Source organism: bacterium (assembly GCA_037128595.1).
GTDB lineage: Bacteria > Verrucomicrobiota > Kiritimatiellia > CAIKKV01 > CAITUY01 > JAABPW01.
This window is the reverse complement of sequence record JBAXWB010000001.1, coordinates 57,672-173,014: the sequence shown is the minus strand read 5'-3', so window position 1 is coordinate 173,014 and position 115,343 is coordinate 57,672. Positions and strand designations below refer to the sequence as shown.

Sequence of the window (115,343 nt, the reverse complement as noted above, 5' to 3'; positions counted from 1 at the left end):
AACTCACCCGTATCCTGGCCAACCAGCTGATAGTCCCACACCACTTCGTCAATGGGGAAAGGGACATTCTGCTGCGCTTCATATTTCACAATCTGGGAAATTTTGTCTGGCGTGACAGGGGGGAGCTTCACATACCGCGGAAAAACCATTTGCCCCGAAACCGAAACGCTCACCGGCCCGGGCCGGATATTGCTTGCCTGCATCGCATCCCTTATTCCAGAAACAATATAGGCCGAAACGTCCGTTGTGCTCTCAGGGTCAATCCCGAGAGGGGAAACGGCATAATTCATCAATTCAAGGTTTTGTTGCCCCGAAATCCTGAATTCAGCAAGCACAATCTTGCTGTTTCCAATATCCAATGTTAAAATGCGGTCTGATCCGAACATAAATCGCTACCTACTTGAGGGCCTCGTAATCATCGAAACTGAGCAATGCAAAGGGGGTCTTCGATTTATCCAATATATACCCCTCTTTGGAGGCTAAATTCGGGTTTTTCCACCACTCAACCGGCAGGGGCTTCCCTGTGCCCAGACGTCCCTCAGCCAATGAACTGACCGTCTCGCCCTTGACCTTGGCCTCCACCGCCACGCCGACAATCTCGCCAAATCGAGCCAACGCGGCCGGCCGGACATACGCCACCCCCATGTGCTTGGCTCCCCGCGCCACATCCACATACGTCACCACCCCTTTGAGCAAGGTAAAATCCTGAGCGGTCTTGCCGCGCACCAGCACGTAATAATTGAAAACGACCTCGTCCAGCCACTCCGGTTCGGTATCATATTGGATGGAAAGTTCAGCCCACTCCCGGTAAGCGGCGCGCTTGGACATCCCCGCATCAGGGCTTTTAACAAGGCCTCGGGGACCATAACCGGTCAATTCGCGCACCTTTAAAACAGAATGCGCCTCGGCTTCACGCACACGCCCCTGCGCCAGCACATTGGTGGCACCAAGCGCCAGAATGATCGCCACACATACAGCCAATTTCTCAATCGCGTATTTGCATTTCATCATTCGACTCCTTGCATCAGCCGTCAGTCCGGATTAATTGATAATGTTTTGGAGTATAGAGCCCCTCGGAGTAACGTCAAAACAAAAAACGCAAAAATTGTTTATTCTTGATATTGCGACGCCATCAGGCTATTTGAACTCTTGTGCAGGTTAAACACTGGTCGACACATCTGGCCAGAAGGCGGATCATATCATGATACCCGTTCTCGCTAAATCCGACGCTTTGAGAGAACTCCACCCCGAGGAGCTCTTCGATGCCATTTCGGCCCTGCAACAGGAGATCGACCAGCGTGAACTTCTCGACCAGCAACTCCGCGAAGCCGAAGAGCGGTACCGGATTATTTTCGAACAGGCGATGGATGCCATCATTCTGGTCGATCCGGCCAAGGCCACGTTTCTGCAATTCAATACTCAAGCCTGCCGTCAACTCGGCTACACGTCAGAGGAATTCGGCCGCCTGAGTCTATTTGATATTGACGCGCAGGAGAGCCGGGCGCAACTGACCGCGCACATCGACCGGATCCTGGCAACCGGAGCCGACACCTTCGAAACGGTGCATAAAACCAAATCCGGAGAACTCCGGAATATCCTCGTCAGCACACGTCCTATCCTGCTGAGCGGGGTAAAACTGCTCCTGGTCATTTTTCATGACTTCACCGAGCGCAAACAGATGGAGAACGAACTCCGCGCGGCCGTGATCCATCTGGAAAAAAACAGTCAGGCTAAATCAGAATTCGTGGCCAATGTGTCTCATGAACTCAGAACCCCCATCACCTCCATGATGTACGGGGTCCGCAACCTGCTCCAGGGGTTTGCCGGCCCTCTTCCGGACCATGCGGTCCGCTATCTTAAACTTTTCGATACTGAGTGCCAGCGGCTTGTCGCTACCATTAATGACATCCTCGATCTGGGCAAAATTGACAATCAAGCGCTTCGGTTATCTCCCATCACCGCCCCCGTCAGGCATTTGGTTTCGCGCTGCCTCGACACCTTTCGCCCCCAGACTGAGGTTTCTCAGATCTCTATCAAGCTGACTATTGCGCCCTCCTGTCTCTTCGTCCGTTGTGATACCGGCATGATCCAGCGTGTCCTTCACAATATCGTTGGCAATGCCGTAAAATTCACTCCGCGCGGAGGCCTGATCCAAGTGACAGTTGCTCCTGATCCGGAGTTGGGGAATTTCGCCAGAATCACCGTGTCGGACAACGGGATCGGGATCCCTCCTGAATCCATGGCCCGCATCACCGAACGCTATTTTAAAGCGAATAGTCAGGCCTCCGGTTCGGGTCTGGGACTTGCCATCTCAAAGGAGATTATCCGGCTCCATGGGGGAAACCTGACGATCACCAGCCCGCCGCCGGACCAGACTCACGGCACCGCCATCGCCCTCAGCCTGCCCCTCACCGAGCCACCAGCCATCCTGATCGCTGACAGCGATATCGCGATTCAAGCGCTCCTCAAACAACATCTCACCAGTCAAGGCTACCGGGTGATTTGCGCCCAAAGCGGCCAGGAAGCCATCCTCATGGCAGAGGCTCATCATCCTGCCCTGATTTTGATCGATCTGATCATGGAAGATATTCATGGAACCACTGTCATCTTAACCCTGAAGAGCTCCCACACGATTCCCTATATGCCCATCATTGCCGTCACCGCCGCCACTCTTGACGAAGCGACCACCGATATTCTGACCCGCTTTGCCATTCCCACCGTGGCAAAACCCTGGAATGTCGGGGAGCTAATGGAGACGATTGAAACCGCCCTGCTTGGGCTAACCGCCTTTCAAGCCATTCACCACAAGGAGCCACCGCCATGAACCCTGAACGCATCCTGCTGATCGATGATGAACCCTCCCTGCAACTCACCGTGGGCGATCAATTACGCATGGAGGGGTACGATGTGGTGAGCGCCATCTCAGGGGCCGAAGCACTCCAAGTCTTACGCCAAACGCCACCCGATCTCATCATACTGGATATCAGCATGCCAGATATGTCAGGGCTGACCCTGCTTAAGAAATTATCCGATCCCGCCGGGAAGCCCCGTTACCCGGTCCTGGTTTTTACCGCCCGGGCCAATATGGAACCTTTTTTCAGCACAATCAACGTCGAAGGCTTCCTGCCAAAAACCAGCGACCCCTCTCTTCTGATTTCGGAAGTAAAACGGATCCTTTTGAAAAATAAAAAAGCCTTCGCCCCGAACCACTCCCCCCCGCAGGGCAAGAAAAAATCAGTCCTGATTCTCGAGGACGATTTCCTCATGAAAAAGCGGATGGAGGCCTCATTTACCGCAGCAGGCTACGAGGCGGTCACTCTTGGCGATAGCCGTCATCTGATGGAGGCCCTCGCCACCCGCCCTCCCGCCATCATCCTGTTGAAGGCCATTCTCAGCGGCACCACCGGCAGTGCGATTGCCGCCGCCCTGGAAGATAATCCGCAGGCCAGGGGGATTCCTATTATCCTGTTTGACGGAAGCGGGGTGCACCAGCAAGGCGACAAGTTCATCAATGTCGACCGGTTTGTGGCCTCCAATACCCCTGCCGATCTCCTGAAAGCCGTCGCCGGCATGATCGGGTAGCCTGCATAAAAAAAGCCCGCCTTTCAGCGGGCTTACCTGATTCGCCATCAAATGCAGGAGGTTACTGCTGCATGTCCATCATCGGCATTTCAGGAGCTTGCTTCAAGACGTCCGACTGAACGATCTTGGTGTCTTTCTTGAGCCGCTCGATCAATTTCTCAAACACTTCCATCTGCTGCTTCTGCTTCAGGTGCTCCGTCAGCTTGGGTTTGACTTCTTCGAGTGAATTGGTTTTGGCCGCCTGATGATTCATCACCTGAATGATATGGAACCCGAACTGGGTCTCCACCACAGGACCGATTGCGTTGGTTGCCTGATTAAAGGCCGCCTCTTCAAACTCCTTGACCATCTGGCCACGGGGGAAGGACCCGAGATCTCCGCCACGCTCTTTGCTAGGGCAATCTGAGTTCGCCAACGCCATCTTGGCAAAATCGGCACCCTCCACCAACTGCTTGCGAATGCCCTCAATCTTGGCCTTCTTCTCCGCCTTCGCCTTCGCGTCTTCGGTGGCATCAACCTTGATCAGGATATGACGGGCTTCCACCGTCTCAGGCTGAAGGAAGCGATCCTTCTGCTCGTTATAAAATTTAACAACCTCTTCATCCGAAACGACGTTGTTCGTCGGCACTTCAGCCTTCAACAGCATATCGATCCGAAGTTTCGCGGTCAGATCCGCACGAAGCTGGTCCATCGTCATATTCTCGGACTTCAGGATATCCTCCAGGCCCTTCCCTTCGGGCAGGCGTGTCTTGATCAAAGCCAGTTCCGCATCCAGATCCTTGTCAGAAACGGTGAATTTCCGCTTATCGGCTTCCTGGCTCAACAGCGTGCGCACAATAAAGCCCTGCACCGCCTGCTGACGGAAACGCCCCATCAGGGCCTCCATCTGGGCGGGAGGAATCTGATCCGCCTTTGAACCCAACATCGCCATCACCTGACGATCCGCCTCGGCCACCGTCAGCTTAACACCTCCCACATCAACCAGGACCATTGCGGGATCCAGGGATGGAGCCGCGGGCTTCTCCCCCACCGTCTTCATCTCGACCTTGGGCGCAACCGCCGCCTTAGGTTCCGCCTTTTCTGTTTTGTTGCATCCCGCACCCAGCGACACCACTACCCCACTGCAAATAGCCGCCATCATCATTTTCTTTAACATGGTTTATTCCTTCCTAAAATGTGCAAAAGCGTTGAAGATACACATAATCCCCACCTTGATGCCAGAAAAATCCAGCACAATTTTCCCGTAAATTTTAACAAGAGAGAGGCAGAGCGGAACTTTGCTCGGAATGAAGGGCTTTGTCGGCCCTGAACGCGGTCAAAGGGCTCCCTCAAAACCGGTCTTTACCGCCGGACCGTTTCTTCCGGGCGGTCGGATAACGGGTAGCTCCGGATGCTTTTTTACCTGCCGGGAGCACTTCCTTCAACCCTGCGGCCGATCTCAACTCCTTGATCTGGTCCCGCAGCATGGCCGCGCGCTCAAACTCAAGGGTCTCCGCCGCCTCCACCATCTCTGACTCCATTTCACGCAACGTGGCGTGGATATCAAAGTCCACCCCGCTCTCCTTGGCCACCAGCGCCTCAATCTCCTTCCCCTTGTATTCGATCACGAGCCCCTCCTGGATGCTCCGCTGAATGCTGATCGGCGTGATATGATTGACCCGGTTGTATTCAAGCTGGACCGTCCGCCGTTTCTCCGTGACCTCAATCATGCGCTGCATGGACCCGGTGATCTGGTCGGCATACAATATGACTTTCCCGTCCAGATGCCGGGCCGCCCGCCCGGCCGTCTGAATCAGCGACGTTTCAGAACGCAGGAATCCCTCCTTGTCGGCATCCAGCACGGCCACCAGGGACACTTCGGGCAGATCCAACCCCTCCCTCAGCAGATTGATTCCAATCAGGCAGTCGAACTCCCCCTTGCGCAGACTCCGCAAAATCTCAACCCGCTCAATCGCATCGATATCCGAATGCAGATACCGGACCTTGAGCCCCACCCCCTTGAGATAGTCCGTTAAATCTTCCGACGTACGCTTGGTCAGGGTGGTGACCAGAACCCGCTCCCCCTTGGCCGCATGCGCCCGTATTTCCTCCATCACGTCATCGATCTGGTTCGCCAGCGGACGAATGATCACCGGCGGATCAATCAGCCCGGTGGGCCGGATCAACTGCATGACGGCCGGGGGCGAAACCTGGCGTTCATACGGCCCGGGCGTGGCAGAGGTGAAAATAATCGGGCCCGTGGAGGCGGTGAACTCGTCAAAATTCATCGGCCGGTTATCCTTGGCTGACGGCAACCGGAAGCCATGCTCCACCAGCACGGATTTCCGCGCCTGATCCCCGTTGAACATGCCCCGGATCTGGGGCACAGTGACATGCGACTCATCCAGGATCGTCAGGAACTCCCCCTGGAAATAGCTAAGCAGGGTGGCGGGCTTCTCACCCGCTTGCCGTCCGCTCAAATGCCTGGAATAATTTTCGATCCCGGAGCAGAAGCCGATCTCCTTGAGCATCTCCATATCATACATGGTCCGCATCTTGATGCGCTGCGCCTCCAGCAATTTGCCATGGGCTTCAAACCACCGGACCCGCTCCTCCATTTCCGCCACAATTGCGGCAATGGAACTCTCAATTTTCTCGTAGGGCATCACAAAATGCGTGGCGGGCGAGATCAGCACATGATCCATCCGCCCCTCCACATGCCCGCTGACCACGTCAAAGGCCTGCGCCCGCTCCAACTGATCCCCGAAGAAATCCAGACGCACGCCCTTGATGGAATAAGACGGAAACACATCCACCGTGTCCCCCCGCACCCGGAACGTACCCGGCTCGGGGGCGTAATCATTCCGCGTATACTGGATGTCCACCAACCGTTTGAGCAGTTCATCCCGGTCCACCGTATCGCCCACCCGGGCCTCCACCACCATCTGCCGGTAATCGTCCGGCGAACCAAGCCCGTAGATGCAGGAGACGGAGGACACAATAATGACATCCTCGCGGGACAGCATGGAATTCGTGGCCGACAAGCGTAACCGCTCGATCTCCTTGTTGATGGAGGAGTCCTTCTCAATGAAGGTGTCGGTCTGGGGAATATAGGCTTCCGGTTGGTAATAATCGTAATAGCTGACGAAATACTCCACCGCATTGTCAGGGAAAAACGCCTTCAACTCCGAGTAGAGCTGGGCCGCGAGGGTCTTATTATGGGAGACCACCAGCGCCGGCCGTCCATAGCGGGCGATCACATTGGCCAGGGTGAACGTCTTTCCGGAGCCGGTGACCCCTTCGAGAATCTGATACCGGCTACCGGCTGCCAACCCCCGCTCCAACGCCGCAATGGCTGCGGGCTGGTCCCCGGTGGGCTTGTACGGCGCCTGAAGTTTGAAAGGGGTTCTCACAGCGCCAGCATTCGCTCCAGGCAAAGCCGCGCGTCAGGAATCAACTGGGCCTGGACTTTAACCGCGTTGCGCTCCGGCCAGTCCTTCATCACTCGCAACAAATTCTGTTCATTGGTCTTGGCCATGTTCGGGCAAAATGACCCCTTCAACATCCGGATCGTCAGCCGCCCCTTGTACTCCTCCGCGAGCCGCTTGACCAACTGCGACTCCGTCCCGATCACAATCGTGGCACCGGCGGGCGCAGCCTGGACATATTTGATGATCTGGGCGGTCGAACCATGGGCGTCCACCATCCGGACAATCTCCTTGGGCGACTCAGGATGGACTATGATCTTCGCCTCCGGGAAATTCGCCCGCATCAGCTTCACATCTTCCACCGTGAAGTTCACATGGATCGGACAATACCCGCCCCAGACCAGGACCCTGACGTTACGCAACGCTTCAGGAGTCAACCCGCCATTCGGTTTCTGATAATCATAGATGGCGGTTTCCTCATCAGGAATTCCCAGGTCATGGGCGCTATTCAGTCCTAGATGGATATCCGGCAAAAAGAAAATCTTCTTACCCTGGCTTAACGCCCATTGAAACACCTTTGCCGCATTGCTGGAGGTGCAGGCGCTCCCCCCGGCCTTCCCGCAAAACGCCTTGATACGGGCGGTACTGTTCACATACACCACTGGCAGCCAGGCGTCCCCCTGTTGTTGCAAAAACGCCCAGGCCTTCTCCACCTGTCCCTCATCCGCCATAGCGGCCATGGGACAACCCGCCGCCGGCTCGGGCATATAGACACGTTGTGCCGGAGCCGTCAGGATATCAGCCGACTCCGCCATAAAATGGACCCCGCAAAACACAATCCGCTCCGCCTGACTGGCGGCCGCCTTCCGCGCTAATTCCAAGGAATCCCCGATCACATCGGCATGGGAAAGCACGGCCGGACTCTGATAATGGTGCCCTAAAATCAACAGGCGCGCCCCCCACTCCTTCCGGATCGACTCAATTTCATCTTGGTTGCTTGTCATGTTATACTCCTGAAAAATTTAAATATTATCAGGAAAATAAAGAAAAGTTAATGGTTATTCGATATTGGCTCTTTGGCTTTGCCCCTATCACAAAATAACGATTAACCAATAACCCTATTTAGGGGGTTGCAATAAAAAGAGGGAATGCATATAGTCCCACTCCCAATTAACCAAGACGCACCTGTAGCTCAATTGGACAGAGCATCTGACTACGAATCAGAAGGTTGCAGGTTCGATCCCTGCCAGGTGCGCCATTCATGGTCAACGGGTTACAACAAGTAACCCTCGCGGAACTCCCCGAAGAAATCCCCGATTGCTACCACTAGTGCTACCACTTTTCATTGCGCCATACCTTTTTAAGCCTTATGATACCGCCAGACACATTGAGAGACGGAGGTTTAATATGGCGAACAGAGTTAAAAGAGCGAACGTAGTTAAAAGAGCGAACAGTCCTTACTGGTACGGCCGCTTCATGGTCGGGGGCAAGGCGTGCTGGGTATCCACGAAAACCGAAGTCAAAAAGGATGCGGACGCATTTGTTAAAAGAAAAATAGCGGCTGATCGTAAAACCCTTTCACTGGATGAATGCTGGTCCGACCTTACAAGAGCCATAGACACCCTACCGAAGGACGCCACAACGACAACCGAGACGGCGGGGCAATTCCTGTCAAAGGCTGAAAAGCTGATTATTAAGCTGGCCGGCATGATGCCCAAGCCGGATGAAGTCTTGAATGACGCCGCCAAGCGTATCGCTTCGGCTAAGGGATTAAAGATCAATGTTGCCGATGCATGGAAAGCCTGGCAGGTAGCGCCCGACAAGAAGCGCCACCCCAGCAAGAACACCGAAGCCTCTTATAAAGGCATCTGGAAACGGTTTGAAACGTGGGCAGCTCTAAACGGAGTCACATACCTTCATGACGTAGATGATGCCAAGTCATTGGAATATATGCGGTATGTCGAGGGTGTAGGCGTCTCGAACCGGACATTAAACGGGCATAAAGTATTTCTTGGATCGGTCTGGAATGCGCTAAAAACCGAAGGCTCATTGATAGATAACCCTTGGCGCAAGCGCGTAACAAAGGAACTCGCCACGGAGGGCCGGGAGTCATTCACGAAAGCGGAGCTTGATGTTATGTGGGAAAAGGCCAGCCCCACTATGCGGGTAATGATCGCCGTGGGACTGTTCACCGGCTTGCGATTGTCTGACGTTGTCACTATGCGTTGGGTGAATATCAAAAACGGGGTGATTACCGTTATCCCCCACAAGACAGCCAAGACCAAACAGAAAAGTGATAAGAAGGTAGAAATCCCCGTCATCCCTGAATTGGCCCGATACCTCGCAGACTACCGCATGACCTCGAAAGGGGAATATCTATTCCCTGATGAAATGGCGGCTTTCAAGCATGACAGGACAAGCGCCTCGCAGAAGTTTCAAGCATTCCTGGAGGATGATTGCAAGTTTACCACCACTCGCGACAAGACCGAAGGCGACAACCGCAAGCGCCGGTCCGTGGTGAAGGGGTTTCACTCGCTACGCTATAGTTTCGTGACCGCCGCAGCCGCAAGCGGTATTCCTCAGCACGTCATTCAAAAGATGGTGGGCCATGGTTCGCCGGCCATTACCGAGCATTACACCGAGGTTAGCCCTGACTCCAAGAAGTTGGAAATGGGAAAATTGAATCTCACACTTGAATAAACAGATTTCCCGCTGGCGGCGGTGACCGCTGGGGGATTGTAAAAGCGGGGCCGCAAGTGCGCAAACACCGGCGGCCCCTAGAGTCAATAAACGCATAAGGAATATCGACCCATGAAACAAAGCATACAAAAAAAGAGCGGATCTCACAAGACTGTCACACTCACCATTGAAATGCCGTATACTATCCACGAGCGGTTCAAATGCGCGGCCGCCTGGAATGACGAATCCATGGAGGATTACGCCGTCAGGATTCTGACAGACATCACGGAGGCCGACGAGGACAGCGCCGGAGTTGACCAAGTAAGGCCGGGACTCGCCGCAGCTTTGAAATGCTATTGCGACAAGGCCTTACTACCCCGCGCGCACTTCTTGCGCGACCCGCACCAGGCTATGAAGTGCTTGCAGATTGGAGACTTCAAGCCGTTGGAGTTGATCGAAGCCAGATGATGAAGGCGCCGGTGTCCGATAGTCGGCCGCCGGTTTTTTTAAGATTAAAGTATGATGCAGACGGCACAATTAAACAGGGGGGCGGGGGGCGGGGGCCGGGACAGGGACCACGACCTCACCCCCACTAACGGCTTGGTACCATCCAAGGGCGGGTGCCCCGCCCCTGTGTGTCATATTTTCAAAACCCCATACGCCCCATTTTTGATTCCTGATTTTTATATAACGCCGAAATTTTGAAAGGCCCCGATGAAAAAAACTCCGTCACTTAAAACAAAGCACTTCCCGGACCCCCGCAAGTTGACCGGAAAGAAACGCGCGGCGCTCATTGCGAAACAGGATACCGACAACGCCGTTGATATGAAGGAAGCGCTGGAACGTAAACGGGCAACCGGCGGAATTGAGCCCTACAGCCGCAAGCCAATGAATGAACTCAAGTTACCGGACATCAAGCAACACGCGACCGCCTGGGCATGGGAGCGGTATCACAATCACCGGGGCAACCCTAAAGCCGCTGCCGCATTCATGCGGACATTGAGGATCGACGCTGCGGATTCTGACCCTAAATGGCAGGCATGGCTTGATACGGCAAGGGCAGCCGTCATGCAGTTGCGCCTTAATCCTCACATTACCGCCGACTCCCTGGGAATAGGTGAGCTTGTGAAGGAATACGAACAGGTACGCAAAGCCGAAACGGCGACGGTAAGGATGACCGAAGATGGCGATGAGGAGACCGCGCAGCAAATCAGGGCCGTTGCTCCAGAGTTAGGGGCGGCAAGAGACGCGGCGGAGAACATGGCGGCGCTTCTTCAATCGGATGCGAAGCATGGAAAGCAAGCAACGGCCACAAGATTAAAAGGCGGCAAATCTACCGGCGATAAGGCGAAAGCGGAACATCAAAAGATCATTGAAGTCTATCAGCAAATTAAACGCGATGCCGGAGGCACTAAAACGCAGATCAGGCAAGCCGTATTTGATCATTTCAATGTGAAGACAACGAAGATTAAAGAGCGTTTCGCGACAAAAACAGAAACAAAAGTTATTCGCAAAAAGGGGTTTTCCTTAACCACAATCAGAACGGCTACAGCCTCTTTATAAACCTTATGCAATAGCTTAGCCGTTGCACCGTCAACGCCTTGGCGTCATCATGTTTCCCGGCGTAGCGTTGGGGACATGACAACGAAACCAACTCACGACAGCAACGGCGGCGGCAACGCTGCTACGACCTTCGGGCCGCAACTCAAAGGGCTTCATTGCCCGAGTATCCACCAGCCTTCATCCTTCAACCGGAAGGCGGTGCCCAATGTCTAAGCAAAGCATGGAAATTGCCCGCCTCACTTTTGAGGCACTTTCACCGCGAGAACAACTTGCCATTGTCCGGGAAGTCATCCCCTCGCCCGCCGCACATACCGGCCCCCAGCATGAAGCCCTTTTGTTGAAACAAGCGGAAGCGGGGCGGTTGCTGGGTTGTTCGCGGCATACCATCAAGCGGCTTGTCGCTGACGGGCTACTGCATCCGGTCCAGCTGCGGGGGGCGATACGGTACCGCCGTCAAGAGCTGATGGCGATGGCCGGGGAAGGAGCGGCCGCGTAATGAGCAAACCCGACCACACCCTCCACAACTTGCTTTTCAACCTGACGGCGGCAAAGAATGAGCTTTACGACGTTGCGGTTCATTTCTCCTCCAAGTCAGTTTTCGGCACGTCGGCGCAGACCCGGCTGCACGATGCGGCCAAGCATTACGCTTACTGCCAAACCACCTACGACGCAGCGGTGTCACAAGCCCGGAAAGAAGGCAAATAATCATGACTGCCCCATGGAATCGCCAAAAACAAATTTCCATTTCCCCCATCCCATCGAGCGCCGGTGTTTCTGGCGATTCCTCGACGTTCGATGACGGTGGGGGGATCTCTTCCGAAGGCGACCTCGCCGCCTATACCGACACCGACGAATTCCGGGCGCTGATGATGCAGACCACGAGTAGCGAAAGCTGCGGCGCCATGCCGGTAAATGCGGCGCTTGCCTCCCTGGTCAGCTATGCCAATGAGGGGGCGGCAGAAGCCGGAACACCTTACACCGGCTTCACTGTCCGGACATGGGGCGAAGTCCTGGACGTGGTAGTCCCCCCTAAAAAATACATACTGGGGGACCTTTTCGCCTGCGGTCAGGTGCAAGTGCTATTCGGGCAAGGCGGGCTGGGGAAGTCACGGCTGGCGCTGAATATCGCCCGTAATCAAGTCCTGGGCATACCGTTCCTAGGAATGACGACGGGTGAAGGCCCTATGCGGCATTTGTTTGTTGGTTCAGAAAACGACATTCACCGCTGGAAGATTGACACCGCTTGCATGACAAGAGGCCTGACGGCGGAACAACGGGGGCAACTGGCTGACAATATCCACATGACAACGCTTGAAGGCGAGGGAGATTCTTTCATCAGCCTTGGCGACCGTGAGAACATAAACAAGTGGCGGGAAACGTTGGCACATTCCAAGCCTGACGTTTTGTGGGTCGATCCGTGGGGCGATGTCCTGACAGGCGACGGCTTCGACCCAGATGTCCGGGCGACCAACGCCATTTTAAGGAAGCTCGCCGGCGAGGTGAATCCTAAATGCGGCATTGTCGTTCTGGCTCATGCCCGAACTGGGGCAAGCAACATTGCCCAGGCAACCGGCTTTGATGCTGCCAATTTCGGCAAGGACTCGAAAGCCCTGTTTTCGGTATGCCGTTCAGTGGTGAATCTTGCTCCCTGCGATCAAAGTCAAACGCCTGACATTGTGTGGGCACCGGCAAAACATAACAACGGCGTGAAGCTCGAACCTCTACGAATCCGGCTTGACCCTGACACCATGACGTATTCAGCCGTTGGACCGCTGGATGTTGAGGCATGGCAAGCGGAAGTGAAGGCGCATCAGAAGGGGGGCAAGGTTAACAAGGCAACCGTCGAGTTTAATACTGACGCCGTTCTTGAACTTGCAAAGACCGTCAGGAGCTTAGCAGAGCTTGAGGGCGAGATTAAGAAAATGGGGGTATCCCGACGGGACGGTGTCGCAGGCATTGACGGCCTAATCCGCACCGGTTCACTTCAAAAGATACCGGCGGGGACGCGCAATAAGCAGATGATCGGGACCCCCCTTGCAATCCAAAATTACCAAAATTACCAGGCCCCTCTGGCAACATTGGAAAGATTGGAAAAATAACCGTCCGGCAATCTTACCCCACACACCCCCTTTATAGGGGTGTGGGGTGATTAGACGGCGGCGGGTGGCAATAGAACCAGCTGAAAGAAACAAGACAATGAAGATGACCCTGAAATATCAAGACGCGCTCAATCGGATACCCGCCCCGGGCGCCGGTTGTCACGGGGCTTTGCTTGGAGTGGCGAACCTGGGGACAATCGCCGGGTTGTCAGACGGTCAGATTCACGATGACATACGGGGGGCAATTCCGGCGGGTGACAGGCGGGTGTCGGATAAGGAGATCCGCGACGCCGTAACGAAGGCCCGCCGGGAGTTCAAACCGAACGCCCCCTTGACCTCCTACACCCCCGCCTATCGCCCCCACGTCAAGCCGCTCATTGACGGACCGACCACACTCCGTAAATTGGTTCAAGCCGGAGCCGGAACGACCGCCGAGGATATCACGGCACTCTCGCCCGTTACAATCGACTGGGAACCCGGCTACCTCGATTCGCTGGCGGTGTTGGGTCTCTACGATGGCGAGGAATGGCTTTTCCTTGGGGATACCTACGGCCGAACGGTAAAAGCCGCATCAGAGTGGCGGGATGAGATTCAAACCCGTTCTAGGGCATCCTACCCCCATATCGCCCCGAATCCCGTCGACGGTATAGCTCACGACCTGGGCGACGGCAAGACCTCCCGCCGTTGTGACGCGGCAGTATGTGCCTTTCGTTACGCCGTTGTCGAGTTCGACAACCTCCCCAAGCCGGACCAGCTCGCCTTCTGGGGGGCGGTCCTATCCAAGAAGCTTCTGAATGTGGCCCTGCTGATGGATAGCGGGGGGAAATCTATTCATGCCTGGGTGAGGGTTGAACTCCCCGACCGTAACGCCTGGGAAAAGGTTGTTGGCGGTCAGTTTTACGGCGAGGCCGGAATCTTTACCGCAATGGGCGCAGACCGCGCTTGCCGGAACCCCTCCCGACTGTCACGGCTTGCCGGCCACTACCGGGCGGAGAAGAACGCATGGCAGAAACTTTTGTACTTGAACCCGTAACGAAACCAGAAACGAAAGGACGATAGAAACATGAGCACCACCGAACAACAACGAGCCGCAGCCAACGAGCGGCAACGACGATCACGAGAGAAGCGACGCCAGGCCGCAACCCCGCCGGTCACGGACATTGAGTCACAACCTGTCACGCTGTCACGAGGGCCTGTCACGCCCACAGACTCCCCTGTATCAGGGGAATGTGTGGCGGTGGAGGCTGTCACGGTAGCGGCGGGGAGGTATCCCCCCTCCCCAGTTCCTTCGGGCGTGACACCCGCGCGCGTTGAGCGTCTAAGTAACGGAAGGTTTCCCGCCCGCCGTAGCCTGGTCATTCCGGCCACTATCAAGCAATACTCTGAAGCCCTCGCCCTCATGGAAAGCGGGGAAACGTGCAAAGCGGTTCAGAAGGCGACCGGGGCAACGTGGCTTGCCATACAAGAGCGGGGGATGATAGACGACCCCCACCGCTGGCCCGCTTTCGTCATGGCTTGGAAAGAGGCAAGGGCCGGAAGGATGATTGACCGCGCTCAAGAAATCCTCATGCAAGAAACCCCGGCGGCGACAAGCGAGGCATCAGGACCGATGGGGACTACGACCACCGTTCACCACAAGTCAGAACCGGCCATGTTAGGTCAAGCGCTCGCGGGACTCCTGCCGGAGACATTCGGCAAGGCCGCCGGCCGCGGGACGGTGACCGTTCATGGCAATGCATCTATCTATGCCCCCGTAACGCCCGGAACGCTCGATGATTGGATTCCGGAAGGGTTGATTAATCAGTAATTTCGATGTTGGAACAGAACAGAAAAACAAAACAAAAAAACGAAAGGTGATTGGTGAATTATGGCATACGATAGACTCGCAAGGGCAAATAAACTATTATCCACGGCTCAGGCGTCCGGCGCAGATACAGGGAGAGGCGGGGCATTAGGGTCATATACACCGCTCGCGGCGCCGACTAAGGTTGTCAATACTGTGCAGCCTTCCTATAAAACGTCTTCTGATTTCGCACAACCCGCCGTTTCAGATCCATTGCGCGGAATTGATGCCGCGATTCCTCCCTCCACCTATCCCGCCCCTGCCGTCGGTGCCGTCAAGAATACCGCCGTCACCAAGACCGCCAACGCCCCGAAGTTGCCGGGATCAATAAACCCCGCCGATACTATGGTTGGTCCGCAACTCCGTACAAAGGGCGTTGTGGTGAACGGGGCAATTCAGCCGCATGGCGACCTTGTTGACCCCGTTGCCGGTGCCGCATTCCGTCGCCAAGCCCAAGACCGAGCCGCCGACCAACAGGCATTTGGCGGGGATCAGAATGCGGGATATGTCGGGCAGGCATATTCAAACGTCCCCGGTGCGCCCGCAATCACCGGCCGGCCAATGATGACGACCAATGAAGTCGTCGGAGCGCTTGAAGGCAAGCGCTACGCCGACAGCAAGCCCGCCTACGACGAGGCCGGTATCGCCGCGGCCAAAGCCGACTTGGCCCGCCAAGTGGCATTTAAGCCCGGGAGCCGTGGCGCCAATTACCGAACATCCGCCCCCTTCTTCAACCTCCGCCCCCGCAAAGGTGTTGAGGAGGCCAACGCCGCAGGCGAGGCCGCAATCGGTGCTATCAACGCCAAGGGCGGGTTTGACGAGCGGATTGCCGGGCAAAATATTGACGCCTCCCGCTATGAACATGAAGCCGCACGAATTGAGGCGGGGCTTGAAAGAAAGTCGCGGGAAGGCATTGCAAGGGACGGGAACGAAACGGCGGTTACGATAGGAATCGCAAAGGCGCAGAATGCCCGGAACCAGTTGCGCCAGCGCATGGAAACTTCGGCATTCTTGGCGCAACACAAGGCGCTTGAGGATGAGATGGGCAAGCTTTTCCTGCCGGAAGAAAAAGCGGTTGTGAAGAAACACATGGAGGATCTTGTCCGCGAGTTTAAATCAAGCGGGCAGGCGGAATCCGCAGGCATTCAGAAACCAAGCGACGCCGGAAGAATCCGCATTACACGCGGAGGTAAGACGGGAACAATTAACCCCGCAGACTTTAATCCGGCTACCGATGTGAGATTATAAGGCAACATTGCAACCCGCCGCCGCGTCGTTTTGATGTGGTGGATAACGCACCGGGCCTAATTAACCTGATGCCGGGGCACCTGTTCAAACGGTTTGAGGTGCCGCTTTATACAGAGCGGATCATAGGGGGGAAATTAAAACAACCGCCCCCACGGGCACCCCAGCGCCTTCTGCAATCTCATCGCGGTAGTGATTAGAATCGTAATCTGGCCCGCTTCAATCTTCTGAACGGTCCGGACGTTCAAGTCTGCCAGTTCCGCCAGCCCTTGCTGGGTCATGCCCTGCCCGGTTCTTTCTCTTCGAATGTTGGCCCCGAACCTCTGAACTTCGTTTTCTATATGTAGTCTTTTTGGCACGCCCCATAGTGCCGTACCGGATAAATTGACAACACGGCCCAATGGGGCGTAAAACTCAATTCATGACGCCAGACCCCCGCAAAGCCGCCGACCGGACATTCTGCTTTCTGGTCATGCTGGCCCTAGGGCATACGGAGCGCACCACCATTGAGCGGGCGATTGAGATTTATGCAGACGGTGCCGGGGCGGCTGTCAGTGATTACCAGAGGGGGAAGCGCATAGAGCGGGAATGTTTTCGGCGGTGTTATGGAATAACCAAAACAGGAGAAAGCAATGAGTGACGAAGAAAGCGCAGCAAGCGCCAGAATAAGCTGGCACGGTCTTAATGCCGTAGTTTTCTGTTTCATGATATTTTTCGCGGCCACAGGCTGGCTAGGCGTCTTACTGGTTGGCGGTTCTCTGGTGTTCTGGATAGGCGGAACGGCTAAACTGAACAATGACGCCGCCGCCAAAGCCAAACAGAGAGAAGAAATAGAAAAGAGAATAGAAGAGGCCGAGAAAGCCGCCGACCTAGATGCCGCCTTGGTTAGTGTCGACGCCGCACGCGTGGCAAACGACCGGGCCTTTGCTGCCAATGAACTCAACAATACCGCAGAAACAGCCCGGGCCATGTGTGGCACTCACACAGCTTTTATAAAAGCTACTGATGCACTTGCGGCCGCTAATACTGCTTACGAAAAAGCCGTAAACAGATAGACATGATTCAGGACAAAAGCCGGACCTGCTGTCAGTCGTTTACTGGCGCGGCTTTGTCCGGAACCGCTCCTCGATTATCCTTGCCGCCGCCCTCTGTGCTTCCTGCACCGTCATTCCCGTTGCCTTCAGGCGCCGGACTTCCGCCCTCATTGCCGCGATTGTCACCTGTTTCTCTTCGTCAGATTGTTTGCGCATTACAATCAGAGTCGCTTCCCTTAGACAATCCGCAATCTGCCTTAAAGGGTTTTCCTTGTGGAGTCTCGCGACTTCCGCCGCTTCCATTTGAATTTTCTTTGCTGCTTTATGGTCCATTGGTCTGCCCTCCCGTTAGATGGTGCAAGGGTACTGTAGTACGCTTTCGGATGCAAGGCGGGGGGCGGTGAGGATTGCAAAATCCTTACTTCATCAGGTGCGAGACTTGATTATATTCCCAAAACCTCAAGCGCTTACCTTGTGCCATTGGCTTGGGAAGTTTCCCGTCCTTGATCCACTGCCAGACAGTGCGGCGCGTAACCTTACATTCGCGCGCCAACTCCACCAGCTTCACCCGTGGCCCGCGCTTCAAGGCGTCGATCACTCGCGCCCTGTGCGGTTCTGGAAGAGGGGCAATCAAAGCCTCAACACCTTTAATCATATATGCCGGAACTTGATTCATTCTCTAACTCCTTTCTTGCCGGGGAGTTTATCAAGTCAGGCGGGAGAGATAAAGCAGGGAGGGTGATTTCAGCGGGAGACCTCAGGGCGGGTTATTTTGCTACCAGTTATGCTACGACTCCAAAAGTCTCTAGTGGTATCTGGATATGAAAACATCAAGATTCCTCAGCAATTTTAATGTTTTTTCAGCCTACGAATCAGAAGGTTGCAGGTTCGATCCCTGCCAGGTGCGCCAGTCTTCGGGCCTTGTAACCCGTTTCATCGTAATCTCAAAACCCATCGTTAACCGCCCTTGGGCGGGAAGCCAGCGGAATGTCGGAATCCCATGCATCGTCCCGCGCTCCACTGCTTTCCGGAACCCTTCGGGGAAGGGTGTGTTGGTAAATTCCATCCCCCGTGCCAAGGTCTTTCCCTCCCAAGGGCGGTATTGCTTCGCATAGTTTTCTTCCCAGTTTCCCACCCAGGGGAAATCCGCACGATTCCATCGATACATCACCGTGAGTCCTAGTTCTGGGTTGACCGCACTGAACCAGGCCTGGTCGCAAGCGGGATCCATCAACTGGGCGGAAAAATCCGCGCTGCGGCGTTTTGCGCGATCCATGGTCCGTAAATCCACCGGCTTCCCATCAACTCCCGGCGCCATCGGCCAGGAAAAAGCCATATCCGACTTCAAACGGGGCGGCTTGTCGAACTCACCGGGATAGGTATGGGCCTGCGTCGCCGACATATTAAACTGCGTTACCCCTTTCTTCAGGAAGGGAGGCCCGAACGTAACATGTTCGCACAGCGTGAAAGGAAGATCCCGACGTGCCAGATTAATAATGACCTCCCGCACCTTGACGCAGGAACTGCCTTTGGCGAGTCTGACCGTCCGCCTGAGGCGCATCATCGAAGCGGGCAGATCACATTCACACACGAGCGTAATCGTTCTGCCGGATACTGATTTCCGGACCATACGCCAACGAGCAACCGTCGCCTCACCATGAGCGCCCAGCCCTTGTCGTTCTTCTGAAGGGGATGAGGATCCAAACCATCCTATACAAACATTATGGCCCGTAATCGAGGCCAACATCTTGCAACTGTAACGCCGGTCATCATTCTTCTTATATTGCCAGGGTTCAATACCTTGCCAGACGGGGTTCCATAAGGGATTAATTCTAGGACCATTTTTAAGCATGAGTGAGGCGAAGTGTCCGCCCCCGCGAAGCATGACCAATTGCAGGACGCCGTTATCCAGTTCCCAGCCCTGCCGTCCCTTGAATATTACATTCCGTATATGCATGGACCCTGCCCCACACGATCACTCACACCTTTTTACATAGAAATCCCAGAATATCCGCCATCCGGTTATCCTGGGGGAAACCTGCGCCAAGATGCTGGATGAAACATTCGCCGTATTCACAACCTATCAGGCGACCTTGCTCACACGACCAGTCTTGCATAACCTTTAAGTACGAGTCCCACCCCATCGCCGCCAGCCATTCACGCTGGGATTGATGGCAGGCCAGCATTTCCCCCTTTACGCCCATGACCGAGGTGATATCAACACCGAAACTCATCGGTAGCGGACGCCCGAATGCATCTTTGAGTCCAATGGCATTCCAATAGTAAAGATACGGGGCCTGTGCCGTAGGCGGAGCCGCAGTCCCGCAGTCATAGAGGGGAACGGATGCGATATATGCCGCGTTTTGAACCAACCGTGATGTCTGCTCATGATCCGCCATGTAGTCCGTGGGCGGCAACGTGAAAACCATCTCCGGATCGACCTCACGAATGATCTTCGTGGCCGCCTTGCGATAAAATGAGGTGTACTCAACCTCCAAGTCGCACCCGCCCGCGTAATGATACACGCCATTCAGCAGCTTCGCTGAAGCCGCGGCCTCGCCCAACCGCTTGGTCTTGATGGCTTCACGTGAAAGTGTTGGGGATCCCACCTCACCACCGGTCATGGTGGCCAGGTGAATCTCATACCCCCGCTCCGCCAGAAGCGCCAGCGTACCGGCTGCCATGAACTCAATATCATCTGGATGACAACCAAATGCCAAAACTCTTTTCATCACGCCACCTTTCTTTGACTGAAGTATCCGTTTGATCGCATGCTACTCAAATGGCCTTCCCCTCGCCAAAATTAAAAATCCATACTCCGGGGAGAAGGCGGGTTTCACGCAGCGCGTTGACAAGTGTAAAGCACTCCTGATGATTTTCCGGCTTCATGCTCATGGGGATTTCAAGCGTGGCGGTTGTATTGACGGGAATGGATAGGTCAAGCGATATACCCAGAGAACAGCGTTTCCAGGAGACTTTGATCCGGCCATGAGGGGAAGCGTATTCGGCCTTCACCCAGTCCAAGCCCTCCGGGAAATGGGGGCTCACCATGAAGTGTTTGAACCCGGGCGACTCTGGCACCGGTTTGATGCCGGCCAGATACTGGATCATCCAAGCGCTGATATCGCCGAACATGATATGGTTGCGTGAGGACTCACCATTCCACTCCTCCCACAGCGTGGTCGCACCCAGGCGCAACCAATGGACCCAACCGGGGAACTCGGGTTGCGTGATGAGACGGTAAGCCAGATCGGTATGGCCGTTGTCGGACAGCGCCCGCGGCACAACCTTGGCCCCTATAATGCCAACGTCCGGCCGATACTGATTGGCGATGACCGCTTCTGCCAATCGAGAAACCACCTTAGTCTTTTCCCCTTCTTCAACCAAACCGTGATGGAGCGCGCAGCCCAGAGCCGTCTGCTCGCCTCCGGCATAAACCCCGTCGCCCTTATAGAACCTCCGGTTAAAGGCGGTGCGAATGCTCATCGCCAAGCGGGCATACGCCTGCTGATCGTCAGGCCGGCTGGTAAGCCCGGCGAAGCGGGAGATTAACAAGGCATCAGTGTAATAATAAGCAGTCACGGGAAGTTCAGTGGCAACCCTGCGAGCGCCATCCACGTGACACCAGTCACCCAGTCCGAATGACAGGATGCCGCCGGTAGCCTGGCTGGTGCAATAGTCCACGTATCGCTTCATAGCCTCGTAGTGCTGCTCAATGCAACTGCGGTCGCCCGTATAGAGATAAATATACCAGGGAATCAAGATGAAAGCACTGTCCCAGGCCGGACCGCTACCCCAGTTGTACCCCCACCCTGCACTCGGAACGATCCCGGGCAGTTGACCGCTTGGCCGTTGCGCGTCCTCAATGGTCTCAAGCCATTCCCGGTAAGCATCGGCGACAGTGAAGTTCATCAACCCGGTTTCCGCCGCCAACTGGGCATCTCCCGTCCATCCGTTTTTTTCGCGATGCGGACAATCAGCGGGGATCCCCACAAAATTGCCGCGATAAGCCGCCAGCGTACAGGCCTGAAGCCGGTTCAAGTCCTCATTGGAACAGTTGAACGAACTCACTGGCTCGAAGGAGGTATGCACCACCCGCCCCCGCAGGGTATCGATCGTCGGTGTGCCCGACAAGCCTTCTACCTGAACATACTGAAATCCATGATATGTGAACCTCGGTTCCCATTGTTCCGGACTTCCGCCCTTGAGGATATAGCGGTCCGTCTGACACTCGCCCCCTTTGATATACTTACCGATATGCGTCTGATCGACGCTCCCGTCCCCGGCGAGGCGTTCCCCGTAACGCATCACCACTTCCGTGCCAGCGGCGCCACTGACCCGTAATTGCGCCCAACCGGCAATGTTCCGGCCTAGGTCAAATACTGCCACACCGGGCCGGAGGTTAGTCACCGAGTGGGGCATAAGCGTTTCCATCACTTTGCAAGGCGGTGCCATTTGCTCCTGCAGGATCCCCCCCGGCCCGGGCACCACTCCTGCGTACGCCCAGTTCGAATCATCGTAATCCGGCAGAGTCCACCCCTCCCGCTCCAGGCGGGCGTCGTAGGTCTCACCATTTCTCAGGCCATCGAACTGAATCGGTCCATCGGCGACTTTCCATTGAGGTCCCGAGAAAAGGGAGATTTCACGCCCGTCCTCCAACACCATCTCCAACTGGAACAGCAGCTTCGGATAGTCCCGCCAGGCGGCTTTGTCGAAATGCCAGACATCAGGCGTGTGGCAATTGTACCAGCCATTCCCCAGCATCACCCCTATGGCATTGGCATCAGAATGCAGGTTCGCCTCGATGGAATAGGTCACATAGCGGGCCCGGCGGTCGTATTGCGTCACAACGGGATCGAGCACATGATCGCCAATCTTCTGCCCATTGAGGTAAAGTTCGTGGTATCCCAATCCGCAAATCATGACCCGGGCACGGCGAACCAATCCTTGGATCTCAAATGTCGTGCGGAAAAGGGGAGCAGGGAGAACGGGAGCTTTCCAGTTCACCATACTCACTCCCGGCCGGCCGATCCACTGCGCCTGCCACCTCATTGATTCAGTTTTAGACATTTTAACGGATCTTGAACACCGATCCAACAGCGCCACCGAAATCCGAAGGCAGGGTGGTCACGACGGTCAAGTCATCCACATACGCCGTCCCCACACCGTTGAAGCCTAATTGGCTCATCGTATTGGCATTCGTATTGACCATGTGGAACCAGGATCCGGTGCGAATCGTTCCCGACACATCCCACCCAACCGGGTCGCTCACCGGCACACCTTCGTTGACCTGGAGTTGGAACATCATGTTGGAATAGTTTTCTGACACCGTAAACCGGCTCCACGCATTCGTGTCGATCATCGGCGCATTGTTGGTCAACACCCGCCATTCGTTGGTCGGTGTGGCGGTGAAGTTCCGGTGCCAAACCACCAGTTGCCGGTTGGTGTTCACATAGAAGGCAAACTGGAGATTGGTGTTGCCAGCGGGGGGATCAATCACCGCCACCGGGAGCATCAGGAAATCAAGATAAACCACCGCCCCGGCCGGACTGTGAATCTCATCACGAATGCTGTCCCGTAGCAGCAAGGCCTGGGTATGGTTCGTGGTGATCGGATAAGACCGTCCCCCACTCGCATAGGCTGGCAGCAGCGACATCGCTGACGCCGCGTTTGTCACCTGGGCCGCATCGGCATAGTAGTCCGCCGTCCAGCCGTTTGTCCAGGCCAATAGCAGCCCGTTCGCATACTCCTCGAACGACTCACGATAAGGTGTGTTGTTGATGTAGTAGGTGTCGTTAATGAACACCACATTCAGGTTGTTTGTCGCGTACCCGATGACCTGACTGGCCAACGACGCCTGCAAGAACGCACCGTTGTTAAACGTAAAGCCTAGGGCGGTGGTGGTATTGATTGATCCGTGCGCCACCGCCGCGCCCGTCAACGTCACACTTAACTGCGTGGCGCTGTCGCGGGTGAACACCGCCGTCAGGCCGGGAGGAAGATTATTCACCGTCACGTGGGAACTGAAATCCCCGCCCGGTACTGCCACAAACGTGTCTCCGCTCAGGGTAATCGTCATCGGCGTCCCGTTGTTGATTGTCCCCATCGTCAGTTCGCTGAAAGTCGTGGTGCTGTAGGCCAGCGCCGGCGCAGTCACATATAGAACCTGGATGGCGGTGGTACCATTCGACGCAGAGCCTGTCACGATGTTGGTCGTGAACGCCGCCCCTTGGAACGTCAGGGTGAAGTTCGTGCTGTTGAAGTTGTAGTGGGCCGCCGCCTTGCCGAGCAACATCATTTGAAGGTGCCTGGCATCCACCTTTACCACCTGGCCGGTCAGGCCGGTCGGCATGCCGGATATCACCAGTTTTGCCGTGTTGGTGGCATAGTCCTCATTATCCGACCCGGTGAAGGTGTCATTCGTCAGGGTGATCGTCACAGGCGGGGTATTGTTGATCGAACCGTCGTTCGGGGGCGATGCCTCCGTGAATTGGGTCGCGCTGTAGCTCAATATTGCCGCATCGTGAAAGGTCACCGCCAGAGCGGCGTTACTGTAACCGGACACATCTGCCGCGTTACCGAGCGTGAATGCACTATCCTTGAAGTGAACCGTTAGCGGGCCCGAATAGCTGGCGGCATGGTTAGACGCTGCATTGGTCAGCGTCAGTTCCACCGTGGTGGCGCTGGCGAGACGGGCCACCAGCGATAGACCGGGCGGCAGGCCGGAATCAACCTGCACATAACTGGTGAAATCATCGCCCACATTCCCTTTGAAGGTGTCGTAGAGCAGCGTCACCGTCACCGGTGTGCTGTTATCGATCGTCCCGTTGTTGGTCACGCCCTCCGTCCAGCCGGTCGGCGCCCAGGAGAGTGTCCGGTTGGTCACCACGAAGTCATCCACGTAATTCGTGCCGCCGTCACCCAGGGTCACTTTGGCCATCACGCCATTCGTCTGAACCATATGGAACCAAGGCCCGTTGAGAGTCACCCCGTCGGCCTTGTAACCCGATGGATCAGAGATGGGCGCGCCGCCGTTGAGCCGGACTTGATACAGGCTGTTGGAGTAGTTCTGCAGGATGGTGAACCGCGTCCAGACGCCGGTATTGACCATGGTGCCCGTCAGTTCCAGCCAGGTGTTGGTGGCCGGAATGAGCGAATGTTGCCAGATCGCAACATGCTGGTTGGTCTTGATATAGAGTGCATACTGGACTTCCGGCTTCCCGTAGGGTTCCATGTCGCTCCAGGTCGGCAGGGCCACGACGTCCAGCACAACCACGCTACCGGTCGTGGAATGGATGTTGTTATCCACCAGGTCAGTGATCGCCGCCAACTTGGTGTGATTGGCAGTGGGAAGCGGATAGGCAAGACCGGGCGCATAACCACTAGTAAGTGCATCGAGCGGCCCGGCCGGGTTCGTCACCACGCCTGCCACCGCCGCCGTTGATGACCACCCGTTGGTCGCCTGCAACACCGTGCCCAGGGCATAGGACTCGAACGAGTCCGACCAAGGCACCGAGTTGGTCACCGCCGCCTGCACTGTGACGGTAAAAAAAAGAAATACAACGGAACAGCAGGCCACAAAGCACACGAAGGGGTTGTTTTTTTCCCCTTTGGCGAAATAACGAGTCTCTTCTCTTTGTAATCTTCGTGATCTTCTGTTCAAACTCTCTTTTTGTATTAAGCCGTTCATGTGTACCCCCCATTCAGGCCATGATGGCTATTTACTGGACCTCGATGATGAATCCCATCGTCCGGGGAGTCAGGACAAGGGAGTTACCCACCACCCGCAAACGGTGGGTGGCTGGAGCGCCGGTCCAGCCGGACAAATCGCCCAGGTTGACAATCGGAGTACCAGACATCAGCGTTACTTGGGAATCACGCGTCAGGGTCCCGGTATAGTTGAACGTGGCGCTTGCCGGCAGGGTCAATGTCCCGCCCACCGTCAGTGACGGCGCGGCGCTGTTCGAGGACATGTTGATGATCGTGGCGCTTCCGAGGTAACAGGCTCCCGTCACGGTCAGCGAGCAATCCGCAACGGTCAGTATTCCGCCATTGTTCGTCAGCGAGCCCTGCACCACTGCCGTACCGTTCGAGAACAAGGCCGATCCGCCGGTTCCGACCGTGAGGCTCCCGCCACGCCACAGCGAATTGTTGATCAACTCCAGCCGCGTGTAGTTCGTGGAGCCCATGCCGGTGGCAAAGGTGTACCCCTGAAGGGTCGTCGCATTCGTGGCATTATTCAACTGGAAGGTGTTATTGCCGCTGTACGACATCAAACCTACCGATGACGATGTGGTCCAGTTGGCCTTCACATCCACCGTCGTCACATTGCGGAAGGCCATTGTGCCCCCATTCATGACCATCACATTACCATTGAGAGTAATCGTCGGCGCCACGCTGCTAAATTCAAGGATGCCACCGGCGTTGGTGAGCGACTGGCCTGTTCCGTTGAAACTGACAATACCGGTGGGCCTCAATATCCCGCTATCCTGGAGCAGTACACCATTGGCGGAGGCTGCGTTTTGTCCGATTGTAAGATCCCCACAATACACGGCTCCCCCACTAGTGATCATCAGTTGATTGTTCGATCCCCCAGTACCACTACCCAGGTACAGGGTACCACTCCTAGTATCCCATACGCTCCCCGCGCCCGTGACCAACCCTGTATTGGAATTTCCCCCATCCTTACCAATAAAGCCACTTGCACAGATCACGGCACCGCCACCACTGATCGTCATCTGATTACTCGTGGCCCCTGCACCCACATAGAGGGTGGAACTGTTGCTCCATACGCTATTCTGGCCAGTGACCAGCAACAAATTGCCGATGGCTGGGCTTTTGCCCACATAGCCTTTCCCATTATACGCTTTGCCGCCATCAGAAACCGTCACTCGGCTGCCCGTCCTAAACATTTCAAGATCACCGCCATTGGCCCAAACACTGCCAGCCCCCGTCACCAGCACGGTGTTGTTGCTTGCGGAGTCGGTTGACTGGCCGATGCGACAGAGGCTGTTATACACCGTGCCGCCATTAGAGATCGTCATCTGATTGTCCATACCAGAGACCCCTACATAGATGTAGGAACTATTACTCCAGACACTCCCCGCTCCTGTAACCAGCACCGTGTTATTGCTGGCGGCAACCGGACTTCCAATAAATGCAGTTGTATTTACAACTAAGCCACTATTGGCAATCGTCAGTTGATTATGATCACCCACAACGCCAATCGTAAGGGGAGCGCTCATTGCCCAGGTGCTATCCTTCCCCGTGACCAAGACCGCATTGTTCATACTGCCAAGTTTACCATCGACGCCATTATACGCCCTGCCGCCATTGGTGATCGTCAGTTGGTTTCCGCCTCCGGTGCCGGAACCTACAGCAATACGACTCACATTTGTAAATGTGCTACCCGCGCCCGTAACCAGCACGACATTATTGCTACCAGCACCTCCCCCAATGGCGCACTGGAAACCATTGTACACCGTACCCCCGTTCTGGATGGTGAGTTGATTGCGCGAACCATCGAAACCTACGTAAAAATATACACCGGCCGAGCTATTACTCAATAGACTGCCACCCCCCGTAACCACAGCGGTATTATTGCTGTCAGCGGCATTATTTCCAAAATAACAACCCACAACGGTCAAAGATCCATTGTTCGTGACGACCAGCACGTCCCCCCAGTGACCGTTACCTATGTAGTAATTTCCAGCATAATTACTGACCACTCCATCAAAGGTGTTAGTCTGATTATTAGCCGCATACTGGGCCTGCCCGGTCACCGCCATCACCGCCATCACCATGATTAAGACTATCTTTTTCATTACCATCGCCCCCCATCCTGTTAATGCGTTTTCATGACAAAATTCTCCCGAGGGAGACAGCTTACTTACATGTGTTAATAATTTCAAAATAACGGCCATATTGCAACACAAATCGGTTTGTATTTTTATTGAAGAAGATTTACGTCGAAAGTTTTGTTTGTCGTCACGGATATTCTGCTAACCAATAACTATACAGGCCACAGACCACGGCGCCAGGGACGGGGTCGTACACAGCTTGTCCATTCCTTCGTCCATCAGGTTCAATTCGCATTCATGTCCTTCGGGCACAAGCCAGCGGGCAGTACGTCCGAAAACACCGCGAAGACGCAACTCCAGCGGCGGGGTCGGATCGAAGCTGGAGTTAACCAGTAATGCGCTTACAAACCGACCCTCCCGGTCGACACGGGGAACCACCATCGTGCGGGCGGGTGTTTGAACGATCACCGGCAATAGGCCCCGCGCAATCCAGTCGGCGGCGACAAGATACTGGTTACGCTTGGCACCACTAGGCGCATCTTCCCACCCAAAATATCCAAAGACAGCAATCCGACCACCAGCGGCATTACTCGTCAACACGGTGGCCGGTCCATGCACTGCGCCTAACCGGTCCTCATAATTCCCCAGTAAAATGGCATCTTGAACGAGTGGCTCCAACTGGTAGATCCCGGAAGGATTGGTACCCGAATCCCACCACTTACCGGCATAATTTCCATTCATTTCATGATCGGACATACGTTCCCGATAGGGAGCAGGCAGAGTCAAAGGAGTGATTCGAACGCCCAACCACTGCCCCATCCCTCGCTCCTGTACTTGCATGGCGGCCCGCCCATCGAGCATGGCACCCTCCGTTAACACCTTACGGAGTTCCTCATCAGAGAGACCCGCCACCGCATCTGCGGGCAACAATATCCCACAGGCACCCTTCTTGGATGTACAAAGCGGCACCCCAAAACAAGAGAGAAAGTACTCCCGGTAAAGTTCTTGCGAACCCCAGGCGAAAGGTGGCTCGTCCGGGCGTAGCGAACGTGCCACATGCTCCATTCCCAGCCGCACCTCCAATCCGCCAGGATAAGTACCGGCATTAGCACGGGCATACTCCAACCAGAATGGACGACAAGAGGCAATCTTGGCGATATAGGATTCGTAATAACTCATGGGTTCCATACCCGAACAGAGCACGGCAAAGGAGAGACTGTTGCATCCCATCGCCAATCCCAGCGTTGCATCCAAAACCACGGCTGAAACCGACTTGCCTGTCGCGATGTGGGGATAACTGTCCACCTCTGTACAAACTTGATCAACACACTCCGGCATCAGGGCCGCTTGACGCGCCACATAGAAGGACGCTTCAATCGTCCATCGAGGCACATGATCCATATAGTAGCCCGTACCCAATCGTGCTCGGACAGGGTTCCCGGAAAGGGCCGACATCCGTTCAAGGATGGGGGTTGTCGGAACTCCCGAGTATAGGTTACGGCCAACCCCGCCCTGCTGCAAGCCCATCCGGCACTCCGGCGCCACCGCATGTACCGCCTGGGCCACCGCTCCGGCAACCGTAGCCAGACTTTCGCTGTTGAAACGGGTCCAGGCTAATCGAAGTTGCCCCTCGTCAGGCGCATTTAATGCCGCCACAAGTCCGGGGCGGTCGAATGATTGCCCAAGGCTAGATGAAAACTCCTTCACACAGCAGTCACAAAAACATCCGAACTTGATATTGTCATGCCCCGTCATACGCAAGTCGTCATCAATCCAGACCGAGGAGGGTTGCCAAGCGGCATAGGCGCACATCATGGCATCTAGATACGACAGGCTCTCCGGCGCGCGGGGACAGGGACTCGTCCGGGAGGTGACGCCATCCGGCCCCATCATCAGCGGCCACTGCACACCGTCATTATCCTGAAGGAGATTCATACTGTGCCCCAGCGTATTGGCAACCTGGAGTCCCGGTTCAATCCCCAACGCCCGGATTTCCTTAGCGGCCTCAGCCATAAAGCGGGCCGACTGGCGATGCCCCTCCAGGGGCGGAAAGCCAAACTCCGTGCAGAACCACACCTCATCGCAAGCCGCCCGGTTCCGCTTCAAGGCCTCTACCAGTTCCTGCAAGTCCGCCTTGCAGTTATGATGATGGGGCCATAGGCGAATGATCATAAAGGGGAAATCCGGTTTTTTTTGTTCTGTCATATTGTTTTCCTTAATCAGTAGTGAAGCCACTCTTCTGCTTGGTCTTCGTGTGCGTTTGATCAAACGCTCCATTGCTAGTCAGTGCCTCAATGATGTATTGCTCGATTGTCGGATGTTTGACCGCTGGTGCGCCAGGATAGACGAGTTCGCATTCGACGCCGATCTCCCTGCAATGCTCCTGCAGTTTCACGCCGTAGTTTGCGGTGTGGGTGGGATCTTTGACCTCCTGCCCCAGAGCGGGCGGAGTGTCGTAGATGAGATAAACCGGCGGCGCTCCCTTGGTGACCAGCGCGTAGGGAGAGTATTCCCTGATCCACGGCATCAACTGTTCGCGATACGCCAGGAACTCGGCGAAATAGGCGTTTCGCGTACCAGATGGATCTTTATATTGCATGAGGCCGAACGCGTGACCGCCGTAACTGCTGTTGGGCGTCCACTCTTTGAGTTGCTGCGGATCGAGGGAAGTCTGTGCCACTTGCACCGCGGCACACCAGGGGCGCGTCGATTCCCGCGCGACGGGATCATTGCTCTTCGGATCCGCCAGGTCTTTATGGTACGTGAGCCAGAGTGAAGAACACGCGCCGGCCGAGCCGCCGGTCAGGCAGATGCGGGCTTTGTCGATATTCCACTCTTGCGCCTTGCTACGGACGAACTGCAACGCCCGTGCGGCATCCTCCAACGGCCACTTGACCGGCGGCATCACGCTTGCTTCCAACGCTTTCGTGATGTAGCGGTAGTTGATCGTGACGATGGAAATGCCGGCCTTGAGATAGGGTAAATCATGGACCGTGATCCCCTTGGAGCCGTAGACCCAGCCTCCACCGTGAATCATAAAAAGCACCGGCGTGGGCTTGTCCGATTTCGCCTGGTAGAAATCGAGCGTTTGCCGGTCTTGCGGGCCGTAGGCAACGTCGGCCGCGGTGGGCTTGGGCAAAGCATCGGCGGCAGGGGCTTCGCCTGAGAAGGCTGATAAGGCGAGGAAGCAGGACAGCAGGACGACGGACGTGAGCTTCACTAGGGTGTATTTGTGGCAACGGATCATGAGAATTTCCTTTAAATCTATTTTTTTTCAGGCAATGGCGCCGTGCGCACGCCCCGCCAGCCAGTGGTTTTGTCCCCTTTTACGCAGGGTAAAGCATTGATGACGCGGTTCGACACGCGGGCGTTCTCGCACGGGTAGAACCAACCTCCTCCGCAATATCCCGTCCCACGTGCATCCATATTGGGCCAGCCGGGCACCGCTGCGTTTCCGCTCGCGTCGAGCTTCCCGTCGCCATGCAGCCCCGTATATGCGCGGCCCAGAGGATTGCCCGCGGTCACGATTTGCTCACAAAGATTCCCGCTCAAGTCCAGGATCCCCCAGTAGGCCGCTCCTGTCGCTTGGCGCATGGAACCCGCCACGGCATAAAGCCCCACTCCATAGGGGCCATGCGGCAAGCAGTCATTAAAGTTACAGTTCCCGAGGATGGCCGTGTCCTTCCCCAAGTTGTCCGTCACCACCGCCATGGTCGCTTTAATCGTCGTGTCCCCCCAGGCGTATTCGTTCGCCACGGGTTTCAACGGACCCCGGCAGGCCTTCTCGAACTCCAGCTCGGTCATCGGCCGAAGACCTGCCCAGGCCGCAAAGGCACACCCGTCCGCCCACGAGAGAGTGCTGCACGCCCGGGTCCGGGCCGACGTGGTCGCCTCGCCCACCGTCCACACTACCGTATTGCGCCGGTTGTTCTTCCCTGCGGCACCCGGGATGTTCCGAGTCGTCTTCTGCGCATCCGTCAGGGTATTGAAAAAGTCAACCCACTGCCCCTCTGTCAGCTCGTACTTCATGCAGTAAAAGGCGTTGAATCCTTTGGGAAACGCAGCCGGGATGGGGGAACCTTGATCGCCGCCAAACTTTGAAATTGCATAATGGAGATTACCCGTCGCGGCCCCGACCGTAATGGCTGCTTCATTTGTGATCAGGAAGGGGGTGTTCGTGTCGGGGTACTGATAAAACTCCGATACGCCGCTCCCACCCGAACCCACGTAAAAACTCCCCGGGGCGACGTACACCATCTCCACCGCGTACGCGTTCACGCGCACGATGTTGGTCGGCGCCAGGTTGGAGGGAGCGAAGTTCCACACCACCTTGACGTTCTGAACCGACGTCGTGCCCACCCCTTCCGCCGAACGGCGCACGAACAGGCCCAGGTGATCAGAGGGCACGACCAGTTCAATGCCCGTGCCCGCCCCGTCCGAATAACCCGCAGGATTACGCCCTGCCCCCGCCAGCATCACGTGTTGCCAGGCTGACTGCGCGTCAGATCGCACCTTGAAGAACACCCACGCCGCGTCGTGGTTGCTGCTCGAGCGCCACGAGTTCTCCCACACAATATCGAACTTGATCTCGGCCGTGAGAGTGTCGCGCACACTCACCGCCAGGTTCGTTACCACAAGGTTATTCGCCCAGGCGTGGCCCACCATGACCAAGGAAAACGCCGCACTCATCACCAGTAGTATTACCGGCCTCATTGGCATATTCATATTAGCGGCTTTCTCTGCATGATGGGAATTGAAGTCTTGTACAACGGCCTGTCCTGATCAAAGAACTCTTCAATTTTCCTTGAATTGATCTCCATGGCCGGCATCTCAGGACAATCATCGGCGGACGGCTTTTCACCCAAGGCGTTCTTCAGCACCTCCGCATAGAATGTCGCCACCCAGTTCCGCGAGTCCAGGACGCCCCAGTCCTCAATCCCCTTTATGAAACTGATCATCTTCCACGTGGCCTTGAGTTTGGCCTGCCGGTCCGTATTTTCAATGGCCTCGAATTTGAGCGCTAAAGAACGCTCATGGAGATAAAGCGCATAGAACTCCCAGCGCTCCCGTTCCTGCTCAGTTCTAATTTTGTGCCGGATCTTATCCAGAAAGTAAAACCCGCGTTGCAGGAACACCGTCAGGTCAATGTTGTCCGAATATTTTTCATCATACAATTCGTTGAAACAATAGAACTCATCCTGGGCATTGGGGAACATCTTCTCGCAGAAGTCCTGCTTTATTTTCTCCACGTCCGCATTCACATTCCATTTCAGTTTGGCGGAAAGATAGCGGCTGAAGCCGAATATCGCCCAGTCCCCCCTGACTTGGGTGGATATTCCGAGAGCATGGTTGGTCTTGTAGAAGGGGTATTGCTTTAGCCGGTTGTCGGCATAGGAAACGGGATCCCCCATGTGGACCCCCCAGGACCAGTAGATCCAGGGCCAGGCTTCGCAGATAATGAGGTGATGCGAAGCCTTGCCCCAGCTTTCTATGACCGTGTTCCATGGCTCCAGCGCATAATTGGAATACATATCCACCACCACACGGTCTTTGCCTTCATCATAACCATCGGCCTTGATCTTGATCGCCCGCGCCGACTGGTAATAGGAGTAGACTTGGATCTGTTTATCAGGATATTTCTTAAAAAGTTCCTTCCCTACTTCATTAGCCATATACATGGTCTGATCGCCAAAATTACCCAGACTGGTGCAGTTCGTGCACTGGCAATGACCGCCTTCACCGTCATTACATATAAAGGGAATCACTTCATACTCGGGGTGCGCCTGCAGGGTTTTGTCCGCCCATTCAATTCCCAGCTTAATTAAGCCGGGATTGGAAAGACAACGCTGGGCATGCCGGACCCGTTTGCCATTGATCAGGGGAAAGTATTCAGGATGCGCGTCATACAAACTTTCCGGCCAGATGGTGAAGAAATTGTGTCCGGATGTGCCGGCCACCCATTTTTCATTGATTTTGTTGGCCTCCCTCCATTTTCTTGTTTCCCCCTCGCGGCCGGGCGAATCCCAACTGAAATCGTTCCGGTACGCAAAATCCGGAAAGCTCAGAGCTTCCCGCTTCTCTAACTGTAGCGTAGGGGTGCGGGGGATCACCGTTCCGGCCTTGCAGGCAAAGAACCAGCGGCAACCCAGCCCCTCCAGGAAATCATACACGCTGAAAAGCGTGGCATCGCCATTGTGTCCGGCCAGGAATACCCGGTCCTTGCGCACAGCAATAGCGATCGCATCCCGTCCAGGATCCGTGGCCGCCACTTTCCCTCCAATCTTCAGTTTTTCCCGAATGTCAGCAGGAAGCAACGTGGTGTTACCAACCGAGATGACGGCCCCGTCAACGGGTTTGTCATCCTTTTGGATGGGGAGTTTCGCGCCGGATATCTCAAATATATATTGCTGGAGAACCGAGGCCGCCTTCACTTCCTCTTTGGCTGCCTGCGCCCCGATGACAATCGTGGAGGCGGGCGCGTTGTTCTTCGTCAGCACCACCGGACTGGCGCAACCGCTCGCCAACAGGAGGGCGACCAGGCAAAACCCACGCCATCCCCTATTCATGAATCGCCTCGCCAGAAAGCGTTACATTCGCCTGGGCCTCCTGGGCATAGCCGAGGTCATATTTGAAGAGGCGTCCGGCGCCTTTGCCGCATCCCTTGCCCTGATCCATGCCATCTTCCAGGAGATAAAGGCTCTTTCCGTCAGGCGAGACCGCGATGGCATGGAGCCCCTTGATGGAATCGTCCCCCATCACGGCAACCTTCAGCAAGGACTCGCCGGTATCCCACAACTGATAGACATTCGAGGCAGGCGACCGATCCACCACATAAATCATGCCTTGGCTCAAGGCCAGGCCCTGCACCGTATCAGGGGTCGGATATTGATAGCGCAGAACGATGTTTGTGCCCTTGTCCTCGAGTTTCATCGTTGGGCCCGCGGTCAGGTAAATCCCGTTGCGGCCATCGGCAATCATGGTCGGTATTCCGAAAGCGCCCGGGAGAAATGAGGGCGTCTTGAAGAGAAATCCTTTTTCAAGAGACCGGTTACACACATAGATTTCATGGCCCCCTTCCACCCGAGTATACAACTTGCTATCGGCCCCCAGTGCGCCCCCACCCTGCGAGGGTGCCCCGCCATCGACTGTGCGGATAATGCGCCCAGTCTTCTCCATCACATTCACCGTGCCACCCAGCGAGCAATAGAGGTTCGTGTCATCCATGGCGATCCACCGATGCCAGCCCCGGGGCAGACCGTGAAAATTGCTTTCCGATGGGTAGAAGTCGTTGATCGGCGCACCATCGGCCGTGAACTTATAGAGACCGGCTGGTTTTAGCCATTTTTCGTATAGCCCATAGCCGCCGCTCTCCGATACCCCGATATCCAGGATATAGAGATCGCCGTTCTTGTCGATGACGAGTCCGCCCGGGTTCTGCATCTGGATGAATCCGGTTTTGGCGAAGTTGGCATCCTTCACCGCTTTCCGGCCCACACCCGCCTTCAGCAAGTAACGGCCCTTCTTGATCAGGTGTCCTTCACGATCCTTGCTGTCCCACTGGAAACTGTATTCACCCGGTTTCTTTTGCTCACCGGCAAACAGGGTGGAGATCAGTTCCCCTCCCGGCGTGAACAACTGAATGGTCACATTGTTCGACTCGGTAAGCGTGTAACTGACTTTCCCATCCGTGAAGGAAAAGTTTTTGATTTCCGCCGAAACGTTATTGACGGCCAAAATGACCGCGGCCAAAACGACGATCTTCCCGATATATCGATGCATTATTGTTCTCCCTTAATTTACCTTGAACAAAAGACCCTTGTGATCTTCTGTTCAAACTCTTTTCTTGCGTACCCACCATTACCCCTAGAGTTATGACATGCACCCATTCACAGTTTCCAGCCTGGCATCATTGACTTTTGATTCGAGAGCATTTCCGTGAACATCTTCCGGGCTTTGTCCGTCGAAATATCTACTAGGGGATCGTATAAGAGTGCCTGGAAAGCCATGTCCCGGTCTTTTTCCAGGGATGCCTTCAAGGTCATGCACTGGACATCGGACACCCGCCTCACCAAGCTTTCCACCATCGGCGGCAACTGCTTTGAGACGACCGGCTTGACGGAATTTCTCGTGAAGTTGGCATAACTTTCAACGACCGCTCCATTCGCGAGAAAAGGCACCTGTCCCACATTCGGAAGATTTACATTCGTGCAAAGATCCCTGAACCCTAACAGCGCCAGCATCTGTTCACACCCCTCTTCGCCGGATTTCTTCAAATGCTCTTGCGGCTTGTAGGCAGGAAGTCTGCGACTGACCTCTATTCTCCATTTGGCTGGCGTCAGGACGACACCCCACCGATGAATATCCTTCTCGCTCGTCAGGTACCAGGGCACGAACTCGGCAAGATGTCTGTCACCGGCAGCGCCCAGAACGCCAAATCCCGCAAGAAAATCATAAGCGACAAGGTGATCGGTCTCGAACCAGCGTTGATTCTTTTTCCGCCACTGGGATTTCCGGCTGCGGTTGGAAAAGAAACCTTGACCTGCGACATGCCGGCGAAGCAGCGGGAAGAGATCACGTCCTTTCCAGCTGGCCTCGGACGCGAATGTGAAGTGATTGACACCGGCAATGTCGAGAACGATCTCCTGCCGAGCAGGCTCGGGCACCTCAAACCATTTTGAGACGAGTTTAGCCAGCATCGTTTGTGTCCCGAAGATTTCATGGCAGCAACCGATCGCCTTGATCCCGGGCGCGGCGTCATAGAGCGCCGCCGTACAGAGGGTCATGGGATTGGTGTAGTTGATCACCCAGGCAGCCGGACAATATTCCATGATCTTTCTGGCGTAATCGGTATAAATCGGGATGGTCCTGAGCGCGCGGCAGATTCCACCCGGCCCCGTGGTGTCGCCAACCGGTTGTATGATCCCGTATTTGGCGGGGATCTCAAGATCGGAATATCTCAGGTCAATCGGGCCCGGCTCAATGGACATTACAACGAAATCCACGCCTTGCAGGGCTTCCTTCGCGGTCTTGACGGCTCGCACCTTGAATTGGGTAAGGGCATCCTTGTGACCGAAGATATGGGCAGCAACCACCTCATTGGCCTTGGCCGCGTTCAGGTCGATATCATACAGGCGGAGTTCCCCGCTCAGTTCCGGCGTGAGCGCCAGATCCGTCATCAAATGCTTGGCCCACGCCCTGCTTCCGCCCCCGATATAGGCGATTTTGACTTCCTTATGCTGATCCATAGGTTTTCCTTATCTGAACTCTTTTAATTAATTATTTCGCCGCTTTTTTGATGATGAAATTGAGGATGGTTATTGCATCATCTTCACTAGTGGTGTGCGCCGTCTTTTCACGACAGATAACCAGAACATTGTCAGGATTGGCGTCCTTAAGTTTGGCTCCTAAGCGTAGAACACTCTGTGGCGGAACGATCTTGTCCTGGCCGCCAACCGTGATGCCAACGGGCATTTTGAATTTTTCAGGCCACAATTCCGCGCTTCTCTTTTTGTATTCTTCGGGAATGTCGGTTTTAGAGCCGCCAAAGGACTCTTTTATGTAACTTTGAAAATTGTCGTATTCCATATGATTGGCCGTTCCATTCATGGATGCGACACCGTCAATCAACTCGGGATGGAGGGCCGTGAAGGTCAGGCAAGATGAGCCCCCCATCGACGCCCCGCAGATGAATATCCGGCCTGTCTTATATTTCTTTTTCAACTCGCCAATGATTTGAACCACATCGGCCTCAGCCTTGGGCCCCATCCATGAGGTATTGCCACGGTAATCGGGCGTGACGTAGATCATCGATTTTTCAGAAGCCGTCTTCCTCGCGGCCCGGGCTTCAGGGAATACATCTTTCACGAACTGCATTCTATCTGAGCCATGCCCATGCAAGGCGATAAGGACGTCATGCTTGACTCCCGCCTGGAAGCGGGGCGGAAGAATCAGGTTATACTTTTGATCGGTGCCGTCACACTCCGCCTTGAACGTCACCTCCTCTATCTTGAATTTCTCCTCTCCCTTTTCCTTTTTGCCCGCGGCAAACACCGGCACCACCAGGGCAAGTAACATCACTACGAATACAAAATTGTAATTCTTCATTGCGCCCTTTGTTGAATTATTTCCCGCCATCAATCCCTGAATGTTTACACATAATCAGAAACTTATCAATACAAATCGTTTTGTATTGATAATGAAAAACAGTCATTGAATATACCGGAAACACTTCAGCCCTTGGGGAGGGTGGCGTTGGGGCTATACTTGAGTGGATTTCCGGACGACCAGTTTCGCCGGGTTGGTTAAACGTCGATAGGAACCGTTACATTTCCCGCTAATCCGGTCCATGAGAAGTCCGAATGCCTTGGCTCCAGCCAGATCGCCAGCGGCACAGACGGACGTCATTGGCACAATGCCGTAGGTCGCCAGGATTGAATCGCCGCCCCCTATCACCGCAACATCCTCCGGAACTCTCACACCCATTTCCTGGAGAAAACGGATGGCCATGGAGGCCAGCTGATCGCCACCAATAATTCCATCAAATTCTCCGCGGTGTTCCTCAAGGAAGCGTTTCATCGCAACCTCCCTAGTCTCGGCATCCTCAATTTCATGCGAGGCGGGCCCCTCAATGAGCATTTCGATAGGGGCCATCTTTCCAGCCCTCACCAGTTCCTCGCGTATACCTTTCTCACGGAGGGACACAATCCGGGCCATGGGTTTAGTATTCGCCAGACAAATGCGCCGCCGCCCAAGACTCAACAGGTGCCGCGCCTGGCGTCGCCCAACAGCCAGGGTATCCACACTGATATCGTCGCACTCGAGATCCAGCAGGTTGGCACCCTCAAAGGTAACCACAGGAAAACCGGACGCCACAAGGCGGCGTAGTTCCGTGTGTGGCCCCGGATCCACAGGATAGATTGCCAAACCATCCACTCCGCGATCCAGCAATCGCCGGATGACCATATCTTCAGATACCGAGTCATTGGGATGGGAGCTCAAGGTGACCGTATAATCGGCCTTCAATGCCGCATCGGTCAATCCATCCGCACGACTATGCGGGGAACCAGTGGCGAAGCCGGGAGAGATGAGGCCAATAACACCTGTCTTGCCTGATCGTAGCGCCCGTGCCGCGAGATTGGGACGATAATCTAATGCCTCAGCCGCATCACGAATACGCTGCCGGGTCGCCTCCGAAGCCCAGCAATTCGGGCGATCATTCAAAACCTGGCTGGCTGTGGCGGCATCAACCCCGGCCTTTGCCGCCACATCAGCCAGCGTTACACGCCGACTGCCCTGCAATTTGCCTTCCTTTGAGGATTTCTTCATTGGTGGCCATGATCATACAGAAACGGGTTGTTTACAACGAAATGAGATTGATTTCTACCAGATCAGTTCAACCCCATAGTTTGCGAAAATTCGGTCAGCAGTAATCACAGGCATTTGGTGATGTTTGGCTGTAGCGATAACAAGCCGATCAAATGGATCTTTGTGATGCCAGGGTAACTCCGCCGATATGAACATTTCTTCCCGTGAAAGCGGTAGCGCCCGGATTTTCCAAATCTCCGTCTGTTTTCTCACCCATTCACGTGAAGACTCAGGCAGTTCTATTTTCCCCATCGAACTCTTAAGCGCTATTTCAAAAACCGAGGCGTCACTCAGATACAACTCTGCATCCGGCTCTTTCAGGAACAGCTGACGAACAGCGGGAGTAAACCGGTCTGGCTCGCAACACAGCCAGATAAAAGCACATGTGTCCAGAAGAACTTTCAAATAAGGCCCCAATCCGCCAGTTCTTTTTCCGAGAGCGGAGCAAAAGCGTCAGAAGTTGACTTTATTGCCTTGGAAGTGAGTGTGCCAAAAACAGGACGCTTTGCGGTCGGCCAAGCCAGCACCGTGATCAACACATGTGCACATGCGGGCAATTCCCTGATTTCGGGACTTTTAATCCACCCGTTTTCTATATCTGCCTCTATCGTTGTGTACATATTCCACCTCTTGTTCTTAATATCAAAGTTACCATGCTGGAAACAAGTTCGTTTTCCTTGTTGCAGAGAAACCTAGGAATCAACGCGCTGCATCACATAATCGATCTCGTGGTCCCGCTGTGCTCAACACGCGGCGCCTTGTAATTCTTTAGCCCCCCGTGCGCCTTCCAGCCCTTATAAACGCGCCACAGGAAGAAGTAACTGATCGATGCAAAAACCGCGGACCAGATGTACATCCAGCGATAGTATTCCTCATCCCCGTGATAGAGTCGCTTCATGAAGTCCAGGAAGAGTCCCGCCACCACACTGCCGACAATCGTGACGATGGAACGTGCCATTGCATCCGCCGAGCCGAACTGGCCAAACTGATCCTTGGGGAACAGCAGCCAATTCAAGGGCATGGTCGCCGCCCCTTGTAACTGGGCGATGGGAAATGCAATCAGCGTCAAGATGATGATACTCCTGAAATCATGGACAAAGAAGAAGGATGCGATCGCCATGATCGGCCCAAAGAACCCGAGCCCGACCAGCACCCGTACCGGGTGAACCCGATCACTCAACATCCCCATCGGCACCATGAGCAGTAATCCCGGAATCGCCATCCAGGTATTGAACTTACCCAACTGTTCCAATGAGATCCCCAGATGGAGATAGAACAGCGTTCCCACGAAACCACAAGCACCGGCCACCTGCCCCGCCGACGACATCGCAAACATATTCAAATAGTAGGGATGGGTGAAACATTCTCGGAAATAGGTCTCAAAACTGGCCAATAGCCCCGTCTTGTTCCCCACTAGGGAAGTCGGCGGGGGATATTTTCCTTCCTTCAGGCCGAAACACATGGACATGAACCCGACGAAATAGAGGACTGCCGCACCCAGGAAAATAAACCGCATGTGCGTCTGGGCATGGGGGAAAACGAAATAATTAAAGGTCATTCCCGCCAATGTCCCTACTACCCGGAACGCGGCCATGAAACGCGCCAGATAGGCCGCCGGCACCATATCGTTGAAAAGATAATAGTAAACCGACGAGATGAACATGTTGAAGAACTGGAAGATGACGAGCAGCAGCCCGATCATGCCGATGATGACGGTGTTCTTCCCAAAGCCCCCGTGTCCCGCCATCAGCCCATGCACCCAGGTACCGATTTCAGGCGCAAAGGCAATGGCCACAAGCACGACGGTAATGAACGGTGTGGGCGCCAGCAAGAAAGGAATCCGCCGCCCCAAGGGCCCCCGGTGCCGGTCACTTCGAAAACTGATAACCGGATTGACAAAGAAGTTCATGACACTGGGCACGGTCACCAGGAACACACTCATGACCATGTTGGGCGCGCCAAGCGCCTTGAGTTGCAGGGGCAGGATCGAGGGCAGCACCGTCTCCATGAGGCTCATGGTGAAGTCGCCCCACAGGAGCCAGAAGAACACCATGACCAGCCCGAAGGTCGTGTAGCGAAGGGTGCCGCAGGTGTAAGCGCGCGGTTCAGCGTGAGATCCCGACCGCCGGTTCACACGGTTCACAATCATGTTCATCATTGAAGAGATTTTGAGCATAGTCACAGAAAATTGTTTCCCTTCAGGCCCTGATTACGCCTTCAAGACAAACGCCGCCAGCCACCCGGCAAGGTAAGCCGCCTGCTTCTCGCGAATGTGCTCATGGAAATGCACATGGTCGCAATAGAGTTCGGACCCGAGGTTGAGGGTGAAGGTATACAAATCGATCACTGGAATCCCGGCCTCCGCCATGATTTGATCAGCGGCCTGATTGTAGGCTACGCCGTCGGCTGAAAAGCGCAGAAAGGTCGAACCTGCATGATTGTGCACCGCTTCGTCACAGGGCGTGGTTCGAATCCAAACCGGCCGGGGCTTCATCCCCGCCAAAACGCCCAGAATAGCCTTGAGGTTCTCGCGGTATTGCGGAAGCGGAATCTGCTTGGCCCCCGTCACCGGATCCGTCTTGATGTCGTGCAGCCCGCAGTTGAAAAGCAGGAGGTCGCTGTCAATCCCGCCCGATTCCGCCTTGTTCTTGAAAAACGCCAGCAGCATGGACGAATCGCCGGTATTCGTTCCCTGCGGCGTGTCGAGATTCGACAGCGCTTCCGCCGCGCCTTCCATTCGTGAACCCGCAGCGCTCCCGCACAGGTAGGTTTCAAGATAAGGCCCGTAATGGACTGATATGCTGTCCCCGAAATAACAAAACCTCATTTTAACTCCTCCCGCTTCCCCGAGACAAATATGCAATCGCCAATAGAAATGCTTTTTTCGGCCTTGCGTTGCACCCACTCGACCCGAAGCTTAAATGGCACCGTGCTCGACACCTTGATGGTCGGCGCGGTTTCCCGTGATGGCCGGCTCGCGCAAATCAAGTCAACATGGCCCTTGCCGAATGCCAGCCGCCTGATCCCGTGCTCCTCCAACAAGCAGGGCCGCAACGTGATCGTGTTGGCGGGAACATCGACATCCACCCCGAGAATATCCTCGATCAGCATGGCAACCGGCCCCAATCCGGTCCAGCCCACGAATCCACTCCGGGACAACTCCCCCTCTTTCGCTGTTCCAGGGCGGTTCAAGTCCGGACTATAGCACTCCCACAACGATGCCGGGCCGAACCCGGTCCACACCTCGCAGAGATTCTCCATGTGCTTGACCGCCAGCTCGTACGCCAGATCGCGCCGTCCGTACCGTTCGAGCCCCTTGACGACCATGTAGTTGGTCGGCGCCCAGACACCACCACGCCAGTACGCCCCCAGCGAATCATAGTTCGGGTCATCCGCCGAGAGGCTCGGCACCGGGTGCTTGCGCCAGAACTCGGCGGGATTCAGCAGATGCTCGATCAGGCGATCCGCCCGCCCATGGGTGGCAATGCCAGCCAGCAACGGCCAGAACCCGGCCACGGTCTTGGAGTTGATGATGTTCTTGTACCGGTAGTCATCATTGAAAATATCATGATAGAAGCCGGTCTTTTCGCTCCACATGATGGAGTTGATCTTTTCGCCAAGGTCGGTACGTTCGGTCTCGAACCGGGCGGCGAGTTGTTTTTTACCCAACGCCGTCGCCATCTGCGCGAGGTAACCCGCCGACAGCGCCTGCTGGGCGCTGAGATCCACATGAGCCATGCCGCTGCCGTTGCGGTAGTGCCCGCCACGCGGCGAGTTATCCATGCCGCTGGCGCCGGGCACCTCAAACCAATACAGGCCGATCTCGTCGCGCCGCCGGTTCGCCTTCAGCCAGTCATACAACTTCACCAGCACAGGTAGGCAGCGGGCGAGACGGACCTTGTCGCCGGTCGACCGGTAGTATTGCCACTCGGCCCAGGCGTAAAGAGGGGGGTTAATGAGTTCGCCGTAGGCCTCTTTCTCCTTCTCAATAATGTACGCCATGCTGATGTAGCCGCGCTTATCCTGCATCCTGTAGAGGTTATCGAGGTTGTTGTAGCCCGGCATCACTCCCGGCATGTACTTGGAGAACATCGCCATGAAGCAACTGTCCCACTGCCAGATGTTGCCAGACCCGGGCATGCAACACATCTGCGACTTCCAGCCCTTTTTTGTTGGGTGCTCGACATTGCCGAGCCCCATCTCGAGCGCCTTCCAGTACATGTCAATCCACTCGCCATGCTGGCACAACACCGGCTCAGGCACTTTGCTTCGATCAAAGGTACTCATTGTATCTTTCCTTCTTAATCATAATCGTAATCTTAATCTCTCGGAGGGATTACGATTATGATTAAGAAAACTATTCGCCCAAAATAGGCCTTCTTACTTATCCCGGAACATCACCACCGGCCCCATCAAGCCACCCGTCCCCAACTCATTGAGCCACTGGCGCTCACAGAGGATCGTCAGCTGATTGGCTCCGGCCTTCACCACGGCGGTGACATCAAACATTGCCGGTTGACAATATCCGTTAAAGACATCTTTCAATTCACCTTTTTCGTTATACTTCACATGCTGCCCGTTCACAAATACCTTGGCGGTACCATCGTTGGAACCAATCCACAGGAAGACCTTCTTCCCGGCCGGAACAGATGCCAGGTTCACATTGACCCGATACGCCATCCGTCCCATGGTGTTGTGGTGTCCTAGCGTCGACCACGTCTCCTCCACCACATGGGTGGTCTTCCAGGCGGCATCATCAAACTCCGGCTTTGTCCAGCCCAGCGTTTCGGCATTCTTATCCTTATCGTAACAGTATTTCCACTTCACCAGTGCCGGAGCCAGTGGCGACATCGACTTCGCCACCTGGCTGGCATTCGAATACGCAATGCCAAACTGGCTATCGACATATTCCTGCGTAATCCAGTGGATCGCGAACTGGGCCTTGTAGCGTCGACTCATGTCGTTCAGCGAGCCCCGCCATTGATCCATGTCCTTGCCCAACCCTTCCAGCCGCCCCGCCGCCCAGTCCCGCCGCATCTTCATGAACAGCTCGAACAGGGTCTGCGATTCGTTCACCAACTGAACCCGCTGGTATTCGGGAATAGTGCGGCACTTGGACAGCGCCTCATCCACCGCCGCCCGGGCCTGCTTCATCACCTCGGGCGTGAACATCCTCAGATATCCGAACGCGCTACCGGAATACTCATTAGCGTCCACCCAGGCCCGATCCATGACATGCCAGTATCGGCTCATCGGCTCCGCCGCCGGTCCATAGAACCGCTCCATCATCTCCTGGATCACCGCGTCCGGCTTCAGGGTCGGGTCAAACGTCAGGCGGATTCCCAGTTGATAGCCCGGCAACATGGAGGCCCAGCCCCCCTTGGTCTCGGGCATCCAGTAGGTGCAGTGGTTGCTCATGATGATCGGGATGTCCGTCCCCCACTTGGTAATGAACGGATTGGGCGCGGACAACTCCGCCAGATTCATCCCGTAGTAGTAATAGCCCATGCGCGGCGAAATCTTTCCCCACCCTTTCACCATATCCAGCAACCAGGTCTGATTGGGGTGGTTCGGCCAGGTCATTGGATGCTGACGATTGAAATCGATCGGGGAAATTACAGGAATGACATTCGGGTGCACCTTGTACTTCATCGGCGGCATGGAGTAATTGACATACATCAGCACCCCGAAACGCACATCAGGGTATTTCTTCCCCACCTTTTCGGCTACACGGTTGGCCAGCAGGACCAGTCGATCCGTGATTGACCATTTATTGGCGGCAGGCTCCCAGACCCGCGGCACGGGATCAGCCAGAACCTCTTCAGGATCGTCGGTAGGCACCACATAATCGCCGGGGGTCAATGATACTGTGGGTGTGTAGTCCTTGTCGAGCCGCTGGATAATGGTATCCGCGACGGCATCGGCGATATCCTGGCGCGTCCACTTCAAGTATCCGGAGGGCTTGCCATTGACCTGCAGTTGCCATTCGGGATGTGCGGCCAATTGCTCCTTTGAAATACAGTTTTCCAACCCCAGTTGATTGGAGGCCAACAAGTTTCCATTCATGCGGTTACGACGGAGGAAATCATGATCAGCCGTGTCATCCCACATCCCGCGGTATTCCGTCGCAGGCGCCAAGGCCACATCCAGTTCAGGAAGTTCCAACGTGGCCGCCTGGGGGATGCATTCCCCCATCTCCGACGGCATATACCAACGACACCCCAACCGTCCCAGCAGTTCATAGATCGCGTAACTGGTGCCATATTCCGATTCGCCATAGAGGCCCACGCCCTTGCGCCCGGCCACCACGCGGAAGGCAAATTTCCCAGCCATGGTCTTTCCTACCGGCCCGAACACCTTCTGCGCCTCCGCGCCGATGTAGATCGGCGTCCGCTTGTCCCCGGCCGGCAACCCTTCGACCACCTCAAACTTCGCACCTGACATCTTGCCAAGATAAATAGCGAGATCGGCTACGGACTCACGAAACAGGAGTTGCCGTTCCTTCCGCTCTGCCAGACTCCGGATCTTGGCATCCCCTTCCCCGGCCAGTGAACCCGGCGCCACGACGATCACACAACGGGCCTCGCCCTTGGCGGCCAGTCTCACTTCCCCGGCTACAACGGTTCCAGTCACGATCAGGGCCATCACCATGGCCGAAACGACAGTTTTTACTTTGCTCATCTGTATTTCACCTTTCTCTAAACCAACACGACATCATCCAGTCCTACTTCGTAATCCTAATCGCAATCTTAATCGTAATCCTTCCGAGAGATTAAGATTATGATTAAGATTTCGATTAAGAAACTTTTCTCCAAAATCAGTCCCACTTACTTATCCCGAAACAGCACCACCGGCCCCATCAAGCCGCCCGTACCCACCTCGTTGAGCCACTTGCGCTCGCAGAGGATCGTCAGTTGATTCACTCCGGCCTTCACTGCGGCGGTGACATCAAACATCGCCGGATCACAATACCCGTTAAAGGCGTCCAGACTCTCGCCCTTACCCGGCACGACATACTTCACATGCTGTCCATTCACAAAAACCTTGGCGGTACCATCCGTGGAGCCGATCCACAGGAAGGCTCTCTTGCCTACCGGCACGGCCGTCAGGTTCACATTGACCCGGTACGCCATCCGTCCCATGGTGTTATGGTGTCCTAGCGTGGACCACGTCTCCTCCACCACATGGGTGGTCTTCCAGGCGGCGTCATCAAACTCCGGCTTCGTCCAGCCCAACGTTTCGGCATTCTTATCCTTGTCGTAACAGTACTTCCACTTCATCAGTGCCGGGGCCAGGGGCGACATAGCCTTCGCCACCTGGCTGGCATTCGAATATGCAATGCCAAACTGGCTATCGACATATTCCTGCGTAATCCAGTGGATCGCGAACTGGGCCTTGTAGCGTCGACTCATGTCGTTCAGCGAGCCCCGCCATTGATCCATGTCCTTGCCCAACCCTTCCAGCCGCCCCGCCGCCCAGTCCCGCCGCATCTTCATGAACAGCTCGAACAGGGTCTGCGATTCGTTCACCAACTGAACCCGCTGGTATTCGGGAATGGTACGACACTTGGACAGCGCCTCATCCACTGCCGCACGGGACTCTTTCATGACCTCCGGCGTGAATATCCTTAGATAGCTGAAGGCACTACCCGAATACTCGTTGGCCTTAAGCCAGGCCTGATCCAGGCGATACCAGTAACGGGTCATCGGCTCCGCGGCCGCCCCGTAGAACCGCTCCATCATCTCCTGAATCACCGCGTCCGGCTTCAGGGTCGGATCAAACGTCAAACGGATGCCCAGTTGATACCCCGGCAACATGGAGGCCCACCCCCCCTTGGTCTCGGGCATCCAGTAGGTGCAGTTGTTGCTCATCATAATCGAGATATCGGTGCCCCACTTGGTGATATAGGGATTGGGCGCGGACAACTCCGCCAGGTTGAAGCCATAACCGCGGAAAGCCACATGCGGCGCGGCCTTGCCCCACCCCTGGACGATATCCATCAGCCACATCTGGTTGGGGTGGTTCGGCCAGGTCATTGGATGCTGGCGGTTGAAATCAATCGGCGCCAGCGCGGGAATCACGTTGGGATGCACTTTCTGGTTCACCGGCGGCATGGAGTAGTTCACGTAGATATAGAGGACAAACTTCACGTCCGGATATTTCTTGCCAACCCGTTCAGCCACCCGGTTGGCAAGCAGGATCAGCCGATCAGAAACCGACCACTGATTAGCGGCAGGCTCCCAGACCCGGGGCACAGGGTCGAACTTCATCTCTTCAGGATCATCAGTAGGCACCACATAGTCGCCCGGTGACAGGGAGATCGACGTGGCATAGTCTTTGTCGAGTCGCTGGATAATATTATCCGCGATGGTATCAGCCACATCCTGGCGCGTCCAACGCAGGTACAGGGGATGTGGCTTGCCCCCGACCAGCAGGCACCATTCAGGATGGGCGTCACGCTGTTCCTTGGTAACGTAGCTTTCCAACGCATGTCCGCCGACCAGACGGTTTCCGTTCAACCGGTTACGACGGAGGAAATCATGATCAGCCGTATCATCCCACATCCCGCGGTATTCCGTCGCAGGCGCCAAAACCACATCCGACTCCGGAAGATCCAAAGTGGCCGTCTGGGGGATGCATTCACCCATCTCCGACGGCATATACCAACGACACCCCAACCGTCCCAGCAGTTCATAGATCGCGTAACTGGTGCCATATTCCGATTCGCCATAGAGGCCCACGCCCTTGCGCCCGGCTATCACGCGGAAGGCAAACTTCCCGGCCATGGTCTTGCCGACCGGCCCGAACACTTTCTGCGCCTCCGGGCCGATGTAGATCGGCGTCCGCTTGTCCCCGGCCGGCAGCCCTTCGACCACCTCAAACTTCGCACCCGAGATTTTGCCAAGATACAAGGCCAGGTCGGCCACGGAATCGCGGAAGAGTGCCTGCCGCTCCTTGCGTTCAGCCGGACTCCTCACCGATACATCACCCGCACCTGCCAGTGAACCCGGCGGCACGACGATCACGCAAAGGGCCTCGCCCTTGGCGGCCAGACGGACCTCACCGGTTACAACGGTTCCAGTCACGATCAGAGCCATCGCCATGGCCGAAAGGACACTCTTCGTTTTGTTTATCACCGGTATTCAACCTTTCTTAGAATAACTCGGCGACTTTCACGGTACGCTCTTCGCGACGCGAGATTTCCGCCGCCTGTCCGATGGCGGTGGACCACAGGCCGTGTTCCGTGGTCGAGGTGTTCGTTTCTTCGCCCTTGAGCACCTTGAAAAAGGCCTCCACCAGCAGGGGGTCGGCTCCGCCATGCCCGCCTTGTGCCTCGGGAATCTGGTGCGTGATCACTTCCTGGCTCCAACGCGGCCGGATGAGTATCGTCCGCTTCTCCAGGCTGACTTCCGCCTGGCCGCGATCACCGACTACCGTGAAGAGGCGGTCATTCAAGGAGGTGACAAAACATTCGAGATGACTGACCTTAACGCCGTTTTCATACTCAACCATGGCAATGCCATTGTCATGGGTGTCCTTGACGGAGGTGTACATGCAGAGGTCTTTGGCATAGCCATCGGCCGCCAACGCGCGGTCACTCCAGGCACTGTTCTGGAGATCGGCGATCTTGAAAACATCCGGGCACGTTTCCCTATACGGGCATTGTCGGCAGGTGGGCCCAACCGGCACACCGTGCTTTACCACAAACGGAATATATTGCGGCTTGAGCACATCGATTCCGGCAAAGGCGCTGACCTTGACCGGTTTCGGAAAATCCAGGAGCCAGTTAAAGACATCGAAATCATGACTCCCCTTATGAATCCAGAGGCCCCCGCTATTGGCATACAGGCGGTTCCAACGCGACATATAGGTACGGCCGCCATCATAGAATTCACGATTCTCCATCAAGAAGATCCGCCCCAAGACGCCGCCGGAAATCAGCTGCTTCAGTCTTTTCAGCACATCGTGATGGCGCAAATTAAACCCCATCATAATGGTTTTTCCGGATTTTTCCGCGGCACCCATGATAGCCTGGCACCCATTGACCGTGGTTGCCAGAGGCTTGTCGATCAGCACATTGACTCCACCCTTCAGCGCCTCCACCGCATTGGCTTCATGGCAGTAGTCCGGACTGGTGATCACGACCGCATCGAGTCTTTCGGCAGCCAACATGGCTTCAACCGAAGTATAAAAGTTCGGCAAAATGCCCAGCATTTTTGAGGCAAATTCCATACGGACCGGATTAGGGTCACAAAGGGCCACGACCTGTGCATCTTGGCGCCCGGTAATGGTCTTTCCAAAAGTCTCTATTCCCCTGCTACCTGCGCCTATAATTCCCACCTTGAATATTTGTTTGCTCATATTTTTTGACCTTCCCGTTCATTCCGCCAATATCACCATCCTCGATTTACCGGCTGTAAGTTTGATTTTTCTGACACCACCCGTTTTTTGCATCACTAATTCTTTACCGGAGAAAACGTCCTTCACTTTGCCCCCGGTGAAAAGGTCGCTGCGAAAACTCAAGGTGGCGGATTTGCCGTCTTCCGGAAAAAAAACAAAGGCAATATCCTTACCATTGCTCTTGCCGTAGCGGGTATATACATACCCATTGAAATCGTTTTTATTTGCCGCGGCAATCTTGATCGCTCCCGTTCCAGCCCCCGCGTCTGCGATGAACTTCAATACCAGATTTTCGAAATCAGAATAGCACGCCTTCTCATACTCATCGCCAAGATAGGTGCCGCAGAGGATCAGCTTGCCTTTGCCAAGTTTTACCTGCGCAAGCAGTGCCCCCTCGCTATCCGTAGTTTTCGCCAACAGGACGTATGTCGACTCCGGAATACAAGAATTTTGAACAGAAGACCGCGAAGATCGCAAAGAGGAAACGTTCTTCTGCGCCTCCGGCGGAATACCTATTTCCCCTCTTCGCGTGCTTTGCGTGCTTCTGTTCAAATTCTCTTCACTCTTCCACGGGGAAAGCATATGGAACGACCTTAATTTATAGGTTTTCCCATCGACCTTCGCCGTGAACTCGGGGTTCTCCGGAACCTGACGACGTCCGACCTCCGTCACACCGGAAGCGGTTCCCGGGAACCGCTCTTCGGGATAACGGTAGATGCCTTTTTCGTCCCAGGCCCCGGTTTCGGCTTCGCAATACAAGGTTCCCCCCTCCACGACAAACTCTTTGAGTTTTAAAATCGTGGCATCGCTCATGGCCGTCACCCGGGGCAGGAACAGGATCTTGATTCCCTTGAGTTCCTCCAGATGCTCCTCCTCAACAACCTTGAAGGGAACCGAGTTGCGTGTCAGGGCCAGCAGGAAACCCCTGATTGAGCTCAATGGTTTCCGGGCCTCGGACTCCTGAGCGAAATAGAGATAATAGGTCTGGGGGCTAAAGAGGACCGCCACTTCCGCCTGAGCAGGCCTGTAGTTCTCAAAAAGACTTGCATGCTCCTTCAGGATAGTCCCCGTATGCCGCATGGCCGAAACGCGTTCATCTGCAAAACCGTCATTCCCGATGAATCCGAATCCATTGCTCTCACATCCAAAGACTTCATCCCGCCAGCACCAGAGCAACACCGTATCCGCCCCGCAGGCGATGCTGTTCCAGATCCACCGCTGCTGTTCAACGGCCCGCACCGGATGATTCACCTCAAAGCCGATATTCGACCGCCCCCCCTGGAGTTCACTGACCCAGAATTTCTTTCCGCGTGCGGCGGAATGAATCATCTCCATGGTCAACGAATAATCCGCATTGCTCATCTTCCACCAGGCTGGGAAGTTGGAACAACCGATACCATCCAGTTTGTCGGCAATATCCCAATCATTACCCCGGTTCAAGGCCTGGTTCAGCTGCCCCTCACCCACCACCGTCATGCAGGGACTCGGACCATGCGCAGTGACATCCTTATCCGGATAGATGGCCTTGATAATCTTGTAGCGATCTTCGGCATGTTTGCTCGAGCGCCAGGTCAGAAAATGCGTGAATGACATCATTGAGGTGTAGGGTCGGGAAGTGGTCTTCCCGGGCATGACGTCCTTCCAGGAATCGTAACGCCGGATCCAGTCCTGGTTGAGTTCCTCCAGGCTCCCGAACCGCTCTTCAAGCCATTCGCGGTATTGCCTCAAGGTATGCTCGCAATAGCATACCGGCCCATCGGCCTGGACATTCCATCTCAGTTCATTCCACGCATCCCACGCGGCAATATTGTTACGCGTCCTGAAATGAAGCGCCGTCTCATGAATGAACCCGGCCATCCGTTTCCAAACCTCAGGATGATCAAAACATCCACCCGGCGTAAGTCCGCCGTGACTCTCATTGCGGTGTTCGGAAATCACCTTATGCCCCAGATTGGTAACCAGTTCACTGTTGGGGACAACCCGGTGGATCCAATAGGGGTGGACTTCCGCAATGGTGCTCAACACGACGTTCAACCCGCTGTCTTCGGCAAAATCGATGATCCGGTCATAGTCATCAAAGTCAAACTTTCCCGGCTTGGCCTCCACCCACGACCACATGACCCAAAGCTGTAGACAGTTGAATCCGGAGTCCTTAACCTTCTGAATGTCCTCCTTCCAGTATTTTGAAACAGGAAACGGCGGGCGATAATATTGCGTACCAAGATTTATCATATGAGACTCTTAAAAGATTAATATGTTTCTTCTAGATCATGCCACACCGACTCGCTTTTTGACAATACAAATCGTTTTGTGTCAAAATGTCTTCATAAGCAAGACCTCCGAGACATATCGGCACTCCGCCCGGGATACCGGTGTCAACTCGACCACCATGAGCGGCTCAGCGGAAGGTTGATTATCTGGCTTAACTTCTTAACGCGCCTCGAAAGGTGGCATTTCAGCGATCTGAAGCGCTTCAGATGCCAAAAACGGCATTTCTGGTGCCGGCTCAGCCGGGGGATTCCTGGGCTCAGAAACCAGCGGAGATAGCGGAAACAGAAAGCGCTATGCTAAACGAACTTCGTAACGACTTTATGATGGTTAAGCCGCACTTAGATACCACCGTTAGGGTATAATAAATGCATATTATTATATTGATACACCCGATAGGGTTTAATATATTCATTATAGAAATATTTATACCCAAAAGGGGGCAATATGACTGAGCCACTAATTCTATTCATCAAGAAACGGCGCCGAGACCTGAAGCTGACGCAGAAGGATCTGGCTGACCGCGCGGGTGTTGGTCTTCGCTTCATACGCGAAATGGAGCAAGGCAAAATCTCGCTCCGACTTGACAAGGTCAATCAGGTACTGGCGCTGTTTGGACATCGAATGGAGCCGGTGGCATTTCGTATGGAGGTGGATGATGAGGAGCGCTGAAATCCATATGCAGAGCCGTTTGGCAGGAATACTCGAGGAAAGGGATCATGACTATGTGTTTACGTATGATGCCGACTACTTAGCGGACGCCCACGCGGTTGCCATCAGCCTGTCATTACCCCTTCAGTCTGAAAACTTCAACGACAAGCGACTCTTTCCCTTCTTTGACGGCTTGATTCCAGAAGGCTGGCTACTGGATATCGCCGAACATACTTGGAAGCTCGATCCACGCGACCGGATGGGATTATTGATGGCGTGCTGCCGCGACTGCATCGGGGCGGTATCGGTCATTCCCGTGGAGGCCCAAGATGCCTAGTACGAACTGCCAGATCTGTCTTGAACCGCTAGGCGAAGGGGGCGACCAATTTCATGAAGCATGTTGTCGCAAGCTCTTTGGGGCCCTCCACCCGCCTGAGTTGCCCTACACATGGGAGCAACTGAATCAACTGGCGGAAAAAACCGTTCGCCAGCATGTCACCGTTCCCGGTGTTCAACCCAAGCTTTCCTTGCATCTTGAAAAAGGAAAACACCCGCGGAATTCCCGATTCACGCTGGTTGGCCTGGAGGGAGAATACATTCTCAAACCTCCGGTTGCCCACTTTCCACAAATGCCTGAACTTGAGCATCTGACCATGCGCCTAGCCAAGTGCTTCGGCATCTCAACGGCCGAATGCGGGCTCATTCCACTGGATGGTGGCCCACTCGCGTTCATCACCAAGCGCATGGACCGCGATGGCAAAACAAAACTTCACATGGAAGACATGTGCCAACTGACCGACCGGCTGACTGAACAGAAATACCGTGGCTCACTGGAACAGGTTGGCAAGGCGATCCTGCGTTATTGTAGCAACCCGATCTTCGATGCCCTGCGGTTGTTCGAAGTAACGCTATTCTGTTTCCTCACCGGAAACTCGGATATGCATCTGAAGAACTTTTCGTTACTTTATCGACTCGGCGGTGTAATTGCCTTGTCACCCGCCTATGACCTGCTCCCAACCGTCCTGCTGCTACCGGAGGATGTCGAAGAGACCGCGCTAACACTGAATGGTCGCAAGAATCGTTTGACCAGGGAGGATTTCACGCGATTTGCCACTTCCATGAAGCTAACGCCCAAGCAGATCGGGAACGTCTATGAGCATTTTTCAAACAGCCTCTCCCCCGCCCTTCAGTTGCTGGAAAAGGGATTCTGTACCCCCGACACGAAAGGTCGATTCAAAACGCTGTTTGAAGAGCGTGCCGCCCGCATCCACCTGCGCGAGGACGTCAAACGCCACCTGACAGGAAATCGGGAAGTTCTGAAATAACCAGTGCTAAACTGCTTGAGCAACGCTTACAGGGACCATTTCGGAAGAGGTTTCAGGGATACCTTGGGCCGGGTCCTACCCAATAGCGCCCCGATTTCTTTCTCCAGCCCAGCCACCCCCTGCGCCGTGGTGTGCACTTCCATGGTCAGATCCACCACATGCCGCTGTCCTGGCGCCAACCGGATCACCCGGCCCTGATCGCGCTCGAAGCGTTTCGGGTTCGGCAAATTCGTGCCGGGCTCAAGTCCGGTAACATAGCCGTCCCCCAGCCCACCCGTATTTTTCCATTGGACGAAACAAGGAAGTTGCTTGAGGTTGAACCGGAGCGCCACCCCTTTATTTCCGGCCTTGTTCCGCAGCATCGCCACCGTATTCCCTTTGCGGTCCGCACAGAGCTGATGCCAGTAGACCTGCTCGACAAAGCCGGGCGTGGGAGCAAGATATGTATTATAGCCCTTAATGCCTTCAGCTGCCCCGGCATCACGTGGCGCCACCTGTCGACTGGGCGCCACCATCCGGCTGCCCTTCTCAAGAAAGGGTTCTCCAAAGTTGCAATGATAGAGCAGTTCCAGCTCCCGCTCCACCGCATTCAAGTTAACCACCTCATCATGGATGGTAACAGCATTGCTGCCCACCACGGTTGAGATCCGGGTCTCCAACCGGAGACACGGAAAGAACAACATTCCCTCATCTACCATTCCCGAGACTACCAGTTCTGTGGTGCCGGCTGACTCAATGACACGAACCTCCACCCGGCTGGCAGGGATATTGGCGATCCGGCCATGCAAAGGTAGCGTGATCTCGGAGGGGTTCCCATTGTTGTCCGGGACAATATCCTTCCCCGCTGCGCCATTGGAGTTCAAGCCGCACCGCACAATACATTCGTCAAAGCCCTGCAACCAGCCCAAGCCCCCGCAGTCCAGGGGATTAACAAACATCGGATTCACCGGCCCGGTCACCGGCGAACGCCATCCGAGTTCGCAGCCGTCATAGCGACCTTTCCAAAGACCCATCCCACGGGTGGGAACAATCGTGAAGGAGAGTGCCCCGTTGTTAACCTCGATGACATCCACGCCTTCGGTGAAGCCTCCATGCAACGTCCGCTTGACGATAGACCAGTTCCCCGGACTGTTGCCTCCCGCCGTTTCAGAGGTGCGGCTGAACGTTTCCAGCCAGATCCCCGCCTTCACATCCGTCAGAACCCAATTCTTTTCACTGCTCATCGGTGTCATCCTCCCTCACCTGTCATAACCGGACCAAAATCGGAATCGCCTACACCGCCACCGGCGGCTTACGTTCGCCAAACCGTTTCGCCAGGGAAAGAGTCTCCGCCAACGGAAGCACCCCTTCCGAAGCACCTGGACACGACAAACTGGCCGCCGCGCAACAACTTGCCAGCCCGGCCGTCTCCAGCACATCCCAACCTTCATGCAGTCCGAACAGCATCCCGGCACAAAAGGCATCGCCTGCCCCGACCGCACCGGCGATGTAGCCCTCGGGCAGCACTAGCGAACCGCGCGAGTAGCGCCGACCAGCCTGGTCACGCATGTAGACCCCTTCCGGCATATGGACGGCCACCAACTTCATGTTGCCGAATTCATAGAGCCGCTCGACGGCCTCCATCAAGGCGGCCCCATCCAGACGCCGCTGATCGTCCCGCACCGTAAGCCCCACCGCGCGGGCCGTCTCGATCTCATTCAATATCAGGTAATCCACATACTTCAGCGCGGGCGGCACCAACCGGGCAAACCGGTCACTTTCCTCGCTCACCACATCCAGACTGGTCAGAATCCCTTCCGCCTGCACCTGCTTAAGCAATCGTGCCGCCACGGTGCCGTACTCGGGATCGGTCTGATCCATGGCATCCAGCAACAGCAGATAGCCCAGATGAAAAATCCGGCAATTCAAGCGGCTGACAGCCACATGCTGCGGACTGAACAAGGCATTCGCCCCGCGATTGTGGAAGAACACCCGATCGCCGGTGGTTTCATCATTCATCACATCCGTGAAGGACGTCGGAGCCACATCCGTTACCTGGAGCCCCTGGATATCCACACCCAGTTCCGAAAACACGCGCTGCAGATACTCGCCATCGGCATCATGCCCAACCACCCCCAGTCCCGCCAGCGGGAAAGACGCCTTGAGCCGCGCCAGGTCATGCAGTACATTGGCGGGCGCGCCGCCGGGGCTGAACATCTGATCCTTGATGTTGGCCAGCATGCCGCGACCGGGCAGGCAGTCCACCCGCTTCACGCGGTCCACAATCCAATTACCCGCCGCCGTAATCCCATTCCGCTGTGTCATCGTTGAGTCCTTATGTTTTTGGTCCATTTATCCGTCCTGAACGGCACGGCGGGGAGATCCGAAGTGTTGTAGAGCGTGCAAGGCGGATTATCCGCCCAGCCATATCTGACCGCCACCGGCTTCGGCACCTGCGGACTGGAGACTTCCACCCCGGCCCCCTTCACCACCGCGTCGGCCCACACAAACTTCTTGTCTTTTCCGGCAATCGCAAAGGCCGTTAACTTGCCCCCCCGGGCCACCAAGCCCCCGGCCACGTGATCAAACTCAAGCCGGATCCGCCCCTTCTCCCGATGCATGGCCTTATAGACCGGCCCGGAAGCGACCAACCCCTTGAATCCATAGGTCCCGGCCAGGGCCGGCAACGACAGCCGGAGGCCGACGTCCTGTTTATTCCGGGGATGGATATCATTCCCCTCGCCGATATCAATCGCCACGGCCATCCCGGTGTTCGGGAGCGCCAAGGTCATGGCCTGCGCCTCGCGCAACTCTGCCCAGGTGGATTCACCGGGTTGGTTCGGAGGAAGCTGGAAATTGGCCAGTTGCACAAACAAAAAGGGAAACGCCCGCTCCGGACTTTTCGCACTGCTCCCCTGCTTCCACGCCTCGCGCCAACTTTGGATCATGAGGGGGAACAGCGTCCGGTATTCTCTGGCCCGGTCCGCATTCGATTCTCCCTGGTACCAGATGGCACCCCGAATGGCATAAGGGAGAAGGGGCCGGATCATGTTTTCGAACAGCATGTAAGGCGAGTGGGGATTGCCCGGCCCGGGCGGAGGCGAGGGAGGCGACGGAACCAGCCCGAAATTAGCCTCAATCCGGTATCGCCACAACCCCACCAGTGAAACAGACTTCGCCTCCTGCCCGTCTGCGGGAATCAACCGCAACTGGCTCGGGGCCCCGATAAAACCGCCCGCATAAATGTTGCTATAGACCCGGACGGCAATGACCGCGCGGCCAGCCTTGACCAGATGTCCCGGAACGGTATAGACCCGGGGCGTGCTCCAGGCGTCCGGTCGTTGCTGCATCGTGATGCTGCCGACCTGCACCCCATTGAAGTAGGTGACGTCCGACTTGTCGGTCGGGCCCAAGCCCAAGGTCAGATCCCGCCCTTCCCATCCGGCCGGAATGTCCACCTCGCGCCGGAACCAGAATACACCGCTGTAGTTATGCCCGGCGTTCTGCCAGCTCCGGGGAAGCTCCATGGTTTCCCAGTTGCCATCCGCCAGCCCGGGCTGATGCCAGCCCTCGGCTTCACCCGCGTTGGGCATCTCATGCCGATCATACTTTTCCATCCATTCCATCTGTTTGGCTTGCGCCGTCGTGATGGGGCTTTTCAAGAGCCGATGGTAGTCGCTGACCACCCGCTTCAGGAATGGAACCGTCTCCAGCGCTTCCCGCGAGGTCCAGGCCTCGGCAATGGTCCCGCCCCATGAGGCGTTGATAAGTCCAATCGGGAGCCCTGTCTTGCGGAGGATCTCACGACCGAAAAAATAGCCGACGGCCGAAAACGTCACCGCCGTGTCAGGCGTGCAGGGAGCCCACACTCCGGTGATATTAGGCGAAGGCTCGAGCTCCGCACGATGAGGGACTGTGAAAAGACGCAGGTTCGCGTAATTGGCGGCGGCGGTTTCCTCAACCCCGTTATTCACGGTGTAAAGTTGGAACTCCATATTGGATTGTCCTGAACAGATCCAGACCTCCCCCACCAGCACGTCCGTGAATACCAGCTTTGAAATGGCGGATTTAAGAATCCCTTCAACGCTCAATTCGCGCGGCTCACAACTGGCCGCTATGGGTGCAAGGTCCACCCGCCATTTACCTGCCGCATTGGCTTTCGTGGACTTGGCTTGTCCGGCGAACCGCACCGTAATCTTCTCACCCGCCGTCGCCTCACCCCACACCGGGACCGGAATATCACGCTGCAACACCATATGATCACAAAAAAGAGCCGCCATCTTCATCGCCATAATGATCCTTTATTTTCCATGGTTTTCACAAAATCTATCAGACACAAGCCAGTATGGTAGCCCGGATCGGCATCCGGCGTAGCCGGGATCACCCGCGAGGGTTCGCCACGGCTATCACGCGTTTGCAGGAACAGCCCGGAAACCGGAGAGCGAAAAGGCCCGAACAGAGACCGGGCACAGTCCGCTGCCGCCGCCGCGAGTTCTGCCCGACGGGGGTGGTCCGGGGCCAGGCGGAGCAGGAGTGCAGCCGCGCGCATGGCCTCAGGCAGCGGCCACCAAGGCATATCTTTGTTCACAGATGAACGGGTCACGAGATCAAACGTCTTACAGATTCCGCCCACCGGCCGCTGAAACCCGTTGGCAAATGCCGCGAGGAAAACCTCCGGGAGAATTTCCCGGCTTGCGGCCACAAGCTCGCGGTTTTGCGGCGACAGAGCGTCCCGTTCCATCGTCTGCAGGAGAAACCGGGCGGCCAATCCCGTGAACTCGAGCGCATGGCCCGGATCCTGCAGGATCTGCTCCTGCGCCTGCCAGGGCCGTCCTGCATTATCCGTCCACTCCACGAAATCGAACCGCCGCAGGGGCCCGGAGTCCTGATGAATCACATGCCGCCCGAGCAGCTTACGGAGGAAGGCGACGCCGCCCTCCACCCACTCATTCTCGCCGGGGAAGAGCTCACACATGAGCGCAAACCCGCCTAGCGCAATCATCCAGGGACCTTGGGCCTGGCGGCCCGGGATGGGACGGACCGGGTTCTTCGGATCGAATGAAATCTGATCCGACTCAAATTGACCGGAAGTGATCGCGGCGGCGGCGGAGCGGAATGTGGTCACGCCCAACTCACTCCACGCGGGACGCCCGAGCCGCACGCCGGCGGCAGCTAACCCTTTCCCCATGAACAGGTCGGAATATCCGGGCGACAGCGTCCGGGCCGAAAAGTATTCCCGCTGTCCATCCGCCCCGCACCGGAAGGGGCGGCCATCAGGCGTGGAAAGAAAAACGAAACGCCCCTGGTTCGCCTCCCCGAAGGCGGCCATCCGTGCCGCAACGGTCGCCAGCATCCCGTCGCACCGCGCCACCAGGGCGGGATTGTCCACGAGAAAGGCGGCATGCCCCGCCAGTGCCTCCAGCCCCCGTCCCTGGATCCACCCGAATACGGCGGAACGTCCGCAGAAATCACTCTCAGGATCAGCGGACTCCGGAAAATCGGCACCCGTCCTGGTGTTCAGCTTGGTATCCACAAAAGGATATCCGGCATTCTGCTCAAACCGTGACACCACCACGTCAATGCCAACCTCCGTGGCGGCACGACAGTCAGGCACAAGGGAATGCAGGAACTGGTTATTCATAATCCGGAGAGAATATTTAAAACAGCCGGAGTTTGCCATAATGATATTTTGGCGTTAAAGTGACTTATCTTTTCAAATGAGGAACGAAGTCGCATGACCAGTAATCTTTCGCTGTTTTTGAGTGTATGGATCAAGTTTACTTTTTTATTCACGCCGTTCTTCGCCCTGTCCATGTTTCTCAGCATGACAGAGGGATACAGCGAGAGCCGCCGCCGTAAATTAGCCCTGGCGGTTGCCGGGGCCGTGGCGGTCGTCTGCCTTCTGCTATTTTTCGCCGGCAATCAATTGTTCGCCCTCTTCGGCATCACACTCAACTCTTTTCGAATCGGGGCCGGCGCCCTCCTCTTCCTGTCGGCCGTGGGCCTGGTCCAGGGAAGTCAGGCGCCGACCAGCCTCTCTAGCGGCAGCGATATCGCCGTGGTCCCTCTGGCGATTCCCATCATTGTTGGGCCGGCGACGACCGGCACCCTGCTGGTGTTGGGAGCGGAGTTGGACGGCGTGACCGCGAAAAGTCTCGGATGTTTCGCCCTGCTCTTTGCCGTGATGTGTATGGGCATTTTACTCCTATTGAGCTCGTTGATTCAGCGTTCACTGGGTGACCGAGGCATCGGGATCCTCAGCAAGCTCACCGGCCTGATATTGGCGGCCTTGGCCGCGCAGATGGTCATGACCGGCATTCAGGGATTTATGATCCATTGACCCTCTACCTTCAAGAGAGAATCACCTATAATGAACTTCAAGATTCAGAGTCTCATCATTCTCATGTCGTTATTGGCCATGGCCAACGGATACGGCGCTAATCAGGAATCCTGCATATTGACTGGCTGGGGGATTGACGAAAAGAACCCGGAAGCGTTCATTGCCAACGCCAGAGCCATTGGTTTCGATGAATTGATCGCGGGGTCAACTGATCCGGCTTTCCTGAAAAAGGCGGTCGACATTGGAAAAACCAATAACATCAAAATATTTTCCTGCCTCCACCCCATTACGAAAAGCATGTGGGAAAAATATGCCCCCACCCGTCCCGTTCCATGGCAGAAGATGACGGAAGATGAAGAAGCGGCCCGCAAATTCATCGCCACGGGCAACAACCGGTATATTATTCCCTACCAGTTCGGCGGGGAGCCCATCATGAGCAATGAAGTGCTGGCCGCCAAGATCTTGTGCCTCAGCGACATGGACGCACGCGAACTGCTCAAACCGATTATTGACGATATTGTGACGGTACCGGGAATTGAAGGCGTGGCTTTCGATGGTTTTGGATATCAAAATTATCGGCGCTGTTACTGCGAGCATTGCCAAAGTTTACTGGAGGACTACAGCCAGAAGCATCCGGAGATCCCTAAAAACGAAAGGGAGACGATATTCTTTCGCGACGCCCTGGTTGATTACATAAACTATCTAGCCGACTATGCCCGGTCCAAAAACAGGAACATCAAAACGAGTATTCATATCTGGCCTGTTTTTACCCAGGAACCCCTATATGGAAACCGCCTCGATATCGACTACTGCGGCCAAACGGCAGCTTGGTATACGCTCTGGCCTGAGGGAAAGATCGCCGAATACAGCAGAATTATTTCGCAGGAGGCAAAAAAATACCACCCACGCCAGCAAGGGGTCGGCATGATCGGCTATTATGATCTTCCCGGCCAATTTCCCGTTAAAGATGCGAACCGGGTCGACATGGAACTCAGGACCATGATCCATAACGGCTGCTACCGCATTCAGGTATGCGGAGCCCAAGATGTCATCAACAACAAGGAAGTGTCAGCCGTCTTCAGAAAGTATTTTGAGTAATTTCTGTTACCCCAAGATTCACTGCACCTTCACCTTGACCACGACTTTTCGAACCTGCACGGCCGATTCATAGTTCAAGCAGGGCATATGAACATCTCCCGGGAAGAAGACGAGAAAGGTTCCGGCGCGAGCCGTCAGGAAGTCGCCCTTAGCCGAAAACAGCGCACAATCCTTTTCAGCTGAATACGGCTGGGTCACCGTACATTCACGAATGGGGGCATAACCCATGGTCTCTACGCCTGACGCCACAAACTGAACATCAATATAGCGCTGATGCGCTTCCCACAGGCCTTTTTCCCTTGGCCGGGTCTCATACTGCTGCACCAGGGCAAATACCTTATCCCCGTCAAGATCATAGCGGCCCGGCGCCACTCCCGAAAAGTCCTTGCCGGCCAGATACTCAAGGGCCATCTGGATTCCCATGTTGATGCCCCGATAGAGGGGTGCATTTTGTATACAATCAATAATCATAATGTTTCTCCTGAATGAATCCTTAATTTAGAAAATGAAAATATATCGCTTTTTCGCCGCATTGCGATCATTTCCATCATCATTTACCAAGCGGTCCAGCCACCATCGACGTTAATGATGTGGCCATTGGAGAAACTCGATGCATCGGACGCCAGATAGATAACCGAGCCCGCCATTTCATGCTGCTTCCCGACACGACCCAGTGGAACCTTTTTGCTGAGCCGATCGATAAAGGCCGTGTCGCCGGGATAGTTGCCTGCATTCGGGAAAGGACCAGGCGAGACTCCGTTGACCCGGATGTTTCTGGGGCCCCAGCATACGGCCAGATAACGGATCATCTGGTTAAGCGCGGACTTGGCCATGCCATAATCGATCGGATTTGCCTTCATCGGCGCATGATAGGCTCCGGGATCAGGGGCAACCTGTCCATACATTGATGAAAAGATCACAATGCTCCCACCCTGAGGCATCAGTTCGGCTGACTGGCGGGCCAACAAAAAGGACCCGGTCAGATGAGTGGCAAACGTCTTGTTCATTGCCTCGGGCGTGAACTCATCCACCGTCAGATTATTGGCGGCGGAAATACCGGAGACCATGACGTCCAGCGTTCCGAACGAGGCTTTAATTTTATCAAAGCATGCCGCAATACTGGCGTAATCCCCGCCATCAACAAATGCCCCCTCAAACTTCTGGCCGGGATACTGGCGGCTCAACTCCTGCGCGGTCTTAACGGCCAGGTCCTTATTGAAGTCCGCCAGAAACAGATCCGCCCCCAGTTTTGCCATTTCCTGAACAATCGGCGTGGCCAGATATCCCACCCCACCAAAGAACGCGATTTTTTTATTTTTTAGCTTAAACATATTTTTTCCTTACTGAATTAACGTGATTTCTGCTTATAGAATTGAATCGCTTTACCCTTCGGGGTGTCGATAATTTTGAATTCGCCGACAAACACCGGCTGCCGGATGTTGAGCTTCTTGTTTTTCACCATGGAAGCAAATTCGCTACGCTTCAAGGCCGCCGTTTTTTCCGCAATCCCGGCATCCATAAACAATGTGGTGGCATCGTCAGCCACCAACGGCTTGTCCGATGCGATTTCCTCCTTTGTCCGGACCCGGTTCGAAAGACGGTAGGAAAGCAGCGTGGCCGCGGAAAGAGTCTCACCCCCCACACTCAGAAAATCCCCCTTTTTAAAGGACCCGACGCCGCCTTCCTTGATTGGGAAGCTACGCCGACTTTGGGATTTGCCATCAAGGTAGAGTTCGACCTGCAATCCCTCCTTATCCACAACCCACGTCACGGCCATTGCATGCCATTCGCCGGCCAGTAACCAAGGCCCCTTTTCCTTATCTCCGGAAATAGCGGCACTGCTAAATCGCTGTGATGGGTCACTTTTCCTTACCCCATAATAGTGCCGGTTCTCGAAAAACAATGAATGAGCCCCCCGGACCTGATTCATATATATACTGAAAACAGGCTCCATCTCTTCAGCCCCATACATCAGGCCATCGCTGCGATAAATCCGCAAGAAGTTGAACGGCTGGCAACGAGACCCTGCTGGCCGTAATGTGTCATCAAATGAATAGTCCAACGAAACGCGCGCCTCCAAGGTGCCGGCCGCGAGGTTAACCAGATCATCGAGAGGAGCCAGAAACAAAACGGCATCGACGGTTGATTTCTCCTCCTTATTGTCAGCGTTAGCCTTAGGCTTACCATAAGCCCCCATTCCCGATATGGCGACGCCCATAACGATTACCAAGGGTAGATAACCCCGAAATTTCCACGGCCTCATTGTCTTTCTCCTTTGCTGTTGAAAAATCTACTAGGTGGCGTTCGACGTCCTTAGCGAACGCATTGTCCGTTTAAAGATCTCTCTAGACCTACAGCCGCCGAGGACGTCGGCTGCCACCTGCGCTTCGCTCTTGGATATGACCTTCCTGGTTATCCGACCTTAGTTGTTACCCAATAGTTACTCGTGCTTTACTCCTGCATTTTGCGATCACAGAATCAAATTCCTCTCTCATGATTTGAAGTTCTTCAGGACTGAGCGCAACCCCGTCAGACATCACCGGAGTCCTGAATTGAATTTGCGCGTTCGTCAGCGCGGCGACCAGCGAAAGATCGCCCCACTTCATGATGCCCGGCAGATGCAGCGCCATTGAAAAGAAATCCGGCACCACTGCCTGATTGTATATGTATGAAACCGGACTTTCTTCCAGAATAATTTCCTGGTTTACCTGCTTCAATGCATTCAACATCAGGGCCGTCACCCCTGTTTCCTTATACGCATGCAGGGATACAGAGGAAGCCTTGAACTGCGACGCAGCAAACTCACAGAGCAAGGCCATCTGCTTAGCCCATTCGCCCTGCATGGACTTACCGAGCCATAATGCCGATCGCGATAAGGAACCATAATGCGGGACCGCCTCTGCGTGAGTTTCGCCTGAACCCCAGAGATCCGCGAGTATGACTCCTTGGTTCTGCTTCAAGGCGGCCTGGATCGCCTCAAGGCAGACTTTCTCCTTACCGTCAGGATGAGTGAAGAGGACAAATTCGGCGGGCTTGGAATGCGACCCCGCCACCAATACCGGAATCATTTCTCCGCCGGAGGTTTCCAGGGCAAACTTACGCCAGATTCCTTCTTCAGAATATTCATGAACATGCGCCAGTATAAGCCAGTCCGAAATCCTTAAGATGGCCTGGAGTTCTGCCGCCTGCTTCTGGATATCCATGGGGTTCAGCTGCCGGGCACTTGCTTTTAGGATTGCCCCCTTTTGCCGGCAATACTCAGCAATCCCCGGGACCGTTGCGGGTCGTTCGCCTTTTTTAAAAACCATGACCTGATCTTCGGGCAACGTGGAAAACGGGATTTCCACCTTCGGCAGCCCATTCCCGACGCCTTTGAGATGCAGATCAAACCAGCCCAGCATTGCCTCGCGAATTTCCGGCCAATACCCATGCGGACGATTGAACGCCTGATTAGCGAACTGATCGTAGGCCCCTAGCGCCTGATACACCTTCTTCGCTTCATTAAAACTCCGGAGCATTTCCGAGACGAAGAACGTGGGATTGGTGTCCTGAAGACAATTGCACAGTTTCAGCGCACGCGGGGCCACCAGGGCCAGCACGCCTGACTCTTCCGTGAAGGTCAATCCATCCGGCAGGAGTTCACAGACGCAATTGTGCCTGGTGACGTAAGATTCAAACGTTCCCACACTGACCACCGGCATGGCGGCCGCGATCCGTTCATCAAGCGCCGCCAGCCACATGGTTTGGTTGCCCCCACCGCTGGCACCGGTCACCCCGATTTTCTCATGATTCACAAAATCGAAGGAACAGAGCAAGTCCACGGCACGCATGTTGTCAACGACCTGAGCCCCTATGAGGGTTTCTCCGATATTCATGAGTGAGGCCCCGAGCGAACCGCCATGATACTCGTATTCACCATGTGTCGTGGCTCGCTCGCCTGACCCAAACGCATCCACGGAAAGACAGACATACCCATTTTTAGCCAATGAATGGCCGCGACTCTGGACCTGTTCCGCCAACCGGCCCTGCGCCCAGTGCCCGTGTACGTTTAAGACTGCAGGAAAGGGCTTATCGCCATCGGGAATGTAGAGGTTTCCCGTAACATAGAGCCCGGGCCGGCTTTGGTAATAAATGTTTTTAACAACATACCCATCCATCCGGGTGGTGCCGGTTTCATGATAATCAAGTGCCAAGGCATGATCTACGGTAACACCCAGCTTTTCCCAGATGGTGGCAACCAGTTTCTCGCGCCGGACTTTCCAGACGGAAGCCTCTGCCGGAAGCTGGTGAATCCTGAATTTTCGGCCAGCCTCGGCACGCAGACTATTGCTCAGGGCATCCTTCAACGGCTCATTCCAGACTGTCGGGATCATCACTCAACCGCTCCTTTTATGGCATCGCGAGTATCTGCATTTTCAAAGACGCAAGATTCTCGCGATAAGGCTTTCCATCTTTGACAGTATTGTTTGATTCATAATACGTCAGCAAAATTTGATGATCGATAAAGAGAATGCTCGTATAACAATAATTATGCGATTCATCTTCGATATTTCCCAGAATCTGCCACGTTGCTGCGTTATCGTCGCTGATGGCCAGGGCCAAAGGGGTACGCCAATTCCAGTTCTCTCCCGCGTTAGCGAAGGAGACCTTCCGACGATCAGTGAATACACACATCAACCGCTGGCTTCCTGGAATGCGACGGATCGACTGCGGGCTGGCAGGTGACACGATATCCGCGGCGGCCTTCATTTCGGACCAGGTCTTCCCGTTATCAGCCGAATAGGCCTGATACATGTACCCCATTGTCGTACGACAATAGAGCAAAATCCGGCCATCTGCCAATTCCTCGACACCCGGTTCCTGTAGCCTGAATTCGTATTGGCACGCCTCGCTCCATGCTTGGCGGTCTTTTTCCAGAAGTGCATGGGGTGGAATAATATTCTCTTCAAGAACTTGAATTCGATCCGAAAAGGCCCAGGTCATCCCGCTGTCGTCTGAATAGAACAAGCCTAGAGCTGCTGGAGCCTCCGGCCCATTTCCATGTAAGGCGGCAGAAATCGCAAGCCGGCCTGACGAGAACTGACGCAAACGGTCGGCGTTAACCACCATATATTTGTCTTCACATAAGCGGTTTACGCGTACCGGATTGGCCCACGATTCGCCTTCATCGGAACTGCGGCTGAAGAAAATATCGTCCTTGTCCGGAGCTGACTTACGGAGAAACACCATTCCCAAAGCGCCATTCTGGAGTCGTTCGAGGCTGACACTCATCTGGTTCAACGCCGTGGAATCCTGGAAATAGACTTTGCCGTCCCGGATTTCCCCCGTAACCGGATCCAGTATTCCCCCGAACAAGTCGGCGGTATCATGATCGGCCCCTCCGCCGGTGAAACGACTGTAGATCAATAAAACTTGCCCGTTTTTGAGTACAACGGCACTCCCTTCACCAGCCCGTTTTACCGAGGCGGTCTGGGGTGCTATGACCTTCTTGAGGACACTTGAATAGAACAAAGGCGCATCCTCTTTCATTTTCCAGCAGTTTCCAGCAGTTTAGTAAGCGTGGGAGTCAACGCCTCAAGCCATCTCACATAACCCGGCATCGCCACATGCAGCTTATCTGGCATTACCGCCTCGGTGATGGAGCCATCCGGCTCAAGCAGCTTGTCACCAACATCCAAATAGAAGACAGTCTTATTGTCAGCCAGCAAGGCGATCTTGGCGTTGGTTTGACGGATGAGCTCATTCCGGGGTTCCTTAATGGACCTCCCCCCGGGCAGGATGCCTTCGACCAGCACCTTGCTCCCGGGCGCCTTTTCATGGAGCGCCTTGAGAATAGCGGCAACCCCTTCGGCTATCTCGTCAGGCGTAAATCGATGAAACAGGTTATTGGTGCCCACCATTAACACAATGACCTTGGGGTGGACCTGGTCGAGCACTCCATTCAGGACGCGCCAGAGGACATTCTGCACCCAGTCGCCCCCGATCCCCAGATTGACATATCGGTACTTCCCGAAATTCTGCTTCACCAACTCTTCCGGCCATCGGGCCGTGATGGAATCTCCAATGAAGATAAGCTCGGGTTTAATCGCGAGCACTTTCTCACACTGGGCCTGATGTTTTTTTATGTATACCTGATCGATGGTCCCATTAGTCCACACCTCGGGAAGCATCTGCGGCACGGGGGTTGTGATTGATGGCAAAAGGCTCCTGGCCATTTTGGCATGGGATGCTGGCAAATCCACGACCATGACGATCGCAACCAGTAGAAAGAATTTTATTGAACCCGTCATTATGATTCCCTCTTAATTTATTGGACTCGTGAGCCGCTTGCAAAATTCACCGATGATACGGCCGAAGACGGTTTCGACGAACCGAAACCCTCCAAAAAAACACTTGCTCAATGGAGGGTTGCGCTCCGTCGCAACCTCTTCGAGTTTTGCAAGTGGCGCCCATCATTAAGATTTTCTCCTTATCACTACCTCATCCTGTCCTGATGGGCGGGGTAGCTGCAGCGACAGATGGCCGTAGTCATCGGAAGTATATTCACCGAGCAACTGGCCATTCACGATGCACGCGTATTGCGTTTTGCCTTTGCCCATGTTGACCAGCAGGTCATGCTTAGCTGCCGACAAATACGGGGCACTGAGCGTTAAGGACAATGTATCTGACACAGGGTCAACGCTCTGCTTCATGATAATGACATCGTAGCAGGGCGTCACCTGGTACGCGGTATAATAGGCCGCGCACATGGGGAGCAACACGGCAGACAAGCCGCCGAAGTTCGGCGCCCCATTCATCTGTGCCGGCTCGATCATGTAGTGTTCGCCCAGATAATGATCCTTATCGAAGAACTGTTGCCAGGTATTCAGGATCAACTCAGCCACCTTCCGCGCCAGAACCGGTTCGCCCGACTCGAGCAAGCCACGCCAGATATACCACTGCATCACCGGCCAGATCCCGCCGTTCCAATAACCTTTCGGATTATAGCAGGGCGCGGTCATATCCACCGATGAGATGCCCCACGGGGTAAGGAAACGGGCCTGATCCATCAGCTGCTTAATCAGCCTCTCCTTATGTGTGGTCAGTCCGGCAAATAGCGGCAGGAAGGCACAGCCCGAGGGATCGCCAGCGCTTCCATCCAACAGCAGGGGCTCAACACCCTGCTCGGTCCGGCAGAGCCACCCATAAAGCCCGCTCTTTTCATCCCACATCTGATTATCGATGATGCCCCCCAGCAACTCTGAATCACACCGGTACTGCTCCGCATCCGCCCCCTTTTCAAGTACATAGGCCATATTGCGCAACATGCGTGCCATACGGAGCATCTGAGCCATAAGGATTAAAGAATAGACCCCCTTGTCCGTGAGCTTCTGTTCTTCAGCCCAGCGTTGAATCGGATGATCATCAATACCCAGGTTGTAGTTGTAGGGATAGGTGCTCAACATCCCGTCATTATGGGCATTCACGACACTCCCAGGCGTGCGGCCCAGATAGAAATCATACATCCGCTTGGCCCCGGCATAGGCGCCCGCAAGGGCTGATCGATCCTGTGTGGCCTGATACACTTCCCACAGGGCATACAGCGGCGTGGGCACCGGTGAACCGCAGTAGAGACAGGGGAAATCCTGTTCCTCCCCGGTGAAAAAGTAGCTGGCCTGCTGCAGCGCCAGCCCCGGCGCAAACGTGGTCATCCCGACCGCCGTTAACCCGCCATCCCAGGAGTAAGGCAGAGGAAAATATTTGGATGGCACGTAATAAGGGGAAGGCGCGCCAAACAGTTTCATCGGATAGTTGACGTTGAACAGCAGGACATCTCTCAGGCGTGCCGCCATTTCTGAATACGGGCCCTGCGGAGGGCTGGTTCGGGAAGGCAGAACGGTTCCTTCATCCTCGACGAGCGAATTGGCGGTGGGCCGGTCCATGCACAACGTGAACCCAACGGTTCGTTCAGAGTGTGCGGGAACCGTGATCGGATCGCTGTCCGCGGCCCCCCAAGGACTCACCGTTGAATCTCTCTCCAACAGGGCGGCGGGAAGCTCAAACCGTTTGCGTAGATGGGCCAGGAAGGAACCGTTTCCGCTCCGGGCCTGAGGCGTCATGCCCTCCAAAAGCACCGTTTCGATCCGCTCCGGCTCGTCTTGCAGGATGATCCGGAATTGAACGGTTGATCCGTCAGACGAAGCCAATTCCACCCGGGCATCATCCCGACGCGGCTCATCGACCAGCAGGGTCGGCAACAATTCCGATGCCCCTTTATCACCCGGGAGTCGCCCCTCATTGAAAAGCATCCCATCCAGCCAGATCCGCGCCGTGTCATTGCCCGGCGCCTCAAGCGGACGAAGCTCGATGTTAAGATCGGCTTCAGAAACGCGCCCGATGGGCACTCTCAGCAACCGCCACTCCTCGTAAGCATCCCGATTTTTCCCCCAGAGGCCGCCGGGAATTTCCCAGGTTTGCGGGAAACAGAAGGCCGTCGCATTCCCATTGATCCGCAGCTCCCACCGCTGACTCATGGCACTGTATTTAATGTAACGGAAATAGACATATCCGTCCTGCACGGGTTTCGGCAACGTCGTATGGTAGGAGACCCGGTCCCCTTCCCATCCCCCGAATGCCTGGGCAAGCATTTCCGACTCAACCCCCCACGAGAATACTCGCGAGAGACACTGCCGGCATCCCAGCCCAAACGCCTTTTGATAGGCTTCGATGGCCGTATAATCTTTCGCCGGCAACCACCATGATCTCAGCACCTTTTTCAGACTCACCTTCCGACGCGCATCAACCACGCTGAGCCCCAGTCCATAGAAGTATTCCCGATTTTCATCCGAGGCGTTACGGAAGGTTATCTCGCACCGCATGCGTTCGTCACTCTCAACGGTAAACTTTGCCAGAGCGGTATCCCCATGGGGATCCAGATAGTTTCTCAAGGAGAACGAGGAATAATCCGTTGCAACGTCTTCAGGCACCACGCGCACCGTGGCCAGTCGCACGCCGCTCTTGACGTTCTGCACGTAGTCGAAAATGGTATCCGGCAGAATGACCGAGGCAGGCTCACGCCGTCCTGTGAAAAGCGCCAGATCCGTCATCGAGCCCTGTGCCGCATCCAGAATATGGGAGATTCCCGTATAGACGGGAGAAAAAGGGCCCCAATTTGTCCCTAACTTCAAACACCCTGTTGTCATCTTATCTCACTCCAGCTTCCAGCCCGGCAGATACTTCCGAGTGTTTTTCAACATTTCCGAGAACAGGCTTTCGGCCTCACCCAGCGAAAGCCCTGTCACCAATGGATCGGTAACAAAGGCCTGGAAGGCCAGATGGGCATCGCGGGTGATCCCGGCGCGCACGGTGGTCTCCTGATTCTTGACGTGGTGGAGGAGCATCCCGTTCAGCGCCTCCGGCAGGGTGCCGGCACTGATCGGGCGCACCGAATCACCCCGGAACATCGCATTGGTTTCCACCACGGCGCCCAGAGGGAAGCCGGACATCTGGCCGACATTCGGCACGTTGACATTCGTGAACAGCTCCTCCAAGCCCATGAGGGCGGCAATCTGATGGACCCCCTCCTCGCCTGTAAGATGGAGTTTAATGGGATCCTCGCCGCTCAGAAGACGGCGTGACTTAGCGATGCGTTTGGTGTCAATTTCACGGCGGACCGCAACCGACGTCAGCTGGAACTTCCAGTGCGCGACGGTGGCCAGGTCTTTCATGTACCAGGCGCGTGGACAAAATTCGGCCATGTGCCGGTCGCCCGCGGAAGCAATCATGCCAAAGCGCCGGGTCAGGTCCAGTTTGACACGTGAAGCCATACCGGTGTGGTTAACCTTCCATGCTTCCGGGTCATTTTTATTATGCCCGTAAAAGCCATCGGCATATTTTTCCGCAAACTCACGATACATCGGCATCAGGTCATGCCCCTGCCAGGAGGCCTCGTTGAACCAGGTGAAATGATTGATCCCCAGCACATTGCAGCGAATCTCCTGACGCTTCACGCTCTCCACGCCAAACTTCTCCTTGATCATCAGGGCCAGCGTATCCTGCGTCCCGAACACTTCATGACAACAGCCAAATACCTTGACCTCCGGGAAGACCGCCGAGAGGGTGCGCACACAGACCGTCATCGGATTGGTATAATTGATCACCCAGGCGTTGGGACAATAGGCGCGAATGGCCTCGGCAAATTCCACATACATCGGAATGGTCCGCAAGGAACGTACAATTCCACCGGGTCCGACGGTATCGCCGACCGAATGATAAATGCCGTACTTCTCCGGCGTGTGGACATCGCTCGCCATTTCATCGAGAGTGCCCGGCATGATGGAGATGACCACGAAATCAGCACCACGCAAGGCGTCCGACAGGGAATGCACGGCCTCATAACTCCAGCGGGACAGGGCATCGGGATGCGCGGAGTGCTTATTCCCGATCACCACGTTATCCTCCGCCGCCGCACGATCTATGTCGTAAAGGCGAACCACACCAGTCAGACGTGGCTCAGAACAGAGGTCGCTCATCAATCCCCACGCCCACCCCCGGGAACCACCCCCGATATAGGCTATTTTCAACTCCTCCGATTTGATCTCTGCGTGCATAGTGATTATTTCCGATCTGTTAACATGATGATGTTTTTCCGGTCAATTTTTTGACGGATGTCCTCCGGCAAATTCAGCGCCTCATAAAACCGCTCATAAAACTCAATAAATTTATCATATCCGAAGTACCCGGCATGACACACCGAATCATCAGCGGCGTAACATAATTTGGATACCGACTTTTCATGCAACGTGCCATTGGGCACAAAAAGATCCTTCCACATATTCATGGACTTCATATAGGCCGTCCCCCCGGAGAGGTCGGCATAGACGTTCTTATTGCTCTTCAGCACGGTCCACGCCTCTTCCCACCACGGATTCCCAAAATGCGCCATGAGGATTTTGAGATCGGGAAAGGCGCGGGTAATCCGATCCAATTCCGCCGGGCGCATATGCGTGATGGTAATCCAGTCGGGCCGGGCCAAGGGACCACCCGGATCGAAAAACTCATGCACCAGGTTGCCGGTGTGGAAAACCGCTAATGCCCGATAGTTCCGAACCACTTCATAAAGAGGCAGATAGCGGTTATCCCCATACGGATGCATGGGGGCGATAAATTTGATCCCCACCGCACCGCGGTCCAGCAAAGAAGCAATTTCTGCCGGCGAGCTCTTGTCCATTTCCACCTGCGGGCAGGGCATGACGAAATCGCCAAACACCTGCTTCATCTCAAACACGACATTCGGCGGATCGAGTAGTAGCACTTTATCAATCCCATGCTTGTTATGTTCCCTGACGTGGGCCTCCGGCGAACCGTCCGTCGATTTCCAGCCTGATACGACTGGCGGAATGCGCCGCCCTTTGTCATTCAGTTCGGCATGCATACCGTGCGCATGAGCATCAATTTTCATAAATACAACCTTTTCTCCACTTGCTGTTGTCCGAAAGACTCAACGAATTTTAAAAATCACACCATTGGGCCAGAAAAATACATTGCCGCTATGATCAATTTCCTCGGCATCTGGCGTCCCATCACCATCTCCGTCCAGGGAATGGACAGGCACAGCATTGGTCCAGACTTTTAAGTCATCCAGATACGAGGGACCCGCTGTGCCGGCCTCCCACTCCAGCCGCTCACAGTTTACCTGATTCGTATTGATGAATCGCAATTCCTGCACCAGCAACCGCCCATTCAACATCACGGCGGCGCGGCGGGTCAGGTAGTTCATGTTCACCGCAATTCGAGGCCAATCCGACGTTGACAACGGAACTACCGGCTGGTTCCACACATCATTGGATAAAACACTACAGCACCCCTGCTCGGGATTGAACACCGTCACATAATTGCTTGTGTTGATAAATAGCAACACCGTCAGATTGGTATCCTCCCCCGTCACAAATACTGTGGATTCATCAATGCGGCCAGACTCACGGTAGTTCCATTCCGCCCAGACATTCGACGAGGCGCTGGCAGCCAGACTGTTGGACAGCATGGTGTTACTCGGCATCACGACCGCCTGCACCCCCTGCGTCACCACGGATCTTTGCACAATGATGCCGCCATCCGGCGTTCCCCAGCCATAGAATCCCATGGAAGCCATTCCTGCGTTATTGGCATACCGTTCGAAATCATCAGTGAACGGAGGGGTCTGAGCCCGGATGACCGCACCCCAGGAGGCATCCAAAGTAAATGTTCCACTCATCGTCGTGCCATTCACAATGAAGGAGGTCGCGTTCACCACCTGAACCGTGCCCCCCGCCCCGATCACCAGCGTCCCAAGATTAACCGCACCGTTGCTCACTATCAGTAGCCCGTTGACAGTCGTGACTCCGACCATTAACCCTGTCGTCGCCACGACCATACCGGTCGTGCCGGGAGCCACGGTGAGCCCTGTTATCGTCGCATTCGTGGCCACCAAATTCACTCCATTCCCAAGCGTCACACTCTCGGAATAGGGCCCATTACTAACAATCACCGAGTCACCGGCAATCGCCGCGGTTAAGGCGCTTTGTATCGTGGGGTAATCGGCAGGTACATAGCGCCGGGCGGTATAGGTTATCGTGGCCGAGAAACTTCCATCCGACAGCCCAGCCGGGATCATCGTTGCCCACGAAAAGGATGCATTTCTTGTGTTCTGCCCTGTGAATGCCCCCACCGACTGCCCATTCGTCATGAGTTGAGAAACACCATACGCCGGGAGCGCCTGCACTGAGAAGTTTGTAGTGCTACCGGGCAGGATATCGAACGAACCGGCAGGAGTGATCGCCCCATTCGCCGGCTGGGTGACGGTGATCAGCGGACGGTGACGGAGTCCCACCGAACTATAGAGATTGATCTCATCGGCATCCGCCATGCCGTCGTTATCCAGATCCGCCGTCATGTTTGTGGGCACATACCGGACAGACACCTCGTCAAAATAGGAGGTGACCGCCGATCCCCCATCCAGTTGAAACCGCCCGCTCTGGGTCCGGTTCGTATCGATAAAACGCACCTGCTGGAGGAGCAGATGCTGGTTGAGAAACACGGCGGCCGTCTTGTTGCTGTAGTTGGCGCATACCGTGAACCGCATCCAGGGATTGGTGTTGAAAGCCGTCGTCGGGGTCCCCCAGTAGTCATTGCTGCAGACCACCCAGGCGTTGCTCACCGGGTGCCACGCCACGGGATACCCGTTCGTCTCAATATAGAGCTGCACCGTCATGTTGGAGTCGATGACCTCACCCCCGACGCTGCCCACCGCCATGGCCATTGAATTGGTCAGATAGAAGTCAAACCACACATTGGTCAGGCTGGCCGAGACCACCAGGTTGGACGCGATTTTATCCGGCAGCATCACCACGGCATTGGTTCCCAACGCAGGACTCGAGACGACATTGGTTTGAACCTTCACGGTGGGGTCAGTCCCTCCCCAGCCCGTTACGTCGCTAAGAGCCGTATTGACCGGATACGCTTCAAACCCCTCATCCCAGGGCGGAGCAACCGCCCAGCCCGTGGTCGCAAAACACAGTGCCATCAGCCCCGCCAACACCCGCGCTTTGATTGTGAACGTATTCATGCAGAGCCCCCCTTTCTTCATTCAGTCCTTGATACTACTGAATCTTGATGAGGGTGCCGGGATGTCCCCGGTAGACCTGTATCGTGCCGGCTCCATTATTATATCTAACCAACCATCCCTGAGGCAGATCATTGGAAACAAACGTCCCCGTCAAGCCGCCCGGCGTGAATCTGGCAACCGTATAAGCGGAACTGCTTGTCAACAAGTTGATCCCCGGATCAAGCACGCTGAGCACCGCACCGGACACATCCAGGGTGCCGCTCACGGTGATGCATTCGGCACCGCCACTGTTGTTCGTGATGGTCGCGGTGATCCGCCCCGTTCCGGATACCGCCCCGTACACGGTGCCCGTTCCGGCCAGGGTTCCGGTTCCTGATGCGGTGACGCTACTGTGGATAGAACCATTCACCTGAAGGATCCCGTTGCTGACCAGCGTGACCCCGCTGTAGGTGTTGCTCCCGGCTAGGATCAGGACTCCAGCCCCACTTTTCACGAGACCACCAGAACCGGCCACGACGCCATTGAGGGCCTGGGTCGCTCCCGCCAGCTGGCAAAAATCAACCGATCCACTGCTCAACACATTGGTGGTGGCGGAATTAAATGTAACCAGTCCGACGGTGGTTGTAGCTGCTGATCCTGAAATCCAGACCAGGTTACTTCCCGCCGTAATGGTGCTGGGCCCCGCCAGAATAACACTGGCGGAGGAGTTGGTAAGCGGGGGCTAATAAATGTCACAAGGGTGTTGGAAACCAGCAGCGAGCCACCGCTCCCAATGGTTGCGCTACCGCCCCGGTAGCAGGTCGTCCCGCTCACGAGTTCCAGCCGCACATAGTTGGTGGCGCCCAGACCGGAATTAAAAGTATAGGACTGACCCGTCGTCGCGTTGGTCGCGTTGTTCAGCCGGAAGGCGTTCTGGCCTCCCGTGGTGAAAGTCATATTGGTCAGTGCCGTTCCGGTTTGGTTGCCCCTCACATCCACACTTGTACCACCTGAAGCACCTGCAAAATTGCGGAAAGAGAGAGTCCCGCCATTGAGCACCACCGGTCCGCCGTTTGTGGTAATCACTATGGCGGTTGCCGGCGTGAACTGGTAGACGCCTCCGGCATTGCTAATGATGTTCCCTCCGCCATTCGGGCATGCCAGAGTCGCGGCTTCCAAGAGGCCTCCCGTAATGAGAATTGTATTATTACTGGCGCCCGCCACATAACCAGCGTTCGCGGAAGCCGATGCGATTATCTCCCCACCTGCAATCGTCAGTGTGCCTTTAGAAGTCACGCCATTCGTAGGAGAATTATTCCCAACGGCAAAACTAGTTGCGAACCACTGCCCGTTCGATATAGTCATGGATCCGACCCCGGAACTCCCGATTACGGCCTTATTTGGCTGCGCATTATTCGTGGTAATAAGCACCCCACCCGTCATGACAACAGATCCCGTACTACCAGATAGTGCACCCGCAGCAAAGGTCCCGGGACTGGCAATCTCAAGTGTACCCCCAGACAGATTCAGGGTGCCGGAAGATGATGCATAATAGCCAACATTTAAACTGGTTATTACTGCTTTCCCTCCCGAAATGGTCATCGTACCAATGCCATAAGCTCCAATGTGACAAGTGGGAGAATTAGTGGCCAGCAGTAGCCCACCAGACATATCTACAACGCCAACGCTCCCGGTTGAGAGACCTATTTGCAAGCTCACACCCGTAGAGGTAACCATATTGGTTCCGCCAATCAGGCTCAGTTTGCCAAACGAATTAGATGCGGTTCCCACTTTTAATTGGAAGGTAGTCCAGAAGCCATTTGAGACGGTCATCAGACCAATTCCATTGTTTCCCACATTGAGACAGCCGATGGTCGAGAGCCACCCGTTGTTGATTACAAGTGATCCGACCCGGTTGGCGTTATATCCGATCATCCCCGCCCCTACAACATCGCCAAGCACCACCAAAGGACTGGTGTTACCGGAGAGCAGAAGGGTATTGGTGTAACCAACCGGCGCTTCGACATACAAATTGGTCTGCGTCAGGTAGTCCGATGAGGTCGAGCCACTGATCGTTACCGTCTTGCTCAGGTTATTGGTAATCCAAACAATATTATTGGACGGCGCTACGCCTCCAAGCCAATCCGCACCCGTCTCCCACGCGCCACCACTGGCGCTCGTCCAGGTGCTGACCGCCGCCTGACCCATCAAGGGCATCAGGAGAAGCCCCGCCACCAGATGCCAAGTCCTCAACATGCCGCCACTGATATTTATTACTTTATTCATAATAGACCCCCTTTGCACTCTCTGACCCTCAACTCCTGATCCATTTCCAATTTTCTAAAATAGCCCTTATTTTTGATCCAGCTTTTCTAAGTCAGCGATTTTTTGACCAACCTCTTTAAGCAGTGCTTCCGGGGCATTCGTTACCCCCGCCGCCCCTCGATAACAGGCTAATGCCTCATTGGGCTTGCCAAGGGAGATATTCATCTCCCCACTACAGACACGCAAGGCGCAGATGATCGCAGGCTCCCTAATGGGTTTATCCTGCACGGCACTCAGTTCCACCAGCGCCTGCCCCCCCTGTCCTTGAAGCGCCAACAATCGGGCACGCGATGTCACCGCCTTGCTCAAGAGTCCAATTCGCAGATCTTCGAGCTTCATGAGCTCACCATATGCATCGATCGCCTTCTGATTGTCCTTCATCCCGTCACGGTATAACTCGCCTAGCAACAATAATGCGGCCCCCTTATCGTTCGCGAGCAAGGTGGATTGTATGGCGTCTCGAAAATCCTTCTCTGCATTTTCGAATTTCTTCAGCCCCGCATAGGCGCTCGCGCGGCACATCAGCGCCCCGTAGATTTTGCCATCCGGCCATTTTGAGAAATCATCACTCTCCGCCAGTTCCAGTAATTCGGCGTATTTGCGCTGATCCTTAAGAATCTGCATCTTTCCCAACTTTGCCAGATTCTCATCCTTGATCTTCCCAACCCGCTCCAACGCCAGCTCAGGCTTCTTCAGGGCGAGCGCACAGGTGGCGGCATAGGCCAGACTCTCGTCCACGCCCCTTTGAGCCACTTTCCGCTCGGACAACTGGACAAACGCCGTCTCAGCCTCCTCGGTTTTGCCTGTCCAAAAGAGGAGCATGGCAGACTGGAAGTCCTCAGGAAAACTTCCCGCCAGGACAGGCAGAGTCCCAATCATCACGCATACTGTTAAGACAAAACGCTTCACCATGCCGCCTCCGTTTTCACGCATTACAATTGAATGGCTGCCACAAAAATATCCGAGGGTTTATTATTCGGATCGTCATGTTGCGGATCCGGATCTTTTGCCTCATGCTGGGAGTAATAACTGACCAGCAACAGTCCATCGGGCCTGATCGCCGTGCCAACATACGATGTGTCGCCGCTACTTGGTAATTCAAGGACCTCCCCGACTACCGTCTCTACCACTTTCCAGATTTTACACCGGCGCAAGGAGGAAGGCGGCTTCATTGCCTGAGCCTCATCCTGATAGGAGGGCGTCTCGCGTCCGAATAAATACTGATTTCCGTTAAGGGTCACCAGATGCGGGGCCTGAATGATCTTGGGAATCACCGCCAGCCTCTCCCACGTCGTAAAGGGAGTCTGGCTTTCCCAGATCTCCATATGACAGGGCTTTTTTTCCGTCCGGACAAAGGCACGCAGGGTATTCGCACCGGCAGGCGTCAGCATGCATTCGCTCCCGCCCGCGATGACGCTTCCCTGGAGCCACGTTTTGCCGTCATCTGATTCATACATTCTGATCACATAACCCACGCCGGGTTCACGGCGATACCCCGCGCACCAGAAGCGGCCCTGCCAGAAAATCGGCTTCCAGAGAATCGCCCCTGCACAAACCATGACCGGTTCCGACCAATTCACCCCATCCCGAGACGTCATCAGAAGCGTCCCCGGCGGTGCCATGCGCTCGTCTTCATTGCGCCGCATGGGGGGGACAAAAAAAGAATACAATTTCAACTCATCGCCCACATTCAGGAAGTAACTGTCGCGGTAATCCATCGGAGTCCCTGGCGGGAGTGCATGCGGAGCCACGATGGACTCAGATAATACCGTCTCCTGAAGCACGCGCCATTGCTCTCCATCAGGGCTGGTCATGATCACTTGCTTGCTGCTTTCAGACCCATGCTTTTCAGCATTACGGAAAGCCAATAGATAATGACCTTTGAACAAAGTCAGGCCTGTAAAAGCGTTGTGCCTGCCATCGGAAAAAACCTTTTTGATCCATTTCAGCTGCATTCGTCGATCCCTTCCACAAAAACTCTTCCTGCAATGATTTCGTCCCACTTGCGCGCGATGTATTCCTATGTACTGAAACTGTATTTATTAGACGCTTTTTCCGTGCAAAAGTCAACCCGATTATGTTTTTTCAGAACCCAGAAAAACACATTCAATCATTTGCCTGATTGTTGTTGTGGGCGCGGCATTTCATGCGCTGGAAATTTCATGTTCCGGGTAATCAGCGGAAAGTCATCTGTCCGGAACGGGCCAGCAGGAAGTCCCGCCTCGTTATACAGGTTACAGGTCGGATTATTAGCCCAGGCATATCGCACCGCCACGGGCTTAGCGACCCCGGTCGCCGAGACGATCACACCCGCACCGTCGATCCGGGCGTCTGCCCAGACCCATTTCCGGTCCTCTCCGCAAATCGCAAACCCCTGCAGTTCGCTGTCAGGTCGGTTCAGCACCAGCGGCACGGTCTCCGGGGAAAGGCTTCTGGGCTGATAGGTTTTAGGCAGAGGTCGCGCCACGAGTTTGCCCGCCGTATGGGTAAAGGTGATCCGTATTTGATTGCTCTGGATAACAGAGGACTCATAAACGGGACCGGAATCCTCTCCCCCTTTGCCGTAGTCCCTAGCCAATGCCATACGGGCAAGGCGGGCGCCGACGTCCTTCTTATTTCTGGGATGAATGTCCCCTTCCTCCCCAATGTCGATCAGGACGGCCTGGCCGGTTTTCGGCAGGGCCAACGTCAAGGTCTGGGCTTCTCGTATTTCAGCCAAAGCGCTTTCGCCGGGAGTGGCTATTTTCGGGTGGTAATTGGCAAGTTGGCAGAAGTAGAAGGGGAAATCACCCTGCCGCCATTGCACACGCCAGTCGTTGATCATCAGGGGGAACGTTTTTCGGTATTGGAATGCGCAGGGACTATTAAATTCGCCCTGATACCAGATCACGCCCTTAATGGCATAGGGTATAAGCGGCGCGATCTGGCCATTGAATAAATAAGTAGCAGTATGAATGGCCTGCGGCTTGTTGCCGGGAAGCGGGGGGAGTTCTGCCAGAAAAGGGGACGGATCGGAAAACGAAGAAGCGGTCTGGACTTGCCACTCCCCATCGATCGAAAACGGGGTGGCAGAATCCACCGCCGCCATACTCTTACCGAGAATGGCCGTATTTCCGGTGGAGTTAAACAGACGTATGAGCAGAGTGGCATCACCTTCCCTGACCTGATCCTCCGGAACAAAGCAACGGCGATACGGGCTGATCAGGCTCTGCTCAAGCGAGCTTCCCCCGATCTTCACGCCATTCCAATACACTTGCTCCAGGCCCTGCACATTCCCGAGATCCAGACGCAGACGTTTTCCCGCAAGCTCACCCGGGACGGTCACGGTTCGACGCAGCCAGACGGCGCCCGAGCCGGCAACCGGCCCAGGAAGCGTTACTGTCTGCCACCCGTTACTGGCAGGAAGGCCGGGATCTGCGACATCGGCTCGCTGATGCTTGGCTTCCCACACCGGAACAGCGGCCAGATACGCCTGCAAGCGTGCGGGACGTGACTCCATGGCCTCAATGGATTCCTCAGCCCCGGCCTTGAGTTCGGCATCCATCTCAAACGCCCCACGGCGGGTCCAGGCTTCGCAGGCGGAAGCCCCCCTGGCACTTTTGATGAGGCCGACGGGAACGCCAAGCTCTTTCTGGAGTGTTTTCCCGAAGTAATAGCCGACGGCCGTGAACTGGCCAGCCGTCTGGGGACTGGCGCTCGTCCATTGGCCTTTGCTCTCATCAGGCTGAACTCCTGTATCAACACTTTCAACCGAAAACTGCCGCAAGCTCGGATTGGCAGAATTAGTGATTTCCATGTAATCTGCAGGCAGTTCACGGAGGATAAACTCCATGTTCGACTGACCGGAACAGAGCCAGACTTCACCCACAAGTACATCTTCTACTGTCAACTGGTTCTTGCCCTTGACGATCAAGGCAAAGGGGCCGGGCGAGGACTGGCTCAAATCGAGCGTCGTCCTCCATTTCCCGGTTGCATCGGCCGTGGTCTCGGCGGTGGCTTTGTCGAGCGTGACCGTCACTTTCTCACCCGGAGCTGCCCGGCCCCAGATCGGAACCTTAGCGGCTTTTTGCAGCACCGCATGAGCGGAAAAGATCGGCGGCAGAGTGACCTCTGCCTGCAATGAAGCTAGCGAGCAGAAAAAGATAAACGACATTAGAAATAAACGTTTCATCGAAATCCTTCGGTTATATGTTTTTATAAATTCAGAATTATGGTGTCGCCTCTGCTCACCCTTGCGCCAGAGCACCCCTCACCCCCGCCCTCTCCCTCAAGGGGAGAGGGCGTAGAGATTTATCTCCCTGATTCCCCTCTTTCCTCTCCCCTTGTGGGAGAGGATTTAGGTGAGGGGTGTCCGGTGCCTGATCCTCATTTCCTCACAAAGATATTGGCCATACATTTCAGATCGTTGAATTTGGTTCCACTGGGGGAGAGCATATAGAACTCCGGCGTATTGCCAGCCATGCGTAGGCGGCAGACATTGGCACCCCACGGATAAAAGGGCACGGGCCGCTCGCCGGAAATCGGCTTGGCGTCGATCTGCATTTCCACCGTCCAGCGGTCGGCATATTTCTTTACGGCCACCTTGCTGACCTTGTAGAAGTTAGGCAGATCTTCCAGCTTATCCGTCACGCATTCATCCAAAACAACCCCAGCCGAGTTGACCACAATAAAGGGGCGCATTCCCTTTGCCGTTTCCAGCCTGATTTCCACCGAGTCATCCTTGAAGATCGCCGGTGAATCGGCCTCTTTGCACCCCGCCACCAGCTTATCCATCTTTGGCTCCATGCACTCAACGCCAATGATCAACGCGGAATTATCGTTCAACCAGCGGAACGAGACGTTGGCGGGCGCATGCCCCGGGACCTCGCCCGTCATGATGTCGCGCAGCGGAATGAAACTATACGGCTCAGCACGCCAGAAGGGCTTGTCCAGATCCCCGTCAATCAGCGGTTTATCCTTGCTCACCTTGATCTGGATGCTGGGCCCCGTGCGTTTCAGCTTCTCGAACAGCAACTTCAGCGGCTCCATTTCAGCCACGATAAAGTCTATCCGTTTACCATAGATCGTCTCACCAGCCTTGGCCTTGGCACGCGCCAGAATATCGCTATACCGTGCCACATCAGCAGGCTTAAGGAACCCGCCGGCGGCCGTGATCTGCCGGGACTCGGGCCGCATCCAGACGGATTCAGAAAACTCATAAAACTCTTTCATCTCCGCCTTGGCCGGGCCAAAGAAGAGGTCGTAGTACTCATTCAGGACCGCCTGCACATCGAGATTGCGATCCCAGCAGAGGCGATTGTGGAGATAGAGCATCAGGTGCGAAATTCCGGGACGACGCAGTGAGAGATCCTTGTTGCGGGCCATTTCATCACTCGTCGACCAGGCCACTTCCGCATAAAATCCGGCACTATGATCGTATAGTCGGTCGAAATCCTGCTTCATCAGTTTAGTGAAGATCACAGGAATTGGCGGAAAGTTGTAGCCCGGGGCGTGATCAATGTAATATTCATAGACCAGAAGCTGGTCTTTGTGGCTCATTTTCGACAGCCACTCGTTGCGGTCACTTAATTCGGTGCTGGTAAACACGCCGTTGGCCATGTGTTGACAGAAAATGACCGCCATATTGGTCGGGAGCTGGCCGAGACTGACTGGCGGCCTACGGGTGTTGGAATAAGCCATAATGGTAAATTTCTTATCCGGGTGTTTCGCCAAAATGCGCTTACTGACATCTTGCGTAAAATCCCAGGCATAATCACTGAAACAGCCTTCCGTACCACGTTCGGCAATCTTATCCCAACCGGCGGCGGTATCCGTACTATCCAGCGTCGACCAGCCATCCGGCTGACCAATACAGGCATACTGTAGACCAGGAAAAGCCTTGTCGACCCACTCCAGATATTCCACCGTATCCACCCGCAATCGCTCATTGCTGAGGCGGGGTGAACTGTAATCAACTTTTCCGCCCACTATACCGTAGTACTCCTGGGGCTGGGTCTCGGGCGCTATTTTCGTAGGCCCACTGACGCTATGATAAATGGGCATGAAAACCGCTTGCCCGACCCCCATGGACTTGTACCACAGGAACTCATCCTTCAAACGGCCGGTTCCATTGGCCATGATGCGCACCGGGAATTGGGGTTCCCGTTTGATGGACTGCTCCTTGATGCTGATGTTGCTCAGTTTCGGGATGACCAACCCGATATCGGCCACGGGCATATACCAACGCATCCCCAATTGCGCCAACAACTCATACGCCCCGTAGAGCGTGCCGGTCCCGTCCCATAAATGCAGTCCCAGCTCATTGTTGAAGTCGCGAAGGTCAATAATGGTCGGGAAGCGCCACTTGTGCCCGGTGTAGGCCTCCCAAGCTTGCTGCCGGTTGCTCCGGGCCACATCCTTGAATTGCGCGAGTGCGTTAGGCGAATAATAGATCTGACGCCCGGCCACCACGACATGGTTCTTTTCCGCGATGATTTTGAAGCCGTCATCCTTGACATCATCCAGCGAAACCCCGAGTTTCCGGGTCGCGTCGCTCTCCCCCACATAGACGTGGTTCTCCACATTGGTGGAAGCCTCACTAACAATGGCAAGTTTGGCGCCCGACATCGCTTCGAGGTGGCGCTGGAGCTCCTTTGCCGCAACCTTGACACTCGGCGTGGCCGTCTCCGAAAGTACTATCTCCGCCACCGGTCGCCCCTCTTTAACCAGATCCACCGCCCCGACCCAACTGGACAACCCGACTGCGGCCAACACCATCAGACTATATTTTTTCATCATATTTTCACCTTTTAACGATCATTTATCACCTTTGCGGTCTTCGCGTGCTTCTGTTCAAATTTCTTCATTATCGAAGAGCGCCGCTGCCGATCGTGCTGGGCAGATGTGACCAGAAGTCTACCATCATTTTCTTCTTCCACTCCGGACCCTCGACGGTGCGGATACGATTCAACTCATCACGGCGAATCCGCAATCGGGTAGCCAAGGTAAACCGATTGAAAGTTTCACGTGATTCCGCCACATGATGCATCACATCGGGATACACCCGCGCGATTTCCAGGGCCCAGGGGATCTGGTCACTCAAGGCCGCCACGGTCTTCTCATACCAGCTGGCCGCCATCTCCCGCGCGGCACAGGCCTCGGGACTGCCCGTGGGCAGCGTCTTAACCGCTTCCCAGGCCACACGGGCCCGCAAAACGGCTGCATACTCACGCGCCGCCAAGGCCGCAATGTGTGCCGAGGCCTTCAAGGTGAGCAGCTCGCTTCGGCCCTCAGGCGAAGGCGGTGTTGGACAGGTCTCAAGGATCGTGCACGCCTCCTGACACCACACCGCAATCTCATCACAACGGCTGATGCAGGTCCCACTGGGGGCGTCCATGACCGCCTGATAACTTGCCGGCTTGGCGGCGACCGCTTTGACAAGTTCATAGATGGTGGTCAGTCCGTCCGGATTCGCCCAGGGCTCAGGCTGATATTGAGGACTTCCCAACACACCCGGCCAGCGCCAATCCCCGTCAAACCACGGCGGCATGCCAAACGAAAAACCTTCTCGCGCCAGATGCACGGTGCTCGTCATGTGCAGGGGAAACGTGGCAATCAGTTTAGCAGCACGGAAAATTGGCTCTCCCGCCTCAGGCCCGAAGAAGTCGCGGAATTCCGCCAACGATGAACCCGCTTGCGCCGTCTGTTCCAATCCCTCCAGCAGCCGCGTGATGTTGCGAGAGGCCGTGAACGAGGCAATATGGCCGGTGTGGCCCCACTGCACATTGATGTGAATGATGCAGCCCTGGATATCCAGCGCGTTATTCCGCTGCGCCGTGAGCTTATTCCACTCCTCATCATGCCACATGATCGGGCCGCAGTTCTCCGCCTCAATGGCCACGGTTTCCCACATCTTGTGTCCGGCTTCCAGCCACTTGTGCACGACCGGATCCGGCCCGCCCCAACAGGCATCAAATAGGGAGTACTTGGTGGCGTAATCAATTCCTTTGGGCAACCGGTTCACCCACCCGGCCATAAACCAGGTCCGAACGATGGTTTCCTTTTTAAACTCATTCAGGATATCCGTGAAAGTGCGGATCAGGTCAATCGACATGTCCCCGCGTTTTTCATCGCGGATGGCCTTGGCTGCCGCCCCGCGGGCTGCCTCTTCCGGACTGTCCTTATCCTGCAACACATAGACGGGAGTACCGCCGGTGCACTGATCACAGCCGCAGTGACTGAACTCACCTGCCGTGATCATGGCACCAGCCAGTTCAGGGATGTTGGTGAAGACTTCCCGCCAGCACCGCTGCATGAAGGCCTTATATTCCGGATCATTCCAGCAGAGGTTCGAGACCAGGTTACCCAGACGGTCATTGCGGGGGTGGTGCCCCCAGACCGGATCATGAACGGCGTCTAACTTGGCTTGCAGGGCGGGATGCTCCTGCACCCAACGTTCCGGCGCCATGAGATTGTAGTGATGGAACATGATCCCGACCTTCTTCTCACGCCCATAGGCGGCAATGGCGCGGACCGTGGCGATGTTCCGCTTAATGGTCTCTTCATCGAAACAACGCGCAGCCGGATCATCAGGGAAATGACAGATGTAGTGGAACCCCCATTGATTGTAGACACGGTCGCTCTGGTAGGGTTCGATGCCGGGAATCAGGTGATCCACCTTCAGTTTCGCCGCCCAGTCGATAATCGCCTTCCAGGTAAGCACAGGATCATGCCCGAAATCACTCAATTTTCCCCACGGTCCATCACAGGGTTCCAGTAAAGAGGGGAAAAACCACCAGATTGCCTTCTTTTTTTGCATATCATCACTCCCGAAGCGTATTGCCGTGTATCAAAACTGTATTATTAAAGACTATTTAAAGAGATGTGTCAAACAAAAGGATAGATATATTAATCCACCGGTTTTCTCAAAAAACGGTCCGGCTCGACCTTGACGGCATCCAGAAGGTTATCAACGAAATCGCGGATACCGAATAACCGTGAATCCGCATCGCCTACCATGCCCCGGATCAGGCGACCCTGGCCGTCCCACCAGGCTCCGGCCACCTCGCTGTTGATGAATTGGTAGGGCGCATCGGGCGTTGTCGATTTGTTCCAAGCCCAGAACATCGTTTCGACAAAATGACAATAGGTTGAGGATAGATAGTCGACCCCAAGCATCAGCACCTTGCTTGCCGGCTGTTGGTAGGCCTTCATCATTGGAGACCGGGTACCGTAGGTGCGCCCCCAGGGACTGCGATCCCACGGGCTCTCCATCCCTTCCGGACTGAGGTGCTCGTTGACATAAGCGATGGCATCCTTTCCGCGCGCGGCGACGGAGTGGGAGTAATGATCGGAGCGGACCGTCCCCGGCATCGTCCGGAAATATTCAGTGAGCCACCCGACCGTGGAAGGCGAGGTGGCGGGGTTCCAAATGGCTGCCCGGGCTTCGCCTCCTTTAACTTTCAGGTTGAAGGAAGGCATCAACAGCAGGCCCTCCGGGCCAACCGCATCCTCCAGAGCGCCCACCACTGCACCAGCTTCGCCCTCAACAGGCCCTAAACTCCGATAGGAGGAATGAATGAAAAGGATATCGCCCGGAGCGATTCCCAAACGTCTCAGATTGACGGCCAGTGAATAACGCGTATGCATCAAGCCCTTCTTTAAACGGTCAACTCGCCATTACCCGCACGCAATAAATAGCGCTCTGTCTTGGTCTTCACCCGCTCGGACATGCGCTCGTAATCAACCTTACCGGTGACAAATCCGTAAAGTTCATTACCCAGCACTTCCCATACATAGCGCATCGCATCTTCGGTTCCGACCTGATAGATATGGCTGCTCTTGCGGATTAGCGCCTGGAGTGTCCGTGCATTTTCTTCCCCCACCGCCCCTTCAAAGGCACGACACACCTGGGCATTGGCGCTCGCGGGAACATCATAGGATAACTCGGCAAGGCGCGTCTGAAAGGCCACGCCCCCCAAATGAGACGCCCAGTCCCACGCCTCGAACACATGAACGGACCGGGTACTGACGCACATGCTATAGGCCCAAGCCGTCAGGGCGCCACCCGGCGCCCCGGGAATGGGAAGAACGTGCGCGCCCGCCCGCTTCTTCAAATCGCGGCAGAAAAGACTGGAGGGATAATGGCCCACGGCCACCCTGGAATAATCCGTCGTGTCCCAATGATCAAACCGGGTCACCGCCACGGCCGGCTGATGGGCCACCTGTTTCAAGCGCTCCAGCAAGGCCCGGACTGCGGGGCGTGCCATCATCTCCGAGACATGCGTAATCCCGGGGAAATCAAACCCGGCGGAGATTAAGAAAGGCATAATAAACGTCAGACAGAAAACCAGGGCATCCTTGTCCCTTAAATCAGCGCCCGCCGCGGTTTCCACGGCCTTCAATAATGAGTCCACATCGGTCAGGCTGGCCGCATCGATCCCTGCCGTCCGGCACACCCCCTCATTGGCCACCAGAATCGGCGCGCCCACCATCAGGGGCATGCCCCACCGTTTCCCCTCATAGGAAACCATATCAACGATCTCTTTGGGGATATCGGCAAACCGGTCTTCACCCCGGCCCAGCATCCCGTCACAAGGGGTAATGACCCCGATGCGCATGGCACGGCTGGCCGCGTAAGAAGGAAGCAGGATCAGGTCTGCATCCATATTGCGGATCGCCTCCTCATCGCCCCCCGCCAACGGCTGCACCTCAACCCGCAGGGAATAAGGGGCATAGGCTTCGGCGTATTCCCGTGCGGCCCACTCAAATACAGGCAGCAGGGCCTCATCATAGACCAGACATTTCAGCTCGACGGTACTCTGCCTGGGCAGGATCAAATTATGCGCGTGATCGGCCAATTTACGGGCGTCCTTAAGTCGCATCAGGTGGGCGATGGGCGGCAGCGGTTCGGCTACAGAAACCCCTTTGCAGGGAACCGTCACGAGCCACTCTTCGTCTTTCATTTCCTTGACAGCCAATTGGACTGTGGCCAGGGACACTTTGAAGTTCACGCTCAGATCCCTCAAAGAGGGAAGACGGTCCCCGGGATTGAATTGTCCACTGACAATGGCGCTGATGAGCGCCGCCTTCACCTTTTCGAACCGCTGTACTCGTGGCTGTAACTTCATAACGTATTGCTGTGTACTGGAATTGTACCCCCACAATACATTAAAATTTAAGCTCTAAGTCAAATCAAATACCGATAATCACATACCGCCACCGATTATCCTGCTTCCTTCGCAGTGATTTTACTGCCTGATTCAGGATGAGAATCAGGGCGGACGCAGTGAAAAGGTGAGGGCTTATTCCTTAATGCGCGACAGCACGACTTTCGTGATGGTCATGTCGGCGGAGCGGGCGAACTGGAAGGCCAGGAAAAAGGGGCGGTTGTCGTTCTGCCGGAATTGACTGATGGCACGGGATCCGGCCACCGCAGGGGTCCAGGGTTGTGTCTCATCGCCGCGCCAGCGGATATTATACTGGCCCAGCCCCGTTCCCGCGGCGGCCGGTGAATCGAACACGAGCTCAATGTCATAAAGCCCGGCGTCCAAGGGGAGCTTCGGGCCATAAAACACAATGGAACTTGGCTCCACCTTCGCCCTCAAGGTAACCGACTGAGTCTCAGGATGGGTATAGCCGGCATGGAAAAAGGCACTGGCCGGCCACTCCAGACTCGCGCCCGGCACCGGGCTCACCCAGTCGCCCGCGGCCAGAATGATAGAATCGACGACCACCACACCTTCACCCCACCCCACCACCGCCCCAACGCCCGTCACACCGACCCCGGCCGGAATGGGGAGTGACTGCCAGGTCCAGTCGGGCGAGTCCACCACCAGCCGTACCGGCGGATTCGTGACCGATCCCAGCACTGGCGCGACCAGGAGCGTCCCTGAGCCTTTAGTGCGTATCAGCCATTTCAGCGGCAGGTCCAGCAGCGTCATGGAGGAGGGAACCCCCACCACCTGCCCCGCTGAGGAAAGCGTCAGATAGTCGGTGCCGGTCACTTTCATTGGGGATTCAGCCACCAGATTCTCAAATTCAAACATTCGCGCAGGGAAGTAACAAGTTGAAGATGGTTTCGACGGAGCGAAACCCTCCAAAAGAGAATTCTTATTCATTGGAGGGTTTCGCTCCGTCGAAACCATCTTGATTTTCACCAATGGCAAAATCTTAAATGCCCACACCGCGCCATCCTGCCCAAGCCCCTTGAGCCGCGGATGAGTCCTCAACGCATTGAGGACCTGTCCCACCGGGAAGGGGGATACCTTCTCGGGAAAGTTATCCTCATGCAGGACAAGGTAACCCACCCCGCGACTTAATAGAAAATCGAGCTGCTCATCGGCCAGTCCGCCCACATTCATGCTCTCCAGCCGCTGGAAGATATTATCCTGATACGACTTTTGGACCGTCCCGCCATAGCCGTTTACCATGCGTAACCGGTAGAGGGAGATGTAATACTCATTCAGCGAGTCAAAATGCGAGTCACCGGGCCAGATCGGCAGGGACAGCAGATGCGGGCGCGGATTGCCTTCCTCCTTCGCATCCTCCGCAATCGCCTTGAAGGCGCCCTGCTCGCGGTCAAGCAGGCAGACCGTGGGGTAAATGCGATGTCCAAAGTCGTAAACGATCGGCACCACCATCACCAACAGCGCCACCGTCCGCCACCTCGCCGTGAGCCCGCGCAACAAGGCGGGCCAGAGAATGCCGGCCGCCAACGCGATCAGAACGGGCATCAGGCAGAAAATCTTATGAGGCTGACGGATCATCCCGTAAGGCGGGATCAGGGTCATGACCACCTTCCAGGCGCGAGGGCCGCCGGGATTATGAATCCCGGTGGCTAACATGGCCACGGCCAGAATCCCGCCACCCAGCAATATGACCGGCAGCAGGGGCCACTTTCGCGCCTCCCCCTCGTCGCGGCGGGCCCGCGCCAGCCTCCAGGCCCCGGCCGCCAGCAGCACCAGCAGATAGCCACCCAGGTAGATCTTGCGGCCTTCGCCGGTATTGGACAGCCGGACCAGCCCCGACATCAGCGGTGAGCCCGCGCGGATTTCCTCAATGGAGCGGGAGGTCGTTGCCAGCGTGGTGTCCTGCACCGAATGCCTGACATACCAGGCCTGCCACACCGCCACCGCCAGAAAGAGCAGCAGCGGCAGGGCCGCCTTGAGCAGCGACCGGAACAGGGCCCGCACGGGCCATTGGCCGGGATAATGGAAGAGATAACTCAGCCCGCACCAGACCGGTGCGGCCAGCAGGGAGAAGAAAAAGACGTGGGTGTCACTCTCGGCCAGGCAGATGGCGATTCCGGCGACGGCACCCGCCCAGAGCTTGCGTTCGGCGATCATGATATCCAATGCCCAGAAGAGGATCGGCATCCACATCATGGTAAGGCCGGTCGGACTGCCATCAAACATCGTGATCCAGGAATAGGGGATAACGAGCCCCACCACGGCGGCACCCAGCGAGACCCAGTCCTCGTGGCTGTAACGCCGAACCAGCAGCCAGGTGAAAAAGAACATGATCCACATCGTGATGATCTGGTTGAAGTTATAGCCGAAGGCGCGCCCGCCCATGGCCTCGCCAAGGGCATAGAAAAGGGAAAACGGCACATAATAGGTGCCACGAAACGCGCCATCGGCATCATTCCCGACATTGAACTCGTAGGGATTGATAAAGAGCGGGGTATGCCCCTTAAGGGTGTCACCGGTAAGCCAGAACTGGTATAGGAACTGGAGATGATCCCCCGGAATCATGGAGCGGGTGGCCCCCTTCTCGATATTCTGGGAGGCTGAACTGATGCCCTCTCCCAGATACCGGGGCACCGGCCAGGAAAAAAACATCCAGACCGCCAGTACCACCAGAACCGAAATGATGAACCTGCGAAACATCGTCATAGGCCCATCAACGTGCCATATCGCAGAGCACGGTGTCGAGGAGGAATGAGGCGTACCCTCTTAATCGCAATCGTAATCATAATCCCTTCTCTCTGAATGAGTAAGAACAAGATTAAGATTATGATTATGATTACGATTACGAAAAGCCCCTTATCTCAACGCCATTCCTCGAGGGTTTTCCTGCCCTGCAGCGTTATACCTAATAGAAGCCTGAAACCGGAGATGCACGATGTTCAACAAAAAGTCATTTTGGCGTCAGAAAAACCCAATCGTGAAAGACGATAACTTGACCACCCTGTTGCAAGAGTGGCAGGGAATCAATACAGGCGTCACCTTTGAAACAGAGGTATGGAGCAAAATTCATCGCACCTCACAACCGACGACACGGGAATGGGCTACACCATCCCTTTCATGGATTAATGCCATGGCTGCGGCTGCGGGCCTTGTCCTCGGCATAGGCTTGGCGTTTAACGTGCCATCCACCCCTGACCGAAACCATGCCGAAACCTCGTTGCTCCATGCACAAACACTGGCAGGATCCTATCTCGCGATGGCGACTGGAGGAATACGATGAATCGGTCATGGATCATTCCTTTAGTCGTGGCCGTCGCCGTCGGGGTTCTGGCTTTCAGCATCACCAAAATGGCCCACTGCGGACGACCTGCTCCTTCCATTGACCGCCTGCGGGATGTATCGTTCCTCTCCCATGAACTGAACCTCTCCGAAGCGCAGGCCAAAGAGATCACTCAGCTCCACCTGACACTTGCCACGAAACTGAACGATTGCTGCATGAATCACTGTGCGGCCCGTGCACGGCTGGGACAGGCACTGGCCTCCGAATCCAACGACACCGCAAAGGCAGACGCCGTCATCACCGAGATGTGCCGCGCTTACGAGGCCAGCGAACGGGCCACTCTGGACCAGATACGGAAAGTGCGGGCTCTACTGAATGTGGACCAAAGGAAACGATTCGATGTGCTGATTTCAAACTGCATGTGCCAGACATGCAGTATGCCAAATGAATAGGAAGCAAAACATAACAAGAAAAAAGGAGAAACATGAATAAGATCGTAATAACCGTAAGCGCAGTAGTGATGTTGATGGGTGCCGGAGTGGTCATGGGAGCGGAAGCTCAGCCGACCGACAAAACGACAGAGGCCAAGGTCGTCAAAAAACAAACCGTCTGCCCCATCATGGGCGGAGCGATTGACTCTAGAATCTACGCGGATGCCAATGGCAAGCGGGTCTATTTCTGCTGCAATGGCTGTCCTGCCGCCTTCAAAAAGGATCCGGCGAAGTATATCGCCCTAATGGAAAAAGAAGGGATCACGCTCGACAAGGCGCCTTAATCTCCATCCTTGGCGCCCCTATGGGACGCCAGTGAATATCAAGCGTGAAGCACAGGTGGCAGCCGCCGTCCCCGGCGGCTGATTGACGGTATGATGACAAGAAATCGTTCGCCGAGGACGTCGAACGCCACCTGACAGGAACGATACGTTATGCGAAATTCAATACTCATCTCCGGATTACTGGCCTGGGCCTCGATCGCAACAGCGACCGAACTGCCGATCGCCACCCACCTCACGCTGACCACCGCCCTGGACCTCGCCTTTCGCGACAATGCCGAGCTCCAGAGCTTGCGTGCCAGAGGGGAGGCCATGCAGGAACGGCCGGCTCAAGCCGGAGCGTTAGCCAACCCGATGTTCACCTACAGCGGGATGGATCGAGCCAGCGGAGGGACCTGGCCGAACACCGGTGAAAAACGGTTCATGGTTCAGCAGGAATTCCCGTGGATCGGGAAACGCGGGCTACGCGAAGGCATCGCCATCAAAGATGCCGAAGTGATGCAACGCGAACTCGAAACCATGACACGTGACGTGATGATGATGGTCAAGGAGCGTTACTTCGACCTCTACGCCGTTCAACGGGTAATCGCGATCACAAGGGAAGAGGAATCGGTCATCCGCCGCCTCGTAAAAGTGACTGAAACCCTGTATGCCACTGGCGAACGCTCCCAGGTGGATGTCCTCAAGGCCCAATCTGAAATCACCTTGCTGAAGCAAAAACTCCTGGAAACACTGGCCCAGGAAAACACCCTGAACGCCAAGCTTAACACACTCTTGAACCGCCAGGTGGATACGCCTATCGGAACGGTGACGACTTCACCCAATACCGAATTCGGCACCAATATGGATCTTCTTTACGCCATGGCGGCAACGAACCGGCCAGAAATCCAAGCGGCTCAATCCCAGGTTGAGCGTTACGAGTTGGAGAAGAAATTGATGTCAAAGGAATCGGTCCCGGACTACAAGCTCGGCCTTGAATACCGCGATATTGAAGCCAGCGACAATATGGTGATGTTCACGATCAGCGTGGATCTTCCCATCCGTCGGGAGACGTACCGGGCGGGAGTTCGGGAGGCGGAGAAAATGCGGGTCTCCAGCCAGGCGGCACGTGAAGCCGCAGAACATCAAAGCGCCCTCGACGTCCAGGACGCCCACTTCAAGTTGGTGACGGCACAACGTACGCTCGCCCTGTACCGCACCGAACTGATCCCGCAGGCGCTGTCCCGCTTCAACGCCAGCGAAGCGGGTTACCGCACGGGCAAGGTGGATTTCATGGATCTACTCGAAAGTGAACGATTTCTGTTGGGCGCAAAAATAATGGAAGCCATGGCGGAAGGCGCCCTGGGCATGCAGGCCGCCCGGATGGAACGGGCCCTGGGGGCTTCACTGCCCGCAAGCCGTCTGACGGAGGTAAACGCACAATGAAAACAAAACGATGCATGCTGATCGCTCTTCTGGTCCTGGCCGCGGGCGCAACCCTCTTCACTCCGGGCTGCTCCCGGAACCATTCAGAACAACCGGCCGCCATCACCTCAACATACCATTGTCCCATGCACCCTACCGTGGTCTCCGATAAACCCGGTGACTGCCCCATCTGCGGGATGAAACTCGTGCCGATCGAGGGGGAGAAACATCAGGCCACGGCCCTCCCGGGACTGGCAACGGTGTCCCTGCTGCCGGACGCCCGCCAGCGCATGGGGCTCACTCTGGGAACGGTTGAAAAGCGTTCCATGGCGCGCACCATCCGGACTCCGGCACGGATCGCCGTGGATGAAACCCAGCTGTATCGCGTTACCACAAAGGTGGAGGGTTGGGTGGAGCAGTTGTTTGTTGCAGTAAGCGGCCAGACTGTCCGCCGAGGCGATCCGTTACTGACGATATACAGTCCGCAACTGGTCTCGGCCCAACAGGAATACCTGAGCGCTTTGCAGGCCGCCGGCACGCTCTCTACCGCCAGCGGGGAGGCCGCCGAAGGCGCCAGCTCTTTGATGGAGTCAGCAAGGCAGCGGCTTCACCTCTGGGACATCAGCGACGAACAGATTGCCCGGCTTGAAAAAACACGCCAGATCGAAAAAACGCTAACCCTTTATTCCCCGGCCAATGGCTATGTGACGGAAAAGAACGTGCTGGCAGGACAGAAAATCATGACCGGCGAGTCACTGATGGTGGTGGCCGATCTTTCGATCGTTTGGGGCGATGCCGACATCTACGAATCCGACCTTCCCTACGTCAAAACAGGAATGCCCATGACCCTGACATTCCCCTACTGGCCCGGAAAAACGTTTAGCGGCACGGTGAGTTTTATATCCCCTTCGCTCAATAAGGACACACGCACCCTCACCATCCGGCTGGAAATCCCCAATCCTGAATCCCTGTTGAAACTGGAAATGTACGCTACGGCCAATCTGAATTATCCGCTGGGCGAAAAACTGGCGGCTCCGGAATCCGCCATCATGCGCACAGGCGAACGGGACTATGCCTTCCGCGACACAGGGGATGGGAAGCTTGTTCCCGTCAAGGTGGACGTCGGCTTACGAAGTGCCGGCTTTTACGAGATCCGGTCGGGATTGAACGAAGGGGATCGCGTCGTGACTTCCGCCAACTTCCTGGTGGACTCGGAATCCTCGATGCGCGCCGCACTGGAGGCAGTCGCAGGAGAACTCCCGTGATCAAGAAACTCATTGAATTCAGCGCTCATAATCGTTTTCTAGTCATCGGACTGGTGGTGGCGGCAGTGGCCTATGCCGTATTCACCATGCAGAATATCCCGCTGGATGCGATCCCGGACCTGAGCGACACGCAGGTCATTGTTTACACGAAATGGGACCGCAGTCCGGACATCATGGAGGATCAGGTCACCTATCCGATCATTGCCGCCTTGCTCGGTGCCCCGAACGTCAAGGCCATCCGCGGGTTCAGTGATTTCGGGTTTTCCTATGTTTACGTGATCTTCCAGGATGGCACCGACATCTACTGGGCCCGGAGCCGGGTGAACGAATACCTTTCAAAAATTCGCGGCACCCTGCCGCCCAACATCACACCGGAACTCGGCCCTGACGCCACCGGCGTGGGATGGGTCTTTGAGTATGCGCTCGTGGACAAGTCCGGCAAGCACACCCTGGCTGAACTCCGGACCTTTCAGGACTGGGTATTACGCACCGCGCTTCAAAGTGTGCCCGGGGTCGCCGAGGTGGCGGGCATTGGCGGGTTCCAGAAACAGTATCAGGTCACCGTGGACCCCAACCAACTCCGGAGTTACGGGCTCTCCCTGATGGAGTTGACCGAAAGCATCCGCCGCAACAACAACGAGGTCGGCGGTCGACTCATCGAGTGGAGCGGGCGGGAATACATGGTACGGGGCCGCGGTTACGTTAAATCCACTGACGATCTCGGCAAGGTCGTCGTCAAGGCGAGCCCCCGGGGGACACCGGTCCTGTTGCGTGATGTCGCCGCTGTAGAGCTCGGACCGCAGATCCGCCGGGGCCTCGCAGACCTGAACGGGAATGGGGACGCGGTGGGCGGCATTGTCGTCATGCGGCATGGCGAGAACGCCATGAACGTCATTAAGCGGGTGAAGGCCAAGCTGGAGGATCTCAAGCCGTCCCTGCCCGACGGGGTCGAAGTCGTCACGACCTATGACCGCTCAGACCTGATCGGGAAGTCCATTGACACCCTCAAGGATGAACTCCTCCTGGAAATGATCGTCGTCAGCCTGGTCATCATGTTCTTCCTCTGGCACATCCCGTCCGCCAGCGTCCCGATTGTCACGATTCCCATATCCATCGCGGTCGCCTTCATTCCCATGTATTTCATGGGGCTGACCTCCAACATCATGAGTCTGTCCGGCATCGCGATTTCGATCGGCGTCCTGGTCGACGGGGCCATTGTCGAAGTGGAGAACGCCTACAAACGACTCGACCTCTGGCAAGAGCAGGGCCGGGCCGGGAATTACCGCGACGTCCTGCTCGAGGCCATCAAGGAAGTGGCCCCTTCGGTGTTCTTCTCGCTGCTGGTCATTGCCGTTTCATTCCTGCCGGTCTTCACACTCGTCGACCAGGAAGGCCGCCTCTTCAAGCCCCTCGCCTATACGAAAACCCTGGTCATTGCCGTGGCGGCGTTGCTGGCTGTTACGCTTGATCCGGCCGTCAGGATGATGTTCGTGCGGATGGAGCCTTTCAAATTCCGGTTCCGCCCGCTGGCATGGCTGATGAATGGCCTTTTCGTGGGCAAATACTATTCAGAAGAGCGGCATCCGGTGAGTCGGCTGCTTTTCAAGCTGTATGAGCCCCCCTGTCGCTGGGTCCTGCGCCATCCGAAAACCGTGATTGCCCTTTCCGTCCTGATCGTCGTATCCACGGTGCCGGTCTACATGAAACTGGGGACCGAGTTCATGCCGCCGCTGAATGAAGGGGTTATCCTTTACATGCCGACGACGCTGCCGGGCATCTCGGTGACCGAGGCCCAGCGGCTCCTGGAAACCCAGGACCGTCTTCTCAAGGCCTTCCCGGAAGTGGTCTCGGTGTTTGGCAAGGCAGGCCGCGCCGACACCTCCACCGATCCGGCCCCCTTCTCCATGATGGAAACCACGGTCGTGTTAAAGCCCCCTTCAGAATGGCGCCCCAAGGCGCGTTGGTTCACGAATTGGGCGCCCGGACCGGTGCGGGCGGTCCTGGGCCATATCTGGCCGGAACATATGTCCTGGGAGGATCTGATCAATGAAATGGACGCCGCCGTCCAGATTCCCGGGAGCATCAACGCCTGGACCATGCCAATCAAAGGACGCATCGACATGCTGTCAACGGGCGTCCGCACCCCCATCGGCATCAAGATCTTCGGCTCGGACCTCGCCGAGATCGAGCGTCTGGGTAAACAAATTGAAGGGACCCTACGCAAGGTGCCCGGCACCCGCAGTATCTTTGCGGAGCGGGCAACGGGCGGCTTCTTTGTCGATTTCACCCCTAAGCGGGAGGCCCTCGCCCGCTATGGATTGACCCTCACCGATGTCCAGGACGTGATCATGACCGCCGTGGGGGGCGAAAACGTCTCGACCACCATTGAGGGGCGCGAACGATACTCGATCAACGTGCGTTATCCGCGCGATCTCCGGGAGAATGTGGATCAGCTCGAACGCATCCCGGTCAGGACGATGACCGGGGCTCAAGTCCCCATCTCCGAACTCGCCGACATCACGCTCGTCAATGGCCCCTCCATGATCCGTGATGAAAACGGCATGCTGGCCGGTTACGTTTATGTCGACATCACAGGACGTGATGTTGGCGGATACGTCAATGAAGCCAAAGAAGTGGTGGCGAAGGAACTGAAACTCCCGACCGGATACTCACTTTCATGGAGTGGCCAGTATGAGAATATGATTCGCGTACGGGAGCGGCTGAAAGTCGTCATCCCCGTCACCATTCTCCTCATCTTCCTGCTGCTCTACCTGAATACAAAATCCGCGTTTAAGGCGATGGTGGTGATGCTGGCGGTACCCTTCTCGGTCGTCGGCGCCGTCTGGTTGATGTATCTGCTGGGCTACAATATCTCCATTGCGGCGTGGGTGGGGATGATTGCCCTGATGGGCCTCGACGCCGAGACGGGTGTATTCATGTTACTGTTTCTCGATTTGTCGTACGAGAAAGCGCGCCAGGAGGGCCGGCTACGGAATCTCGCCGACTTACACGAAGCGATCATTCACGGGGCCGTTAAACGGATTCGCCCCAAACTGATGACCGTAGCGGCCGCCAGCATGGGGCTGATGCCGATCATGTGGTCCACCGGAACCGGAGCGGACCTGATGAAACGCGTCGCCGCCCCCATGGTCGGCGGGCTATTCACTTCGTTCCTGATGGAACTGCTGGTTTACCCGGCGATCTTCCTGCTCTGGCGGTCGCGTTCGCTAAAAAAAGAGAGCAACCGCGAAGATTTTAATTAAGGTAAGGACCCAATTGCTGGCGCAGACATTGGCGGGCCCGGTAAATCCGTGATTCAACGGATTTGACCGATGACTCCATCACCTCGGCAATCTCGGCGTAGGATTGTCCTTCGTAAACCGACAACACCAAAGCGACGCGTTGGTCTTCGGGGAGCGCAGCCATCGCAGCAGCAATGGCCCGTTCCCGCTCCTTGTCACCCGCCTCCACGGCGGGGTCGCCGACCGCCATGGGCGAGAGTTGCGGAAATTCGTCCAGTGACTGAACCGGCCTTCGTTGCCGTCGTCTCAGGACATCAATCGCCGCATTGCGGGCGAGTTGAAACAACCAGGTTGAGAACCGGTCCCGTGACGTGCGAAAGGTGAAACGGCCCAGTTTCTGGTAGGCCCGGACAAATACCTCCTGGGCCGTATCCTCCGCCTCATCCTGATTCCCCACCAACCGGTAAACAAAGTTAAGGATGGGCCCCCGGTAGTAATCCATGAGCTGGGCATAAGCCGCCTCATCCCCTTCGCGGGATCTGGCTACCAAGTCGCAATCCATCTCATGCCGGTCGGTCATGTTTACCTTATATCAATAAATACCGGCTTGCGCCAAGATGGAAGCAGGGTGAACCCCAGCCATCTGTTGTTTGCCATCTGCCTTATTTTACGTTAGTATTAATAACTTTGAGACGACGAAGTTAAAGAAAAGGGGAGAATTATGGCTAAAACTGAAATAAACGTAAAAAAAACCCGCAAACCCGCCGGCTCCACCTCGGAACCTGTTAAATCCGATGATTTGCGTCAATACCGCACCCTGGACACCGTTGAAGCGATCAAGTTGAGCTTTGAGAACCACTTGCGGTACACCTTGGCCCGCGACCAGTATTCAGCGACCGACCGCGACCGGTACATCGCCCTTGCCATGGCGGTCCGCGACCGCCTGATCGGGCGCTGGATGCAAACCAGCCAGACCTATACCGCCCGCAACGTCAAGCGCGTCTACTATCTATCGCTGGAATATCTGATCGGGCGCGCCATGGGAAACAACGTGATCAACCTCGGCATTGACGAGAAGGTCTCCCAGGCCATGTCGGAGCTGGGTCTCGACTGGAACTACCTGCGCGATCTCGAGCGGGATGCCGCCCTCGGCAACGGCGGTCTCGGCCGGCTGGCCGCCTGCTTCATCGACTCCCTGGCCACTCTGGAACTCCCCGGCTACGGCTACGGGATCCGGTATGACTACGGCATCTTCCGCCAGGCCCTGCGTAACGGCAACCAGGTCGAAGAGCCGGACAACTGGCTGCGCGATGGAACCCCGTGGGATATCGAGCGACCGGAGTACCAGTACCCCGTCCACTTCGGAGGCGAAGTGAAGGACGACAAGGACGACCAGGGGCGCCAGATCTGCCGCTGGGTGAATCATGACACCATTATCGGCATGCCCTACGACTTCCCGGTGGCGGGCTACGGAAACAACACGGTCAACAACCTGCGCCTGTGGACGGCCCGGGCCTCTGAGGAATTCGACCTGTCGTTCTTCAACAACGGTGATTATATCCGCGCCTATGAGCAGAAGATCCTCCGCGAAAACATCACCAAGATCCTCTACCCCAACGACCGCATCGAACAGGGCCGGGAGCTCCGCTTCAAGCAGCAGTACTTCTTTGTCTCCTGCTCGGTTCAGGACATCCTGCGCCGGTTCCGCGTCAATAACACCGACTGGCGCGTGCTGCCCGACAAGGTGGCCATTCAGCTGAATGACACCCATCCGGCCATCGGCATCTCCGAAATGATGCGCCTCCTCATTGATGTCAACGGCCTGGATTGGGACCTGGCCTGGGATCTGACCACCCGGGTGTTCGGCTACACCAACCACACCATCATGCCCGAGGCGCTGGAAAAATGGCCCACCCGCATGTTTGAGGATCTGCTCCCGCGGCATCTGACCATCATCTATGAAATCAACCGCCGCTTCCTGCGTCAGGTTATGAACAAGTTCCCGAACGACCACGAGCGGCTGAACCGCATGTCGCTTATCGAGGAAGGGCATGAAAAGCAGGTCCGCATGGCCAACCTCGCCGTCGTCGGCAGCCATAAGGTCAACGGCGTAGCAGCCCTGCATTCGGAATTGCTGCGGGAAACCCTGTTCAAGGATTTCTTCGAACTGTGGCCGCAGAAGTTCACCAACATGACCAACGGCATTACCCAGCGGCGCTGGCTGCTCAAGAGTAATCCTGCCCTGGCCGCCCTGATCACCAAAAAAATCGGCGACGGCTGGATCAAGGATCTCTATCAGCTCAAGAAGCTGGAGCGTTTCACCAAGGACGCCGAATTCAAGGCGGACCTGCGCCGGATCAAGCGGGACAACAAGGTCCGCCTGGCCGACTACATCCGCGTGGCACACGGGGTGGAGATTGATCCTGATTCGCTGTTTGACGTCCAGGTCAAGCGTATGCATGAGTACAAGCGCCAGCTCCTGAACTGCCTCCACATCCTGCACCGCTATACGCAGATCAAGAAGAACCCCGACGCGTTCGTCCTACCCCGGACCTTCATCTTCGGCGGCAAGGCGGCGCCGGGTTACGCCATGGCGAAGCTGATCATCAAACTCATTAACGACCTCTCCGCCGTGATCAACACCGATCCCGATGTGCGGGGCCGCATGAAGGTGGTCTTCCTGAGCGATTACCGCGTGTCCCTGGCCGAGCGGATTATCCCGGCCAGCGATCTCAGCGAACAGATCAGTACCGCCGGCACCGAGGCCAGCGGCACGGGCAATATGAAATTCGCACTCAACGGGGCCCTCACCATCGGGACACTCGATGGAGCCAACATCGAAATCCGCGAGGAAGTCGGTGCTGACAACTTCTTCCTCTTCGGGAAAACCGTTCAGGAGGTCGAGGCCCTGCGCGCCGCCGGGTATCACCCCTGGGACTACTACAACAGCGATGAATCCATCCGGACGATTATTGAATGCCTGTCCGGCGACTTCATCAACCTGGAGCAACCGGGTCTCTACCACTCCATCCGGGAAGCACTCCTGGAACATGGCGACCACTACATGCATCTGGCGGACTTCCAGTCCTATATCCAGGCCCAGCAACTGGTTGACGAGACTTATCAGGACGAGGACCGATGGAGCCGGATGGTGCTGATGAATATCGCCAATATGGGCAAATTCAGTTCAGACCGCACCATCACGGAATATTCGCGGGATGTCTGGAACATCAAGCCCTGCCCCATCGAGTTGCCGAAGTGATAACAGTGGGCAGTTTGCAGTAAGCAGTAGGCAGACGAAAGGGATTCCGGTGGAATACAGAAATCAGATGGCGCGCAAGCTGCCTACTGCCGACTGCCGACTACCCACTGTCTTCTGCCTACTGTTTACTGCCTACTGCCTCCTGGCTACTGACAGTTTCGCCCTCGGACCCCATGAGGTCCTGCTCCTGGCCAACCGGCAGTCGCCGCGTTCCCTGGAACTGGCGCGCACCTATGCGGCGATGCGCCAGATTCCCGAGGTGAACCTGGTGGCACTCGACCTGCCTGCCAGTCCGGCCTTCGAGATGACCCCCGCCGAGTTCACCGCCCGGATCTGGGAGCCCGCCCGGCAGGCCATCCGCGAACGCGGTCTGGGCGACCATATTCTTGCCTGGGTCTATTCCGTGGACTTCCCGATCCGCATCACCGCGACCCCCGCCCTCTCCCTTCAAGGCCTCACGTTCCTGAGAGGCCGGATGCCCGACGCGAAACAGGTTGAGCAGGGCACCTATGCCTCCCCGATTTTTGCCGGACCTGATACCCCGCGCATCAGCGGCTTTCCCGCCCAATCCCTGGATGTGCAGAGCGCTTGGCTGGGCCCTGACATGCCGCTTCCCAGTATGATGCTGGGCTATATGGGACCCAATGGGAATACCCGCGAGGAGATCCTCACCTGTCTCAAGGCGGGGGTCACGTCCGACCGGACCCGACCGGAAGGGACCGTCCTGATTTTGACGAACAACGACATCCGCACACAATGCCGGGCCTGGGAATTTGACCCAGCCCTGCGGGAACTGGCGGCACAGGAGATCTCTGCCCGCATGACCCAGACCCCACCCGTCGATCCAGATGGCCCCGTGCCGCTTAGCGGGATCATGGCAGGGGCAGCGGAGCTACCTGACATCAGCAGGGGCCAGTTCCACTTCCGGCCGGGTGCCATCGCGGAACACCTGACCAGCTTTGGAGCGGCCTTTGACAACAGCGCCCAAACCAAAATCACCGAATGGATCCGGGCTGGAGCCACGGCCTCGGCGGGCACGGTTACGGAGCCTTACTCCGCCTGGCAAAAATTTCCCCATGCCCGCATGTTTTCATTCCAGGTGGCCGGTTGCACGGTTCTTGAAAGCCTGATTCAGTCGATCCGTTGTCCTCTGCAAATCCTGCTGATCGGCGAACCGCTGGCAAACCCCTGGGCCCCACGCTCCACCATCACCCTCAAGGGGCTGAACGCCGGGGTACTCGAAGGGCTCACCCGCATCACCGCGGACCTCGCCCCCTGTGACGGCGAGGTCTTCAGCCGGTTTATGTTTCTGATTGATGGCAAGACCCTGCAACCGGCCGGAAAATCACCCACCACCACCCTTGACCCAGCCGCCCTGTCCTCAGGCCACCATACGCTACGGGTGGTCGCCTATAAGGTGGGCGCGGTTCGATCCCAGATATTTCTTGAGACAACTTTTGAGGTGAAATAAGCGCAGTATGAGAAAATGCATCTTTTTTGACCGGGATGGAATTGTGAATCAATCGCCGGGTCCGGGCTATGTCGAACGCTGGGAGGATTTCCATCTCCTGCCGGAATTCGTCGAGATCCTGCGCCTGGTCACCAAACTGGGTTATGTCGCCGTTATCATCACCAACCAACAAGGGGTGGGCCGGGATATCATGACTTCCGCCACCCTTGATGACATGCATCGACGCTTGCGGACCCAGCTCAAGGACCAGCATGGACTGGAACTGCTCGACATCTTTACCTGCACCCATCTTCGCGAAGCCGACTGTCCCTGCCGCAAGCCCAAGCCGGGCATGATTCTGGAAGCCGCGCGCAAACACTCCCTCGATCTCGCCCGCTCCTGGATGATCGGGGACTCCCCGAAAGATACCGAAGCCGGCCGCGCTGCCGGCTGCCGCACCATTCTGGTCAATCCCGCCGCCACGCCGGATCTGGCCGATTTTACCTTTGGCTCCATGCCAGAATTGGCACAGGCGCTCGGAAAGATTCTGAAGGATTCAGAATGAAAAGCGTTCCCTCCATCCTGCCCACTGCCTCCTGCCAACTGCCCACTGATTTCACCGTGATTCTCTTTGATATTGATGGGACGCTGTTGGATATGCGGGGGGTGGGGAAGCTTTCATTTATCCGTGCCCTGAAAACGACTTTGGATATTGATGACGACCTGTCGACCATCAGTTTTGCCGGCAGTACGGATCTGGATGTACTGCGTCAGGTCATGGACCGTCACCAGCGCGCCTTCACCCTTTCCGCCTTCGAACGCTTTCACCAGCAGCTTCCTATTGAACTGGAAGCCGCCGTACATCAGGCGGAGTTGACATTATTTCCCGGGGTCCGACCCCTTCTGGAAGCCCTCTCCGCAATGCCGGATGTCGTTCTGGGACTGGTCACCGGCAATGTCGAGTCCTGCGCCTGGATCAAACTCCGGCAGTTCAACCTTCACAACCACTTTGTACTGGGCGCCTTTGGCAATGAACATGCAGACCGGAATGAAATCGCCCGGCTGGCCATGAAACGGGTGATGGCGCAGCTCAAACCAGGACAGGCCATCAAGGCCCGTTTCCTGATCGGGGATACCCCCAACGACATTGCCGCCGCCCACGCGATCGACGCGGTTTCCATTGCGGTGGCCACGGGCAAATTCACCACCGGCGCCCTGCACACCGCCGGCGCCATGGTGGCCTTGGCGGATCTTTCAGATACCGGCTGCATTTTGGAGATGATGAGTTAAAAGTTCAGAGTTCAACCAACTCCCTCATATCCCCCGGCATGGGCGCCTCAAAGTGCATCGTCTGACTGGTTGCCGGATGAGTGAATTCCAACTCCATGGAATGCAAGGCCTGACGGGGCAACCGCAGGCGGCGCCAATCCTCCTCCGTCGCCATATCCGTGCAGAACCGCACAAAAATCATCGGATCGAGCCCATAGATCTTATCGCCCACGACAGGGAAGCCTAGTGAATGCAGGGTGGCCCGGATCTGATGAAGGCGACCGGTGTGTAGCACCGCCTCCACGATACTGAGCCCCTTTACCGCACGAAGCAGACGAAACTCAGTAAGCGCCCATTCCTTGCCTGGCACCGGGTCAGGCGGAGGCATCATGGGCCCGCGCCCGGTGTTGTCCCGCTCAAAACGCCGGCGTTTATGGACCCCGGAACCGGGATCCGGCAGCAGCCACCCCTCGGCCCTTAATGTCGCAGGAAACGTGCCCTCCACAATGGCTACATACCGCTTCACCACGAACCGCTTCGAAAACTGTTCCCGGCATTTGGATTCGGCCCGGGCATTTTTGGCCACCACCAGAAGGCCTGAGGTTTCGCGGTCCAACCGGTTGACCAGGGCGGGCGATTCGATGCAATGATGGGTCTTCAGCCAGGCCCAGAGGGTGTGGTTGAAATAGCGGCCGGCCGGATGACAGGGCAGATTCGGCGGCTTGTTGATCACCATCACATCGTAATCTTCAAAGACAATCTCGATATCGAAACAGACCGGCGGTTCAGGCATTTCACGGGCGATATACTCCACCCGGTCTCCCGCCTCGAGTACGCGCTCCTGACCCCCAACCGCGCCATTCACCTCGACCCGACCCGCCGCGATATGCGCGAGCCATTCGTCACGGGTATGGTAGGTAAAGCGCCCAGCCAAGTAATCGGGCAGCCCCACCCCTCCTTGCCCCGGTGGCAGAACAAACTGAATTCGTCGTTTCATTTGGGGGGTTAGTTTACCCCTTCTTGACTTTCGGGCAATGATTGTCTTGTATGGGGGACTATTACGGGAGAATCAGAAATGGCAACGACACCATACGGACACTTGTTACAGGGCGACACCGCGATCATGGACCGCCAGTTTGAGGCATTCCAGGCCCAGCCTGTGGACCAGGAATGGATTCCCGAGCTTGCGAAAGCCGACCGGTTCCAGACGACCATCGCCCACCCCGTCTCCGTCACCGGACCGGGCACCTTTTTCGGACGCGCCCAGCGGACCTTGCACCTGCAGCCCACGCAGACCCCGGGCTGGTGGTTTGACCGGACGGATCTGCCCGACGCCATGCCTATCCGGGTGTCGGCCAATAACGTCTGGACCACACAGCGGAATATTGTGCTGTGCAGCGGCTCCCCCCACAATTACATGCGCATGGTGGAGCATATCGTCGCCCTGCGGCTGGCCTTGAACGTGGACAACCTGATGATCCGGATGGATTCAGGCGACCCGCCCCTGTTTGACCGGGGCAGTATGGATCTGGTGGAGGCCATTGAAAAAGCCGGCATCACGCAAACAGATCAGCCCGCACACTATGTGACCGTTAAGGAACCGGTCTCTATCCTGGCACCGAACGGGAGTTTCCTGGTATTCACCCCCTGTACCGACCCGGTTCCTCAGCTCAATCTGGATGTGGCCGTAAACTTCACCACCGCCATCGGCAAGCAGCGGCTGAGGATCCGATTGACCCCGGAAACGGGGCGGTACGGCTCGCTCGCCCGCACCAACTGCTCCTATACGCAAATGCTGTTCACCAAAACCATCGGGAAACTCTTTGCGGATGTGAGGAATCTGGGGTACACCAAAGACAACATCCTGGTGGCAGGACGGAAGAAATACTGCAACACCCCCACATTATTTCATAACGGGAAGGCGCTGGAACCGGTCTGGCACCGGGCGATTCTGGATCTGGTGGCAGCCCTGGCACTGATCGACACCGGCCGCTTCGTCGGAAATGTCTACTCCTATAAAGCCGGTCATGCCCTGGATGTGATCATGGTCAGAAAACTGTACGAGAACGACTTGCTGGTTCCCGTCAGTTATTGAGCCTGCAGCCCGGCCCAGCAGCCGATGGCCTCCAACGCATCCTGATGCCGTAAAAACGCATCCACGACGGCCGGATCAAAATGCGTGCCGTTACAGCGCACAATTTCGTCGCGAGCCGCCTGGGCCGACATGGACTTCCGGTAAGGCCGGTCCGAGCGCATCGCATCATAGGCATCCACCACGGCAAAGATGCGCGCTCCCAAACAGATGGCATCCCCCTTCAAACCCCGGGGATAGCCGGAGCCGTCGTACCGTTCCTGATGGGAATACACCAATTCCGCTATATCCTTCATGTAGTTGCTCGAGCTCAGGATATTATAACCGACTTCCGCATGCGTTCTCATGATCGCACGCTCTTTATCATCCAGTGGCCCGGCTTTCAGCAAAATGCTGTCGGGAATCGCCACTTTACCGATGTCATGCAACAAGGCCCCGTGGGCCAGTATATCCAGCTCCTTGCGTGGCAGGCTCATCGCCTTGCCGAGTACATAGCTCAGGGCACGGACCCGGTTGCTGTGCTGCCCGGTGGCATGTTCCCGTTCATCAAGCATCCGCACCATGGCCTGCAGGGTAAATTCGTGGGTGACCTTGAGCTCCTCCAGCGCCTTGATGAGATCCGCGCTCTTCTGCCGCACCATTTCCTCCAGGCGCAGCCGGTAGCGTTCATTCTCAACCCGCAGGCGGCGATGATCCAACGACTTCTCAATCACCGCCAGCAATTCAGCCGGCACCACCGGTTTCTCGATGAACTCAAAGGCCCCCTGACGCAGGGACTGGACGGCGCTTTCCTTGGTCGCATAGCCCGTCATCACCACCGGCATGATAAAACTGTCCGTCTGACGCAACGACGCCAAAAGCTCCAGACCGCTAACCTCCGGCATATTCAGATCGAGCAGCGCTACATCATAGGCCCCGGGAATGGCTTGTGCCATGGCCAACGCTTCGCCCGGAGAGAGGGCGCTTTCAGTGGCATACCCGCTTCCATGCAAAATCGCCGCCAACGTGGTCAGGATCAGCGGGTCATCATCCACGAGCAGAATGCAGGGATGCGGCCGGTTCACGGGCAAGGCGCCGGGAGGTGCCGTAATCCCCGCCACTTCATCCGGCTCGTCCGCCCCGCCCAGTTCCCGGGTCCACAAGTGAACCCGGTTGCGTCCATCCCGCTTGGCCGCATACAGACCGGAATCCGCCAGACGCAAGATATCCATGACCGAGGACGCGGCATCGACTCCCACACTGGTAGCCAGCCCGATGGACGTGGTTAATTTCAACCCCAGGGTGCCGGCGCAGAAGACGTTTTCCTCCACGGCACTACGGATACGATTCACCAGCGTCATGCCGGAGGCCAGATCCGCCTGCGGCAACATCACCACAAATTCATCACCCCCATAGCGGGCCACCACATCCGAACCGCGGGCCGCCTTCCGGAGAATCGCCGCGAATTCACGCAAGACCTGATCGCCGACGAGATGCCCATGGGTATCATTGACCACTTTAAAATAATCCACATCCATGATGGCCACCGCCATCTGGTGCCCATAGCGGCGAGCCAGCTGCCAGGAGCGCTCCGCCTGCTCCTCGAAATATTCGCGGTTGAACAGCCCCGTCAATGAATCGTGGGCGGCCAACTGCCGGATCCGGGTGACCGCCGCCAGGATGGAAGAAAGGACATTGGCAATGTGATACACAAAGGAGATATCAATCGCCGCCATGGTCTCCTCCTGGGCGGCCCCCAGCATCAAAATTCCCTGGACCTCGTTATTGACAAATAACGGGATCGTCATAAGCCGGCCGGGCAGCTCCGGTCCGGCCGGGGAACTGGGCACCCCTTCCATCTGGACCCGCCACTCGATATGATCGGTCTTCTTCCCGCTCAAGGCGGCATAACGCGACACCATTTCCTGACGACACTTGGACAGGAATGACTCCGCCACCGCGTTCTGGGCCGTCAGCACCACCACATTCTGCCCTTCAGAGAAGCCCAGCAGTCCGGCCACATCGCAGCCCAGCAGTTCACCGAGGCCTTCGCTCAAGTCCTGCAGGGCTTCGGCAAACGTCCCGGACGCCAGGGCCGTTTCCCCCAGGTGTCCCAACATCCTCAGCTGGCGCTGATGCTGTTCCATCCCGGGTCCCGCCATCCCCAACCCCAGACGCCGCTCATGATACTCCTCCAACAGCACCTGACAGAGTTGAGCCGGCCGGACAGGTTTGGATAATACCCGCGTGACCCCCAGGTTGGCAGACAACTCGGAGGACACATCATCCATATACCCCGTCATAATCACAAAGCCCAGCCAGGGCCAGATGTTACGGGCTTCCTGGATGAACGTGATGCCATCCATTTCCTGCATGCGCAGATCCACCAGCACCAGGTCAAAATCCTGACGGAGCAGAATCTGGAGGGCCGAGCGGCCGTTTTCGGCCACCTCCACCGCCGCCTGACGCGACATCAGGACCCGTTGCGACAACAGGCGGATGACTTCATCATCATCCACCACCAGGATACGGATTCCCGCCAGGCTCAGGTTTGAATTGGGATCTGACGGGGTGTTCATGGTCAGGCTTTAAACCTCATGTCCCTCGCCGCCTTGACTTCATCCAGCCGGCCCACCGGGGTGTTGCGCGGCATGGACGGGAACTGGGCGGGGTCATGTTCCGCCAGCTCGGCAATGTCGAGTAACGCGTCGATCAATTCATCCATCTGCTCCTTGGATTCGGTCTCCGTCGGCTCAATCATCAGCGCCTCCTTGACCACCAGCGGGAAATAAATGGTGGGGGCATGCAATCCCCTTTCCAGCAGGGCCTTGGCCACATCCAGCGCATGAACGCCCTTCTCCACCTGACGGGAGGCACTGAAGACGCACTCATGCATACAAAGCCGGTCCACCGCCAGGGCATACCGGCCCTTCAGCCGGGCCTGGATATAATTGGCATGCAAGACGGCATGTTCGCTGACCCGCCGCATTCCTTCCCGCCCCAGCAGCAGCATGTAGGCGTAAGCCCGCAGGATGATGGCGAAATTCCCGTAGAACGAGGAAATATAACCGATACTCTTCGGCCGGTCGTATTCCAGCGCATAGGAACCATCCTCACGCTTCACCACAATACTGGTCGGCAGATAGGGAATCAGCCTGGCTTTCACGCCCACCGGCCCGGCCCCCGGTCCACCGCCCCCGTGGGGGGTGGCAAACGTCTTGTGCAGGTTGACATGCACCACATCAAACCCCAGATCGCCCGGGCGGCACCGCCCCAGCAACGCATTCAGATTCGCTCCGTCATAATACAGCAGGGCATCCCGCTGGTGGGCCAGTTCGGCCAACTTGAGAATGTCGCGCTCAAACAGACCCAGCGTGCTGGGACAGGTCAGCATGACGGCGGCCACCTCATCATCCATGGCGGCCTCATATTTCACCAGATCCACGCCCCCATCCGCATTCGTCGGGATGGTGACCACGGAATACCCGGCAATGGCCGCACTCGACGGATTGGTGCCATGCGCGGAATCGGGAATAATCACCTTGGTCTTACGATTCCCTCGGTCCCGGTGATAGGCCGCCACCAGCATCATCCCGGTCAACTCCCCATGCGAGCCGGCCATGGGTTGCAGGGTGAAGGCATCCATACCCGTGATTTCTCCCAGCCATCGCTCGGTTTCGTGCAGCACCTCCAGCGCCCCCTGGGTCAGCATCCCGCCGCCACGCAACTGCGGCAACAGCGGATGCAACGAGGAAAAGCCATCCAGCGCGGCCACCCGCTCACAGACCTTGGGATTGTACTTCATCGTACAGGACCCGAGCGGGTACATGTTCGCATCCACACTGAAATTCTTAAGGGAGAGCCGGGTGAAATGCCGTACCACATCCAACTCGGACAGCTCCGGCAGGTCGGCGGCCTGATCCCTGAAATATTTTGCAGGAATCCGGAGCTTGACCGCGGCCTCCGCTGGCGTGAGGCGGGGCAGATTGGCCGCCCGGCGGCCCGGAACCGATTTCTCATAAATCAACTTGCTCATAGCACGCCCTCCAGGGCTTCGGCAAAGAGGCCGATCTGCTCCCGGGTCCGCTTCTCCGTGACCGCCACCAGCAGATAGTTTTCCATGCCCTTGTAATATCGCCCCAGCGGGAAGCCGGCGGCAAACCCACGATCAATCATCCGCGACACCACATCACTGGCATCCACCGGCAATTCAATGGTAAATTCATTGAACGTGGGCGCGCTCTTCTTCACCTCAACCCCGGGAATGGCCCCCAACCGGGTCTTGGCATATTCCGCCTTCTGCGCGCAAATATGAGCGAGGTCCTTGAACCCGCCCTTCCCGAGCCAGGACAGATACATCACGGCCCGCAAGGCGCAGAGCGCCTCGTTGGAGCAGATGTTCGACATCGCCTTCTCGCGGCGGATATGCTGCTCCCGCGCCTGCAGGGTCAGCACAAACCCCCGCCGGCCATTGGCATCCTGCGAGGCCCCGGCAATCCGGCCGGGCATCTTCCGGACATGCACCATGCGGGTCGCCATGAACCCAAGATAGGGGCCCCCGAACGACAGCGGCAGGCCGAGACTCTGCCCCTCTCCCGTGACAATATCCGCCCCCATCTGGCCGGGCGTCTTCAAGATGCCCAGCGAGACCGGATACACCGACATCACCGCCATGCAGCCCCGCGTGTGAGCCGCCTGAATCACATCCGTAAAATCGTCCACCGCCCCGAAGAAGTTGGGATTCTGGAAAATAATGGCCGCCGTCTGGTCATCCAGCGCCGCGACGATCCGGTCCCGGTCGCTCTGGCCATGCACCACCGGAATCTCGACGAACTCTACCGCCAGGTTCCGGGTATAACTGTACAAAATGTTGCGATAGATGGGATTCACCCCGCTATCCAGCAGGATTTTACGTCGCCCCGTCAAGCGGATGGCCATCATGGCGGCCTCGTATAACGCCGTGCCCCCGTCATACAGGGAGGCATTCGCCACCTCCATCTCCGTGATCCGGCAGATGGCCGTCTGATATTCAAAAATGGCCTGGAGCGTGCCCTGCGACGCCTCCGGCTGATAGGGCGTGTAGGCCGTATAGAATTCACTGCGGGCCGACAACTCATCGACACAGGCGGGGATGAAGTGATCATAATAGCCCCCGCCCAGGAACCCGGTCAGATGATGCGCGTTGCGGTGGGACACCTGATGCAGATGCTCATAGACCTCGCCCTCGCTCCGCCCCTGCGGAAGATTCAAACCGCTGATGCGCACGGACTCGGGTATGTCCGCAAACAGGGCCTCCACATCGGGAACCCCGATGGCCTGTAGCATATCCGCGCGATCACGGTCCGTGGTGGGAATATACGGCATCTCAACTCTCCTGCAGGAACGCCGCGTATTGCTCCGCCGTCATCAGCTCGCTCACCGCAGGGATAAACGGGCTCAGCTTGCAAAGCCAACCGTCGGTCTGCGCCGCCTGATTGATCAGCTCCGGCGCGGTGGCCAACGCATCATTCACGGCGCTGACCGTACCCGAGACCGGCGCAAAGACATCACTGGCCGCCTTGACGGACTCCACGACCAGGAGCACCTCATGCGCCTTGACCGCCTTACCCACCTTCGGTAAATCCACGAAGGTGATGTCGCCCAGGGCCTGCTGGGCATGATCGGTAATCCCGACCGTCGCCACCTGCCCCTCCACTTTCAGCCACTCATGATCTTTTGTATAAAATGTATTATTTGCGCTCATCGTTCCTATTCCTTTGTCCATTTTGTTTGAAACGTTCCGGCCGCTTAAACCGCCTTGTAAAAAGGCGGCTTCACAATCACAGCCTCCAGCAGGGCCCGGCCGGTATCCACCTGAAGCCGGGTCCCGACAGCGGAACAGGCCGGGGAAACGCTAGCAAACCCGACCACAACCTGCAACGTCGGACCAAAGGACCCGCTCGTCACCGTACCGACCGGCCGGCCATTGGACACCACCGCCTGTCCCGCCCTGGCCGATTGCCGGCCCTCGATCTTAAAGCCGACCAGAATGGTGGCCGGTCCCTGCGCCTGATGCTGCAATACCGCCTCGCGCCCCACGTACGGGGAGGCCTTGGTCACATAACGCATCATCGCGGCCTCCACCGGAGTAACGGCTTCGGAGAGTTCATGGCCATAGAGCGGAAGCCCCGCCTCCAGCCGCAGGGTGTCACGCGCGCCCAGTCCTGCCGGTTTTACCCCGTCGGCCAGAAACTGATGCCAGAGCTCGACCATCCGGGTTGACTCCACATACAGCTCCACCCCTTTTTCCCCGGTGTAACCGGTACGACTGACGATCGCCTCACCACCACACGCGAAGGTCCTGAAGCGGAAATACCCGAGCGAAGCGACCTCAATGCCACACACCTGGGCCACACAATCCAAGGCCCGGGGCCCCTGCACATCGATCTTGGCGAGGGTACGGGAGACATCGGTAAAGGTGACCGAGGCCGGCAGGCGCGACTGGATCCACTCACGATCCCCGTCCTGGGTCCCAGCGTTCACTACGATCATCCAATGCCCGGCATCAAACCGGTAGGTGATCAAGTCATCCAGAATCCCGCCATCCTCCCGCAGCAGAAAGCCGTATTTGCACTGCCCGTCATGAAGGGTGTTGAGGTCGGTCGTCAGCAGGGCATTGAGGGCCTCCAGCGAGCCCGGCCCGGTCACCAGGAACCGGCCCATGTGGCAGGTGTCAAACATCGTCACATCGGTCCGGGTCCGGTGGTGCTCCGCCAGAATCCCGTCATATTGAAGCGGCATATACCAGCCGCTGAAATCCACCATCCGAGCCCCGAGCTGGATGTGACTTTCCGAAAGCACCGTTTTTCGAATCGACTCCATCAGGCCCCCCCTACTTGATAACCTCAACCATCTTGAAGATCGGCAGGAACATACAAACCACAATGCCACCGATGATCACGCCCAGAAACACCATCAGCAACGGCTCCAGCAGCGAGGTCAGGGAGGCCAACATGGTTTCCACCTCATCATCAAAGGTATCCGCCACACTGGCCAGCATCTCGTCGACTTTCCCTGTTTTCTCGCCGGCCGCAAGCATACGCACCACCAGCTTCGGGATACAATCCTTACCTTCCAGTCCGGACGAGAGCGTATCGCCATGCTCCACCGACTTGCGGGCATCCATAATGGCCGCCTCGATCACCAGATTACCGGCCGCCTTGGCCACAATCTCCAGCGCATTCAGGATCGGCACCCCGCTTTGAACCAGCTGGCTCAGGGTCCGGGAAAACCGGGCGACGGCGACTTTCTGAATCAGCACCCCGAACACCGGCGCCTTGAGCACCATGCTATCCATGGCCCAGGCCCCGGCCACCGTCTTTTTCCATTTCTTGAAACCCCAGACCGAGATCATGATCGAGGGGATAATGATAATGGCATATTTTTTACCAGCGGCACTCAAGTCGACCAGGAACTGGGTGGGCGCGGGTAGTTTACCGCCGAAATCACTGAACATGCCGGCGAACACCGGTACAATAAAAATAATCATGCCGGTCGCGATAATCAGGGAAAGCGATAAGACGACCACGGGATACGTCATCGCGGACTTCACCTTGCGTCGCAATTTCGCCGAGGCCTCCAGCAACTCGCCGATCCGGCGCATGGTTTCCGCGAACTGCCCGCTCTGTTCTCCGGCCCGGACCATATTCACATACAGCACATCAAACACATCCGGAATCTGCTGGAGACTTTCCGAAAAGGACGCCCCTCCTTCAATATTCCGCTTCAACGAGCCGATGACGATCTTGAAATTGGGATTGGTCGCCTGCTCTTCCAGGGTTTCAAGGGCTGCCACAATCGGCATTCCGGCCGACAGCATCGCCGCCATCTGGCGGGAAAAAGGAGCGAGATCCTTTTCGACAATTTTTCCTGCGCCCCGGACTTTGCCCACGCCTTTGCGCGTCGTTTTGGTCACTTGAGCCGCCACCGCTTTTTTGGGGCCACCCGCCGTGGCCGCGTTTTTTTGGGGCACCACGCTGGGCGCCATCAGAACTGGCTTCGCAGATCCACCTGAACGCAATAAAGGACTCATCGCCACATCTCCCTTCGACCCTTACTCACCGCCGGTCAACTCCATGGCATCCTCCAACGAGGTCACGCCCTCCCGCACCTTCTTCAAACCGGCCTGCTTGAGCGTCAGCATTCCCTCCGCCTGCGCCGCCTCCCGGATCTCCCCGCTGGTCCCGCCTTTCATGATCATTTCCTTGATGCGTTCGGTCACCGGCAGCACCTCCATGATGGCGCCGCGGCCCTTGTAGCCCGAGCCGTTGCACTTGGGACAGCCTACCGCCTTATAAATGGGGACAAATCCGCTCCCGCCGGGACTTTTGAGATCCTTGAAAAACTCCGCATCAATCCGGTTCGCCTTGAGCACGTCCAGCGGCAGTTCGACCTGCGTGCGGCACGCCATGCACAGCTTCCGGTACAGTCGTTGCGCCTGCGACAAGATCATGGATGACGCCATCAGGAAAGGGGGAATCCCCATGTCAATCAAGCGGGTAATGGCGCCCGCCGCATCATTGGTATGCAGCGTGCTCAGCACCAGATGCCCGGTCAGTGCGGCCTTCACCGCGATTTCCGCGGTTTCCCCGTCCCGGATTTCACCCACCAGCACGATATCGGGATCCTGCCGCAAAATGGACCGCAGGGCGGCGGCAAACGTCAACCCTACCGCATTGATCTGGACCTGATTGACCCCCGCCAGCTGATACTCAACGGGATCCTCACAGGTCACGATGTTCACATCGATCTTATTCAACTCCTGCAGACAGGAATACAAGGTCGTCGTCTTCCCGCTCCCGGTGGGCCCCGTCACCAGGATGATCCCGTGCGGCTGACTGATGGCATAGGAAAAAGCCGCGAAGGCATGTTCATCCAGTCCCAACCCGCTCAGGCTGGGAAACAGCGCGCTCTTGTCGAGCACACGCATGACGATTTTCTCCCCATGGATGGAGGGAAGCGCGCTCACCCGGATATCCACTTCCTTTCCCAGCGCCTTGATCCGGAACCGGCCATCCTGGGGAATGCGCCGCTCCGCGATATCCATATCCGACATGATTTTAATGCGGGAAATAATCGCCGGCTGATAACTTTTCGGGGGGCTGGGCCGCTCGGTCAGCGAGCCATCGATCCGGTAGCGCAGCCGCAACGTTTTTTCCTGAGGCTCAATATGAATGTCACTGGCCTTGGTGCGCAACGCCTCCACCAGCATCATGTTCACCATCCGGATGACGGGCGCCCCCTCGGCGCTCTCCATGATCTCCTCGAGACTCTGCTCCTGCCGCTCCTCTTTGCCGACCTCGATATCGGCATCGGAGTCGCGCATGATGTCCTCGAGGTCGATATTACTACCTTCAACCGGGGCCAAGGCCCGCGCCAGGGCTTCCTGAATATCTTTTTCCCCCGCGACCAGCGTCATGATCTGGAGGCCTGAAATCACATGGAGCTCATCCACCGCCATCACATCAAAGGGATCGCCCAGAGCCACCACCAGCAGGCCGCCAATCTTCATGATCGGCATCGCCTGGTGTTTCCGCAAAATATCCGCCGGAATGGTT

93 protein-coding genes and 1 tRNA gene (2 of these 94 cut by a window edge) are annotated in these 115,343 nt (G+C 56.2%); 31 read left to right on the top strand and 63 right to left on the bottom strand.

Annotation, left to right across the window (positions count from 1 at the left end; genetic code table 11):
* Both pilM and WCS52_00720 read right to left on the bottom strand, forming a co-directional pair.
* A protein-coding gene (pilM, locus tag WCS52_00725; protein ID MEI6165695.1) for a type IV pilus assembly protein PilM crosses the window boundary here: on the bottom strand, positions 1-386 show its 5' portion. It extends 1,342 nt beyond the left edge of the window; 386 of the gene's 1,728 nt are visible here — the first part of the coding sequence; it begins with the start codon at positions 384-386; its stop codon lies off the left edge, out of view.
* 10 nt (positions 387-396) lie between these two features.
* The gene (locus WCS52_00720; protein ID MEI6165694.1) at positions 397-1,011 is read right to left on the bottom strand and encodes an Amuc_1102 family pilus-like protein; all 615 of its coding nucleotides are present in this window, start codon (positions 1,009-1,011) and stop codon (positions 397-399) included.
* 190 nt (positions 1,012-1,201) lie between these two features.
* Between WCS52_00720 and WCS52_00715 the strand changes: the two genes are divergently transcribed.
* Positions 1,202-2,824 carry an ATP-binding protein gene (locus WCS52_00715; GenBank protein ID MEI6165693.1) on the top strand — a complete coding sequence of 541 codons (1,623 nt, stop codon included), beginning with the start codon at positions 1,202-1,204 and terminating at the stop codon, positions 2,822-2,824.
* On the top strand, positions 2,821-3,582 hold the full coding sequence (locus WCS52_00710) for a response regulator (protein ID MEI6165692.1): 762 nt from the start codon (positions 2,821-2,823) through the stop codon (positions 3,580-3,582). Before WCS52_00715 ends, WCS52_00710 begins: the two co-directional genes overlap by 4 nt.
* Before the next feature lie 61 nt (positions 3,583-3,643).
* Here WCS52_00710 and WCS52_00705 read toward each other — a convergent pair whose 3' ends face one another.
* The 3 genes from WCS52_00705 to nadA all read right to left on the bottom strand — a co-directional run bounded on the left by WCS52_00705 (position 3,644) and on the right by nadA (position 7,993).
* The gene (locus WCS52_00705; protein ID MEI6165691.1) at positions 3,644-4,738 is read right to left on the bottom strand and encodes a peptidylprolyl isomerase; all 1,095 of its coding nucleotides are present in this window, start codon (positions 4,736-4,738) and stop codon (positions 3,644-3,646) included.
* A gap of 172 nt (positions 4,739-4,910) precedes the next feature.
* Positions 4,911-6,974, bottom strand: a complete 2,064-nt coding sequence (gene uvrB / locus WCS52_00700; protein MEI6165690.1) for an excinuclease ABC subunit UvrB — start codon at positions 6,972-6,974, stop codon at positions 4,911-4,913.
* Positions 6,971-7,993: a quinolinate synthase NadA gene (gene nadA / locus WCS52_00695; GenBank protein ID MEI6165689.1), complete on the bottom strand. Its 1,023-nt coding sequence runs from the start codon at positions 7,991-7,993 to the stop codon at positions 6,971-6,973. Before nadA ends, uvrB begins: the two co-directional genes overlap by 4 nt.
* Positions 7,994-8,170: 177 nt before the next feature.
* Here nadA and WCS52_00690 point away from each other — a divergent pair.
* The 11 genes from WCS52_00690 to WCS52_00640 all read left to right on the top strand — a co-directional run bounded on the left by WCS52_00690 (position 8,171) and on the right by WCS52_00640 (position 16,421).
* A tRNA-Arg gene (locus WCS52_00690) sits at positions 8,171-8,247 on the top strand.
* 149 nt (positions 8,248-8,396) lie between these two features.
* Positions 8,397-9,689 (top strand): tyrosine-type recombinase/integrase, encoded by a 1,293-nt coding sequence (locus WCS52_00685; protein ID MEI6165688.1) that lies wholly within the window; start codon positions 8,397-8,399, stop codon positions 9,687-9,689.
* A gap of 111 nt (positions 9,690-9,800) precedes the next feature.
* Positions 9,801-10,136 carry a hypothetical protein gene (locus WCS52_00680; GenBank protein ID MEI6165687.1) on the top strand — a complete coding sequence of 112 codons (336 nt, stop codon included), beginning with the start codon at positions 9,801-9,803 and terminating at the stop codon, positions 10,134-10,136.
* A 246-nt stretch (positions 10,137-10,382) separates the two neighbouring features.
* Positions 10,383-11,231, top strand: a complete 849-nt coding sequence (locus WCS52_00675; protein MEI6165686.1) for a hypothetical protein — start codon at positions 10,383-10,385, stop codon at positions 11,229-11,231.
* Between the two features lie 75 nt (positions 11,232-11,306).
* Positions 11,307-11,444, top strand: a complete 138-nt coding sequence (locus WCS52_00670; GenBank protein ID MEI6165685.1) for a hypothetical protein — start codon at positions 11,307-11,309, stop codon at positions 11,442-11,444.
* Positions 11,437-11,727 carry a helix-turn-helix domain-containing protein gene (locus WCS52_00665; protein ID MEI6165684.1) on the top strand — a complete coding sequence of 97 codons (291 nt, stop codon included), beginning with the start codon at positions 11,437-11,439 and terminating at the stop codon, positions 11,725-11,727. The genes WCS52_00670 and WCS52_00665 overlap by 8 nt, the downstream gene beginning before the upstream one ends.
* Positions 11,727-11,936 carry a hypothetical protein gene (locus tag WCS52_00660; protein MEI6165683.1) on the top strand — a complete coding sequence of 70 codons (210 nt, stop codon included), beginning with the start codon at positions 11,727-11,729 and terminating at the stop codon, positions 11,934-11,936. Before WCS52_00665 ends, WCS52_00660 begins: the two co-directional genes overlap by 1 nt.
* Before the next feature lie 2 nt (positions 11,937-11,938).
* Positions 11,939-13,330 carry an AAA family ATPase gene (locus WCS52_00655; protein ID MEI6165682.1) on the top strand — a complete coding sequence of 464 codons (1,392 nt, stop codon included), beginning with the start codon at positions 11,939-11,941 and terminating at the stop codon, positions 13,328-13,330.
* Between the two features lie 97 nt (positions 13,331-13,427).
* Positions 13,428-14,363 carry a hypothetical protein gene (locus WCS52_00650; protein ID MEI6165681.1) on the top strand — a complete coding sequence of 312 codons (936 nt, stop codon included), beginning with the start codon at positions 13,428-13,430 and terminating at the stop codon, positions 14,361-14,363.
* A 30-nt stretch (positions 14,364-14,393) separates the two neighbouring features.
* Positions 14,394-15,137, top strand: coding sequence for a hypothetical protein (locus WCS52_00645; GenBank protein MEI6165680.1), 744 nt, complete (start codon positions 14,394-14,396; stop codon positions 15,135-15,137).
* Positions 15,138-15,329: 192 nt separating this feature from the next.
* Positions 15,330-16,421, top strand: coding sequence for a hypothetical protein (locus WCS52_00640; GenBank protein MEI6165679.1), 1,092 nt, complete (start codon positions 15,330-15,332; stop codon positions 16,419-16,421).
* A gap of 134 nt (positions 16,422-16,555) precedes the next feature.
* Here the strand turns inward: WCS52_00640 and WCS52_00635 are convergent, their stop codons facing one another.
* Positions 16,556-16,777, bottom strand: coding sequence for a helix-turn-helix transcriptional regulator (locus WCS52_00635; protein ID MEI6165678.1), 222 nt, complete (start codon positions 16,775-16,777; stop codon positions 16,556-16,558).
* A 41-nt stretch (positions 16,778-16,818) separates the two neighbouring features.
* On the opposite strand from WCS52_00635, the gene WCS52_00630 reads away from it, so the two are divergent.
* Both WCS52_00630 and WCS52_00625 read left to right on the top strand, forming a co-directional pair.
* The gene (locus WCS52_00630) at positions 16,819-17,058 is read left to right on the top strand and encodes a hypothetical protein (GenBank protein ID MEI6165677.1); all 240 of its coding nucleotides are present in this window, start codon (positions 16,819-16,821) and stop codon (positions 17,056-17,058) included.
* Positions 17,051-17,473 (top strand): hypothetical protein, encoded by a 423-nt coding sequence (locus WCS52_00625; protein MEI6165676.1) that lies wholly within the window; start codon positions 17,051-17,053, stop codon positions 17,471-17,473. Before WCS52_00630 ends, WCS52_00625 begins: the two co-directional genes overlap by 8 nt.
* A gap of 39 nt (positions 17,474-17,512) precedes the next feature.
* On the opposite strand, the gene WCS52_00620 is transcribed toward WCS52_00625, so the two are convergent.
* The 24 genes from WCS52_00620 to WCS52_00505 form a co-directional block, all read right to left on the bottom strand.
* Positions 17,513-17,785: a hypothetical protein gene (locus WCS52_00620; GenBank protein MEI6165675.1), complete on the bottom strand. Its 273-nt coding sequence runs from the start codon at positions 17,783-17,785 to the stop codon at positions 17,513-17,515.
* 85 nt (positions 17,786-17,870) lie between these two features.
* Positions 17,871-18,128 carry a helix-turn-helix domain-containing protein gene (locus WCS52_00615; protein ID MEI6165674.1) on the bottom strand — a complete coding sequence of 86 codons (258 nt, stop codon included), beginning with the start codon at positions 18,126-18,128 and terminating at the stop codon, positions 17,871-17,873.
* A gap of 189 nt (positions 18,129-18,317) precedes the next feature.
* A complete protein-coding gene (locus WCS52_00610) occupies positions 18,318-19,409 on the bottom strand; it encodes a hypothetical protein (protein ID MEI6165673.1) in 1,092 nt (363 codons plus the stop codon).
* 22 nt (positions 19,410-19,431) lie between these two features.
* Complete coding sequence (locus WCS52_00605; GenBank protein ID MEI6165672.1) at positions 19,432-20,184, bottom strand: PIG-L deacetylase family protein; 753 nt, start codon at positions 20,182-20,184, stop codon at positions 19,432-19,434.
* A 46-nt stretch (positions 20,185-20,230) separates the two neighbouring features.
* Entirely contained in the window at positions 20,231-22,522 is a 2,292-nt protein-coding gene (locus tag WCS52_00600; protein ID MEI6165671.1) for a family 78 glycoside hydrolase catalytic domain, read from the bottom strand.
* A gap of 1 nt (position 22,523) precedes the next feature.
* Positions 22,524-25,031, bottom strand: coding sequence for a hypothetical protein (locus WCS52_00595; GenBank protein ID MEI6165670.1), 2,508 nt, complete (start codon positions 25,029-25,031; stop codon positions 22,524-22,526).
* Between the two features lie 142 nt (positions 25,032-25,173).
* Positions 25,174-27,276, bottom strand: a complete 2,103-nt coding sequence (locus WCS52_00590) for a hypothetical protein (protein ID MEI6165669.1) — start codon at positions 27,274-27,276, stop codon at positions 25,174-25,176.
* Between the two features lie 177 nt (positions 27,277-27,453).
* Positions 27,454-29,457, bottom strand: coding sequence for a hypothetical protein (locus WCS52_00585; protein MEI6165668.1), 2,004 nt, complete (start codon positions 29,455-29,457; stop codon positions 27,454-27,456).
* A gap of 10 nt (positions 29,458-29,467) precedes the next feature.
* Positions 29,468-30,499 carry an alpha/beta hydrolase gene (locus WCS52_00580; protein ID MEI6165667.1) on the bottom strand — a complete coding sequence of 344 codons (1,032 nt, stop codon included), beginning with the start codon at positions 30,497-30,499 and terminating at the stop codon, positions 29,468-29,470.
* A 17-nt stretch (positions 30,500-30,516) separates the two neighbouring features.
* A complete protein-coding gene (locus tag WCS52_00575) occupies positions 30,517-31,977 on the bottom strand; it encodes an SUMF1/EgtB/PvdO family nonheme iron enzyme (GenBank protein ID MEI6165666.1) in 1,461 nt (486 codons plus the stop codon).
* Positions 31,974-33,818, bottom strand: a complete 1,845-nt coding sequence (locus tag WCS52_00570) for a DUF4838 domain-containing protein (GenBank protein ID MEI6165665.1) — start codon at positions 33,816-33,818, stop codon at positions 31,974-31,976. The genes WCS52_00575 and WCS52_00570 overlap by 4 nt, the downstream gene beginning before the upstream one ends.
* Positions 33,811-35,031 (bottom strand): FlgD immunoglobulin-like domain containing protein, encoded by a 1,221-nt coding sequence (locus WCS52_00565; GenBank protein MEI6165664.1) that lies wholly within the window; start codon positions 35,029-35,031, stop codon positions 33,811-33,813. The genes WCS52_00570 and WCS52_00565 overlap by 8 nt, the downstream gene beginning before the upstream one ends.
* 107 nt (positions 35,032-35,138) lie before the next feature.
* On the bottom strand, positions 35,139-36,497 hold the full coding sequence (locus tag WCS52_00560) for an alpha-galactosidase (GenBank protein MEI6165663.1): 1,359 nt from the start codon (positions 36,495-36,497) through the stop codon (positions 35,139-35,141).
* Between the two features lie 31 nt (positions 36,498-36,528).
* The gene (locus tag WCS52_00555; GenBank protein MEI6165662.1) at positions 36,529-37,356 is read right to left on the bottom strand and encodes an alpha/beta fold hydrolase; all 828 of its coding nucleotides are present in this window, start codon (positions 37,354-37,356) and stop codon (positions 36,529-36,531) included.
* A gap of 153 nt (positions 37,357-37,509) precedes the next feature.
* Positions 37,510-38,577 carry a LacI family DNA-binding transcriptional regulator gene (locus WCS52_00550; protein MEI6165661.1) on the bottom strand — a complete coding sequence of 356 codons (1,068 nt, stop codon included), beginning with the start codon at positions 38,575-38,577 and terminating at the stop codon, positions 37,510-37,512.
* 54 nt (positions 38,578-38,631) lie between these two features.
* Entirely contained in the window at positions 38,632-39,021 is a 390-nt protein-coding gene (locus WCS52_00545; protein MEI6165660.1) for a type II toxin-antitoxin system VapC family toxin, read from the bottom strand.
* Positions 39,018-39,236: a hypothetical protein gene (locus WCS52_00540; protein MEI6165659.1), complete on the bottom strand. Its 219-nt coding sequence runs from the start codon at positions 39,234-39,236 to the stop codon at positions 39,018-39,020. Before WCS52_00540 ends, WCS52_00545 begins: the two co-directional genes overlap by 4 nt.
* 92 nt (positions 39,237-39,328) lie before the next feature.
* A complete protein-coding gene (locus WCS52_00535) occupies positions 39,329-40,792 on the bottom strand; it encodes an MFS transporter (GenBank protein MEI6165658.1) in 1,464 nt (487 codons plus the stop codon).
* 33 nt (positions 40,793-40,825) lie between these two features.
* The gene (locus tag WCS52_00530; GenBank protein MEI6165657.1) at positions 40,826-41,443 is read right to left on the bottom strand and encodes an SGNH/GDSL hydrolase family protein; all 618 of its coding nucleotides are present in this window, start codon (positions 41,441-41,443) and stop codon (positions 40,826-40,828) included.
* Positions 41,440-42,903, bottom strand: a complete 1,464-nt coding sequence (locus tag WCS52_00525; protein ID MEI6165656.1) for a trehalase family glycosidase — start codon at positions 42,901-42,903, stop codon at positions 41,440-41,442. Before WCS52_00525 ends, WCS52_00530 begins: the two co-directional genes overlap by 4 nt.
* A 93-nt stretch (positions 42,904-42,996) precedes the next feature.
* The gene (locus WCS52_00520; GenBank protein ID MEI6165655.1) at positions 42,997-45,297 is read right to left on the bottom strand and encodes a DUF4838 domain-containing protein; all 2,301 of its coding nucleotides are present in this window, start codon (positions 45,295-45,297) and stop codon (positions 42,997-42,999) included.
* Positions 45,298-45,443: 146 nt separating this feature from the next.
* Entirely contained in the window at positions 45,444-47,753 is a 2,310-nt protein-coding gene (locus WCS52_00515) for a DUF4838 domain-containing protein (GenBank protein MEI6165654.1), read from the bottom strand.
* Positions 47,754-47,769: 16 nt separating this feature from the next.
* A complete protein-coding gene (locus WCS52_00510; protein ID MEI6165653.1) occupies positions 47,770-48,978 on the bottom strand; it encodes a Gfo/Idh/MocA family oxidoreductase in 1,209 nt (402 codons plus the stop codon).
* Between the two features lie 18 nt (positions 48,979-48,996).
* The gene (locus WCS52_00505) at positions 48,997-51,249 is read right to left on the bottom strand and encodes a beta-galactosidase (GenBank protein MEI6165652.1); all 2,253 of its coding nucleotides are present in this window, start codon (positions 51,247-51,249) and stop codon (positions 48,997-48,999) included.
* A gap of 483 nt (positions 51,250-51,732) precedes the next feature.
* On the opposite strand from WCS52_00505, the gene WCS52_00500 reads away from it, so the two are divergent.
* Genes WCS52_00500 through WCS52_00490 form a run of 3 tightly spaced genes read left to right on the top strand, consistent with a single transcriptional unit; the run spans position 51,733 to position 53,261 of the window.
* Positions 51,733-51,957: a type II toxin-antitoxin system Y4mF family antitoxin gene (locus WCS52_00500; protein MEI6165651.1), complete on the top strand. Its 225-nt coding sequence runs from the start codon at positions 51,733-51,735 to the stop codon at positions 51,955-51,957.
* Positions 51,944-52,273 carry a HipA N-terminal domain-containing protein gene (locus WCS52_00495; GenBank protein ID MEI6165650.1) on the top strand — a complete coding sequence of 110 codons (330 nt, stop codon included), beginning with the start codon at positions 51,944-51,946 and terminating at the stop codon, positions 52,271-52,273. The genes WCS52_00500 and WCS52_00495 overlap by 14 nt, the downstream gene beginning before the upstream one ends.
* Positions 52,266-53,261 carry a HipA domain-containing protein gene (locus WCS52_00490; protein ID MEI6165649.1) on the top strand — a complete coding sequence of 332 codons (996 nt, stop codon included), beginning with the start codon at positions 52,266-52,268 and terminating at the stop codon, positions 53,259-53,261. The genes WCS52_00495 and WCS52_00490 overlap by 8 nt, the downstream gene beginning before the upstream one ends.
* 26 nt (positions 53,262-53,287) lie before the next feature.
* Here WCS52_00490 and WCS52_00485 read toward each other — a convergent pair whose 3' ends face one another.
* The 4 genes from WCS52_00485 to WCS52_00470 are packed head-to-tail and all read right to left on the bottom strand — an operon-like array spanning position 53,288 to position 58,881.
* The gene (locus tag WCS52_00485) at positions 53,288-54,484 is read right to left on the bottom strand and encodes an aldose 1-epimerase family protein (GenBank protein MEI6165648.1); all 1,197 of its coding nucleotides are present in this window, start codon (positions 54,482-54,484) and stop codon (positions 53,288-53,290) included.
* Between the two features lie 49 nt (positions 54,485-54,533).
* Complete coding sequence (locus WCS52_00480; protein MEI6165647.1) at positions 54,534-55,565, bottom strand: carbohydrate kinase family protein; 1,032 nt, start codon at positions 55,563-55,565, stop codon at positions 54,534-54,536.
* Complete coding sequence (locus WCS52_00475; protein ID MEI6165646.1) at positions 55,562-57,532, bottom strand: sialate O-acetylesterase; 1,971 nt, start codon at positions 57,530-57,532, stop codon at positions 55,562-55,564. The genes WCS52_00480 and WCS52_00475 overlap by 4 nt, the downstream gene beginning before the upstream one ends.
* Entirely contained in the window at positions 57,523-58,881 is a 1,359-nt protein-coding gene (locus WCS52_00470; protein ID MEI6165645.1) for an AGE family epimerase/isomerase, read from the bottom strand. Before WCS52_00470 ends, WCS52_00475 begins: the two co-directional genes overlap by 10 nt.
* A 93-nt stretch (positions 58,882-58,974) precedes the next feature.
* Between WCS52_00470 and WCS52_00465 the strand changes: the two genes are divergently transcribed.
* Both WCS52_00465 and WCS52_00460 read left to right on the top strand, forming a co-directional pair.
* Positions 58,975-59,580, top strand: coding sequence for a MarC family protein (locus WCS52_00465; GenBank protein ID MEI6165644.1), 606 nt, complete (start codon positions 58,975-58,977; stop codon positions 59,578-59,580).
* Between the two features lie 30 nt (positions 59,581-59,610).
* The gene (locus tag WCS52_00460) at positions 59,611-60,678 is read left to right on the top strand and encodes a hypothetical protein (protein MEI6165643.1); all 1,068 of its coding nucleotides are present in this window, start codon (positions 59,611-59,613) and stop codon (positions 60,676-60,678) included.
* A gap of 18 nt (positions 60,679-60,696) precedes the next feature.
* Here WCS52_00460 and WCS52_00455 read toward each other — a convergent pair whose 3' ends face one another.
* From WCS52_00455 to WCS52_00360, 20 genes are all read right to left on the bottom strand, one after another.
* Positions 60,697-61,149 (bottom strand): YhcH/YjgK/YiaL family protein, encoded by a 453-nt coding sequence (locus tag WCS52_00455; GenBank protein MEI6165642.1) that lies wholly within the window; start codon positions 61,147-61,149, stop codon positions 60,697-60,699.
* An 83-nt stretch (positions 61,150-61,232) separates the two neighbouring features.
* Positions 61,233-62,009, bottom strand: coding sequence for an SDR family oxidoreductase (locus WCS52_00450; GenBank protein MEI6165641.1), 777 nt, complete (start codon positions 62,007-62,009; stop codon positions 61,233-61,235).
* 17 nt (positions 62,010-62,026) lie between these two features.
* Entirely contained in the window at positions 62,027-62,941 is a 915-nt protein-coding gene (locus WCS52_00445; GenBank protein MEI6165640.1) for a hypothetical protein, read from the bottom strand.
* Between the two features lie 166 nt (positions 62,942-63,107).
* A complete protein-coding gene (locus tag WCS52_00440) occupies positions 63,108-65,051 on the bottom strand; it encodes an acetylxylan esterase (protein MEI6165639.1) in 1,944 nt (647 codons plus the stop codon).
* 16 nt (positions 65,052-65,067) lie between these two features.
* Positions 65,068-66,207, bottom strand: coding sequence for a sialidase family protein (locus WCS52_00435; protein MEI6165638.1), 1,140 nt, complete (start codon positions 66,205-66,207; stop codon positions 65,068-65,070).
* Complete coding sequence (locus WCS52_00430) at positions 66,204-66,968, bottom strand: GDSL-type esterase/lipase family protein (GenBank protein MEI6165637.1); 765 nt, start codon at positions 66,966-66,968, stop codon at positions 66,204-66,206. The genes WCS52_00435 and WCS52_00430 overlap by 4 nt, the downstream gene beginning before the upstream one ends.
* 165 nt (positions 66,969-67,133) lie before the next feature.
* Positions 67,134-69,860: a trehalase family glycosidase gene (locus WCS52_00425; protein MEI6165636.1), complete on the bottom strand. Its 2,727-nt coding sequence runs from the start codon at positions 69,858-69,860 to the stop codon at positions 67,134-67,136.
* A 6-nt stretch (positions 69,861-69,866) separates the two neighbouring features.
* Positions 69,867-71,267 carry an alpha-glucosidase/alpha-galactosidase gene (locus tag WCS52_00420; protein MEI6165635.1) on the bottom strand — a complete coding sequence of 467 codons (1,401 nt, stop codon included), beginning with the start codon at positions 71,265-71,267 and terminating at the stop codon, positions 69,867-69,869.
* Between the two features lie 5 nt (positions 71,268-71,272).
* Positions 71,273-72,118 (bottom strand): amidohydrolase family protein, encoded by an 846-nt coding sequence (locus WCS52_00415; GenBank protein MEI6165634.1) that lies wholly within the window; start codon positions 72,116-72,118, stop codon positions 71,273-71,275.
* Between the two features lie 39 nt (positions 72,119-72,157).
* Complete coding sequence (locus WCS52_00410) at positions 72,158-74,260, bottom strand: hypothetical protein (protein ID MEI6165633.1); 2,103 nt, start codon at positions 74,258-74,260, stop codon at positions 72,158-72,160.
* 34 nt (positions 74,261-74,294) lie between these two features.
* A complete protein-coding gene (locus tag WCS52_00405) occupies positions 74,295-74,837 on the bottom strand; it encodes an autotransporter-associated beta strand repeat-containing protein (protein ID MEI6165632.1) in 543 nt (180 codons plus the stop codon).
* Complete coding sequence (locus WCS52_00400; GenBank protein MEI6165631.1) at positions 74,834-76,525, bottom strand: hypothetical protein; 1,692 nt, start codon at positions 76,523-76,525, stop codon at positions 74,834-74,836. The genes WCS52_00405 and WCS52_00400 overlap by 4 nt, the downstream gene beginning before the upstream one ends.
* Positions 76,526-76,591: 66 nt before the next feature.
* Positions 76,592-77,476, bottom strand: a complete 885-nt coding sequence (locus WCS52_00395; GenBank protein MEI6165630.1) for a hypothetical protein — start codon at positions 77,474-77,476, stop codon at positions 76,592-76,594.
* 20 nt (positions 77,477-77,496) lie between these two features.
* Positions 77,497-78,519, bottom strand: a complete 1,023-nt coding sequence (locus WCS52_00390) for a sialidase family protein (GenBank protein ID MEI6165629.1) — start codon at positions 78,517-78,519, stop codon at positions 77,497-77,499.
* Positions 78,520-78,674: 155 nt separating this feature from the next.
* Positions 78,675-80,735: a sialate O-acetylesterase gene (locus WCS52_00385; GenBank protein MEI6165628.1), complete on the bottom strand. Its 2,061-nt coding sequence runs from the start codon at positions 80,733-80,735 to the stop codon at positions 78,675-78,677.
* A gap of 194 nt (positions 80,736-80,929) precedes the next feature.
* Positions 80,930-83,341, bottom strand: a complete 2,412-nt coding sequence (locus tag WCS52_00380) for a DUF4838 domain-containing protein (protein MEI6165627.1) — start codon at positions 83,339-83,341, stop codon at positions 80,930-80,932.
* Between the two features lie 67 nt (positions 83,342-83,408).
* Positions 83,409-85,361, bottom strand: coding sequence for a hypothetical protein (locus WCS52_00375; protein MEI6165626.1), 1,953 nt, complete (start codon positions 85,359-85,361; stop codon positions 83,409-83,411).
* Positions 85,362-85,450: 89 nt separating this feature from the next.
* A complete protein-coding gene (locus WCS52_00370; GenBank protein ID MEI6165625.1) occupies positions 85,451-86,191 on the bottom strand; it encodes an AAC(3) family N-acetyltransferase in 741 nt (246 codons plus the stop codon).
* An 11-nt stretch (positions 86,192-86,202) separates the two neighbouring features.
* The gene (locus WCS52_00365) at positions 86,203-87,672 is read right to left on the bottom strand and encodes a GntR family transcriptional regulator (protein MEI6165624.1); all 1,470 of its coding nucleotides are present in this window, start codon (positions 87,670-87,672) and stop codon (positions 86,203-86,205) included.
* A gap of 174 nt (positions 87,673-87,846) precedes the next feature.
* The gene (locus tag WCS52_00360; GenBank protein MEI6165623.1) at positions 87,847-90,438 is read right to left on the bottom strand and encodes a hypothetical protein; all 2,592 of its coding nucleotides are present in this window, start codon (positions 90,436-90,438) and stop codon (positions 87,847-87,849) included.
* Between the two features lie 229 nt (positions 90,439-90,667).
* Here WCS52_00360 and WCS52_00355 point away from each other — a divergent pair, with 229 nt between their 5' ends.
* The 6 genes from WCS52_00355 (at position 90,668) to WCS52_00330 (ending at position 97,716) form a co-directional block, all read left to right on the top strand.
* A complete protein-coding gene (locus WCS52_00355; GenBank protein ID MEI6165622.1) occupies positions 90,668-91,012 on the top strand; it encodes a hypothetical protein in 345 nt (114 codons plus the stop codon).
* A complete protein-coding gene (locus WCS52_00350) occupies positions 91,009-91,464 on the top strand; it encodes a periplasmic heavy metal sensor (protein MEI6165621.1) in 456 nt (151 codons plus the stop codon). The genes WCS52_00355 and WCS52_00350 overlap by 4 nt, the downstream gene beginning before the upstream one ends.
* A 32-nt stretch (positions 91,465-91,496) precedes the next feature.
* On the top strand, positions 91,497-91,787 hold the full coding sequence (locus WCS52_00345; protein MEI6165620.1) for a hypothetical protein: 291 nt from the start codon (positions 91,497-91,499) through the stop codon (positions 91,785-91,787).
* Positions 91,788-91,937: 150 nt separating this feature from the next.
* Entirely contained in the window at positions 91,938-93,209 is a 1,272-nt protein-coding gene (locus WCS52_00340; GenBank protein MEI6165619.1) for a TolC family protein, read from the top strand.
* Entirely contained in the window at positions 93,206-94,453 is a 1,248-nt protein-coding gene (locus tag WCS52_00335) for an efflux RND transporter periplasmic adaptor subunit (protein ID MEI6165618.1), read from the top strand. Before WCS52_00340 ends, WCS52_00335 begins: the two co-directional genes overlap by 4 nt.
* Complete coding sequence (locus WCS52_00330) at positions 94,450-97,716, top strand: efflux RND transporter permease subunit (GenBank protein ID MEI6165617.1); 3,267 nt, start codon at positions 94,450-94,452, stop codon at positions 97,714-97,716. Before WCS52_00335 ends, WCS52_00330 begins: the two co-directional genes overlap by 4 nt.
* On the opposite strand, the gene WCS52_00325 is transcribed toward WCS52_00330, so the two are convergent.
* The gene (locus WCS52_00325; GenBank protein MEI6165616.1) at positions 97,709-98,275 is read right to left on the bottom strand and encodes a sigma-70 family RNA polymerase sigma factor; all 567 of its coding nucleotides are present in this window, start codon (positions 98,273-98,275) and stop codon (positions 97,709-97,711) included. The two genes, WCS52_00330 and WCS52_00325, sit on opposite strands and share 8 nt — an antisense overlap.
* Before the next feature lie 141 nt (positions 98,276-98,416).
* Here WCS52_00325 and WCS52_00320 point away from each other — a divergent pair, with 141 nt between their 5' ends.
* From WCS52_00320 to WCS52_00305, 4 genes are read left to right on the top strand one after another with little or no spacing between them, the layout of a single operon-like run.
* Positions 98,417-100,957: a glycogen/starch/alpha-glucan phosphorylase gene (locus WCS52_00320; protein MEI6165615.1), complete on the top strand. Its 2,541-nt coding sequence runs from the start codon at positions 98,417-98,419 to the stop codon at positions 100,955-100,957.
* A gap of 49 nt (positions 100,958-101,006) precedes the next feature.
* Positions 101,007-102,428: a TIGR03790 family protein gene (locus tag WCS52_00315; protein MEI6165614.1), complete on the top strand. Its 1,422-nt coding sequence runs from the start codon at positions 101,007-101,009 to the stop codon at positions 102,426-102,428.
* Between the two features lie 7 nt (positions 102,429-102,435).
* The gene (locus WCS52_00310; protein MEI6165613.1) at positions 102,436-102,972 is read left to right on the top strand and encodes an HAD family hydrolase; all 537 of its coding nucleotides are present in this window, start codon (positions 102,436-102,438) and stop codon (positions 102,970-102,972) included.
* Positions 102,969-103,697, top strand: a complete 729-nt coding sequence (locus WCS52_00305) for an HAD hydrolase-like protein (protein ID MEI6165612.1) — start codon at positions 102,969-102,971, stop codon at positions 103,695-103,697. Before WCS52_00310 ends, WCS52_00305 begins: the two co-directional genes overlap by 4 nt.
* Before the next feature lie 4 nt (positions 103,698-103,701).
* Here the strand turns inward: WCS52_00305 and WCS52_00300 are convergent, their stop codons facing one another.
* Positions 103,702-104,673 carry an RluA family pseudouridine synthase gene (locus WCS52_00300; protein ID MEI6165611.1) on the bottom strand — a complete coding sequence of 324 codons (972 nt, stop codon included), beginning with the start codon at positions 104,671-104,673 and terminating at the stop codon, positions 103,702-103,704.
* Between the two features lie 78 nt (positions 104,674-104,751).
* Here WCS52_00300 and WCS52_00295 point away from each other — a divergent pair, with 78 nt between their 5' ends.
* Complete coding sequence (locus WCS52_00295) at positions 104,752-105,771, top strand: UDP-3-O-acyl-N-acetylglucosamine deacetylase (protein ID MEI6165610.1); 1,020 nt, start codon at positions 104,752-104,754, stop codon at positions 105,769-105,771.
* Here WCS52_00295 and WCS52_00290 read toward each other — a convergent pair.
* The 7 genes in view from WCS52_00290 to WCS52_00260 are tightly spaced (at most 44 nt apart) and all read right to left on the bottom strand, a layout consistent with a single transcriptional unit that may run on beyond the window.
* Positions 105,765-108,326, bottom strand: a complete 2,562-nt coding sequence (locus tag WCS52_00290; GenBank protein ID MEI6165609.1) for a diguanylate cyclase — start codon at positions 108,324-108,326, stop codon at positions 105,765-105,767. The genes WCS52_00295 and WCS52_00290 overlap by 7 nt on opposite strands.
* A gap of 2 nt (positions 108,327-108,328) precedes the next feature.
* Positions 108,329-109,783, bottom strand: coding sequence for an aminomethyl-transferring glycine dehydrogenase subunit GcvPB (gene gcvPB / locus WCS52_00285; protein MEI6165608.1), 1,455 nt, complete (start codon positions 109,781-109,783; stop codon positions 108,329-108,331).
* Positions 109,780-111,111 carry an aminomethyl-transferring glycine dehydrogenase subunit GcvPA gene (gcvPA, locus tag WCS52_00280; protein ID MEI6165607.1) on the bottom strand — a complete coding sequence of 444 codons (1,332 nt, stop codon included), beginning with the start codon at positions 111,109-111,111 and terminating at the stop codon, positions 109,780-109,782. Before gcvPA ends, gcvPB begins: the two co-directional genes overlap by 4 nt.
* A gap of 1 nt (position 111,112) precedes the next feature.
* The gene (gcvH, locus tag WCS52_00275; GenBank protein MEI6165606.1) at positions 111,113-111,490 is read right to left on the bottom strand and encodes a glycine cleavage system protein GcvH; all 378 of its coding nucleotides are present in this window, start codon (positions 111,488-111,490) and stop codon (positions 111,113-111,115) included.
* 44 nt (positions 111,491-111,534) lie between these two features.
* Entirely contained in the window at positions 111,535-112,608 is a 1,074-nt protein-coding gene (gene gcvT, locus WCS52_00270; protein MEI6165605.1) for a glycine cleavage system aminomethyltransferase GcvT, read from the bottom strand.
* Between the two features lie 10 nt (positions 112,609-112,618).
* Entirely contained in the window at positions 112,619-113,818 is a 1,200-nt protein-coding gene (locus WCS52_00265) for a type II secretion system F family protein (GenBank protein MEI6165604.1), read from the bottom strand.
* A 21-nt stretch (positions 113,819-113,839) separates the two neighbouring features.
* On the bottom strand, positions 113,840-115,343 hold the 3' portion of the coding sequence (locus WCS52_00260; GenBank protein ID MEI6165603.1) for an ATPase, T2SS/T4P/T4SS family. It continues 239 nt past the right edge of the window; only the last 1,504 of its 1,743 coding nucleotides appear in the window; its start codon lies beyond the right edge, outside the window; it ends in the stop codon at positions 113,840-113,842.

Excerpts from the sequence above, each read along its gene's own strand:
- WCS52_00720 (MEI6165694.1), bottom strand. The coding sequence starts at position 1,011 with ATGATGAAATGCAAATACGCGATTGAGAAATTGGCTGTATGTGTGGCG.
- WCS52_00715 (MEI6165693.1), top strand. The coding sequence starts at position 1,202 with ATGATACCCGTTCTCGCTAAATCCGACGCTTTGAGAGAACTCCACCCC.
- WCS52_00710 (MEI6165692.1), top strand. The coding sequence starts at position 2,821 with ATGAACCCTGAACGCATCCTGCTGATCGATGATGAACCCTCCCTGCAA.
- WCS52_00705 (MEI6165691.1), bottom strand. The coding sequence starts at position 4,738 with ATGTTAAAGAAAATGATGATGGCGGCTATTTGCAGTGGGGTAGTGGTG.
- nadA (MEI6165689.1), bottom strand. The coding sequence starts at position 7,993 with ATGACAAGCAACCAAGATGAAATTGAGTCGATCCGGAAGGAGTGGGGG.
- WCS52_00685 (MEI6165688.1), top strand. The coding sequence starts at position 8,397 with ATGGCGAACAGAGTTAAAAGAGCGAACGTAGTTAAAAGAGCGAACAGT.
- WCS52_00680 (MEI6165687.1), top strand. The coding sequence starts at position 9,801 with ATGAAACAAAGCATACAAAAAAAGAGCGGATCTCACAAGACTGTCACA.
- WCS52_00675 (MEI6165686.1), top strand. The coding sequence starts at position 10,383 with ATGAAAAAAACTCCGTCACTTAAAACAAAGCACTTCCCGGACCCCCGC.
- WCS52_00670 (MEI6165685.1), top strand. The coding sequence starts at position 11,307 with ATGACAACGAAACCAACTCACGACAGCAACGGCGGCGGCAACGCTGCT.
- WCS52_00665 (MEI6165684.1), top strand. The coding sequence starts at position 11,437 with ATGTCTAAGCAAAGCATGGAAATTGCCCGCCTCACTTTTGAGGCACTT.
- WCS52_00660 (MEI6165683.1), top strand. The coding sequence starts at position 11,727 with ATGAGCAAACCCGACCACACCCTCCACAACTTGCTTTTCAACCTGACG.
- WCS52_00655 (MEI6165682.1), top strand. The coding sequence starts at position 11,939 with ATGACTGCCCCATGGAATCGCCAAAAACAAATTTCCATTTCCCCCATC.
- WCS52_00650 (MEI6165681.1), top strand. The coding sequence starts at position 13,428 with ATGAAGATGACCCTGAAATATCAAGACGCGCTCAATCGGATACCCGCC.
- WCS52_00645 (MEI6165680.1), top strand. The coding sequence starts at position 14,394 with ATGAGCACCACCGAACAACAACGAGCCGCAGCCAACGAGCGGCAACGA.
- WCS52_00630 (MEI6165677.1), top strand. The coding sequence starts at position 16,819 with ATGGGGCGTAAAACTCAATTCATGACGCCAGACCCCCGCAAAGCCGCC.
- WCS52_00625 (MEI6165676.1), top strand. The coding sequence starts at position 17,051 with ATGAGTGACGAAGAAAGCGCAGCAAGCGCCAGAATAAGCTGGCACGGT.
- WCS52_00620 (MEI6165675.1), bottom strand. The coding sequence starts at position 17,785 with ATGGACCATAAAGCAGCAAAGAAAATTCAAATGGAAGCGGCGGAAGTC.
- WCS52_00615 (MEI6165674.1), bottom strand. The coding sequence starts at position 18,128 with ATGAATCAAGTTCCGGCATATATGATTAAAGGTGTTGAGGCTTTGATT.
- WCS52_00610 (MEI6165673.1), bottom strand. The coding sequence starts at position 19,409 with ATGCATATACGGAATGTAATATTCAAGGGACGGCAGGGCTGGGAACTG.
- WCS52_00605 (MEI6165672.1), bottom strand. The coding sequence starts at position 20,184 with ATGAAAAGAGTTTTGGCATTTGGTTGTCATCCAGATGATATTGAGTTC.
- WCS52_00600 (MEI6165671.1), bottom strand. The coding sequence starts at position 22,522 with ATGTCTAAAACTGAATCAATGAGGTGGCAGGCGCAGTGGATCGGCCGG.
- WCS52_00590 (MEI6165669.1), bottom strand. The coding sequence starts at position 27,276 with ATGAAAAAGATAGTCTTAATCATGGTGATGGCGGTGATGGCGGTGACC.
- WCS52_00585 (MEI6165668.1), bottom strand. The coding sequence starts at position 29,457 with ATGACAGAACAAAAAAAACCGGATTTCCCCTTTATGATCATTCGCCTA.
- WCS52_00580 (MEI6165667.1), bottom strand. The coding sequence starts at position 30,499 with ATGATCCGTTGCCACAAATACACCCTAGTGAAGCTCACGTCCGTCGTC.
- WCS52_00575 (MEI6165666.1), bottom strand. The coding sequence starts at position 31,977 with ATGAATATGCCAATGAGGCCGGTAATACTACTGGTGATGAGTGCGGCG.
- WCS52_00570 (MEI6165665.1), bottom strand. The coding sequence starts at position 33,818 with ATGAATAGGGGATGGCGTGGGTTTTGCCTGGTCGCCCTCCTGTTGGCG.
- WCS52_00565 (MEI6165664.1), bottom strand. The coding sequence starts at position 35,031 with ATGCATCGATATATCGGGAAGATCGTCGTTTTGGCCGCGGTCATTTTG.
- WCS52_00560 (MEI6165663.1), bottom strand. The coding sequence starts at position 36,497 with ATGGATCAGCATAAGGAAGTCAAAATCGCCTATATCGGGGGCGGAAGC.
- WCS52_00555 (MEI6165662.1), bottom strand. The coding sequence starts at position 37,356 with ATGAAGAATTACAATTTTGTATTCGTAGTGATGTTACTTGCCCTGGTG.
- WCS52_00550 (MEI6165661.1), bottom strand. The coding sequence starts at position 38,577 with ATGAAGAAATCCTCAAAGGAAGGCAAATTGCAGGGCAGTCGGCGTGTA.
- WCS52_00540 (MEI6165659.1), bottom strand. The coding sequence starts at position 39,236 with ATGTACACAACGATAGAGGCAGATATAGAAAACGGGTGGATTAAAAGT.
- WCS52_00535 (MEI6165658.1), bottom strand. The coding sequence starts at position 40,792 with ATGCTCAAAATCTCTTCAATGATGAACATGATTGTGAACCGTGTGAAC.
- WCS52_00530 (MEI6165657.1), bottom strand. The coding sequence starts at position 41,443 with ATGAGGTTTTGTTATTTCGGGGACAGCATATCAGTCCATTACGGGCCT.
- WCS52_00525 (MEI6165656.1), bottom strand. The coding sequence starts at position 42,903 with ATGAGTACCTTTGATCGAAGCAAAGTGCCTGAGCCGGTGTTGTGCCAG.
- WCS52_00520 (MEI6165655.1), bottom strand. The coding sequence starts at position 45,297 with ATGAGCAAAGTAAAAACTGTCGTTTCGGCCATGGTGATGGCCCTGATC.
- WCS52_00510 (MEI6165653.1), bottom strand. The coding sequence starts at position 48,978 with ATGAGCAAACAAATATTCAAGGTGGGAATTATAGGCGCAGGTAGCAGG.
- WCS52_00505 (MEI6165652.1), bottom strand. The coding sequence starts at position 51,249 with ATGATAAATCTTGGTACGCAATATTATCGCCCGCCGTTTCCTGTTTCA.
- WCS52_00500 (MEI6165651.1), top strand. The coding sequence starts at position 51,733 with ATGACTGAGCCACTAATTCTATTCATCAAGAAACGGCGCCGAGACCTG.
- WCS52_00495 (MEI6165650.1), top strand. The coding sequence starts at position 51,944 with ATGAGGAGCGCTGAAATCCATATGCAGAGCCGTTTGGCAGGAATACTC.
- WCS52_00490 (MEI6165649.1), top strand. The coding sequence starts at position 52,266 with ATGCCTAGTACGAACTGCCAGATCTGTCTTGAACCGCTAGGCGAAGGG.
- WCS52_00485 (MEI6165648.1), bottom strand. The coding sequence starts at position 54,484 with ATGAGCAGTGAAAAGAATTGGGTTCTGACGGATGTGAAGGCGGGGATC.
- WCS52_00480 (MEI6165647.1), bottom strand. The coding sequence starts at position 55,565 with ATGACACAGCGGAATGGGATTACGGCGGCGGGTAATTGGATTGTGGAC.
- WCS52_00475 (MEI6165646.1), bottom strand. The coding sequence starts at position 57,532 with ATGGCGATGAAGATGGCGGCTCTTTTTTGTGATCATATGGTGTTGCAG.
- WCS52_00470 (MEI6165645.1), bottom strand. The coding sequence starts at position 58,881 with ATGAATAACCAGTTCCTGCATTCCCTTGTGCCTGACTGTCGTGCCGCC.
- WCS52_00465 (MEI6165644.1), top strand. The coding sequence starts at position 58,975 with ATGACCAGTAATCTTTCGCTGTTTTTGAGTGTATGGATCAAGTTTACT.
- WCS52_00460 (MEI6165643.1), top strand. The coding sequence starts at position 59,611 with ATGAACTTCAAGATTCAGAGTCTCATCATTCTCATGTCGTTATTGGCC.
- WCS52_00455 (MEI6165642.1), bottom strand. The coding sequence starts at position 61,149 with ATGATTATTGATTGTATACAAAATGCACCCCTCTATCGGGGCATCAAC.
- WCS52_00450 (MEI6165641.1), bottom strand. The coding sequence starts at position 62,009 with ATGTTTAAGCTAAAAAATAAAAAAATCGCGTTCTTTGGTGGGGTGGGA.
- WCS52_00445 (MEI6165640.1), bottom strand. The coding sequence starts at position 62,941 with ATGAGGCCGTGGAAATTTCGGGGTTATCTACCCTTGGTAATCGTTATG.
- WCS52_00440 (MEI6165639.1), bottom strand. The coding sequence starts at position 65,051 with ATGATCCCGACAGTCTGGAATGAGCCGTTGAAGGATGCCCTGAGCAAT.
- WCS52_00435 (MEI6165638.1), bottom strand. The coding sequence starts at position 66,207 with ATGAAAGAGGATGCGCCTTTGTTCTATTCAAGTGTCCTCAAGAAGGTC.
- WCS52_00430 (MEI6165637.1), bottom strand. The coding sequence starts at position 66,968 with ATGACGGGTTCAATAAAATTCTTTCTACTGGTTGCGATCGTCATGGTC.
- WCS52_00425 (MEI6165636.1), bottom strand. The coding sequence starts at position 69,860 with ATGACAACAGGGTGTTTGAAGTTAGGGACAAATTGGGGCCCTTTTTCT.
- WCS52_00420 (MEI6165635.1), bottom strand. The coding sequence starts at position 71,267 with ATGCACGCAGAGATCAAATCGGAGGAGTTGAAAATAGCCTATATCGGG.
- WCS52_00415 (MEI6165634.1), bottom strand. The coding sequence starts at position 72,118 with ATGAAAATTGATGCTCATGCGCACGGTATGCATGCCGAACTGAATGAC.
- WCS52_00410 (MEI6165633.1), bottom strand. The coding sequence starts at position 74,260 with ATGAATACGTTCACAATCAAAGCGCGGGTGTTGGCGGGGCTGATGGCA.
- WCS52_00400 (MEI6165631.1), bottom strand. The coding sequence starts at position 76,525 with ATGAATAAAGTAATAAATATCAGTGGCGGCATGTTGAGGACTTGGCAT.
- WCS52_00395 (MEI6165630.1), bottom strand. The coding sequence starts at position 77,476 with ATGGTGAAGCGTTTTGTCTTAACAGTATGCGTGATGATTGGGACTCTG.
- WCS52_00390 (MEI6165629.1), bottom strand. The coding sequence starts at position 78,519 with ATGCAGCTGAAATGGATCAAAAAGGTTTTTTCCGATGGCAGGCACAAC.
- WCS52_00385 (MEI6165628.1), bottom strand. The coding sequence starts at position 80,735 with ATGAAACGTTTATTTCTAATGTCGTTTATCTTTTTCTGCTCGCTAGCT.
- WCS52_00380 (MEI6165627.1), bottom strand. The coding sequence starts at position 83,341 with ATGATGAAAAAATATAGTCTGATGGTGTTGGCCGCAGTCGGGTTGTCC.
- WCS52_00375 (MEI6165626.1), bottom strand. The coding sequence starts at position 85,361 with ATGCAAAAAAAGAAGGCAATCTGGTGGTTTTTCCCCTCTTTACTGGAA.
- WCS52_00370 (MEI6165625.1), bottom strand. The coding sequence starts at position 86,191 with ATGCATACGCGTTATTCACTGGCCGTCAATCTGAGACGTTTGGGAATC.
- WCS52_00365 (MEI6165624.1), bottom strand. The coding sequence starts at position 87,672 with ATGAAGTTACAGCCACGAGTACAGCGGTTCGAAAAGGTGAAGGCGGCG.
- WCS52_00360 (MEI6165623.1), bottom strand. The coding sequence starts at position 90,438 with ATGACGATGTTTCGCAGGTTCATCATTTCGGTTCTGGTGGTACTGGCG.
- WCS52_00355 (MEI6165622.1), top strand. The coding sequence starts at position 90,668 with ATGTTCAACAAAAAGTCATTTTGGCGTCAGAAAAACCCAATCGTGAAA.
- WCS52_00350 (MEI6165621.1), top strand. The coding sequence starts at position 91,009 with ATGAATCGGTCATGGATCATTCCTTTAGTCGTGGCCGTCGCCGTCGGG.
- WCS52_00345 (MEI6165620.1), top strand. The coding sequence starts at position 91,497 with ATGAATAAGATCGTAATAACCGTAAGCGCAGTAGTGATGTTGATGGGT.
- WCS52_00340 (MEI6165619.1), top strand. The coding sequence starts at position 91,938 with ATGCGAAATTCAATACTCATCTCCGGATTACTGGCCTGGGCCTCGATC.
- WCS52_00335 (MEI6165618.1), top strand. The coding sequence starts at position 93,206 with ATGAAAACAAAACGATGCATGCTGATCGCTCTTCTGGTCCTGGCCGCG.
- WCS52_00325 (MEI6165616.1), bottom strand. The coding sequence starts at position 98,275 with ATGACCGACCGGCATGAGATGGATTGCGACTTGGTAGCCAGATCCCGC.
- WCS52_00320 (MEI6165615.1), top strand. The coding sequence starts at position 98,417 with ATGGCTAAAACTGAAATAAACGTAAAAAAAACCCGCAAACCCGCCGGC.
- WCS52_00310 (MEI6165613.1), top strand. The coding sequence starts at position 102,436 with ATGAGAAAATGCATCTTTTTTGACCGGGATGGAATTGTGAATCAATCG.
- WCS52_00305 (MEI6165612.1), top strand. The coding sequence starts at position 102,969 with ATGAAAAGCGTTCCCTCCATCCTGCCCACTGCCTCCTGCCAACTGCCC.
- WCS52_00300 (MEI6165611.1), bottom strand. The coding sequence starts at position 104,673 with ATGAAACGACGAATTCAGTTTGTTCTGCCACCGGGGCAAGGAGGGGTG.
- WCS52_00295 (MEI6165610.1), top strand. The coding sequence starts at position 104,752 with ATGGCAACGACACCATACGGACACTTGTTACAGGGCGACACCGCGATC.
- WCS52_00290 (MEI6165609.1), bottom strand. The coding sequence starts at position 108,326 with ATGAACACCCCGTCAGATCCCAATTCAAACCTGAGCCTGGCGGGAATC.
- gcvPB (MEI6165608.1), bottom strand. The coding sequence starts at position 109,783 with ATGAGCAAGTTGATTTATGAGAAATCGGTTCCGGGCCGCCGGGCGGCC.
- gcvPA (MEI6165607.1), bottom strand. The coding sequence starts at position 111,111 with ATGCCGTATATTCCCACCACGGACCGTGATCGCGCGGATATGCTACAG.
- gcvH (MEI6165606.1), bottom strand. The coding sequence starts at position 111,490 with ATGAGCGCAAATAATACATTTTATACAAAAGATCATGAGTGGCTGAAA.
- gcvT (MEI6165605.1), bottom strand. The coding sequence starts at position 112,608 with ATGGAGTCGATTCGAAAAACGGTGCTTTCGGAAAGTCACATCCAGCTC.
- WCS52_00265 (MEI6165604.1), bottom strand. The coding sequence starts at position 113,818 with ATGAGTCCTTTATTGCGTTCAGGTGGATCTGCGAAGCCAGTTCTGATG.